Annotated in this window: 89 protein-coding genes (2 of these 89 cut by a window edge); 56 read left to right on the top strand and 33 right to left on the bottom strand. The window is 37.5% G+C overall.

What is annotated here, in order from left to right; all coding sequences use genetic code 11:
* A protein-coding gene (gene gyrA / locus C9914_RS05155) for a DNA gyrase subunit A (RefSeq protein ID WP_106763844.1) crosses the window boundary here: on the top strand, window positions 1–2,226 show its 3' portion. The gene continues 249 nt to the left of window position 1, outside the view; 2,226 of the gene's 2,475 nt are visible here — the last part of the coding sequence; its start codon lies off the left edge, out of view; the stop codon is at window positions 2,224–2,226.
* A 509-nt stretch (window positions 2,227–2,735) separates the two neighbouring features.
* Here the strand turns inward: gyrA and C9914_RS05150 are convergent.
* Together C9914_RS05150 and C9914_RS05145 are read right to left on the bottom strand one after the other, a co-directional pair.
* The gene (locus tag C9914_RS05150; RefSeq protein ID WP_106763842.1) at window positions 2,736–3,896 is read right to left on the bottom strand and encodes a hypothetical protein; all 1,161 of its coding nucleotides are present in this window, start codon (window positions 3,894–3,896) and stop codon (window positions 2,736–2,738) included.
* 393 nt (window positions 3,897–4,289) lie between these two features.
* A complete protein-coding gene (locus tag C9914_RS05145; RefSeq protein WP_022264467.1) occupies window positions 4,290–5,141 on the bottom strand; it encodes a DegV family protein in 852 nt (283 codons plus the stop codon).
* Window positions 5,142–6,037: 896 nt separating this feature from the next.
* Between C9914_RS05145 and aspS the strand changes: the two genes are divergently transcribed.
* Window positions 6,038–7,819 (top strand): aspartate--tRNA ligase, encoded by a 1,782-nt coding sequence (gene aspS / locus C9914_RS05140; RefSeq protein WP_106763840.1) that lies wholly within the window; start codon window positions 6,038–6,040, stop codon window positions 7,817–7,819.
* A gap of 209 nt (window positions 7,820–8,028) precedes the next feature.
* Window positions 8,029–9,795 carry a phosphoenolpyruvate carboxykinase (GTP) gene (locus tag C9914_RS05135; protein WP_106763839.1) on the top strand — a complete coding sequence of 589 codons (1,767 nt, stop codon included), beginning with the start codon at window positions 8,029–8,031 and terminating at the stop codon, window positions 9,793–9,795.
* Window positions 9,796–10,499: 704 nt separating this feature from the next.
* On the opposite strand, the gene C9914_RS05130 is transcribed toward C9914_RS05135, so the two are convergent.
* From C9914_RS05130 to C9914_RS05120, 3 genes are all read right to left on the bottom strand, one after another.
* Window positions 10,500–11,411 (bottom strand): diacylglycerol/lipid kinase family protein, encoded by a 912-nt coding sequence (locus C9914_RS05130; protein WP_106763837.1) that lies wholly within the window; start codon window positions 11,409–11,411, stop codon window positions 10,500–10,502.
* 25 nt (window positions 11,412–11,436) lie between these two features.
* Complete coding sequence (trpS, locus tag C9914_RS05125; RefSeq protein WP_106763836.1) at window positions 11,437–12,462, bottom strand: tryptophan--tRNA ligase; 1,026 nt, start codon at window positions 12,460–12,462, stop codon at window positions 11,437–11,439.
* A 325-nt stretch (window positions 12,463–12,787) separates the two neighbouring features.
* A complete protein-coding gene (locus C9914_RS05120) occupies window positions 12,788–13,984 on the bottom strand; it encodes an aminotransferase-like domain-containing protein (RefSeq protein ID WP_106763834.1) in 1,197 nt (398 codons plus the stop codon).
* A 290-nt stretch (window positions 13,985–14,274) separates the two neighbouring features.
* Here C9914_RS05120 and dusB point away from each other — a divergent pair, with 290 nt between their 5' ends.
* The 3 genes from dusB (at window position 14,275) to fabV (ending at window position 17,873) form a co-directional block, all read left to right on the top strand.
* On the top strand, window positions 14,275–15,249 hold the full coding sequence (gene dusB / locus C9914_RS05115; protein ID WP_106763832.1) for a tRNA dihydrouridine synthase DusB: 975 nt from the start codon (window positions 14,275–14,277) through the stop codon (window positions 15,247–15,249).
* A gap of 615 nt (window positions 15,250–15,864) precedes the next feature.
* Window positions 15,865–16,671 carry a Cof-type HAD-IIB family hydrolase gene (locus C9914_RS05110; protein WP_106763831.1) on the top strand — a complete coding sequence of 269 codons (807 nt, stop codon included), beginning with the start codon at window positions 15,865–15,867 and terminating at the stop codon, window positions 16,669–16,671.
* Window positions 16,672–16,694: 23 nt separating this feature from the next.
* Window positions 16,695–17,873, top strand: coding sequence for an enoyl-ACP reductase FabV (fabV, locus tag C9914_RS05105; protein WP_022264601.1), 1,179 nt, complete (start codon window positions 16,695–16,697; stop codon window positions 17,871–17,873).
* A gap of 156 nt (window positions 17,874–18,029) precedes the next feature.
* Here fabV and C9914_RS05100 read toward each other — a convergent pair whose 3' ends face one another.
* Together C9914_RS05100 and C9914_RS05095 are read right to left on the bottom strand one after the other, a co-directional pair.
* Window positions 18,030–19,124, bottom strand: a complete 1,095-nt coding sequence (locus C9914_RS05100) for a TraB/GumN family protein (protein WP_106763829.1) — start codon at window positions 19,122–19,124, stop codon at window positions 18,030–18,032.
* A 97-nt stretch (window positions 19,125–19,221) separates the two neighbouring features.
* Window positions 19,222–20,742: a L,D-transpeptidase family protein gene (locus tag C9914_RS05095; RefSeq protein WP_158707335.1), complete on the bottom strand. Its 1,521-nt coding sequence runs from the start codon at window positions 20,740–20,742 to the stop codon at window positions 19,222–19,224.
* Window positions 20,743–22,373: 1,631 nt separating this feature from the next.
* On the opposite strand from C9914_RS05095, the gene C9914_RS11740 reads away from it, so the two are divergent.
* The 5 genes from C9914_RS11740 (at window position 22,374) to C9914_RS05070 (ending at window position 30,874) form a co-directional block, all read left to right on the top strand.
* Window positions 22,374–22,892 (top strand): prepilin-type N-terminal cleavage/methylation domain-containing protein, encoded by a 519-nt coding sequence (locus C9914_RS11740; RefSeq protein ID WP_106763826.1) that lies wholly within the window; start codon window positions 22,374–22,376, stop codon window positions 22,890–22,892.
* A 218-nt stretch (window positions 22,893–23,110) separates the two neighbouring features.
* Window positions 23,111–23,617 (top strand): prepilin-type N-terminal cleavage/methylation domain-containing protein, encoded by a 507-nt coding sequence (locus C9914_RS11735; RefSeq protein ID WP_106763824.1) that lies wholly within the window; start codon window positions 23,111–23,113, stop codon window positions 23,615–23,617.
* Window positions 23,618–23,901: 284 nt separating this feature from the next.
* The gene (locus C9914_RS05080) at window positions 23,902–24,459 is read left to right on the top strand and encodes a type II secretion system protein (RefSeq protein WP_106763822.1); all 558 of its coding nucleotides are present in this window, start codon (window positions 23,902–23,904) and stop codon (window positions 24,457–24,459) included.
* 24 nt (window positions 24,460–24,483) lie between these two features.
* Complete coding sequence (locus C9914_RS05075) at window positions 24,484–25,095, top strand: type II secretion system protein (protein ID WP_106763821.1); 612 nt, start codon at window positions 24,484–24,486, stop codon at window positions 25,093–25,095.
* A 19-nt stretch (window positions 25,096–25,114) separates the two neighbouring features.
* Window positions 25,115–30,874 (top strand): pilus assembly PilX N-terminal domain-containing protein, encoded by a 5,760-nt coding sequence (locus C9914_RS05070; protein ID WP_106763819.1) that lies wholly within the window; start codon window positions 25,115–25,117, stop codon window positions 30,872–30,874.
* A gap of 414 nt (window positions 30,875–31,288) precedes the next feature.
* On the opposite strand, the gene C9914_RS05065 is transcribed toward C9914_RS05070, so the two are convergent.
* From C9914_RS05065 to C9914_RS05050, 4 genes are all read right to left on the bottom strand, one after another.
* On the bottom strand, window positions 31,289–32,062 hold the full coding sequence (locus C9914_RS05065) for a M23 family metallopeptidase (RefSeq protein ID WP_106763817.1): 774 nt from the start codon (window positions 32,060–32,062) through the stop codon (window positions 31,289–31,291).
* 405 nt (window positions 32,063–32,467) lie between these two features.
* Entirely contained in the window at window positions 32,468–33,772 is a 1,305-nt protein-coding gene (locus C9914_RS05060; RefSeq protein WP_106763816.1) for an MATE family efflux transporter, read from the bottom strand.
* A gap of 739 nt (window positions 33,773–34,511) precedes the next feature.
* Window positions 34,512–35,471 carry a calcium/sodium antiporter gene (locus tag C9914_RS05055; protein WP_242972059.1) on the bottom strand — a complete coding sequence of 320 codons (960 nt, stop codon included), beginning with the start codon at window positions 35,469–35,471 and terminating at the stop codon, window positions 34,512–34,514.
* A 288-nt stretch (window positions 35,472–35,759) separates the two neighbouring features.
* Window positions 35,760–36,425 carry a CpXC domain-containing protein gene (locus C9914_RS05050; RefSeq protein WP_106763814.1) on the bottom strand — a complete coding sequence of 222 codons (666 nt, stop codon included), beginning with the start codon at window positions 36,423–36,425 and terminating at the stop codon, window positions 35,760–35,762.
* Between the two features lie 228 nt (window positions 36,426–36,653).
* On the opposite strand from C9914_RS05050, the gene C9914_RS05045 reads away from it, so the two are divergent.
* The 9 genes from C9914_RS05045 to C9914_RS05005 all read left to right on the top strand — a co-directional run bounded on the left by C9914_RS05045 (window position 36,654) and on the right by C9914_RS05005 (window position 48,284).
* The gene (locus tag C9914_RS05045; protein ID WP_106763812.1) at window positions 36,654–37,169 is read left to right on the top strand and encodes a PI-PLC domain-containing protein; all 516 of its coding nucleotides are present in this window, start codon (window positions 36,654–36,656) and stop codon (window positions 37,167–37,169) included.
* A gap of 486 nt (window positions 37,170–37,655) precedes the next feature.
* Window positions 37,656–39,419 carry a type IV pilus biogenesis protein PilM gene (locus C9914_RS05040; RefSeq protein WP_106763811.1) on the top strand — a complete coding sequence of 588 codons (1,764 nt, stop codon included), beginning with the start codon at window positions 37,656–37,658 and terminating at the stop codon, window positions 39,417–39,419.
* Entirely contained in the window at window positions 39,419–40,216 is a 798-nt protein-coding gene (locus C9914_RS05035; RefSeq protein WP_106763808.1) for a hypothetical protein, read from the top strand. Before C9914_RS05040 ends, C9914_RS05035 begins: the two co-directional genes overlap by 1 nt.
* A 33-nt stretch (window positions 40,217–40,249) precedes the next feature.
* On the top strand, window positions 40,250–41,134 hold the full coding sequence (locus C9914_RS05030) for a prepilin peptidase (protein ID WP_106763806.1): 885 nt from the start codon (window positions 40,250–40,252) through the stop codon (window positions 41,132–41,134).
* A 36-nt stretch (window positions 41,135–41,170) separates the two neighbouring features.
* Window positions 41,171–42,874 carry a GspE/PulE family protein gene (locus C9914_RS05025; RefSeq protein WP_106763804.1) on the top strand — a complete coding sequence of 568 codons (1,704 nt, stop codon included), beginning with the start codon at window positions 41,171–41,173 and terminating at the stop codon, window positions 42,872–42,874.
* A gap of 69 nt (window positions 42,875–42,943) precedes the next feature.
* Entirely contained in the window at window positions 42,944–43,993 is a 1,050-nt protein-coding gene (locus C9914_RS05020; protein ID WP_022264618.1) for a type IV pilus twitching motility protein PilT, read from the top strand.
* 23 nt (window positions 43,994–44,016) lie between these two features.
* The gene (locus C9914_RS05015) at window positions 44,017–45,267 is read left to right on the top strand and encodes a type II secretion system F family protein (RefSeq protein ID WP_106763802.1); all 1,251 of its coding nucleotides are present in this window, start codon (window positions 44,017–44,019) and stop codon (window positions 45,265–45,267) included.
* A 155-nt stretch (window positions 45,268–45,422) separates the two neighbouring features.
* Window positions 45,423–46,895, top strand: coding sequence for a UDP-N-acetylmuramoyl-L-alanyl-D-glutamate--2,6-diaminopimelate ligase (locus tag C9914_RS05010; RefSeq protein ID WP_106763800.1), 1,473 nt, complete (start codon window positions 45,423–45,425; stop codon window positions 46,893–46,895).
* A 15-nt stretch (window positions 46,896–46,910) separates the two neighbouring features.
* Window positions 46,911–48,284, top strand: coding sequence for a UDP-N-acetylmuramoyl-tripeptide--D-alanyl-D-alanine ligase (locus C9914_RS05005; protein ID WP_106763798.1), 1,374 nt, complete (start codon window positions 46,911–46,913; stop codon window positions 48,282–48,284).
* 612 nt (window positions 48,285–48,896) lie between these two features.
* Here C9914_RS05005 and C9914_RS05000 read toward each other — a convergent pair.
* The 6 genes from C9914_RS05000 to C9914_RS04975 all read right to left on the bottom strand — a co-directional run bounded on the left by C9914_RS05000 (window position 48,897) and on the right by C9914_RS04975 (window position 56,209).
* Window positions 48,897–49,742, bottom strand: a complete 846-nt coding sequence (locus tag C9914_RS05000) for a DNA-3-methyladenine glycosylase family protein (protein ID WP_106763796.1) — start codon at window positions 49,740–49,742, stop codon at window positions 48,897–48,899.
* A gap of 227 nt (window positions 49,743–49,969) precedes the next feature.
* Window positions 49,970–50,722 (bottom strand): SDR family NAD(P)-dependent oxidoreductase, encoded by a 753-nt coding sequence (locus C9914_RS04995; RefSeq protein WP_022264623.1) that lies wholly within the window; start codon window positions 50,720–50,722, stop codon window positions 49,970–49,972.
* A gap of 100 nt (window positions 50,723–50,822) precedes the next feature.
* Window positions 50,823–51,590: a TatD family hydrolase gene (locus C9914_RS04990; RefSeq protein ID WP_106763795.1), complete on the bottom strand. Its 768-nt coding sequence runs from the start codon at window positions 51,588–51,590 to the stop codon at window positions 50,823–50,825.
* A 512-nt stretch (window positions 51,591–52,102) separates the two neighbouring features.
* Window positions 52,103–54,040 carry a methionine--tRNA ligase gene (metG, locus tag C9914_RS04985; RefSeq protein ID WP_106763793.1) on the bottom strand — a complete coding sequence of 646 codons (1,938 nt, stop codon included), beginning with the start codon at window positions 54,038–54,040 and terminating at the stop codon, window positions 52,103–52,105.
* Window positions 54,041–54,196: 156 nt separating this feature from the next.
* Complete coding sequence (locus tag C9914_RS04980) at window positions 54,197–54,886, bottom strand: bis(5'-nucleosyl)-tetraphosphatase (protein ID WP_106763791.1); 690 nt, start codon at window positions 54,884–54,886, stop codon at window positions 54,197–54,199.
* 33 nt (window positions 54,887–54,919) lie between these two features.
* Window positions 54,920–56,209 (bottom strand): DHHW family protein, encoded by a 1,290-nt coding sequence (locus tag C9914_RS04975; protein ID WP_158707334.1) that lies wholly within the window; start codon window positions 56,207–56,209, stop codon window positions 54,920–54,922.
* 250 nt (window positions 56,210–56,459) lie between these two features.
* On the opposite strand from C9914_RS04975, the gene C9914_RS04970 reads away from it, so the two are divergent.
* The 7 genes from C9914_RS04970 (at window position 56,460) to C9914_RS04940 (ending at window position 63,781) form a co-directional block, all read left to right on the top strand.
* A complete protein-coding gene (locus tag C9914_RS04970; protein ID WP_242972058.1) occupies window positions 56,460–57,575 on the top strand; it encodes an SLC13 family permease in 1,116 nt (371 codons plus the stop codon).
* Window positions 57,576–57,646: 71 nt separating this feature from the next.
* Window positions 57,647–58,633: a helix-turn-helix transcriptional regulator gene (locus tag C9914_RS04965; protein ID WP_106763787.1), complete on the top strand. Its 987-nt coding sequence runs from the start codon at window positions 57,647–57,649 to the stop codon at window positions 58,631–58,633.
* 122 nt (window positions 58,634–58,755) lie between these two features.
* Window positions 58,756–59,979 carry a sugar ABC transporter substrate-binding protein gene (locus tag C9914_RS04960; RefSeq protein ID WP_106763785.1) on the top strand — a complete coding sequence of 408 codons (1,224 nt, stop codon included), beginning with the start codon at window positions 58,756–58,758 and terminating at the stop codon, window positions 59,977–59,979.
* A gap of 459 nt (window positions 59,980–60,438) precedes the next feature.
* Entirely contained in the window at window positions 60,439–61,368 is a 930-nt protein-coding gene (prmA, locus tag C9914_RS04955) for a 50S ribosomal protein L11 methyltransferase (protein WP_106763783.1), read from the top strand.
* A 95-nt stretch (window positions 61,369–61,463) separates the two neighbouring features.
* Window positions 61,464–62,042: a hypothetical protein gene (locus tag C9914_RS04950; protein WP_118367200.1), complete on the top strand. Its 579-nt coding sequence runs from the start codon at window positions 61,464–61,466 to the stop codon at window positions 62,040–62,042.
* Window positions 62,043–62,067: 25 nt separating this feature from the next.
* Window positions 62,068–62,901: an Mrp/NBP35 family ATP-binding protein gene (locus C9914_RS04945; RefSeq protein WP_022264633.1), complete on the top strand. Its 834-nt coding sequence runs from the start codon at window positions 62,068–62,070 to the stop codon at window positions 62,899–62,901.
* Between the two features lie 223 nt (window positions 62,902–63,124).
* Window positions 63,125–63,781 carry a zinc-ribbon domain-containing protein gene (locus C9914_RS04940; protein ID WP_022264634.1) on the top strand — a complete coding sequence of 219 codons (657 nt, stop codon included), beginning with the start codon at window positions 63,125–63,127 and terminating at the stop codon, window positions 63,779–63,781.
* Between the two features lie 91 nt (window positions 63,782–63,872).
* Here C9914_RS04940 and C9914_RS04935 read toward each other — a convergent pair whose 3' ends face one another.
* The 4 genes from C9914_RS04935 to C9914_RS04920 all read right to left on the bottom strand — a co-directional run bounded on the left by C9914_RS04935 (window position 63,873) and on the right by C9914_RS04920 (window position 67,658).
* Entirely contained in the window at window positions 63,873–64,283 is a 411-nt protein-coding gene (locus C9914_RS04935; protein WP_106763779.1) for a hypothetical protein, read from the bottom strand.
* A complete protein-coding gene (locus C9914_RS04930) occupies window positions 64,280–65,350 on the bottom strand; it encodes an ATP-binding protein (RefSeq protein ID WP_106763777.1) in 1,071 nt (356 codons plus the stop codon). Before C9914_RS04930 ends, C9914_RS04935 begins: the two co-directional genes overlap by 4 nt.
* A 62-nt stretch (window positions 65,351–65,412) precedes the next feature.
* A complete protein-coding gene (locus C9914_RS04925; protein WP_106763775.1) occupies window positions 65,413–66,843 on the bottom strand; it encodes an SPFH domain-containing protein in 1,431 nt (476 codons plus the stop codon).
* Window positions 66,844–66,860: 17 nt separating this feature from the next.
* Entirely contained in the window at window positions 66,861–67,658 is a 798-nt protein-coding gene (locus C9914_RS04920) for a zinc ribbon domain-containing protein (protein WP_158707333.1), read from the bottom strand.
* A 384-nt stretch (window positions 67,659–68,042) separates the two neighbouring features.
* Here C9914_RS04920 and C9914_RS04915 point away from each other — a divergent pair, with 384 nt between their 5' ends.
* Together C9914_RS04915 and C9914_RS04905 are read left to right on the top strand one after the other, a co-directional pair.
* Window positions 68,043–68,375 (top strand): hypothetical protein, encoded by a 333-nt coding sequence (locus C9914_RS04915; protein ID WP_106763771.1) that lies wholly within the window; start codon window positions 68,043–68,045, stop codon window positions 68,373–68,375.
* A gap of 653 nt (window positions 68,376–69,028) precedes the next feature.
* The gene (locus tag C9914_RS04905) at window positions 69,029–71,371 is read left to right on the top strand and encodes a SpoIIE family protein phosphatase (RefSeq protein WP_158707332.1); all 2,343 of its coding nucleotides are present in this window, start codon (window positions 69,029–69,031) and stop codon (window positions 71,369–71,371) included.
* A gap of 997 nt (window positions 71,372–72,368) precedes the next feature.
* On the opposite strand, the gene C9914_RS04900 is transcribed toward C9914_RS04905, so the two are convergent.
* Window positions 72,369–72,653, bottom strand: a complete 285-nt coding sequence (locus C9914_RS04900) for a DUF2325 domain-containing protein (protein WP_022265493.1) — start codon at window positions 72,651–72,653, stop codon at window positions 72,369–72,371.
* A gap of 359 nt (window positions 72,654–73,012) precedes the next feature.
* On the opposite strand from C9914_RS04900, the gene C9914_RS04895 reads away from it, so the two are divergent.
* Complete coding sequence (locus C9914_RS04895; RefSeq protein ID WP_106763767.1) at window positions 73,013–73,921, top strand: ABC transporter ATP-binding protein; 909 nt, start codon at window positions 73,013–73,015, stop codon at window positions 73,919–73,921.
* Window positions 73,922–73,953: 32 nt separating this feature from the next.
* Window positions 73,954–74,799, top strand: coding sequence for an ABC transporter permease subunit (locus C9914_RS04890; RefSeq protein WP_106763766.1), 846 nt, complete (start codon window positions 73,954–73,956; stop codon window positions 74,797–74,799).
* Between the two features lie 260 nt (window positions 74,800–75,059).
* On the opposite strand, the gene aguA is transcribed toward C9914_RS04890, so the two are convergent.
* On the bottom strand, window positions 75,060–76,166 hold the full coding sequence (aguA, locus tag C9914_RS04885; protein ID WP_106763764.1) for an agmatine deiminase: 1,107 nt from the start codon (window positions 76,164–76,166) through the stop codon (window positions 75,060–75,062).
* Window positions 76,167–76,410: 244 nt separating this feature from the next.
* On the opposite strand from aguA, the gene C9914_RS04880 reads away from it, so the two are divergent.
* The 17 genes from C9914_RS04880 (at window position 76,411) to C9914_RS04800 (ending at window position 92,346) form a co-directional block, all read left to right on the top strand.
* Window positions 76,411–77,457 carry a M15 family metallopeptidase gene (locus C9914_RS04880; protein WP_106763763.1) on the top strand — a complete coding sequence of 349 codons (1,047 nt, stop codon included), beginning with the start codon at window positions 76,411–76,413 and terminating at the stop codon, window positions 77,455–77,457.
* A gap of 368 nt (window positions 77,458–77,825) precedes the next feature.
* Window positions 77,826–78,371, top strand: coding sequence for a 16S rRNA (guanine(966)-N(2))-methyltransferase RsmD (rsmD, locus tag C9914_RS04875; RefSeq protein WP_106763762.1), 546 nt, complete (start codon window positions 77,826–77,828; stop codon window positions 78,369–78,371).
* Window positions 78,372–78,397: 26 nt separating this feature from the next.
* Window positions 78,398–78,880: a pantetheine-phosphate adenylyltransferase gene (gene coaD, locus C9914_RS04870; protein WP_022265460.1), complete on the top strand. Its 483-nt coding sequence runs from the start codon at window positions 78,398–78,400 to the stop codon at window positions 78,878–78,880.
* Between the two features lie 5 nt (window positions 78,881–78,885).
* On the top strand, window positions 78,886–79,350 hold the full coding sequence (locus C9914_RS04865) for an ATPase (RefSeq protein WP_242972057.1): 465 nt from the start codon (window positions 78,886–78,888) through the stop codon (window positions 79,348–79,350).
* Window positions 79,351–79,429: 79 nt separating this feature from the next.
* On the top strand, window positions 79,430–80,797 hold the full coding sequence (locus C9914_RS04860) for a transglutaminase domain-containing protein (protein ID WP_106763760.1): 1,368 nt from the start codon (window positions 79,430–79,432) through the stop codon (window positions 80,795–80,797).
* A 15-nt stretch (window positions 80,798–80,812) separates the two neighbouring features.
* Entirely contained in the window at window positions 80,813–81,379 is a 567-nt protein-coding gene (folE, locus tag C9914_RS04855) for a GTP cyclohydrolase I FolE (RefSeq protein ID WP_106763758.1), read from the top strand.
* Window positions 81,380–81,654: 275 nt separating this feature from the next.
* Complete coding sequence (gene folP, locus C9914_RS04850; RefSeq protein ID WP_106763756.1) at window positions 81,655–82,470, top strand: dihydropteroate synthase; 816 nt, start codon at window positions 81,655–81,657, stop codon at window positions 82,468–82,470.
* Window positions 82,451–82,819 (top strand): dihydroneopterin aldolase, encoded by a 369-nt coding sequence (folB, locus tag C9914_RS04845; protein ID WP_106763755.1) that lies wholly within the window; start codon window positions 82,451–82,453, stop codon window positions 82,817–82,819. Before folP ends, folB begins: the two co-directional genes overlap by 20 nt.
* Window positions 82,820–83,299, top strand: coding sequence for a 2-amino-4-hydroxy-6-hydroxymethyldihydropteridine diphosphokinase (gene folK / locus C9914_RS04840; RefSeq protein ID WP_106763753.1), 480 nt, complete (start codon window positions 82,820–82,822; stop codon window positions 83,297–83,299).
* 2 nt (window positions 83,300–83,301) lie between these two features.
* On the top strand, window positions 83,302–83,925 hold the full coding sequence (locus C9914_RS04835; protein WP_106763751.1) for a ComF family protein: 624 nt from the start codon (window positions 83,302–83,304) through the stop codon (window positions 83,923–83,925).
* Window positions 83,926–84,148: 223 nt separating this feature from the next.
* A complete protein-coding gene (locus C9914_RS04830; protein ID WP_106763749.1) occupies window positions 84,149–84,367 on the top strand; it encodes a DUF6514 family protein in 219 nt (72 codons plus the stop codon).
* A 184-nt stretch (window positions 84,368–84,551) separates the two neighbouring features.
* On the top strand, window positions 84,552–84,998 hold the full coding sequence (locus C9914_RS04825) for a hypothetical protein (protein WP_106763747.1): 447 nt from the start codon (window positions 84,552–84,554) through the stop codon (window positions 84,996–84,998).
* Window positions 84,999–86,366: 1,368 nt separating this feature from the next.
* On the top strand, window positions 86,367–87,719 hold the full coding sequence (locus C9914_RS04820) for a 3D domain-containing protein (protein WP_106763746.1): 1,353 nt from the start codon (window positions 86,367–86,369) through the stop codon (window positions 87,717–87,719).
* 215 nt (window positions 87,720–87,934) lie between these two features.
* Window positions 87,935–89,179 (top strand): DUF3137 domain-containing protein, encoded by a 1,245-nt coding sequence (locus C9914_RS04815; protein WP_106763743.1) that lies wholly within the window; start codon window positions 87,935–87,937, stop codon window positions 89,177–89,179.
* 21 nt (window positions 89,180–89,200) lie between these two features.
* Window positions 89,201–90,373: a DUF3137 domain-containing protein gene (locus tag C9914_RS04810; protein ID WP_106763742.1), complete on the top strand. Its 1,173-nt coding sequence runs from the start codon at window positions 89,201–89,203 to the stop codon at window positions 90,371–90,373.
* Window positions 90,374–90,384: 11 nt separating this feature from the next.
* The gene (locus C9914_RS04805) at window positions 90,385–91,527 is read left to right on the top strand and encodes a DUF3137 domain-containing protein (protein ID WP_106763740.1); all 1,143 of its coding nucleotides are present in this window, start codon (window positions 90,385–90,387) and stop codon (window positions 91,525–91,527) included.
* 264 nt (window positions 91,528–91,791) lie between these two features.
* The gene (locus tag C9914_RS04800; protein WP_022264669.1) at window positions 91,792–92,346 is read left to right on the top strand and encodes a LemA family protein; all 555 of its coding nucleotides are present in this window, start codon (window positions 91,792–91,794) and stop codon (window positions 92,344–92,346) included.
* 223 nt (window positions 92,347–92,569) lie between these two features.
* Here C9914_RS04800 and dhaS read toward each other — a convergent pair whose 3' ends face one another.
* Window positions 92,570–93,127 carry a dihydroxyacetone kinase transcriptional activator DhaS gene (dhaS, locus tag C9914_RS04795; protein ID WP_022264668.1) on the bottom strand — a complete coding sequence of 186 codons (558 nt, stop codon included), beginning with the start codon at window positions 93,125–93,127 and terminating at the stop codon, window positions 92,570–92,572.
* A gap of 195 nt (window positions 93,128–93,322) precedes the next feature.
* Here dhaS and mnmA point away from each other — a divergent pair, with 195 nt between their 5' ends.
* Window positions 93,323–94,411, top strand: a complete 1,089-nt coding sequence (gene mnmA, locus C9914_RS04790) for a tRNA 2-thiouridine(34) synthase MnmA (protein WP_207654834.1) — start codon at window positions 93,323–93,325, stop codon at window positions 94,409–94,411.
* 364 nt (window positions 94,412–94,775) lie between these two features.
* Window positions 94,776–95,702 (top strand): quinolinate synthase NadA, encoded by a 927-nt coding sequence (nadA, locus tag C9914_RS04785; RefSeq protein ID WP_181013438.1) that lies wholly within the window; start codon window positions 94,776–94,778, stop codon window positions 95,700–95,702.
* 96 nt (window positions 95,703–95,798) lie between these two features.
* On the opposite strand, the gene C9914_RS04780 is transcribed toward nadA, so the two are convergent.
* The 3 genes from C9914_RS04780 to C9914_RS04770 form a co-directional block, all read right to left on the bottom strand.
* Entirely contained in the window at window positions 95,799–96,185 is a 387-nt protein-coding gene (locus C9914_RS04780; RefSeq protein WP_106763736.1) for a hypothetical protein, read from the bottom strand.
* A gap of 112 nt (window positions 96,186–96,297) precedes the next feature.
* Window positions 96,298–97,557, bottom strand: a complete 1,260-nt coding sequence (locus C9914_RS04775) for an ABC transporter permease (protein WP_106763734.1) — start codon at window positions 97,555–97,557, stop codon at window positions 96,298–96,300.
* Complete coding sequence (locus C9914_RS04770; RefSeq protein ID WP_106763733.1) at window positions 97,554–98,474, bottom strand: ABC transporter ATP-binding protein; 921 nt, start codon at window positions 98,472–98,474, stop codon at window positions 97,554–97,556. Before C9914_RS04770 ends, C9914_RS04775 begins: the two co-directional genes overlap by 4 nt.
* Before the next feature lie 205 nt (window positions 98,475–98,679).
* Here C9914_RS04770 and C9914_RS04765 point away from each other — a divergent pair, with 205 nt between their 5' ends.
* Complete coding sequence (locus C9914_RS04765) at window positions 98,680–99,588, top strand: hypothetical protein (protein ID WP_106763731.1); 909 nt, start codon at window positions 98,680–98,682, stop codon at window positions 99,586–99,588.
* A 72-nt stretch (window positions 99,589–99,660) separates the two neighbouring features.
* Here the strand turns inward: C9914_RS04765 and C9914_RS04760 are convergent, their stop codons facing one another.
* From C9914_RS04760 to C9914_RS04750, 3 genes are all read right to left on the bottom strand, one after another.
* Entirely contained in the window at window positions 99,661–101,082 is a 1,422-nt protein-coding gene (locus C9914_RS04760; RefSeq protein ID WP_106763729.1) for a hypothetical protein, read from the bottom strand.
* 178 nt (window positions 101,083–101,260) lie between these two features.
* The gene (glyA, locus tag C9914_RS04755; RefSeq protein ID WP_106763727.1) at window positions 101,261–102,514 is read right to left on the bottom strand and encodes a serine hydroxymethyltransferase; all 1,254 of its coding nucleotides are present in this window, start codon (window positions 102,512–102,514) and stop codon (window positions 101,261–101,263) included.
* A gap of 180 nt (window positions 102,515–102,694) precedes the next feature.
* Window positions 102,695–103,210 carry a M48 family metallopeptidase gene (locus C9914_RS04750; RefSeq protein WP_106763725.1) on the bottom strand — a complete coding sequence of 172 codons (516 nt, stop codon included), beginning with the start codon at window positions 103,208–103,210 and terminating at the stop codon, window positions 102,695–102,697.
* A gap of 169 nt (window positions 103,211–103,379) precedes the next feature.
* On the opposite strand from C9914_RS04750, the gene C9914_RS04745 reads away from it, so the two are divergent.
* From C9914_RS04745 to rpoD, 5 genes are all read left to right on the top strand, one after another.
* Window positions 103,380–103,814 carry a MarR family winged helix-turn-helix transcriptional regulator gene (locus C9914_RS04745; RefSeq protein WP_158707331.1) on the top strand — a complete coding sequence of 145 codons (435 nt, stop codon included), beginning with the start codon at window positions 103,380–103,382 and terminating at the stop codon, window positions 103,812–103,814.
* A 16-nt stretch (window positions 103,815–103,830) separates the two neighbouring features.
* Window positions 103,831–105,576, top strand: a complete 1,746-nt coding sequence (locus tag C9914_RS04740) for an ABC transporter ATP-binding protein (RefSeq protein ID WP_106763721.1) — start codon at window positions 103,831–103,833, stop codon at window positions 105,574–105,576.
* Window positions 105,577–105,603: 27 nt separating this feature from the next.
* Window positions 105,604–107,496, top strand: coding sequence for an ABC transporter ATP-binding protein (locus tag C9914_RS04735; RefSeq protein WP_106763719.1), 1,893 nt, complete (start codon window positions 105,604–105,606; stop codon window positions 107,494–107,496).
* A 982-nt stretch (window positions 107,497–108,478) separates the two neighbouring features.
* On the top strand, window positions 108,479–110,245 hold the full coding sequence (gene dnaG / locus C9914_RS04730) for a DNA primase (RefSeq protein WP_106763718.1): 1,767 nt from the start codon (window positions 108,479–108,481) through the stop codon (window positions 110,243–110,245).
* Window positions 110,246–110,257: 12 nt separating this feature from the next.
* Window positions 110,258–111,352 (top strand): RNA polymerase sigma factor RpoD, encoded by a 1,095-nt coding sequence (gene rpoD / locus C9914_RS04725; RefSeq protein ID WP_022264653.1) that lies wholly within the window; start codon window positions 110,258–110,260, stop codon window positions 111,350–111,352.
* Window positions 111,353–111,602: 250 nt separating this feature from the next.
* Here rpoD and C9914_RS04720 read toward each other — a convergent pair whose 3' ends face one another.
* The 3 genes from C9914_RS04720 to C9914_RS04710 all read right to left on the bottom strand — a co-directional run.
* A complete protein-coding gene (locus tag C9914_RS04720) occupies window positions 111,603–112,100 on the bottom strand; it encodes a GNAT family N-acetyltransferase (RefSeq protein WP_106763716.1) in 498 nt (165 codons plus the stop codon).
* 26 nt (window positions 112,101–112,126) lie between these two features.
* Complete coding sequence (recG, locus tag C9914_RS04715; RefSeq protein ID WP_106763714.1) at window positions 112,127–114,160, bottom strand: ATP-dependent DNA helicase RecG; 2,034 nt, start codon at window positions 114,158–114,160, stop codon at window positions 112,127–112,129.
* Window positions 114,161–115,066: 906 nt separating this feature from the next.
* Window positions 115,067–115,343, bottom strand: partial view of a DUF6320 domain-containing protein gene (locus C9914_RS04710; RefSeq protein ID WP_106763712.1) — the end only. 434 nt of this gene lie beyond the right edge of the window; 277 of the gene's 711 nt are visible here — the last part of the coding sequence; its start codon lies beyond the right edge, outside the window; it ends in the stop codon at window positions 115,067–115,069.

Raw genomic sequence — 115,343 nt, 5'->3', positions numbered from 1 at the left:
GGTGATGCTTCCGTTTATGACGCACTTGTTCGTCTTGCACAGGATTTCTCTATGAGATATATGCTCGTTGATGGTCACGGAAACTTCGGTTCTGTTGACGGTGACCCACCTGCTGCTTATCGTTATACAGAAGCAAGAATGAGCAAAATCAGCACAGAAATGCTGACCGATATAGAAAAAGACACCGTAAATTTTCTGCCGAACTATGACGATTCCAGAAAAGAACCAGAGGTTCTCCCCTCTCGTTTCCCAAATCTTCTTGTAAACGGTTCAACAGGTATCGCCGTTGGTATGGCAACAAATATCCCACCTCATAACCTTGGTGAAGTAATAGACGCTATGTGCTGTCTTATCGACAATCCAGATGCAAGTCTTGATGACCTTATGCAGTATATCAAAGGTCCTGACTTCCCTACTGCCGGTATTATTATGGGACAGAGCGGAATAAGAGCCGCTTATGCAACAGGTCGAGGAAGAATTACTGTCAGAGCAAGGGCAGAAATTGTCGAAGAAAAGAATCGTTTCAAGATTATAGTTACAGAGCTTCCATATCAGGTTAATAAAGCAAGACTTGTTGAAACCATCGCAAATATGGTTAAGGAAAAGCGTATAGAGGGCATTTCAAACATAGATGACCATTCCGACAGAAATGGTATGCACATTGTTATAGACATAAAGAGAGAGGCATCTCCTCAAATAGTCCTCAATCAGCTTTATTCCTACACACAAATGCAGATTACTTTCAGTGCGATTATGATTGCCATAGTAAATGGCGAGCCTAAAACTCTTTCACTAAAAGAAATACTTAGAAATTATGTAGATTTTCAGGTTGATGTTATCACAAGAAGAACCATATTCGACCTCAAAAAGGCCGAAGAAAGAGCCCATGTTCTTGAGGGCTTGAAGAAGGCTATCGACTTTATAGATGAAGTTATTTCGATTATCCGTTCATCTAAGGACCAGCCAACAGCTAAGCAAAGACTTGGTGAACGCTTTGAGCTTGATGAAATTCAGACACAAGCTATTGTTTCTATGCGTCTTGGACAGCTTTCAGGCTTAGAGCGTACCAAGATTGAGGACGAGCTTGGACAGCTTAATATCAAGATAGCCGATTTCAAAGACATTCTCCAAAATAGTGAAAGACTTCTTTCTATCATCAAAGAAGAGGCTCTTGCTATCAAGAAAAAATATAACGATGAACGCCGCACAGAGATTGTTGCTGTCAGCGGTGAAGTCGATATAGAAGACCTTATTCCAGAAGAAGATTGTGTCCTTACGCTTACAGAATTTGGTTATATCAAGCGTCAGAAGTCAGACACATATAAGCTTCAAAGGCGTGGTGGCAGAGGCGTTTCAGGTATGAGCCGCCGAGAAGAAGATGTTGCAAAGGAAATGTTTGTTGCAAATAGCCACGACCATGTTATGTTCTTTACAAATCTTGGCAGAGTTTATAAGCTTAAATGCTATGAAATTCCAGAGGGTTCAAGAACTTCAAAGGGTATGAATATAAACAATCTCCTACCTCTTTCCGCTGATGAAAGCGTAACCTCAATGATTAAAGTACCTGATATTGAGAGCGAGCAGTATCTCGTTATGGTTACCCGAAACGGCATAATTAAGCGTACAGAGTTAAGTGCATTTAGTCATGCAAGAAAGAACGGACTTATCGCAATAGACCTCAACGAAGGTGATGAGCTTGCATGGGTACGCCTTACAGACGGCAATAAAGAGCTTGTCGTTGCAACAAGAAACGGTATGGCTATACGCTTCCACGAAACAGATGTCAGAGTTATGGGCAGAGCCGCAAAGGGTGTTAAGGCAATAACTCTTAGAGGTGATGATAAGGTTATCGGAATGTCGATGCTTCGTGAGGGTGCATATATTCTCACAGTTTCAGAAACAGGCTATGGCAGACTTTCAAATGTCAGTGATTATCGTATTCAGTCAAGAGGCGGACATGGTGTAATAAATTATAATACAGATAAGTATGGTAAGGTTGCCGCAATTAAGTCCGTAGACCTTGATGATGATATTATATTAATCTCTAATGACGGTGTTATTATCAGAATTGAGGCAAATTCTATAAGAATTTGTTCAAGAACATCAAAGGGTGTCCGAGTAATGAAGGTATCTGATGAAAGTAAGGTTGTAACACTTTCCAGAGCCCCACACGAGGAAGAAACCGCAGATGAAACTACCCCAGAAGAAACTACCCCAGAAGAATAAATAATCTTCCCCCAGACACTTAAAGTTTAGGTCAAGCCTTTTTAAAGGCTTGCGGTTTCCAAAGGCAGAGCCTTTGGTGGGTTTTAAGGGCGAAGCCCTTAACATCTCTTGCCCCTAAGTGGCGAACGAAGTTCGCCACTATCTCTCTCCCATAACGAATAAAAACGCTCAGGTTTTAAAAGACCTGAGCGTTTTTCATATTCTATTTACTTTTAATGCCTGTTTATTTTTAAAATATCTGTTTTTATGATAATTTGCATTTACTATTTAAAAAATGTAGGGGCTAACTGTGTTCGCCCGTTCACCGTCATCTTTGTTTGCTCTTTATTAGTTTGTTGCTAACAAAAAATTAAGCGGTGGACATAGTCCACCGCTCGAGAAGAAAGAGATGTTAAGGGCGTTGCCCTTAAAACCCACCAAAGGCTCTGCCTTTGGAAACCGCAAGCCTTTAAAAAGGCTTGAGCGAAACTTTTAATTGTCTTGGAGAAGTTTGTTAGCTAAGTAATAATTTAATCTTCGCTTTCAACATTGTCGGCTATTACAGGTTGAGCCTCAGTTTTTGTATTCTCTGGTTGGATAGGTGGTTCAACAGCTGTTGTAGCGTCGTTCTGAATCTGTGCGTCAACATTTTGTGGCTGTTGAACCTGTGTATGCTGTGGTTGATATGACTGTGCATATTGAGTATTTTGTTGAGCAGCCTGTTGAGCCGCATAAAGTTGATTTCTTGTCTGAATATAAGGTGTTACCGGAGGAACAGGAGGACGATTAGCGTTTGTAGGATAAGCGTTTGTAGCATATCCAGCGTAATAAGAGCTAAGCTTAGCATTTGAAGGGTAAGCTTTGTTTATAGAACTGGTATAATTAGAAGAAAGAAAAGCGAGTCCATAGAATATTACGCTTGCAGCAGCAAAGATAAGAACATTGATAGTAGAGCTAAGAAGTGTTATAGGCTCTAAAGTTACCTCTGTGTTAGGAATAACAAGTGAGCTAAGTGCTGTGAAAAATGCAATATTTGTAAGCACAATAGCAGATATAGAACCAGAAAGGAATAATGCACCGCCACGATTTGAAGGAATTTCCATATCAGAAGAAGCCTTTTTCATAGCAAGAGAAATACGAACAGCACCGATTCCAAGAAGAATAGCAGTCGCACCAAACAAAATATAAATAAGAAAATCGTAGTTTGCCTGTGTTGAAGTATAAGTTTGAGGCACTTCAGAAAATTCTCTGCTGTCAAATAAATTGTTAAGCTTAGAGCTTTGGTATCTCTGAACAGAGATTGAAGCGAATGAAAGAGTTACTGTAATGCAAGTAACGATAATATATATTACAGAGCTTATAGTAAGCATAGAAAGACCTGATGTGATAGAATCACCAGCCTTTGCTTTCAGATATATTGAAAGGAAGGAAATGAAAAATAAAATAGATACCAAAGAGATTATAGAGCCAAAAACAGCATTTATAATTTCGATATGCTGATTATCAAAGAGATAATAGAGTGAAGAAATCATACTGATTTTATCTCCCGAAAATGTGTAGATAACGGTTTGAAAGATTATCAACGCAGAGAGCATCGCCGAGGCTATTGTAATAGTAAGCATAGAAGTTCTTGTAAAAAATTGCTTAATTAGTTCAGAACCAGGAATTTGATTGTTATAGTTCGGATTCATAAAAACAGCTCCTTTTAAATATAGATTTTCATAGGGTTAATGCGATGATAACCCTAACGATTTACACTATTCTACACTAAACAGATGTAAAAATCAATAACAAATTGAAAAAAATCAAATATTTTTCAAAATAAATATGAATTTAGTGCAAATTAAGAAAATACGGATAAGTTTTCAACTATTTAATAGAAAAATGTTGAAAATTTATCCGCTAAAAAATATCAGTAATATTTCTTTTCATATATCATAAATATAAGTAAAGAACCTAAAGAAATCGTAGATAAGGAAGGTAGAAGTATGAAAAATAGAATTATAATAAAGGCAATCGAAATAGCAGGTGTAATCTTAGCAAATTTTGCAATGATAGCTCTTGCACAGACCTTATAAAGAAAATCAGTCTTTTATAGCGTAGATTAGTCCAAGGGTGTTAGGTCCACAATGCACAGAAACAGAACAGCCTGTGTTACATTCATATATTTCATCAAAAGCTACAAGTTCAGCACAACGTTTTCTAACAGCTTTCAAAGTCTTTTTGTCAATGCCTGAATGTGTAAGTAACAAAATAGATTTGTCTATATTCTCACCAGAGGTAAGCATTTCCTCAGCATATTGCATAAAGACATTTTCAATCTTTCCTCTATATTTTTTCTTAACTACAAGAGCAGCATCTTTTGTTTCAAGACAAGGCTTAAGATTGAGCATATTAGCACCAAAAGCGGCAATACCACTGCATCTTCCGCCTTTTCTCATATATTTGAGAGTATCAAGAACGAAGCTTACACGAATATTATCAGCCTCATCACGGAGCTTTTCAGCGATTTGCCAACCCTCTAAGCCTTGGTCACGAAGCATAGCACCGTGAATAGCAAGAAGTCCCATTCCGCTTGAAATGCTGTGAGAATCAATCGGATAAACCCCAGGGAATTTCGCAGCAGCCTGTTGTGCGATATTATGAGTTACAGTAAATTTAAGGCTAATGCTGGTGTGAACTACGGTATATCCTTCATCAGTCCACTTTTTGTAGAAATCCTCGTAATATCCTACGGTAGGAGCTGATGTAGTAGCGAGTTCGCCTGTTGTATCAAAGTAATTGAAAACATCATCAACAGTAACATCAACGCCATCAAGGCAAGGTTTGTCACCGAGATTTACAGGGAGCGGAATAATCTCTATATTATATTTTTCGATAAGTTCAGGAGAAAGGTCACAAGTACTGTCTGCGGCGATAATGACCTTATTTTCCATAATAACCCCACCTTTTTTATAAATATTTTGTATATTATATCATATTATTTCAAAATTTACAATGCTTTATCTTAAAAACACTAACTGACAAACTTTCCCAAAGACAGATAAAAGTTTTGCTCAAGGCGGAGTGCCTCCGCCGTCAAGACGCGTAATCGCTCGACAAGTCTCGCTCGACATTGATAAACGAATATTATTAACGCAGTCGAAGAGATTAGCAATGAACTACCGATAAGATTAGCTAACAAGCTCATCTAAGACAGTTAAAAGTTTAGGTCAAGCCTTTTTAAAGGCTTGCGGTTTCCAAAGGCAGAGCCTTTGGTGGGTTTTAAGGGCGAAGCCCTTAACATCTCTTTCTCTCTAAAGGCGGACTTTGTCCGCCTTTTTATTAACTAATGTTGCTACCAAAAGATATTTAGGGGCGAACGAAGTTCGCCCCTAAGGGGGCAAGAAAAGTTAAGGGCGTTGCCCTTAAAACCCACGAGGGACTCCGTCCCTCGACCCTGCAAGCTTTTGAAAAAGCTTGAGCAAAACTTTTATTTGTCTTAGGAAAGTTTTATTAACTAATCGGTAGACCATTGCTAATTTCTTCGACCGCGTCAACTAACTCACCTTACTTACTACGAGCGAGACTTGTCGAGCGATTCCGCGTCTTGGCGGCGGCGGCTCGCCGCAAAAAGCTTGAGTAAAACTTCTGAGTGTCTAAGATAAGTCGGTTAGCTAAGCGGTAGTTTCTTCGACCGCGTCAACTAACTTACCTTACTTACTACGAGCGAAACTTGTCGAGCGATTCCGCGTCTTGGGGGCGGCGACTCGCCGCCCATACTTGATTTTATATTTTGGGAATGATATAATTAAGAACGAGTACACAATCTATTTGTAAAGGAAGATTTAAAATGGCAGAATTTATGACAGGACTGAAGCGTACAGACTATTGCGGAAAGCTTCGTGCTGATGATATTGGCAAAAATGTTACTGTCTTTGGCTGGGTTCAGAGACAGCGTGATAAAGGTCACCTCATATTCATAGACCTTCGTGATAGAACAGGTATCGTTCAAATCACTCTCGATGATGATACAGATAGAGAAATCTTTAAGAAAGCCGCTTCCGTTCGTTCAGAATATGTTCTCGCAGTTGTAGGAACTGTTCGTGAAAGAAGTGCTAAAAACGCAGAAATTCCAACAGGTGATATTGAAATTGAGGTTAAAGAGCTTCGTATTCTCTCCGAATCAGAAACACCTCCTTTTGAAATTACAGATAACTGTACAGCAGGCGAAACAACTCGCCTTAAATATCGTTATCTCGACCTCCGCCGTCCTACACTTCAAAATAATATCATTCTTCGTCATAAGATTGCCAAAGCTACTCGTGATTTCTTCGATAATGAGGGCTTTATTGAGATAGAAACTCCTATGCTTATAAAATCTACCCCAGAGGGTGCAAGAGATTTCCTTGTACCATCAAGAATCCATAAGGGCGAATTTTATGCACTTCCTCAGTCCCCACAAATCTATAAACAGCTTTGTATGGTTGCTGGCTTTGATAAGTATATGCAGATTGCAAGATGCTTCAGAGATGAGGACTTGAGAGCCGACAGACAGCCTGAATTTACTCAGATAGACCTTGAAATGTCTTTTGTAGATATGGAAGATGTTCTCAAGCTCGGCGAAAATTATATCAAGTATCTTTTCAAGACTGTTCTTGATATAGATATTCCTACCCCATTCCCAAGATATAAATATAACGAGGTTATGGCAAGATTCGGTTCAGATAAGCCAGATACTCGTTTTGGTATGGAGATTTTCGACCTTACAGAAACAGTTAAGGATAGCGAATTTGGCGTATTCAAGAATGCAATCGCAGGTGGCGGTTCTGTTCGTGGAATTACAGCGAAAAATGCCGTAAAAACATATAGCCGTAAGGAGATAGACAAGCTCACAGAGTATGTAAAGGGTATTGGTGCAAAGGGACTTGCGTGGATAAGAATGACTGATGACGGCATAGCATCAAGCTTTGCAAAGTTTATGACCGAGGCTGAAATGACGGCTATTCTCGAAAAGGCTGGTGCTGAAAAGGGCGATGTAGTTCTTATTGTTGGCGATACAGATGATAGCGTCGTACTCCCTACACTCGGAGCATTGAGAGTAGAAGTCGCAAAGCGTCTTGATATAATCAAAGACGGCTATAACTTCCTTTGGGTAGTAGAATTTCCATTCTTTGAGTTTGATAAAGATAACGGCGAATGGGTAGCAATGCACCACCCATTCACATCTCCAACAGATGAGTGCTTAGACAAGCTTGAGGGCGATAAGGGCAATGTCTACGCAAAGGCTTATGATATGGTTCTTAATGGTATAGAGCTTTCATCAGGTTCTATCCGTATAACAAATCCAGAGCTTCAAAAGAGAATGTTTGAGATGCTCGGACTTTCCGATGAAGAGGCACAAAAGAAGTTTGGCTTCTTGACAGGAGCTTTCAAGTATGGTGCTCCACCACATGGTGGTATGGGTATAGGACTTGATAGACTTGTTATGCAGATGATTAATGCACCTACACTTAGAGATGTAGTCGCATTCCCTAAGATTCAAAATGCAAGTGAGCTTATGAGTAATGCTCCAAGTCCGGTAGACGATTCACAGCTTGAGGAACTCGGCATAAGTGTATCAGACGCAGAATAAAAAATCATATTTACTCGCTTGTTACATATAAATATGAATTTTTAAACTTTTATTAGTTCATAGTTTATTAACAAATTCTTGAGATTCCTATACAAATATATAGCATTTGAAAAATACTTCAAAAATTTATGAATTATTTATTGATATTTCTTGCAAATTGCATTATAATAAATCTGTAAATGCCTTTAGGCAGAAAGGGGAATAATAAAATGACAACAAATAAGTCAGTATTGGCATGGATTGAAGAAATGAAAAATCTTCTCAATCCTGATAAGGTCGTTTGGATTGATGGTTCAGAGGAACAGCTCGAGGCTCTCCGCAAGGAAGCTTGTGAAACAGGCGAGATGATTAAGCTTAACGAGGAAAAGCTTCCAGGCTGTTATCTCCACAGAACAAGAGAAAACGATGTTGCTCGTGTTGAAGACCGTACATTTATTTGCTGCAGAGATGAAAAAGATGCAGGTCCTACAAATAACTGGAAAAACCCACAAGAAGCATATCAAATGCTCTTTGATATTGCTCGTGGTTCATATAAGGGTCGTACAATGTATGTTATCCCTTATTCAATGGGTCCTGTTGGCTCACCTCTCGCAAAGATTGGCTATGAGGTAACAGACTCTATCTATGTTGTTCTTAATATGAGTATTATGACTCGTGTGGGCACAGCAGTAGAAGAAGTTCTTGGCGATAGTGAAGACTGGATTAAGGGACTTCATGCAATGTGCGATGTTGACCCTGAGAAGAGATATATCTGCCACTTCCCAGAAGATAACTACATCATCTCCGTAAACTCTGCTTACGGCGGAAATGTTCTTCTTGGCAAGAAGTGCTTTGCTCTTAGAATTGCTTCCTACCTCGGTAAGTGCGAGGATTGGATGGCTGAGCATATGCTTATCCTCGGTATCGAGAATCCACAGGGCGAAATCAAGTATGTAACAGCTGCATTCCCATCAGCTTGCGGTAAGACAAACTTGGCTATGCTTATTCCTCCAGAGAGTTATAGAAATAAGGGCTACAAGGTATGGTGTGTAGGTGATGACATCGCTTGGATGCGTAAGGGTCCTGACGGCAGACTTTGGGCTATCAACCCAGAGAACGGCTTCTTCGGCGTTGCTCCTGGCACAAACGAGAAGTCTAACCCTAATGCTCTCGCTTCTACAAAGAAGGGTACAATCTTCACAAATGTTGCTCTCAACCTCGATGACAACACAGTTTGGTGGGAAGGTCTCGACAAAAATCCACCAGAGCACGCTATCGACTGGAAGGGCAATCCTTGGAATGGTAAGGAAAGCACAGAAAAGGGTGCTCATCCAAACAGCCGTTTCACAGCTCCTGCAAAGAACTGCCCATGCATCAGCTCAGAGTTTAACTCAACATCAGGTGTTCCTGTTTCTGCTATCATCTTCGGCGGCCGTCGTGCAACTACAACTCCACTTGTTTACCAGTCAAGAGATTGGAACAACGGTGTATTCGTAGGTTCTATTATGGCTTCTGAAACAACAGCAGCTGCAACAGGTGCTGTCGGTGTTCTCCGTCATGACCCAATGGCTATGAAGCCATTCTGCGGTTATCATATGGGTGACTACTTCGGCCACTGGATTGAAATGGGTAAGATTCTTGGCGACAAGGCTCCAAAGATATTCAATGTCAACTGGTTCAGATTAGATGAAGACGGCAAGTTTATGTGGCCTGGTTTCGGTGACAACTTCCGTGTTCTCGAGTGGATTATCAAGCGTTGCGAAGGCAAGGCTGACGCTGTTGAAACACCTATCGGTTATCTTCCAAGACCAGAAGACATCAACCTTGAGGGTCTTGATATGGATATGGAAACACTCAAGAAGATTCTTACAGTTGATAACGAGAAGTGGACAGCTGAAACAAAGGAAATCGAAGAGTACTACAAGATATTTGGCGATAAGCTTCCTGCTGAACTCAGAGCTGAGCTCGAGGGTCTTAAGGAAAGACTTGCTAAATAATAAAGCTTAATATATAAAGACACCACCGATTATGGATAACTCATAGTCGGTGGTGTTTTTTTTATTTAAGAAAATTAAAATTTTATTGGCTAATCGGTAGCTACTTCAACCGCGTCAACAAACTTACCTAATTCACCACGAGCGAGACTTGTCGAGCGATTCCGCGACTTGGGAGCGGCGGCTCGCCGCACGATTCCGCGACTTGGGGGCGGCGGCTCGCCGAAAAGTTTTGCTCAAGCTTTTTCAAAAGCTTGCGGTTTCCAAAGGCAGAGCCTTTGGTGGGTTTTAAGGGCAACGCCCTTAACATCTATTTCTCTGACTAAGGGGTGGACTTTGTCCACCCCTTTTTTCTTTTGTTAGCAATAAACTTCCGGATAGGAGAATAAAGTTCGCACATATTGACTAATTTTGCTTCCAAAAAATTTTAGAGGCGAACTTTGTTCGCCTCTAAATGGCAAGAAGAGTTAAGGGCTTCGCCCTTAAAACCCACGAGGGACTCCGTCCCTCGACCCTGCAAGCTTTTGAAAAAGCTTGAGCAAAACTTTTAAGTGTCTAAGAGAAGTTGGTTAGCTAAGCGGTAGTTTCTTCAACCGCGTCAACTAACTTACCTTACTTACCACGAGCGAGACTTGTCGAGCGATTCCGCGTCTTGGGGGTGGCGGCTCGCCGCACGATTCCGCGACTTGGGAGCGGCGGCTCGCCGCTTAATGCTTGCGAATAAGTGAAATAGCATTGTGATTGTTTGTTATCTCTATCGTGTTACTGCTTGAACGGTGTTCGCCGTCAATCGCCCAATCTATGTTTTTATCTGCGGTAAGCTTTAACTTTGAGGTCTGAAAAAGCGTTATGTGGTCGTGCTTATAGGTTGTATTAAACATAGATAAAAATATCGCAAAAACCGTTCTTAAACGCTTAGGCTGTTTTATCAGAAGTACCTCATATAGACCATCGTTAAAATCGACAAGATTTTTGTCAAATTTAAAGATTCCCGCAACGGAGGTTGAGTTCGTAACCGAACAGAAAATAACATCGTCCTCAAAGTTTTTTTCTTCGCTTTCGATTTTAATATGATAAGGCTTGATTTTGTTCATAGACTTAAAAGCCGAAAAAATATAAGCCATATGACCGAATATATTCTTTGCTTTTTGAGGAGTTTCGTAAGAAACCTCAGTAAATGCACCAAATGACGCAATATAAGCGAAGTGACATTCATTGCCAAAACTGCCTATATCAAGCGGAAGAGGCTCTTCATTAGCGATAGTATTAGCGGCTCTTTTCATATTCTTAGGCAAATCAAGACTTTTTGCAAGGTCATTTGTCGTTCCACAAGGAATGTATCCAAGCGGAGGACAATTCTCAAGCTTCATTATACCCTCAATAGCTTCACTGACAGTGCCGTCACCACCGCAACACGCTACAACATCAAAATCCTTTGCGTGTTTTTCTATAAGCTCCTCTGCCCCGCAGTCTGGAGAAGTGAAGTAAATAGCAGGCTCATAGTTATTCTTATAAAAAATTGACGCAAGGCTTGCAAGATTATATTTTGCACGAGATTTTCCTGCAATAGGGTTTACTATAAGCATAAGCTTTTTGGGATGGACCTTGTGTTTTTTCATAAGACTAACCTCCTAATTCCGAAAATCAGAATCTCGGCTTTTTGATAAAGCCAACTTTCTTCATTGCTTTGTCGAGTGTACGAGAAGACATTCTCAATGCAAATTCAGCACCCTTAGTATATTGTTCCTCAAGATATGCCTTGTCAGCTATGAATTTCTCATAGCGTTCACGAATAGGACGAAGTTCCTCGATAACAGCTTCAGCAACAGTAGCTTTGAAGTCACCGTAGCCCTTGCCCTCAAATTCCTTTTCTATTTCATCATTTGTTTTGCCTGTAACAGCACTATAAATGCCCATAAGGTTGTTCACACCAGCTTTATTTTCGCCATATTTTACAACAGCCTCGGAGTCAGTAACAGCACGCTTGAATTTTCTCATAATATCCTCAGGCTTATCAAGAACAGCAACCCAAGCATTTACATTTTCGTCAGACTTAGACATCTTCTTTGTTGGGTCTTGAAGTGACATAATTCTTGCACCGACAGGAGGAATATATCCGTCAGGAATCTTAAATGTATTGCCGTAGATACCGTTAAAGCGTTCTGCAACATTTCTTGCAAGCTCAAGGTGTTGCTTTTGGTCAGCACCAACAGGAACAAGGTCAGCCTGATAGAGAAGAATATCAGCAGCCATAAGGCTTGGATATGCGAAAAGACCAACATTAACATTATCAGCGTGTTTTTGAGATTTATCTTTAAATTGTGTCATACGAGAAAGCTCGCCGAACTGTGTATAGCAGTTAAGAACCCAAGCGAGTTCGGCGTGAGTATGAACATGACTCTGAATAAAGAATGGGCTTTTCTCAGTATCAATGCCGCAAGCAAGTAAGAGAGCGTAAGCCTCTAATATGTGTCTGCGGAATGTAGCAGGTTCTTGTCTGACAGTAATTGCGTGTAGGTCAGCAACTGCAAAAATACAATCGTAGTCATCTTGAAGAGTAACCCAGTTTTTCAATGCACCGATGTAGTTACCGAGTGTAATAGTACCGCTTGGCTGTATTGCACTGAATATTATAGGCTTTTTTTCTTGTTTTAAAACTTCTTCACTCATATTTATTTTCCTTTCGATTTTCAATTAGCTAACAGACTAAATGTAGGGGCGAACTGTGTTCGCCCGTTTTGGTAGCTTATTTGTAATTACTTAATTGGTATTGATATACTTTCCATAATACACTTCAAAGCTTTGCTTATCAAGCCTCATTTGATACTGACAAGGGAAATTGCTTGCTGTGGCTGATGAAACTACCGCTTATCTAATGGATTTCCCTATGACAAATCACACTTTAATAGACAAAAAATATATTTCGCAAGAACTTTGTATTATATCTATTTGTTAAACTTATTTTCAATTATGGATTAATATGGATTTTATAAAATTATTGCTTATTCAGCATTTCCTTTGCCAATTCGCCCAATATCTTAATTCCCTTTTCTAACTGTTCATTAGTTGGTGTCGAGAAATTGATTCTGAAACTATGGCACTGTTCATTCTCATCGGTTAAGAACGCATTTCCCGGAACAACGCATACCTTTCTGAGAACTGCCTCTTTACAGAATTTAGTCATATCAATCTCATCAGGAAGCTTACACCATATGAAAAGACCGCCATCAATCTTATTATATGTAATAATCGGTGCAAGATATTTATCAAGAAGTTCTTGAGTAAAATTGATTTTCTTTCTGTAAATTTCACGCAAACGCTCCAAATGAGCCTCAAAGTCGTATTTTGTCATAAATTCGCTTGCAACAATCTGTGACCAAGCAGTTGTATGAACATCAGAGCCTTGCTTGCAAACTATCATTTTTGCAGCAACTTCCTTTGGAGCGACAAACCAGCCTATTCTCATACCAGGAGAAAGCACCTTAGAGAATGAGCCAGCATAAATAACAATACCGTCCTCGTCAAAGGATTTTATCGCAGGAACATCTTCCCCACTTACTCTAAGCTCGCCATAAGGGTTATCCTCAAGAATAAGAACACCATATTTCTTAGTGAGTTCATATATTGCATGACGCTTTTCAAGGCTTGTAGTGACACCTGATGGGTTCTGAAAATTAGGAATAGTGTAGATAAAGCGTACATTCTTTTCAGTTTTAAGAGCCTTTTCGAGGGCTTCAAGGTTCATACCATCGCTTTCGAGAGGAATACCGCAAAGTCTTGCCTTATAAGCACGAAAAGAATTAAGAGAGCCTATAAAGCTTGGAGCTTCACAAATAACAGTATCTCCCTCATTTACAAGGGATTTTGTAGCGAGGTCCATAACCTGTTGAGCACCAGAAGTAACAATAAGCTCATCAAAATTTCTGCCGATATTGAATTTATTTTTCATATAGTCCTTGAGGGCATTGCGGAGAGGTACATATCCCTCTGTAATGCTATATTGAAGTGCATCAATAGGACGATTTGTAAGTACATCATTAGAAATTTCCGCAATTTCCTTAACAGGAAAAGCCTCAGGGTCAGGGTTGCCGGCAGAAAGAGATATAACCTCAGGGTCTGAGGCATACTTAAATATTTCTCTTATAGCAGACGGTTTAAGAGTCTGAACTCTATCAGAAAGAAAGTAGTCCATAATAATCCTCCATATTAAATTTTGAAACAATTATTTATATTATAAATTTAATTTTATCATATAATCACAAATTATTCAATATATAACTATGTTCACAGTTTGAGGCAGTTCATTAGCGATTACTTAATCTAAGTCAATAAATCTCTCTTGCAGATAAAGTGCAGCTGCGAAAAGTGTTCACCTGTTTGTTGCTTTAAGAGTTTATTAAGGTGCCACACAAAGAGTAAATGTTGTCATTGAGTGCAAAATATGATATAATATTAATAATTGGGCTTTTAGGAGGCTGATTAATGAAAATAGGAAATGTAGAAATAAAGGGAAGGACCGCTCTTGCACCTATGGCAGGAGTTACAGACCGAGCTTTCCGAGAGCTTTGTGTAGCTTTTGGTGCGTCATATGTTGTCGGAGAGATGGTAAGTGCAAAGGGAATTTCGTTCAATAGTGAACGCTCTAAGGAGCTTATGCTTCTTTCAGAAAATGAGCGACCTGCGGCTGTACAGCTTTTTGGCAGTGAACCACAGACAGTTGCCGCCGCAGCCGTAACTGCTATGGAGTATAAGCCAGATATTATAGATATAAATATGGGTTGTCCTGCTCCTAAGATAAGCGGAAATGGTGCAGGAAGTGCCTTGATGAAAAATCCCGATTTATGCGGAAAAATTGTAGAAGCGGTATGCAAAGCTGTTGATGTTCCTATAACTGTTAAAATTCGTAAAGGCTGGGACGATAAGTCCGTAAATGCTGTTGAGGTTGCAAAGATATGTGAACAAGCAGGTGCGTCCGCAATAACCGTTCATGGAAGAACTCGTGAGCAGTTTTATTCAGGAAAGGCTGACCTTGATATTATTTCAGAGGTAAAAAAAGCCGTAAATATTCCAGTAATAGGCAACGGAGATATTACCAATGCCAATGATGCCGCACAAATGCTCGAAAAAACAAACTGCGATATGGTTATGATAGGCAGAGGTGCATTAGGCAATCCGTGGATATTCAGAGAGATAAACGCTTGGCTCAATGATTTAAGACCGATGTTTCCACCATCACCAGCAGAAAAGGTTACAGTAATTTTAAGACACATTCAAGCAATGTGCGATTATAAGGGCGAAGAAATTGCTATGCGTGAAGCAAGAAAGCATGTTGGTTGGTATATGAAGGGCTTCAAAAATGCCGCCGAACTTCGCCGAGAGGCTGGTTATTTAAAGACTTATGAAGAGCTTATAGAGCTTACAAAAAAAGCCTATGAGTGTATGTCGCAAAGCGAATAAAACTTCCCATAAGAAACTTAAAAGTTTTGCTCAAGCTTTTTCAAAAGCTTGCAGGGTCGAGGGACGGAGTCCCTCGTGGGTTTTAAGGGCAAAGCCCTTAACATCTCTTGCCTTTAAAGGGCGGACAAAGTCCGCCCTTAGGGACTAATCTTGCATATAAAAGAAATTTATCGGCGGATAAAATCCGCCGATTAGAAAAAAGAAATGTTGGGCTTCGCCCAAAGGTATTTCGCTCTCTGCGGAGAGCGACAAGGGCGTTGCCCTTGACCTACAAGCTTTTGAAAAAGCTTGAGCAAAACTTTTGAGTGTCTTAGAGAAGTCTAATAGTAGGGGCGAGCTGTGTTCGCCCGTTCGGTAGTTTCCTTGACCGCGTCAATAAATATCTCTTGTCAATGTCGAGCGAGACTTGTCGAGCGATTCCGCGTCTTGGGAGCGGTGGCTCACCGCCTTGACCTAAACTGGTAGTGCATTAGCTAATCGTAGGGGCGAGCTGTGTTCGCCCGTTCGGTAGTTTCCTTGACCGCGTCAATAAACATCTCTTGTCAATGTCGAGCGATTCCGCGTCTTGGGAGCGGTGGCTCACCGCATAGTTCAATAGTGGAGGATATGAAAATTATGAAATATAAGATTATGGTTCTCGATATAGATGGAACATTAACAAATTCAGAAAAGAAAATCACACCCAAAACACACGATGCACTGATAGATTATCAGGAGCGTGGAGGAAAAATCGCAATAGCTTCAGGCAGACCGACAAAGGGAATCCTCCCCTACGCTGAAAAGCTTGACCTTAAAAAATATGGCGGTTTTATTATGGCCTTTAACGGTGGTAAGATTATCAACTGTCAGAGCGGAGAAACCGTATTTTCTGCAAATCTTCCACTTAAATTTCTTCCAGAAATCTGTGATGAGGTTTATAAAACGAATATAGGTATAAATACCTATGAGGGTGATTGCCTTATTGCAGGAAACGGCGTAAATGAATATACTATGGTAGAATCAAATATAATTGGTCTTAAAATTAAAGAAGTAGAGGATTTCGTCTCATATGTAAATTTTGATATCAATAAATGCTTGCTTTCAGGCAATCCAGCTGAGGTTGTAGAGCTTGAAAAGGTACTCAGTAAGCGAGTTGGCGATAAACTTGGCGTTTTCCGTTCAGAACCGTTTTTCCTTGAGGTCGTGCCAAAGGGTATTGATAAAGCCCGTTCAATTGACAATCTTATAAAAACACTCGGCATAAAGACAGAAGAATGTATTGCTTGCGGTGACGGATTTAACGATATTACAATGGTGGAATATGCCGGACTTGGTGTTGGTATGGCTAATGCAAACGATAAGCTCAAGGCTGTTGCAGATTTCATCACAAGTTCTAATGACGAAGACGGTATAGCTTATGTAGTTGATAAATTCACAAAGTAATTATTATAAAAGGAGTAGTCAAAATGATAGTAAAACCAAAGGTAAGAGGATTTATTTGCACAACATCTCACCCAACAGGCTGTAAGGAAAATGTCAGACAGCAAATCGAATATGTAAAATCACAGCCAAAGACAAACGGCCCTAAGAAAGTTCTTGTTATCGGTGCATCTATGGGTTATGGACTTGCTTCTCGTATTTCTGCGGCATATTCTTGCGGAGCATCTACAATCGGCATTATTTTTGATAAGCCTGGTTCAGGAAATAGAACAGGTTCTTCAGGCTGGTATAATACAGCCGCTTTTGAGGAGTTCGCACACGCTGACGGACTTTATGCAAAAACAATTAACGGCGATGCTTATTCTCAGGAAATCAAAGACGAAACAATCGCACTTATCAAAAAGGACTTAGGCAAGGTTGATATGGTTATATATAGTCTTGCTGCACCAAGACGCAAGGACAAAGACGGCACATTATATAGCTCTGTATTAAAGACGGTTGGCGAGCCATATACAAATAAAACCATTGACCTCCGCACAAATGAAGTTCATGATATTACAGTAGAGCCAGCAACTGATGAAGAAGTTTTCAATACAGTAAAGGTTATGGGTGGCGAAGACTGGAAAGATTGGATTACTGCATTAAAGAATGCTGATGCTATTGAGCCAGATGCTATAACAGTAGCATATTCCTACATTGGACCAGTTCTTACACACCCGATGTATCGTGATGGTTCTATTGGTAAGGCTAAGGACCACCTTTTCAAGACAGCAAAAGAGATTACAGAGGAATTTAATGGTATTCGTGCATATCTTTCTGTAAATAAGGCTCTTGTAACACAGTCAAGTGCGGCTATTCCGATAGTACCGCTTTATATTTCTATTCTTTATAAGGTAATGAAAGCAAAAGGCTGTCACGAAGGCTGTATTGAGCAGATGTATAGACTTTTTAATCAGAAGCTTTTCGGTGAAAAGCCAGTTCTTGATGCTGAGGGCAGAATCCGCCTTGACGATTTAGAGCTTCAAGACGATATTCAAGAGGAAGTCACAAAGCTTTGGAGTGATATTTCTACCGAGAAAATCGCCGAATGTGCAGATATTGACGGTTATTGGGAAGAATTTTATAAGCTGTTTGGCTTTAAGGTTACAGGTGTAGATTACGATGCCGAAACAGATGTAGAGGTAAAGATTGATAGCATAGACTAATATTAGCTAACCAACTTATCTTAGACACTCAGAAGTTTTGCTCAAGCTTTTTCAAAAGCTTGCAGGGTCGAGGGACTCCGTCCCTCGACCCTGCAAGCCTTTAAAAAGGCTTGACCTAAACTTTAAATGTCTTGGGGAAGTTGGTTAGCTAAGCGATTATGCGGCTTGACTTAGGTTCTCCGTCTTAGATACTCTTTCTACGGTGTATCCTCTGTCCTTCAAAAGCTGAACGATTCCGTTATCACCATACATATGAGCTGCGCCAACCATAAAGAATACTTTTTTACCGTCATTCATATATTCCTCGGCTTTGTCAGCCATACCCTTGTTTCTGTCTGTGAGCATAGCTTTGCTGTATTTTTCGTAATCTTCCTTACATTCATCAGGAATTTCATCTTCATCTGTATCTTCAATAGCTTCTCCGTGTTTCCATTGCTCATATAACTTATTATTTGCCTTTGCTTGTTCGCTTGGGTCTGCTTGTGTATAGCTTAAAATCATAACATCTGCAAGTTCATCTGAAATGTTATCAAATACACCAAGCTGAATATCAATATTCTCAACCTCTAAGATTTTCTTGTTAGCCTTTTTAGCTTTTGAGGTCATAATACTTTCCATAGATTTTGTAATATCAATGCCCGCGTCATTATACATTGCATTTTCGAGCAATGAAATCCACATCATGGGCTTAAAGTTATCATAATATGATATATATAAGCCCTTTTCAGTAAGATATTTTACAGCAGCGTTATAAGTTTCCTCAGAAATATGGTCTTTAATAGTTGTGCCATCAGTATACATAAGCTTTTGTGTAAGTTGTAAAGCTTGTCCTAAGTCATTCATCATACTGTCTGTGTCAAGCTCCATAGCGAGATAGTCACATTCATCAAAGGCTTTCTGTACATAGTCCGGCAGATTTTCTGCACCGTCCTGTGTAGCGTGGATTGAACCAAAGAGATACATTTCCTTGTCGCCTTTAGTAACCTTCCACATAGCTGGTGTATAATCTGCATCAGGCTCAGTATTTTTAGAAGATTCATTTTTAGAACTTTGAGATTCTGTTTTAGATACAGTGCTTGATTCCGCCTTAGAAGACTGGCTTGATTCTGTTTTTGATTCAGAAGAAGTTATAGAGCTTTCTGCCTTGCTCGAATTATCATTTACAGAGCCACCATTAGAACAGCCCGAAAATATAATAATCGTTCCCAAGATAGCGGATAAAACTGCCGATGCGAGTTTTTTAATTTTCATAGTTTAATACCTCCAATATTTAAAATGGTGATTGTACTATAAGTTTAGTACAATCACCATTAGTTGTCAAGTAAGAAAGAACACTATTTATAATGTGTTAATAAATTACAACAGGAGTATTTTCTTTGCAGTTATCATAGATTTTCTTAACTGCGTCATATGGAGTATTTATACAGCCGTGAGAGCCGTCATATGTATAGATATTTCCGCCGTAGCCACCAGTTCTCCATGTAGAATCGTGAATACCAACACCGTCATATGTTACGCCGAGCCAGAAGTTAACCCAAACGTCCCAGGTTTCTCCAACGAGTTCAGCAGGCGAAGCTTTGTTTATAACATAATAAAGACCAGTCGGTGTATCGTGAGCATTTTTATAGCCTGTTACAACATCAGTTGAAACAATAAGCTTACCGTCTTTATAATACCACATATGCTGTTTATCGAGGCTTATTTCAATATATGTATCGCCCACATCATATCCATGAACCTTAGGAACTTCGCCACATTCAAGAGGTTTCATCTCATAACTGCTGAATTTCTTTTCGCCATCAATAGTGCAGTAAGAATATACCTTGATATAGTACATCTTATTTTTCTTAACTTTAAGCTCGAATTCAAGCTTATCAGAAACATCATAGCTGTCATAATCTCCGTCCTCATCATCAGAGATTTGAACGCTATAACCCTCTGCCCCATTTATAGCTTTCCAGCTTACCTTAATTTTTTCTGTTTTTTCGTCATAAGATGCAGTGAAGGAAGGCTTTTCAGGTGGTGTATATGTGCTGATTTCAGACGGATTGCTATAATAGCTTTCACCGCCAAAGCTTACAAATGCGTCTACTTTATAATAATAAGTTTTTCCGACAGTGAGTCCTGTGTCTGTATAAGCTGAATTTTCCCAATCAGTAATAGTTGCAATAGAAGTATAATTATCGTCTGTGCTATCCTTGCGATAGATTGTATAAGCCGTAGCATTTTTAATTCTATCCCAAGAAATTGCTATACTGCTCGAGGTTCTTGCTGTAACGGTGATTTCCGAAACATCAGCGATTTGAGTAAAGGTATTTGTTGCCGAAAATTCTCCATAATAATATTTATCATTAGCATAGATATAAGGTCTTATCTGATAATAATAACGAGTTCCCGCAACAATCTGATTATCATTAAAGAAGGTAGTCGAAGAATTCTTAATGGTCATAATCTTATCGTAATCAGCACTCGTAGAATCACATTTGCGATAAATTTCATATCCGCTTATATCAGAAACTGATGACCAGTTTAGATTTATAGAATTAGTTCCAACAGCTTCTGCATTAAAATTTTCTACTATTTCAATATATCCAATACTTGTTTCTGTATTGGAAGACTCAGAAGATTCCTCAGCAGAAGATTCCTCAGCAGAAGATTCAGGTTTGCTTAAGGCTGGCTTAGAAGATTCTACTTTATCTACTTTAGAAGAAGCAGGTGGCTTGCTTGTTGCTGATGCAACAGCTTCTTTGGCAGAGGATTCGTCATTTGAAGGTCCACCAGAACAGCCATACATAGCGGAACATACAACAGTAGCTGAAAGTAATATTCCAAGAATTCTTTTAGTTATAGATTTATTAAAAAAGTTCATTTTCATTCCTCCTTTGCGAATGTAAGCATATTTTATATCGTAATATTTTTTAATGCAAGAGCTTTTTGTTAGATATTTGTAAAAGTTGTAGGATTTCAGCGATTTACTTTTGATTTTTAAATTATGTCAGATTGATTTGTTCAAGTTGTCGTTAACATTTTTTAATAGTTATTTCAAAAGAGAAGAATATTGTTATCAATGTAACTAACGCTTTACATATTATTATATATGAAATAAGGGCGGAGAAAATCATAATGAAATTCTCTGCCCTATAGTATTTTATTTTCATAAAAGGAAATAACCGCCCTGCTACCACATAGGGCGGTTATTTCTTAAAATCGCAATATCTTGGGAGCGACCGCTTATCGGTATGCTCTATACCTATATTATACAGTAGAAAACGGCTTGTGTCAAATGAAATAGCTACAAAATGGCAAAAATAATTTGACGAAAAAAGTCCGATTTGATATAATAAAAGCCATAGAGCATACCACAAACGGTAGGCGGTCAATCCTGCTCCCAGAAATGGGGTGCTACATATGGAGAATGTTGTTACATGGTCTGATTTATTTCAGCTTATTATAGCAATAGCAACAGTCGGAACACTGATAGTTTCGATAGTTGACTCCCATAATAAAAGGAAATAACCGCCCTGCTTGCCAATAGGACGGTTATTTAGTAAATAATTCGTATATTTGGGAGCGACCGCTTATCGGTATGCTCTATACCTATATTATACAGTAAAAAACGGCTTGTGTCAAATAAAATAGCTACAAAATGGCAAAAATAATTTGACGAAAAAAGTCCGATTTGATATAATAAAAGCCATAGAGCATACCACAAACGGTAGGCGGTCAATCCTGCTCCCAGAAATGGGGTGCTACATATGGAGAATGTTGTTACATGGTCTGATTTATTTCAGCTTATCATAGCAATAGCAACAGTCGGAACACTGATAGTTTCGATAGTTGACTCCCATAATAAAAGGAAATAACCGCCCTGCGACCAAATAGGACGGTTATTTCTTAACTTAATCAATATTTGGGAGCGACCGCTTATCGGTATGCTCTATACCTATATTATACAGTAGAAAACGGCTTGTGTCAAATGTTTTTGTGCGTATGCTCTTTTTAAACAAAAAGAAAAAGCCTTAAATTTTTAAAATTGATAAAAAACAATAAATTTCAGTTTTCAACAATACTTAGATTATATTTATATCACTAATAAAATTATAATGACTAATAATTGCACTATACACAACAAAATATTATGAATAAAATATGAACTTGTTTACAAATTCATAAATTTGTCTAAAAAGTTTCTATAAAAGAATAAATATAAGCAAATCAAGAGCAAATTTTGTAGGCTAAATTGCACAAGTAGATTTTAACATCTTGAAAGTTTGTTTGGTAAAAATCCCTATAAAAACTGGAAGAAACATATCTGTTGTTGAAATTGCACAAAAAAACACTAACTTGTTTTACAATTAAATCAAAAAAAACTTTAAAAAAAGTGTTGACATTCCGTTCATAATGAGTTAATATATAGACACAACAGAGATGAACGGTTCACCCCCTTCAAGAACCGCATTTCAAAAAAATTATTTTATTTTAAGAAAGAGGTAATGTAAAATGACACTCCAGCAAAAACTACTCGCAAAGAAGTCTAAGAAAGGCTTCACACTCGTTGAACTCGTTGTTGTTATTGCAATCCTTGCAATTCTCGCAGCAATCGCTATCCCAATGGTTGTTAACATCATCCAATCAGCTACTAACTCTTCAGGTGCTTCTAATGCATCAACACTTAGCCAACAGTGCAAGAATGTTTATGCAGGCGTAAAGTCAGGCACAATCAATAATGATGAGTCTACAAACTCTGATGGCACAGCTATCACATGGGCTGCTGCAAAGACATCTACAGCTACAGCTAAGCAGTCAGCTGCTAATGGTGTTACAGTTGCTCAGGTTATGACATACTCAGGCTTGAACTTCGATATCTCTGGTGATTACTACTACTGCACAACAGCTGCTACAGGCATTGCAGTTGGTGACATCGCATATTCTGATACAAGTGCTGCTCCTACAACTCCTGCAGGTGCTGCTTATGCTCAGCTTGCAACAACAACAACTCTTGGCACAATCTATCCATGATAATAATTTGAATCTGAAGATATAAAGATTTAATTCAAAAGCTCGACTTCGGTCGGGCTTTTGTTTCGCTTATACAAAAGCTACAAATTATAAATGACATTTTCGTGATATTATACATTGACAAAAGTATAGATTATAAATTATAATATTTATAAAATAAAAGAGTAGAAAATCTATACCATCTACCCCATTTTAATATTTTTAGGAGAGTTAAGGTTATGAAAGTTAAAGCTAATAAGCGTGGTTTTACACTTGTTGAGTTAGTAGTTGTCATAGCTATTCTTGCTATTATTGCGGCAATAGCAATTCCTTGTCTTATAAATATTTTAGATTCTACAACAGCTTCTTCTGGAGAGGCGCAAGCACAAACTCTAAACCAAGTGTGCCAAAATGCCTATAATGAAATAAAAGCTGGTACAATTAATAACACAATGTCGAAGAATGCTGACGGAACAGCAGTTTCTTTTGCCGCAATAAAAAATAGCGGAATTACCACAAGAAAAAATGCCGCACGAAATGCAAAAGTATCTGATATTGCAAAATATTCCGGACTCAATATAAATATTGGAGAATATTACTACTGCACCTCAGCAGCCATAGGAAGTGGGCTTACTATTGGAACTATTGTTTATTCCAGCACAGGCACAGCCCCCAATATTAATGGTTGTACTTTTACCCAGCTTGATAACACAATAACACTTGGAACTCTCTACAATAATATGTAAATTTCTATATATAATGTAAGCTTTTGCCCATAGTCTTGTCTATGGGCATTTTTGTTTGCCATATTCTTAAATATAATAATAGGTCGCCAAGCATAGATATTATACCAAAATATGTCATAACGCTCATTTTTCATAAATAATGTCAGTTAATTTTGTTGAAATTAATAGGATAATTTTTCTTGCCAAATCTATAATTTGATGTATAATATTAGTATGTATAGTTTTATGAATTAATATTATCGGTAATTATTCCCATAAAATAATTGAAAGGTGCGTAAATAAATATGAAAAGATGCAAACGGCGATATAATTCCAAGAAAGGTGTAACTCTTGTTGAGTTAGTAGTTGCTATTGCTATTGTTTCAATAGTTTTCGCCTCAACAATGACAGCCATTGTTCATGGATATATTTCTATTGTTGAGAATAAGAGCTTAGAAGATGCCTCGGCTCAGGCTCAGGGCGTCGCAGATACAGTTTCTACTGCCTTAGAGAAAGCTTTTTCATCAAATAATTATACTGGTGATCCAACCGACCAAACCGCTAAAAAAACCTTTTATAATAATTTAGTATTAGAAACTATAGATGGTGATGGCACATATGATGGTTTACGCACTAAGCTTAATAATGTAGAGTTTATAGACCAAATAAGTAACCCAAGTGTTGATTTCCCTGATTCATCATCTATAAGTGATATGCAATGCACCGTCCAATATCTTACCAATTCATTACCTACTTCAGCTTCTGATGGTTCTCATAAAGAATTTGCTGGGTATAAAGTAATGGTTAATGCAAAATCTTCTCAAGGCGATATAATTGCCAGCTCAATTGTAACGATTAAATAACTTAAAGAAAGGAAAGTATAAGAGATGCGTAAAAAAAATCGCAAGCTTTTAAATAGCAAGCATGGCTTTACCCTTGTTGAGGTTATAGTTGTTATAGCAATTCTTTCGATATGCTCGGGTATGCTTGTTGGTGCTATATCAGGAAGTATGGACAGATATTCTATAAGTACCGATATAGAAAATTCTAAACAAGAGGCAACCAGCTTCGAGAGAATGTATAAGAAATGTGTTGGCAGTGCATATTCTATCTCAGCAAGTAATTATAACGAAAGTGCATTTTCGCCACAAGATAAGCACTATTATTTAATTTTGAATCCAACTGATAATACAGCAAAATTTTTAATGGCTTATGAAGATGATAATACGGGAGCAATACAACTTACCAGTATGATTACTTGCAAAGGAATAAGTTCTTTCACCCAAAAGGCATATACAGTTGGCAAAGACAATAGCCAAAAATATGTTGATTATAAGCTTTGTATGATAAGCAACTATGAACCGAATGTTACATATGATTATTCAGGTACTCTTACAATGAATAATAATGGTGCAGGAAGTGATTTCGACCAAAGCTATACACTAAATAGTTCATCTATGCCAAATCCTATATGTATAGATTTTAGTATGACAAAATAAGAAAGGAGTTAGCTAATTTATGGTTAAACCAAAATCAAAACATATGAACAGTAAGCGTGGCTTTGCTCTTGCCACTGTTCTTGTTGTTTCTTGTGTAATTATTATCCTTGCAACAAGCTTGATAAGCGTAGCGATGTTCAGTACAAAATCAACTTCTGGAGATGTTAACGAAAGACAAGCTTATCTAAACGCAAAATCAGCCCTTAATTATGCTGCAACATATTATGAGAATGCAGACCTTCCTAAGATTATAGATCCAAAGACAACTGGTGAAGAATATATTCTCATGAAAGATACTGTTGGTGGTACAACAGAAGAAGGTGCAGAAGTAACAAGCGTCAGTGCAGATACCTCTGCCTATAAAACCTTCGTTCATGCAGTATATGACAAAGCTAAGTCTGAGATTACACTCAGAGCATATGCAAAATCTGAAGATATGCTCGGTGGTAATTCTAAGTCTACATCACTTAGTGTTACATATACTGTTGGTTCATCAGGAAATGTTCTTGGCAGACAGCTCTCAACAGCTCCTGAAAGAATAAATACAAGCGTCAGCAGTGATGACATCAATATTCATGTTAAGCAGGACCCAAGCAGAGTAGATACTGCAAGTGACTTCGTTCCTTGTATTTATACTTGGTCATATTATAAGAGAACAGACCAAGGCATTGATTGGAACAATGTGAAAAACTCTGAACAATTAACAGTTAATCAGGCTAATGCTGTTGAATCTGAGAATAATAAGTTCGAGCCAGCTGGTAAGTGGATTTCAGATGGTAAGGGTAAAAACGGTCCTACAACTGCTATGATTCCGGAGGGTAATGCGTGGTATTCACATACTTTCTCCCCGAGTAGAGTTTCAGATGATAAGGGCGGAATGGTTCCTTGGTTTAACCTTATCGTTTCTCGTCAGGGCGGTAATGTTGGTTCTAAAGCTGATGACACACAGAGCTTGGAATTTTTTAATATTTGGTACTTTGATGAATCCGATAGAAACATTTATGTAGAAATTCTTGAATCTCCTCTCAAGTATCGTAAAGAACATGATTGGAACGGTAAAGACTTGCTTGAGAATAGACTTATCGCTTATGCTAATTCTAAGCAGACAGTATATTATACAAAGCTTAAGGGCAAAAATGATGATTCTATGGCACCATCATTTACCATTACAAGCACAGGCACTAGTTCTTCTGGTGTATCCAATGGCTATGGCTGGTGGAGTACTAAAATAGAAGGCAATGGTTCTCAAGATGTGACTATTGACTTTAAGGGTTATGAGGGCAGTTCACATAGTGTTACAGTTCCTGCTGTTACTACTGGTACAATGGTAGGCTCTATAAAAGGTAACTCTGCTTATATAGTTATTGAGCAAGATACTGCCACTGGTGAATATAGTGCTCGTTCATTTATTTCTGAGAAGGCAGCCTCTGTTTATATGAATGATGAAGACTATGTCACTGTCTATGCAAAGCTCAAGGATAATACAAAGTCTGGTTCACCGTCTATAGACTATAAGGTAGAAAGCCGTAATAGCTCAGCAGCAAAAACAAATCTAAGAAGTGCTATTGTTAAGGCAGACTCTTTATATCAAGGAGATTATGAACCCTCAAGCTGGTATGATTTTATAACAGTTGTTAATGCTGCTAAGGAAGTATATAATAAGCCAACACTTCAATCAAATTCAGATTATAATGCACAGAGAGATAATATAAATAACGCTATTGATAAGCTTACAACAAAAGATACTGACCCTTCAAAGCTACAAGCTAAGTATGATAAAGCAAGTAGCTATAAAGAAGAGGATTATACAGAAGAAAGCTATACAACATTAAAATTTGTTATGAATCAGGCTAAGGAGTTGCTTGATAAATTAGCGGTAGACAAAAAATCAGTAAGTCAAGAAACTGCTGATAATAAAGCTATCGACTTACAAAATAAAATGTCCACTCTTGAGAAAGTTGCTTCATATAGAGATAATCTTAAAAAAGCTATTGATAATGGAAAAACAGTAAGAGATAATAATCCGAATTCTAAGCTTATAAATGAACTCGAAACAGCATTAGCTAATGCTGAGAATCTTTATAATAATGGTTCAAGAAATAAAGCAGCTCTTCAAGATGCTACAAAGAAACTTATTAGCGTATGCTCAAGAATACAAAATACAGGCAAAATAGATGAGCTTGTAGATGCAGTTAATGCTGCTCAGGCTATCATTGATAAGGATAGAAATATTCTTGTTACAGGAACAGTAACTAACCTTGAAAAGGTTATTGCTGTTATCAATAATGCTATTGATTCAACCTTGTTGACACAGGCAGAGATTGATAGCTATAAGGAAAAGCTTGAAAGTGCAGTAAACGAGCTTGCTTATATTCCACAAGATGATATTACACCTGCTGTTGCAGATGGTAAAAAGAGAGTTTGGTTCGATATAGACCCAAATGGTTTTGGCACTAATGGTACAAATTACTATATCTATGCTTGGTATGGTTCAGGTGGTGCTGGTAAGCAAAACGCAGCCTTTGATACACTCAAAAGTACTGATGAAAGTATAAAGGCAGAGTTTAAGCTTAAAAAGGATACCATATCCAAGTATTATTACTATGACCTTGATAATAAATATACAAATGTTATTATTATTAGTGGTATAGGCAATGGCTCTGACCAAACAGCTGATATGAAGCTTGGTGATAATCTAAGCAATAATCTCTTCATGATTAAATCAAACAATAATGTAGATTCTGCAAAGCTTACTACCATATACTCTTCTACTAATGTACCATCAGGTTGGGGTACAAATCAATATGTCTATGTTAAGGAATCGAAAAACACAAGCCTTAATACAGCATCTGCAACATCAGACCCAATGACAACTCTTGATAAGACAGAAAACTACTATATTAAGAGAGTTGCTTTTGACGCCAAGTCAAGCTTCCATCTTTGCAATGGAAAGAATATAACAGAAAAATTAACAATTAGCACAGAGCCTGTTGTTATAAGATTTATAGATAAGAACGACCCATTTAAGGTTGATGCAAGGTCTCTTACATCATTCAAAAAGCTTGCTCCAAAAACAAATATTACTACTATGAGCAAGAATAAATCCGCTAATATTGTGAATATGGATACAAGCAATACAACTACACAAACTGCTTCATATTCAGACGATAATGTTTCAGCAGATAAGCCTATTATCACAGTTTATTTCAAGAAGCCTTCAGGCTGGAGCAATGAGCTTTATGCAAAGCTTTATCAGGTTGATGATAGTGGCAGCGTCGTATTAGAGCAGTTATCCGAAAAGCTTCTCATAACAGATGATGGAAACAATTTCTATATTGCTGTTGATACAAGAAGAGTAAATAGCATAATTATTTCTGATAAAAATAGTTCATCAAGAAAAACCTCAAGAATTAAGTTCGCTGTTGATAATTCAGCAAGTCCAAAAGCATACTTTAATTCACAGCAAATTACTAGAAGTGGTTCAAGCTGGAATATTTCATCATATACCGCATCACCAGTAGTAATTGATACAACCCCAATAACAAGCTTTGATGTTGATGGTGCAAATATGGCATTTATTGGTGGTAAAAAGAGAATTTTCTATAATAAAGCTGATACAAGAGCCGGCAGAAAGGATATGCTTGGTCATGCACTTGAGTCGGGAAAGTTCAACTGTGCAGGTGAAGGAAACACTGGTTACGCTCGTGTAGGTTTATCTGAAACACAAGTATATTATGACTGGTATGAGTATAAAATTCCTGCTGGTGATTCAGACCTTTATAGCTTCCAGATTAAGGGACTTGATAATACTAATGCCTCATTTACTACTGAACAGGTTCATCAGGTATGGGGCGATGTATGGGTAACACTTGATAAATCCAACAAGCTTTCTATTTCCACAGTTAACCCAGAAGATACTGTTAGCAAAAATACTACAAGAGTTTATATCACAAAAATCTCAGATTGGGAAGCTAATTATGAAGGTATGAAAGTAACTATGTGGGGTACTGGAAAAAACACAGTTAAGCTCACAGATACATATGATGGCAGATATTATGTAGATATTCCAAATAATATGCCATTCATTCAGCTTACATCAGGAGAAAGTACACCAACACAAATCCTTCCTATGACAAAGCTTCAGGGTGGCGATGTAGTTCTCTATGACTATAATGCAGGCCCAGGAGGAACACCAGCTTGGCTTACATATGTTCCTGGTAACCTCGCCCTTTCAAGAGCAAAGACCAATGCAAGCAGTATCGCAGAGGGTTGGTATATTTATGACTACGATTATAATACACACGCAGCAAAGCTTGCCAGCCCTTATGTTCCTAATGCGTTGAAGAATATAGCTGAAAGCATAACCTCTACAGATGACCCAACTAAGGACCAAGAGCTTGCCGACCTCCTGAAAGAGTGGACAGAAGCATATCAGAATCTCTATTATGCTATATCAAGCGCAAGAGCATATGTAACTATTGATTCTAACGGCAATCCGGTTTGGTATCCTGAGCAGGCAAGCATTTCTTCTGGCGTAACCTTTGACCCAGATGAAATAAAAGTTATTGCAGGCACTATGAAAGATGCTCTTGCAGCATACAATAGTGATGCTTCTACTTTAGACGATATAAATTCATACACAAGAGAGCTTAATAAGCTCATAAAAGAAATAAGCCCAGATGTTTCAGGTAAGGTAGTTGCAATTCTTGATAATCAGAATAACTGGACTGGAAGCATATTCCTTAGATATACAATTAAAGATAATATCACTGGTTCAAGTATAGTAAGAGAAAACATACCTGTTACTTCAAGAAATTCAGATGGATATTATATGTATTATATCAATGCTGCAGAATCCCAAGATAATACAGTTTATGATGTACAGTTCTATACATCTAAGTATGTCGGCAGCTATAAAGACAATATGCAGGCTGGTCAAGAATGGGTTTATGGTAATAGCGGAGATGGCTGGGTAAGCAACTCACCAGATAACTACTTCACCTATTCAAGCAAAAAATATAAGCAGACCAGTGCTGGCGAACAGAAAATAGTCGGTTATAAGTCTACAGATGTCAATAGAAAGGACGCTTTCATACTATACTTCACATATGATACAAGTGTAACATATAGTAATGGTAGCTATACTATTCTTTCTGGTGCATACATAATCAGCAATGCTAATTATTCTGGAGAGGTTAATTTGTATTCAGATAAAGCTAAGACTTTCTTTACAGATACAGAAAATCAAGGCTATATCAAGGGTGCGAAATACTCTGATGAAATTGGTTGGACAGATTCAAACTTCAAGATTAAAAGCAATAATACATCAAGCACATGTGCAGATAGTGTCAACTTTAGGGCTAAAGATGGTAAGCTTAACGGTAAATATACATCTGATGGAACGCTCGCATTCCGTTGGGAAAGCCAGAACTATCTCTATATAAACAACAATACAACATTCATAGCAGATAATTTTGTATTTGCATCTTCTGGAAAGGTTTCTGGTGGAAGCAAAATTAATCCTAAGTTTATCCTTAGAAGTAAAGATTCTAAAAAGCCTGTACAGATAACCTTCCTCACAAACACAACTATAAGCTATAAAAATGCTTCTGGTGAAACTGAGTCATTTAAGATTTATGCAGGTACATATGAAGCAAGAAAAACTGGCGATATCAATATCTTTGATAAAACATGGAACACAAAGTTTAGGATTGTAGAAACTCGTGTAGGAAATGGAACAAACACATATCTTTCAAATCCTCGCTATTCCTCTGACTAAGCTTATATAAAGCAAAATCCCTGAACTTATAAGGTTCAGGGATTTTTTTGTCCTTATCTATATCTAAAATATGCAATAACAAAGAGCATAACAAATGCGGTAAGTTAAGCCGAATTTGTTATGCTCTTTGCTTCAAACGAGGTATGCTAAAATGTTCTAAACTACTCTAATGTGAGTTGGTTCTGAGTAACCAACTCTCCCCTTCATCAATATAATATCACACAATTTCAAAGAAAGTATAAATAAATTATCGACTAATTATGAACAAATTAATAACATTTTCGGTGGCTTACAAATAATACCAGAAATATTATGAAAAATTTATGCAAGATATTATAGTAGTAATTATTATATAAATTTCATAATAATCTGATTAAACTGTGCATTTTAGTCTTAATATACGCTATGCTTCAGTTAAGCATTTTTTTCCAAGACTGCCTGTGCGTCTATAAGCTTTCCGTCCTTTTTAGCAGTAAGATGAAGATGAACTTCGTCCATAATTTCACTCGGAATAGTAAATACAGCCCCTATATAATCGCCACAAGAAACACTTTCTCCCTCTTTGACAAGTATAGTTGGGCTAAGACCACTATATATCATAGTTATACCATTATTATGCTCAATTTCTATGCTATATCCCAAAAGTTCATCGTTATAAACCTTTTTAACAATTCCGTCAGAATATGCACGAACCTTTTCGCCATCATCAGCAGTTATATCTATTCCCTCGTGAACACGCCAATCCCCCATTGTTTTTGAATAGACAGGATTTTCAGGGCTATATCCTTTAATAATCTTTCCGTCTATTGGCTTTATAAATTTATTTTCGTTTTCCTGACTTATTTCAGAAGATTCACTTGAACTTTCCTCAATAGATAATTCAGAGCTTTCTTCAGAGCTTTCACTGTTGCTTTCAAGAATGGTATTAGCTGTTTTTTCAGAGCTTTCAGTTTTAGATTCAGGTTTTGAATATTCCAAGCCACTTACAGTTTTGTCAGTAGGCTTGTCCTTAGGCTTTGAGCCTTCGGACTGAGCAGAGCTTTCTTCTTTGGGGGTCTGATAGTCTAAAACACTGCTATATGTTGTCCAAGCCGCACCTCCGATTGCAGTTATGCAAAGAGCGAGAGCGATATAAAAGCCAGCATTTTTCTTTGGATTGTTGTTTTTTTCTTTAGTATTAGATTTCATCTTAATTGCACCTCCGATTTTATTTTTGGCATAAAATCGGAGAATATACAAATTTCCATTAAGATACTCAAAAGTTTCGGTGCGTGACCGCACAGGACAAGACGCGTAATCGCTCGGCAAGCCTTACTCGACATTTTAGATCGACTTGTGTTGCTGTGGAGAAAGAAACTACCGCTTAGCTAACAAATTTCCCCAAGACAATTAAAAGTTTCGCTCGAGCCTTTTCAAAGGCTCGCAGGGTCGAGGGACGGAGTCCCTCGTGGGTTTTAAGGGCGAAGCCCTTAACATTCTTTGCCCCTAAAGCGGCGGATTTTATCCGCCGCTTATAACTAATGTCATAGATACCCAAATTTTAGCTAATAAATTTAATACTCTAAAGTATAGTTTACTTTAGAAATAAAAACATTATCTCTTTCGCTGTATAGAAAGAATGATAAATGATATTATACTAACTATAAATTCAGCAAGAGGAAACGAAATCCAAAGTCCATTTATTCCAAAAAGATTTGCCAAAAGAATAGCAAGTGGCAGTATAACAATAAATCCACGCAAAATAGAAATAGTTCCTGCTGGTTTAGCCTTGTCTGTTGCGGCGAAATATGTTGCAAGAATTATGTTAAGTCCTGCGAAAAATATACCTGTAAAATAAATTTTCAAGCCATTTATCGCAGCCACCTGCAAAGAGGAATTATTTTCGCTGTTGAAAGCTGATACAATCGGGTTTGAGAATAGAAGCAGACAGCCATAAACCACAATAGCAATAATTATAGAAGTAATAAGAGCATATTTCAAAGTAATTTTTATAGTTTTCTTGTCATTAAGACCGTAATATCTGCTTATAAGTGGCTGAATACCCTGAGATACGCCCGTAAAAATTGAAATTACAACAATCGAAATGTTAGCAATAATTCCGTATGCGGCCACGCCGATATTGCCAAGTAGCTGAAGCATAATGATGTTAAATACAAAAATAACTATTCCCGATGAAATCTCTGTTACAAGCGAAGGTATGCCAACAGACATTATCTTCAAACTAAATTTAAGCGAAAATTTGCATTTGATAGGTTTAAAGTTGTTATGTTTTTTAATAAAAAATATAGAGAGTATGAGTAGGCTTACCGCTGGCGAAAAGCCTGTCGCAAGAGCCGCACCGAAGATACCCATTCTCATAGGATAAATGAATATATAATCGAATACAATGTTAAAGATACTTCCCGAAATCATAGCCGCCATAGAAAGCTGAGGAGCACCATCATTTCTCACAAAGGCTAAGATAATATTATTAGCGATAAATGCAGGTGCAAATGTCATAAGGATTTGTAAGTAGTTTTTGCACATTTCAAAGGTATCATTATTTGCCCCTAAAAGAGTAGAAATGGGTGAGGAAAGAAAAATACCCATAAGCATATAAGCAGCCGCAAATATTGCCCCAAGGTATAAGGAATGAGTAAAAGCCTTGTTGCTTTCCTCTTTTAAGCCCTGATTTTTAGCTATTGAATATTTCGTAGCACCGCCTATTCCAAGCATAAGACCAGTGCCTTGAATAAGACTAAAAGCAGGAATTGCGATATTCAGAGCTGCAAGTCCGTTGCTTCCCGTACCATTTGCTACGAAAAAGGTATCCGCAAGAATATAGCAAGAAAGTCCTATCATACCCAAAACATTTAGCGAAGTATACTTACAAAATTCTCCTAAGTGTTTTCTAACCATAATCAAACCCCTTGTTTCCCTAAAAAATAAATTAAATGTATTAACTAACAAACTTCCCCAAGACAACTAAAAGTTTCGGTGCGTGACCGCACAGGACAAGACGCGTAATCGCTCGGCAAGCCTCGCTCGTAATGAGAATAAGAAGTTTGCCCACGCGGAGGACTAAACTACCGCTTAACTAATAAACTTCCCCAAGACAGTCAAAAGTTTCGCTCGAGCCTTTTCAAAGGCTCGTAGGTCAAGGGCAACGCCCTTGTCGCTCTCCGCAGAGAGCGAAACACTTTATGCTCCACAAAGCGCAGGAGGGTAGAAAAACATTCCAGTGGAATGTTTTTCGTAGGGAACCCTCGCAGGGGGTTCCCTGTTTAACTACTGTTACTAACCAAAGAAATCAATGTGGCGGACGAAGTCCGCCCTTAGAGGGCAAGAGATGTTAAGGGCTTTGCCCTTAAAACCCACCAAAGGCTCTGCCTTTGGAATCCGCAAGCCTTTGAAAAGGCTTGATCTAAACTTTTAATTGTCTTAGGAAAGTATGTTAGCTAATCGGCGGTTTATTCAACTTCGGCAAAGCCGAGCGATTACGCGTCTTGGTTACGCACACAAAATAAAACGCTGATACCGTATATCTTCATAGGCCTAACGATATACGGCACAGCGTTATTTCAGCTTACCCGGCGGCAAGCAATTATTTAATTTTGTTTTCTTAGATTATATCAAATTTAAAATATAAGGTCAATACTTATCTTATAAGGTATACAAAGTATCCAGCATAGCAGATTAGCATAAGTATTCCGCCCCAACGCTTTAGCTTTTTATCCTTATTCAGAACTAAGAGCAAGAGAAGCATAGCAGTTGCAACGCAGAATATGCTGTCTATGAGGAACTGATTTTGATAAGCAACAGGTGTAATCATAGCAGAAGTACCTATAACAAAGAGAATGTTAAAAATATTACTTCCTACGATGTTTCCGATAGCAATATCAGCATTTTTCTTGAGAGCGGCTGTAATGCTTGTAACAAGCTCGGGCAAGGAAGTGCCAAGAGCAACAATAGTAAGACCAATGAATCTCTCACTCATACCAAACATAGTTGCAATTTCAGTTGCAGCATTAACAGTAATGTTACTTCCAAAAACAACCAAAGCAATACCTATTATTCCAAAGAGAATAAGCTGCCAGACCTTTTTAGGCTTTTTGCCATTATCCTCATCATCTGATTCATCGGCTTGAATTTTTCCCTTTTTGGTCATAATAAATAGATAAGCAATATAAGCGATAAAGAGTACCCAAAGTAAGATGCCATCAATAAATCCGATAGAATTATCAAAAAGACCAATCAAACCGAATATAACGCTTATGATAATAACAAATGGAATTTCATATTTCACAGTGGATTTTTGCACAGCAAGTGGAGTGATAACAGAAGTTATGCCAAGAATAATAAGTATATTGAGTATATTACTTCCGAGAATATTTCCGACAGCAATATCCGCACTGCCTTGCACAGATGCCGAAATACTTATAGCCGCTTCAGGAGCACTCGTACCCATAGCAACGATAGTAAGTCCGATAATAAGTTGTGGAATATGTAGCTTGTCTGCAATTCCTGCCGCACCATCAACAAACCAGTCAGCACCCTTAATCAGCATCACAAAGCCGATTATCAGCAGAGCAATCTGCCAAACCATGTTCCAATCCATTTTTCCCAAATCCCTTCTGATTACATTTAAAGGGAGCTTAAATGGCTGCAAAATTAAAAGACTCAGGGGTCGGCAAGAAAACCGTCCCTGAGTCTCATCATTTAAAGTATTACCGGGCAACGCTATGTGCCGTATTGACGATAAATACTATACTTAGCAGTATTGATTACTCCCTCTTGACCATTTAATTATATCACATTTTTCGACTATATTCAACTTTTTTTGAAATATCTTTTGTATAGTCTATATAATTTGTAGTATTGCTAAATATATTAACCAAGCTTATAATTATTTCTTAAGCTTACGATATTGTCCGAGAGCCTCTTTTGCCCATCTTCTGTCAATAGTCAAGAAACCTTGTCTGTTATCCTCATCTTTAAAATATGTTTCAACGATTTCGAGAGAACGCTTATAAACTTCTAATCTTGTACTTTGTAAAAATGGCTTGCCTGCCTCCCCTACGAAGAACTCAAAGCCAATAGAGTTTGCCTCCTCATCATAAGAAGAAAGGTAGCCCTCAGATACGTTAAGCTTTTGACTTTTTGTTACAAGCTCTGCAACGGCAAGCTTAGTAAGTTCAACTGCCATATCATTAAGCCCGAGGTCAAAGATATAGAGCTTTTCTTTTAAAGCGTTAATAGTTGGCACAACACGCTTTTTAACATCAGCAAGCTCAGGAAATTCCGCTTCAAGTCTGTCATCAACAAGCTGACGGCGGTCAACATTTGGAATGTAATAAACCATTGTGCGGTTTTTAATATCGTTATAGAGTAAAGGGTGAAGAAGCTGACGGGTTTCGCCACACTTTTCGCAAGTCCATTCAAAAAATGTATCGTCAAAAATTTGCTTGTGAGCCTCATTAAAAGATGATGCGTTCACACTGCAAAGAAGAGTAGTTTCTTTAACATTACCGCATTTAGGGCAAGTTATGTTGCGTTTAACCTTCTCTGACATCAAAAGTCACTCCCAAATTAAAATTATTCTTTTCACAGTATAACATATAAAAAGCTGATTTGCACTTATTTTTCAAAATTTTTGATATTTATAAATGCTTAAATTCTGAAAAATCACATAAAATTATAAATTTTTTTTAAAATATGCAAATAATACTGTTCATTTTGGAAAATTTATAGTATAATTATTTTAATTAAATCCATATAAATTAAAATTGGAGGTATAGCTATGAATATTTTAAATACTATTGGTTCAGGAATTACCCAAGCAATAGATACTGTTGTAGAGAAAAACAGATATATTGCCTATACAAATCGTTTAAAGTTTGTCATCAAGAGCGAAACAGAAACTCTCAATCGTGCTTATAGTGCATTAGGCAAGCATTTCTATAAAGACCTCAAGGGTGACACCGAGAGTGCCGAGGTTCAAAGACTTTGCAGAGTTATTGATGTAGCTCAGGAAAGACTTAAAAAGGCTCAGGATAGACTTGAATATGTAATTATGTATGGTATTCCTGAAACAAATAAAGCTGAGGAGCTTGCTGCTAAGGAAGAACCAGTTATCGTTGATTCCGCTGAGGAGGACGAGGGCGATATTACTATTTGCTGTGCAGATAACGCAGAGGCTATAAGCGACACTCTCGAAATCAAAGAAACAGCAGATGATATAAAAGCAGAAATAGATGAAGATGATAAAACCAATGTTGGAGAGCCTGAGGCTGATTCAGACAGCATTGATGAATAATTATCATTAAAGTTATAATTTTGGGGACGCATAAAAGCGTTCCCTTTTTTGTTGAATTATCTAACTCCTCGAAAATATTTAAAAGCTTTTTATTTAAGCTTCTTTGCTTCTAATCGGCAGATTATATCCACTATTCGATTACTGATAGGCTATCAGAATTATAAACGAATTAATATTTTCCCAATATACTGAAAATTTATACACAATTTAGTTTGATAAAATAACTTATATATAATGCGAAATTTTGTGTAATTTGCTAAGCGTTCGTGCTTGACATTTTTCAGCGAAAAATATATACTGTTTATATAAACTATTTTTTAGATAGAGAATAATTTTGTGCTCTTTTATAAATTATTCAAAACGAAACAAAAACACCACTCTAATTGGTATATACCATTAGAACATTTGGCGTTTTTGTATTATTATGCCCTAACGGGAAAAACCCATTAAATCTATAAACCAAATAACGAAAAGCGTGGTGTATTTATGAAAACAACTGCAACAGTCATGCAGGTATCAAGAAGCCTTCTTATTCTTACTCCTGCAGAATATGACAAGCCTGAAGCTACAATTCAGATTTCGGCTAAAAAGAATAGTGTACCAATTCCTACAATTTTTGGTGCTCCGCAAATCTTTGAGCTTAAGGATTCATTAAAGGATCATCCGATGCAAAAGGCGGACGAGCTTGCACAATTCGTAAAGAGGTGTGCAGAGAGTATAGGTCTTAATCTTGGCGATGTTTTCGTTTGTATAGAGGACGAGGATAATGTTGTCAGCACAGAATATACTCACCCGGCTGCTAAGGATAAGATGCTTCCGGCTTATGCTCGTGTAGAAGCCGAAAAAATTCTTCATGGTGATATAGCTCAATATACTATTATCCATTCAGAATATGGCTATCAGTTCGGCAAGGCAAAAAAGAATGAAGACCTTCAGGCTGCTCTCTTTGCAATGAGTTCAAAGACCATTGCAGATATTAGAATGGAATTTGAAAAGGAAGGAATCCATGTAGTTAAGATTATTCCTCCTATCACAGCTCTTATTCATGCAGGTAAACAGCAGATGAACTCTGCAACTAAGACTGTTGCTCTTATCAGCATTGATTTTGTTGCAACCCGTCTTGTAATTTTACATAACGGCGCTCCTATCTTCCAGCAATCCTTCTCGAGTGTGCTTGAGGATATTGCAGAAATGATTTCACTTGAGTTCGGTATAAGCCCACTCGGAGCTATCGACCTCATTCGTGAAAATGGTCTTGGTGTTTGTGACCGTTGCAACGACCCTAATACAAGAAAACAAACTATGGGTATGCTCGATAATGCTGCCGGAGAAGTTCTCAGAACTCTTAGAATGGTTATCTCTACTCAGAAGGTTGATATTGACCAGATAGTTATTTGTGATAGTCTTTCAAAGCTCTCAAATCTTTCTAATTACTGTCGTTCTATCGGTCTTACTGCTCCTATCGAGAATGTTGCAAATATCTATACACAAGGTGTTGTGCCTCCTCAGGTTACAGAGGTTGCTAAGGATAAGGACTATAACTCAGGCTGCTATGTAACTCTCAATGCTATTCTTAACATGAGTGTAGCTGAAGGCAACTTCCTTGGTGGCGAATCTGGTCTTGCAGTACTCAAAAAGACTTCCACTGTTGGTGGCAAGGTTACAGCAGGTCTTGCTTGCTTAGTTGGCGTATGGATGCTTGCTGTTGGCGGCTGGTGGATATTCCTTAATGTTCGTCACGATAATGACCAAAAGGCATTGAATGACCCTATCCTTACAGAAACAAAACAGCTCTTGAAGGATGAAGAAACTTATACACAAAAGCTTGCAAACCTCGATACTGATAAGCAGATGCTTCCAAAGACAGTTGTTCATGTTGGCGATATGATGAAGCATATATTCGAGCTTTCAACAGAAAAGCTTGGTGCTATACAGAATGTAAATGTACAAAACTCAAGCAATACTATCAATGCCAACATTCTTACAACAGATTATGAGCAGTATGTTACACTTAGAAAGTATATCCAAGAGCAGAAGTACTTCGACCTCAGTGCTAATATGACATCTACAAAAGATGAACATACAAATGCTATTACAAACACACTTGTTGTATCTATTTCAGCAGATACTATCAAGAAGGCACAAGAGGAGAAAGAGAAAGAAGAAGCAAGCAAATCCTCAGCTGCTGAAGATACAAAGGATACTACAACTAAAGAAACAAGTACTACTACCGAGGAGGCAAGTAAATAATGGGCTCTACGAATTCAGTTCCAAAGTATATCTTTGGTATAATAGCAATAGTCCTATTGGCTATAATATTTATATTTACAGTTCAGGTTCCTTTTTCAAAGGCACAGCCTGAGCTCGAGAAACAGCATCAGTCAGATGCTTCTCAGCTAAAGATTTATCAAGATGCTTATGCTGACAGAGTAAATCTTGCTTCAAGAGTAAGTAGTATGAAGGCTCAATATGAAAAAGATAGTAAGGAATTATTTGTTAATGCAACAAAATCTCCTGAAGATATTATGAAAATGCTCAATTCATCTAAGGTTTTGCCTACTACATATAGCGTTTCTGAGCAGGTGCTTGATGATAAGGGCAGAAGTTCCTCAAGTGGTGAGCCTTTATATTCAACAAATATATCAATTTCATTTGATTCACTCGATGAAACACAGTTGCTCACAGTTCTCGATTATTTCGAAACACAGTCTGAGGGTGCTTATTATATAGACAGACTGACAGTCGAAGCTATTGAAAAAAGAACAAATAGTGCTATAACTGATGGCACTGATGAAAGTTCTAAGGCAGAAAGCAGTGAAAATACAGATAATAAAGTATCTAACGGAGATTTAAATACATTATACTTCACAGGTAAATATGATATTACTATAGATCTTATGCTTTATTACTTCTTGCCAACAGAACAAACACCTGATGCTATCAAGAAGGCTGTTCAAGATGCTTCTAATGCAGCAGAAGGAAGTGTAGCAGCACCTGCTACATCAGATGCTTCAGGAAGTGCATCAGCAGGCTCATCTGCTGCATAAATTAAATTCAAAGGGCAAAGGGACTAAAAATTTATGGAGGCTTTAGCTTATCTCGGCACAACAAACGGTATCATATGGATAATAGCTTGTTTGCCAATAGGTTTTTTACTGATTTTTATATCATATCTTCTTTTTAACAAATTTCCTGCAAAATGGTATTGTGATTATGACGAAGAACCATCTGCTGAATTGCTTGGAAAGCGAGTATCATTTAAGGGTTCAGGAATTATACTTTCAATAATTACTGCAATTTGTTTAATGTTGTGCAGGCTGCAATTCAATAAGGGCTATGATATTCTTTTCACAGCTCTCGGAATTTCGATAATCATATTACTTATGATTACGGTTTCGGATTTTAAGTATACTATAATTCCAGACCAATTTACTGTCGCTTTAGCAGTTGTATTTCTTGCAGTTGTAATTTATGACAGATTGAGAGGATACAATATTTTCAGCTCAGAGTGGTGGCAGCCAATAGCGGGTGCAGCTATCGGAGGCGGAGCAATGCTTCTGATAAATGCCATTGGTGTAATAATCTATAAAAAGGAAGGTATGGGCTTCGGTGATGTAAAGCTCTTTGCCGCAATAGGAATCCTTACAGGTTTTCCAGGAACAATATACACAATATTTATCTCTATAATAATTGCAAGCTTAGGTTTTATAGTTACTATTATAGTTCAGAAAATAACTTCTAATAAAAATAGTGACGAGACTACGCTTGAAGAAGAAATTGATGAAGATAACGATATAGATGATGCAGATAAAGAAAATATCGAATCTGATGTTACAGAAGTGGAAGAAAGCAAAGGCTTCTATCTTGCGTTTGGACCATATATTGCAATCGGAACTATTATCTATATTTGTTTCTTTAATTTGATAAACAATGCTGTTAGTATGTACTTAGCTTTGTTTAAATAGAAAGTGCTTTTCCCGACTATTTAAGGAGTGTAATTGATGAAGGCAAGCAATCTAAAAATAGGTCAAATCCTTATAAATTCAGGTGCAATAACTGAGGAACAGCTCGAAGAGGTACTTAAAAAGCAGAAAACCTCAAAAAAGCGTATCGCAGATATTCTCGTAGAAGATGGTATTGTTACAGAGCAGCAAGTTTGTAAGGCTCTTGAAAAGCAGTTGCTTATTCCTTATCTTGACCTTGATACTGTTCAGATTGACCCTGAACAAATGGCAAATCTTATTCCAGAGAATCTTGCTCAGCAGTATATGGTTTTACCTATAGCACTTGAGGGACGCTTTCTCACAATAGCAGTTGCCGACCCGCTTAATTATAAGGCATTCAATGATATTGCAATATATACAAAGCTAAAGATTAAACCGGTTATTGCAGAACCAACTAAGATTAATAATAAGTTCCGTGATCTTTATGCTTCACAAAAGGCATATGATGATGCTAAGGAGTTTGTTGCATCTCAGCAGATGAGTGATAAAACGAAAGAAGAAGCAGAAGAAGCCGCAAAAGCAGAGGCTTCAGGAAATGACCAGCCGATTATTCGTTTTGTTAATAATATGATGGAAGAAGCCGTTTATCAAAAGGCTAGTGATATTCATATCGAGCCTATGGAAAAGTGTATGAGAATACGCTTCCGTATAGATGGTAATTGCCAGATTTATATGGAAACAGCTCCTGAGCTTATTCCTTCTGTTACGAGCCGTATAAAATTTATCGGTAATATGAATATCGCAGAAAAGCGTATTCCTCAGGACGGTCGTATTAACTATAAGGTCGGCGGTATGGAAATTGACCTTCGTATATCTGTTCTTCCTTCTATGTTCGGCGAAAAGATAGTTATGCGTATTACAACCTCTCTTGGTATGGAGCTTAAAAAAGAAAATATCGGCTTCTTGCCAGAGAATCTTAAAAAGTTTGAACATCTTGTTGCGAGCCACAGAGGAATTATCCTTGTTACTGGTGCGACTGGTTCTGGTAAGTCAACCACGCTCTATACCGGACTTCGCTCCATTATGAGAGATGAAATTAATATTATCACTGTTGAAAACCCTGTTGAAATGATTGTTCCAGGTATCACACAGGTTAATATTAACGAAAAAGCAGGTCTTACCTTTGCGGCGGCTCTTAGGTCTATTCTTCGTCAGGACCCTGATGTTATCATGATTGGTGAGATTCGTGATGGTGAAACTGCCAATATTGCGGTTTCTGCGGCTATTACGGGTCACTTGGTTCTCTCAACACTTCATACATACGATGCACCGAGCTCGGTTGCCCGTCTGGTCGATATGGGAATAGAACCATATATGGTTTCATCAGCTTTGCTCGGAATCATAGCACAGAAACTTGTTCTAAGACTCTGCAAAGAATGCAAACAGCCTTATTCACCAAGTCAGGAGGAGCGTATGTCGCTCAATCTTCCACTTGATGATGAAAATATTACACTTTATAAGCCGTGTGGCTGTGAAAAATGTAATAAAAAAGGCTATAAAGGAAGAATTGCGGTTCACGAGATTATGCTCTTTACTCATGTTATCAAGCGTGCAGTTACTAAGAATATAAGCTCAGATGAACTCAGAGATGTAGCAATAGAAGATGGTATGATTCCTATGACAGAGAATGTACGCCGACTCGTACTTCAAGGTATAACCTCATATGAAGTATTCATAGATGTTACAATCTCTAATGATTAATTTAAAATTTTTGCATTTAAAAATGCTTAAAGCGCAAATAAACAATAATGATAGGGGCGATATTTAAAAATGGATTTTTATAATCTTGTTAAAATGGCCGTTGACAAAGGTGCTTCAGATATTCACCTTGCCTCCGGTAACCACCCGGCATACAGACTTCATGGTAATGTAATTTTTACAGATGACCCAGCTCTTACTGAGGGCGAGGTTACAGCAGTTATTAAGGCATTGCTTATGGCAGATAAGTTTAATACCTTTATGACGGTTGGTGAGGCTGATGCTGCTGTTGAAATCGGCGATTGTGGTCGTTTCAGAGCGAACGCTTTCCATCAAAGATGCGGAACATCTATCGTTCTTCGTGTTATCAACAGCGTTGTTCCTGAGCTTAGCACATTTAATATGCCAAAGGCAATCAGAAAAACTCTCGAGCTTAATGCAGGCTTGGTTCTTCTCTGTGGCCCTACTGGTTCAGGTAAATCTACTACACTTGCGGCTTTGCTCAACGAAATAAATAAAAATAAGAGCCGTCATATTATAACAATCGAAGACCCGGTTGAATTTATACATACTCCTAAGCATTGTATCATCAACCAGAGAGAAATCGGTCTTGACTGTCAATCATACGCAAATGCTCTTAGAGCTGCGATGCGTGAAGACCCTGATATTATCCTCCTCGGAGAGCTTCGTGATAGAGAAACAATGTCAACCGCTATGACAGCCGTTGAAACAGGTCACTTGGTTTTCTCAACAGTTCATACAGAGGGTGCTGCTAAGACAATAGATAGACTTATAGACATCTTCCCTGCTGACCAACAACAGCAGATTAGAGTTCAGCTTTCTACATCTCTTAAAGCCGTTATTTCTCAGCGACTTCTTCCTCGTGCAACAGGCGGTCGTGTTGCAGCCTTCGAGATGATGTTTGTTACAAAGGCTATCAGTAACCTTATTCGTGAAAATAAAACAGCTAATATCGACCAGTCTATTCAGCTCGGTTCTCAGACAGGTATGATTACTATGAAGAAGAGTATCGAAGGACTTCTTAAACAGGGTATTATCACTGCTCAGACAGCTAAGGCTTGGAGCTTCGACATCGGCGAAACTGACCAACTTATAACCTGATTCTCTAAGGGCGGTGAATTAAATTGAAATATAAATATACGGCGATAAACCAAAAAAATCAAAAGAAAACAGGCTTTGTAGAAGCTGCAACAGAAAATGAGGCTCTTAATTCCCTGAGAAATAAAGGACTTGTTGTTCAGGAACTGTCAGAAGCCTCTAATTCAGATGCCCCTACAAGCATTCTGCAGATGGAAATCGGTGGCGACTATCATAAGCAAAAGATTAAGCCAAAGAAGCTACTGATGTTCCTTAACCAGATGGCTCTTATGATGAAGGCTGGTATCAACCTTTCTCTTGCTATGGAGATTATGATTACCACCGAAAAAGATAAGACCATGAAAAAGATTATGACAGAGATGAACCAAGACCTCTATAATGGTATTACTCTATCACAGTCTATGAGAAAGTTTAAGTCTTTCCCATCAATCATAGTCAGTATCGTAGAAGCTGGTGAAGCAAACGGTCGTCTTGATACAGCATTTGAACAGTGTGCACTTATTACAAAGAAGGATATGGCTCTTTCTGGTAAGCTGAGAAGTGCTTTGATGTATCCTCTCTTCCTCATAGTTCTTGTTCTTGCGGTTATTATCGTTCTTTGCTGCTTTGTTTTGCCGACATTTGCAGGCGTTTACAGCAGCTTTGGTGCAGAACTTCCGGCACTCACAGCAGGTGTTATGGCTTTCTCAGATTTCTTGATTGGATATTGGTATATTCTTATATTGGTTACATTAGCTATCATAGTTGGATTTATTTTCTTAAAGAAAAACAGTGCAGAATTTGCTATGAAGTTCGCACAGTTCCAACTTAAAATTCCACTTGTCGGTCCTATCATAAGACAATCCTCTCTTGCTCGCTTCTGTCGCTTGATGTCAACTCTTACAGATGCAGGTATTCCTATTCACAGAGCTATGGCACTTTCAAGAGATACAGTTGCTAACCTTTTTGTTAAGGCAAGAATAACAGATGTTATTAACGATGTTCAGATTGGTATTCCAATCAATGAAGCAATGAAGAAACACCCTGTATTCGATGCAATTCTTGTTTCTATGATTCGAGTTGGTGAAGAATCTGGTATGCTTGGTGATTCACTCTTTAAAATGGCAGAACTTTTTGAATCACAGACAGATGAATCTACACAAAGACTTACAGATATGATGACACCTATTATGACAGTTGTTATCGGTGGCGTAGTTGGTTTCCTTGTTGTATCTATCATTCTTCCAATGTTTGGTATGTACGATGTTATCGGTTCATCAACAAACGCAACAGCCTAAATCTAAAAATTCCAATTATAAAGACGGCTACCATTTTGGTGGCCGTCTTTTTGCGTGAATTTATTCAAAATAGTAGAACTTGCTTTAAGGTTGTGGTAAAATGAGAAAGGAATATTCTACTATTCTTTTAATAAGAATTATAAGGGGTTGATTTTATGAAATTAAAAGAGCTTATAAAGGATTTAAGCTATACTCTTTCCGAAAACACAGATATAGACAACGAAAAAATTCTTGATACCGATATTTCAGATGTAATATATGATTCTCGTAAGGTGCAGAAGGATAGCCTTTTTGTTTGCCTTAGTGGCTCATCTTTTGATGGACATAAATTCGCACAATCTGCTGTTGATGGTGGTGCTGCTGCAGTGCTTGTCTGCGAAGATGTAGAGGTTAAAAATGCACTTGTAATCAAAGTTGAAGATACAAGAAAGGCTCTTGCTTTGGTTTCGGCGGAATATTTTGGTAATCCAGCCAATGAACTTACTACAATTGGCATTACTGGCACTAAGGGCAAGACCACTACTGCATCTATGGTTGCAAATATCCTTACAGCAGGTGGCTTGAAAACTGGCATTATAGGTACTCTCGGAATTGTTATTGACGGAAAAGTTGAAGAAACTGCCAACACAACGCCTGAATCCTATGAAATTCAGCGAGCAATGCGTAAGATGATTAATGAGGGCTGTAAGTGTGTTGTTATGGAGGCAAGCTCACTTGGCTTAAAATGGCATAGAACAGACGGTTTTATCTTTGATTATGCAATCTTCACTAATTTTTCACACGACCATATCGGCGGTGCTGAACATAAGGATATGCAGGAATATCTCGATTGCAAGGCACTTCTATTCAAGCAGTGCAAGGCTGGTATGATAAATATAGATGATGCAAAGGCTCAATACATAATAGAACATTCCTCTTGCAAGATTGAAACCTTTGGCTTCTCGAAGAATGCAGAGCTTATCGGCTCTGATGACAGCCTTATTTCAAAGGCTGGCTATCTTGGAGTGCATTTCACCATTAGTGGTGTTATGAATACTGAGCTTGATGTTGATATTCCAGGCAAATTTATGGCTTATAATGCTCTTGCGGCAATATCTGTCTGCCGTCACCTTGTTTCTCTTGATGCTATCAAAGAGGGCTTGAACACTGTTAAGGTTAAAGGCAGAGTTGAGCCTGTTCCCGTTCCGGGACACTATACCTTGCTTATAGACTATGCTCATAATGCTCTCAGTATGGAAAGCCTATTAACTATCTTGCGTGAATATCACCCGAACCGTTTAATTACACTTTTTGGTGCGGGAGGAAACAGACCTCGTGACCGCCGTTACGAAATGGGTGAAATTTCTGGTAGACTTTCGGATTTATCTGTCATAACCGAGGATAACTCCCGCTTTGAAAATGTTATGGATATTATTGAGGATATAAAGGTTGGTATCAATAAGACCGATGGCAAGTATGTTGTTATTCCTGACAGAACAGACGCTATCCGTTATTGTATCAAAAATGCTCAGGACGGAGATATTATAGTTCTTGCAGGCAAGGGACACGAAAATTATCAGGATAAAAACGGCAAGAAAACACACTATGATGAGCGTGAAGTTATCGCTTCTATATTAGCTGAGAAATAATTGGAGGATAAATTTATGATACCATTAAAAGTTTCAGAAATCGCAAAGGCAGTTGGTGGTACTCTGCTTTGCGGAAATCCCGATATAGAAATTACAAGTGTTGCTTGTGATAGCAGAGAAGTTAAAGACGGAACTCTTTTTGTGCCGATTCGTGGCGAGAAGGTCGATGCACATAAGTTTATAGAAGATTGTTTAAAAAACTGTTCAGCTACTTTTACAGAATATGATGCTCCAGAAAATGCTAAAAAGCCATATATTAAGGTTGAAAATACTCTTACAGCACTTCAGGCTCTTGGTGCATATTATCGCTCAAGGTTCGATATAAAAATTATCGGCGTTACAGGCAGTGTCGGCAAGACAAGTACAAAGGAAATGATTGCCGCCGCACTTTCTCAAGGCTCAAATGTCTTTAAGACTAAGGGCAACAGAAATAGCCAGATAGGTCTTCCGCTTACTATGCTCGATATTATGCCTGAAAATGAAACTGCTGTTATTGAGATGGGTATGAGTGAATTTGGTGAGATGGAAAGACTTTGTGCAATCGCTAAGCCTTCTATGGCGGTTATGACCAATATAGGAACTGCTCATATCGAAAATCTTGGTTCAAGAGAAAATATTATGTCCGAGAAATTTAAGATAACAGGTAATTTCACTAAGGATAGCACACTTTTCTTGAATGGTGATGATGAGCTTCTTGTTACTCTCTATGGTAAACAGGATTTTAAGACGGTTACATTTGGTTTTGGCGAGAATTGCGACTATCGTGCCGAGAATATTTGTGTTAATGGTATGAATACTATATTTACTCTCATAAGTAAGAATGAAACCGAAGAAATAGAAATTCCTACCCTTGGTGAACATAATGTTAAAAATGCTCTTGCCGCTTTTGCAGTAGCTAAGGCTTGCGGACTTTCGACTGATGTTATTAAGGCTGGACTTCTTACTTATAAAAATGCCCCTATGCGCCAGCAGATTCATAAGCTTGAAGGCTGTACATTGATTGATGATAGCTATAATGCAAGCCCTGACGCTATGAAAGTATCTCTTGATGTTTTGAAATCTATTGACGCAACTAAGAGAATTGCTGTTCTTGCAAATATGCTTGAACTCGGTGATTATGCTGAAAGTGAGCATTTTTCTGTTGGCGAACATCTTGGTGAAATTGGCATTGATTGCGTAATCTGTATAGGAAGCCTTGCAGAAAACATAGCTAAAGGTGCTTTGAGCAAGAATAAGAATGTTACTGCAAAGTGTTTTGCGGATAACGCCTCTGCCCTATCTTACTTGAAAACACAAATTGTTGATGGTTGTGCTATTCTTGTTAAGGGTTCTCGTTCTATGCACACAGAAGAAATTTCTAAGGCGGTTATTGCTGATAAGTCAAAATAAGATATATTAAATTTTGTCATAGCGGAAATGTAAATTATCACCTCAAAACCTTGTTTGTGATAAAATCTTAACTGGCAACGCTAACTTATACCTTTCACACTTTTAGGAACTTAATCACTGCAAATGTAGTTAAGAATTAAAGCACGAATAATCACGAACTGTGTACTTATAGTTTAATTATAGCAAGATTATTTAATTAAGTCAAGTCTATATACACTTATTGTGTGTATAGGCTTGGCTTTTTTGGTGAGAGAAGATTTTTAATGCTGTCGAGGAAATTAGCGATTAGTTAATAAATTTCCCCAAGATACTCAAAGTTTAGGTCAAGCTTTTTCAAAAGCTTGCAGGGTTGAGGGACGGAGTCCCCCATGGGTTTTAAGGGCAACGCCCTTAACCTGTCTTGCTCCCTTAGGTGCGAACTTCGTTCGCCCCCCCCTAAAATTTCTTTTGTCAGCAACATTAGTCAATAAGGGCGGACTTTGTCCGCCCTTAGGGGGCAAAGAATGTTAAGGGCTTCGCCCTTAAAACCCACCAAAGGCTCCGCCTTTGGAAACCGCAAGCCTTTAAAAAGGCTTGACCTAAACTTTGAGTGTCTTGGGGAAGTGCTTTAGCTTAGCGGTGGCTTGCCATACGCATTTGAACAAAGATATATTGCTGTGCTATGCCCGCATATTCGCCGAAATCTTCTGGCTTTAAGCCTTCATAAAGTGTGGACATAGCTTTTTTAATCCAAGTATCTATCGGAAATGCCTCTAATCGGTGTAGTCCATATAAAAGCGTACACTCGGCAACCTTTGGACCTACTCCACGAATGGTCATCAATTTCTCTCGTGCTGTTTCTATCGGCATATTTCTAAGTGCTTCAAGGTCAATCTCTCCGCTTGCAACCTTCCTTGCCCCATCAATTATATACCCTGCACGAAAACCTGCTCGGAGGTTTTGAAGGTCATCAGGTTCAAGAACGGCGAGAGTTTCGGCTGATGGAAAGGTATAGCTTTCACCACATTTTTTGCCGAAAGTTTCGCAAAGCCTTGAGATAATGCCTTTTATTCTCGGAATATTGTTATTTTGAGAAATTATAAATGAGCAAAGAGCCTCCCATGGTTCTTGTGCAAGAATACGAATACCTGGAGCATTTTTAGCGGCATCTTTTAAGATAGGAAGTTTTTGCACAAGGCTGTTTCTGACAGCATCATAATCGAGATTAAGGTCGAAATAGTCGATAAAAATGTTTTTAAGTTCTTCTTCGGTACAATTTTCGATAATAAATATGTTGTTGTGTTTATATACGGTCGTATACCTGCCACGAACAACAGCAGAAAATTTCTGAATATTATCAGTTTCATCGCAAGGCAAGGCTTCCCAACGAAAACATTGTCCGCAATCAAAGGTTTCTGCGAGGTCGAAAGACGATAGATTGTATATTTCTGCACCACGATTGGTGATTTTATATTCCATAGATATTCTCCTTATTGTTTTGTTTTCTTATTAATTATATAATATTTTTTCAATTTTGAGTAGTTTTATTTCGGAAAGTTTTCAACTATTTAAGCACAAAGGGTTGAAAATTTCGGAGGTTATTTTATTGCTGATACATCAATAGTTAAAGTTTTGTACTTAATAATAAAAACTGCACCAAATCAATGTAAAATATGATTTGGTGCAGTTTATTTTTTATAGGTGATTTAGTTTATTTTCTTTTGCTGAATATTACTGCATATTTTTAGAAGCAGACAATCCGGAACAAGTCTTGCTCCGAAACGAACTAATTTCATCTTAAATGTAGGGATAGAAACACGCTTTCCGTTAAGTGCGTCTGTAATAGCCATTCTTGCGGCAGTTTTGCTTTCGATTGAGGCTGTTGCAAAGCTTACTCCTGCAACTTGATTAAATTCAGTATTTACAGGTCCGGGGCAGAATGCTGTAACTGTAACTGCACTTCCCATTTCTTTGAGTTCATATGAAACGGCTCTCGAAAGGCTTGTAACATAATTTTTGGTTGCATAATATGTTGCCATCATAGGGCCAGGCATAAAACCGGCAATAGATGCAACATTTAGTATTCTTCCGCTGTTTTTTGAAACAAAATCCTTTAAAAATAGCTTTGTAAGTATATGAACTGCCCTTACATTTGTATCTATCATTTCGAGGTCATTTTCGAGGGTTGAAGAAACAAATTCTCCGCAGTAGCCAAAGCCTGCGTTATTGATAACCATATCTATTTCTTTATCCTTGAGAACCTCATAAAGCTTTCTACATTCTTCTTCTTTGGAAATATCACAACGAATACAAACTGTTTTGTCGCCAAGCTCTTGCTTGATTTCAAGAAGTTTATCGGCTCTTCTTGCAACAAGAAAAAGCTCCCAGCCCATACATGACAAAACTCTTGCCATATCTCGGCCCATTCCTGAGCTTGCTCCAGTTATCAATGCTCTCATAATTTGTGTCCTCCTCGTTTTTAAAGATGTTTGCTAAAATTTAGCAATTTGTTGCTGAATTTATTTTTAACAGCAAAAATTACCGCAAAAATTCTTGCTGTTAATTAGAGTTTATTTCATACATTTTCCTTGCGTTTTCGCAAGTGATTTTTAAGATTTCTTCTGTTGAAAGTTTTTTGATTTCTGCGACTTTTTGAGCTATATAAATTATCATTGAAGAATCGTTTCGCTTTCCTCTGAATGGTACAGGTGCAAGATAAGGTGCATCTGTTTCAAGGACTATTCTTTCAAGTGGGGTTTCCTCGATTACTTCTATTGCCTTTCGTGCATTTTTGAAGGTAGCTACTCCGCCAACTCCGATATACATTCCAAGCTTAAGGACATCACGAGCCATTTCTCGGCTTCCTGAAAAGCAGTGTACAACACCCTTTGGTTTATATTTTTTCAACAAGGAAAGTATATCCCCGTGAGCCTCTCTATCGTGAACACATACAGGCATAGAAAGCTCATTTGCAAGGGTGAGCTGTTCCTCGAAAACTCTAAGCTGAAAATCTTTTGGAATATCATAGTAGTAATCAAGCCCTATTTCGCCTATTGCGACAACTTTTTTACGCTTTGCAAGCTCACGCAATACGGAAATATAATTATCTGGCAAGCCATCGAGATTTTCTGGGTGAACTCCGACAGCAGCATATATATAATCATATTTTTCCGCAAATTCAATAGAAATTTGAGCCGTTTTGAGGTCAGTTGCTTGGTTTACAACATTGCACACTCCCTTTTGGGGAAGTGTTTCGAGCAATTCTGTACGGTCATCATCAAATTTGCTATCGTCATAATGTGCATGAGTATCAAAAATATTTTGCATATAATTCTCCGTTAGAAATTTATAATAGGCTGACAAACTTCCCATAAGACACTCAAAGTTTAGGTCAAGCCTTTTTAAAGGCTTGTAGGTCAAGGGCAACGCCCTTGTCGCCGTCCGCAGACGGCGAAACACCTTTGGGCGAAGCCCAACATTCTTTACTTCTAAAGCGGTGGACTTTGTCCACCGCTTAATTTTCTTTTGTTGGCAACATCAGTCATAAAGGGCGGACTTTGTCCGCCCTTAGAGAGCAAAGAATGTTAAGGGCTTTGCCCTTAAAACCCACCAAAGGCTCCGCCTTTGGAAACTGCGAGCAGCTTTCACCAGCAAAGCTGGTGTAGAAAAGGCTCGAGCGAAACTTTTAATTGTCTAAGAGAAGTTGATTAATTGGTAGTTTCTTCGACCGCGGAAACAAGCTTATCTTGCATATGTCGAGGTTTTGCTTGCAAAACCGATTCCGCGTCTTGACAGCGGCGGCACGCCGCCGAAACTTTTGGGTGTCTAAGAGAAGTTGGTTAGCGGATTCGGCTGCCTGCTGGGATTGAATCGTCAAGGAACAATACCTTTACATCATCTTCTCCACAATCAGCGGCAAGAATCATACCGTTACTTTCAACACCGCAAAGTTTTGCAGGCTTGAGGTTTGCAACAAGAACGATTGTCTTTCCGACTAATTCATCAGGCTTATAATATTGTGAAATTCCGCTTGCAACAGTTCTTTCTCCTTCGCCGTCATCAAGTGTAAGTTTCAAAAGCTTTTTGGACTTCTTGACAGGCTCACAAGCAAGAATCTTTGCGGCTCTGAGTTCTACCTTTGCGAAATCATCTATGCCAATCTGAGCAAGACCTTCAATCTTAGGTTTTGCTGTTTCTTTAGGCTGATTTTTAGCGATAAGTGCGTTAAGCTCCTCAATTTCCTTATCAACATCAATTCTTGGGAAAAGAACCTCACCCTTCTTAACTGTAACATCTAAAGGAAGCACGCCGAATTTAGCGGCATTTTCGTAGCTTACATCTTCTTTAGAAGCACCAATCTGTTCCCAGATGCTTGGCATAGTTGTAGGCATAAATGCAGAAAGAAGTGTTGAGATAATACGAATTGTATCAAGAAGATTATATAGTACAGTAGCAAGACGAATTTTGTTGTTTTCGTCCTTTGCAAGAACCCAAGGTGTGGTTTCATCAATGTACTTATTTGCACGAGAAACAACCTTGAAAATTTCTGCAAGAGCATTATTAAGCTGTGTTTTTTCTATATAATCATCAACAGCAGGACGGAGAGCCTTTGCAGTTTCGATAAGGCTTTCGTCAAATTCACCGCTTTCACGCTCTGTTGGGAGAGTACCGCCGAAATATTTCTCTACCATTGCAACAGTTCTTGAAACAAGGTTGCCAAGACCGTTTGCGAGGTCGGAGTTAATGCGTTTAATCATAATTTCGTTAGAGAATGAGCTGTCTGAACCGAGAGCCATTTCTCTGAGGATATGATAACGGATAGCGTCCGCACCGTATCTTTCGCCGAGAACGAGAGGGTCAACAACATTTCCAAGAGATTTACTCATCTTTTCACCGTTGAAAGTAATCCAACCGTGAACAGCAAGGTGCTTAGGAAGTGGTTCTTCAAGAGCCATAAGCATTGCAGGCCAGATTATAGCGTGAAAACGCATAATATCCTTAGCAACCATATGAACATCAGCAGGCCAATACTTTTTGTAATCGTCATATTGGTCATTCTCATAGCCGAGGGCAGTTATATAGTTTGAAAGTGCGTCAATCCAAACATAGACAACATGGTTTGTATCGAAGGTTACAGGGATACCCCATTTAAAGCTTGTTCTTGATACGCACAAATCCTCAAGACCTGGCTTGATAAAGTTATTGACAAGCTCTACTGCACGAGTTTTTGGACGGAGATAGTCTGTTTCTGTGAGGAGCTTTTCAATTCGGTCAGCGAAAGGAGCCATCTTAAAGAAATATGCCTCCTCCTTAGCTTCTACAACATCACGACCACAATCAGGGCATTTGCCGTCTTTGAGCTGAGATTCAGTCCAGAAGCTTTCGCAAGGAGTACAGTATTTGCCCTTATATTCGCCCTTATAGATATAGCCTTTATCATAAAGCTTTTTGAAAATTGTCTGAACGCTTTTTATATGATAATCGTCAGTTGTACGGATATATCTATCGTAGCTTATGTTCATATACTTCCAAAGATTTTTGAAAACAGCAACGATTTCATCAACATATTCCTTTGGAGATACGCCCTTTTCAGCGGCTTTTTGTTCGATTTTAAGACCATGTTCATCTGTGCCTGTCAAGAACATTACATCGTAGCCCTGCATACGCTTATATCTTGCGATAGAATCGCAGGCAACCGTAGTATAGCAATGTCCGATATGCGGATTGCCTGACGGATAATAAATTGGTGTTGTTATATAGAATGTTTTCTTATCCATAATATCCTCCTACTTCCTACATTAAGTTATATACATACATATATTATACCATTTTTCCGTATATTTCAAGCATTATAAAAGGGAACGAAAAAAATCGTTCCCGATAAATAAAGCTTGTTAAGTGAATAAGCTTTAGTTTTAAAAAAAGAGATTTGTTTAATTTGCTGTTTCAAGAAGATTGCTTACTTTTTCTAAAACTCTAATATCATTTTCGTGCTTGCAAAGCTTTTGTGCTTGGTCCATAGTTGCCCAGCGATAATAATCAATCTCTCGGCGTTGAATACTTACTTTGTCACTATTTGTTTCGGCGAGAAAGAAAACAACCTTTTTGCTTGTCCTGCCAAAGGGATGATATATTCCAGTTTCTCTGAAATCTGCTTTGAAATGCACATCGAGTCCAGTTTCTTCTTTAATTTCTCGTGCGGCGGTCTGTTTTTCGCTTTCGCCATTTTCTATGTGTCCTTTTGGAAAGCTCCAGCAACGGCCGTTGCGATTTTTTACTAAAAGATATTTTATGGAATCATTCGAGCGGTAAAAAACTACTGCGCCGCAGGATTTTTCATACAAGCAAATCATATGTGAAATTTCGGTGTGAGCCATAGCAACACGCTTACGGATTTCGGGTTCGTAAAATATTTCACCGAGTGGTGAGGCAACAAGCTTTTTGGTAGAAGAATTTTCATTAAATTCCTCAGCAATAACAATGCACTGCTCACTTGTTTTTAGCTTGTGGTTTGTCAGTATGTAAACTTTATAATTCATACCTCTTTCACGATAATAACCGAAATAAATCGAGCCTTCGGATATTGTGCCGAATATTTCAATATCAAGTTTTCTGCCTAACATATGCACATCTCCTTTCGGCTTTGAATTCGGCTTTTATGCCATAGCGGAAAGGGCTTTGATTTGCTCTTTCTCGTTAGCTGTGTTTATACCATTTATGAAAAGGACATCAGTTATACTGTGATTATAGCAATAGCCTGTTAAAGAACCTTCAAATAGTTTTGCGTCAATTATATGAACTTCATCATAGTTTTCCATAAAATATGGAGCAAGCTCAGAGCCATAGCTATCCTTTACAATGCAAAGGCGTTTGCCAGTGCTTTTACCCGTATTAGCTTTAAAAAGTGAAACATCTCCATAGCAGAATATATCTCGTGCATTTTCTGCTGAAACAGCATTATTTATGAAAGAAACGGTTTCTTCTCCGCTGTTTTCAGTTCTCCAGATACCGCATTGATAGTCATTGCCAAAGTTATAATATGTGATGGTGTCGGGATTTTTCAAAAGGTCAGTGTTGCCTTTTTTATTTTTATCAGTTTTTGTGGAAGAAATAAGTCCACCCAAAAAGCCCTCTATTTGTTTTTTTTCTACCGATGAGAAATCAGTGGCAGTAAGTCCTACATTTTTGCAAAACTCTTTATAGGCATAATATGCACCGAGAGAAGTCCAGTTTTCATCGGTATTATAGTAGATATATTTGCTTTTTTTATCTTTGAGAGCGTTTTCTACATCTATAAAGCTGATTTTTTCAGAAAGATTATCATTGATGACCTGAAGATTAGCTTTTTCATTAGCGTTGTTTTCTTTCTGAAGCTTATCAAGAGAGATTGAGCTGTGTGTAGGAACTACAATTGAATAAATATTTATGCTTGAATCGAGTGTTGAAGCGATAGAATTTAGGCTATTTGCGTATTTTAAGGCGTTTTCATCAGTACCTATAAAGCTTTCGTATCCTACATTTTTGTATATAAATACATTTCCGTCAAGATAGCCCTTGTCTTCTTGCTTGCTTGTTTCTGATTTCGAGCTTTCAGCTTTAGAGGCATCTTGCTTGGAAGCCTCTTGTTTTGAGGGTTCAGACTTTGAACTCTCCGCTTTGCTTTCTGGTTTAGAACTCTCAGTCTTACTTAGAGTAGAAGATTCCGCAGAAGATTCTGCACTAATAAAATTTTTCTTTGAAATATCTACTAATTTCGGAATATATACTGAACAGCAAAATACCACAAATGAAGTTGCAGCTACAACGGCAAAGGATAAAGCAACAGCCTTGCCTAAGCCTGTGCCCTGAGAGCCTGTTGAAGCAGAATATCTTCGATAATGGTTATATCCACGATAGGAGGAGGTTCTTTTTATTTTATTGCGTCTGTTAATGCGATTTTTGCTCATTTTTTCTCCCTTCATACCTATCTTGATATAAGCAAAGTATCTTTTCAAAAAATACTGTCGATTTTTGATAATTCCCTACCATATATTATATAATGAATAGTAATGGAAAACAAGTAATTTTGAATATAAAGTCCGTAGAAATTTACGCAAAAATCTGCACAATATTTCGACAGATTTTTAAAATGCGCTAATAGACATTTATTTCTATATATGATATATTTGTTTTGGCATAAATATAGAGGGGAATTTAATGATGATATTTACGAAAATGGTGGGTTTTGCTAAGAAAAATGTTGTCCTTATGGTGGCAGTTCTTGCGGCGGTGATTACCTCTTTTATTATACCTCCTGATGAACAATATATTTCGTATTTTGATTTTAAGACCTTGAGCTGTTTGTTTTGTGTTCTTGCTGTTGTATGTGCTTTGAAAAATATAAATTTCTTTTATATACTCGCACAAAAAATAGTCAAATCTTGTAGGAATATTCGTGCGTCAATACTTACGCTTGTTTATATAACCTTTATAGGCTCTATGCTTATTGCGAATGATATGGCATTGCTTACATTTTTACCTCTTGGATATTTCGTGCTTGAAAGCACAGGCAAACAAAGATATATGGCATTTACATTTATTATGCAGAATATTGCCGCAAATCTCGGAGGAATGCTTACTCCCTTTGGCAATCCACAAAACCTATATCTATATACAAAGTATAATATAAATGATTATGAGTTTGTAGGGATAATGTTTGTGCCGTTTGCGGTTTCGGTAATTCTTATAACTATTTGTTGCTTATTTGTAAAAAAAGAACCGCTTGAGATTTCCGAAAAAATCGAAAGCCTTAACAAAAAACGCACTATCCTATATGCTATTCTCTTTGTGCTGGCAATAGCAATAGTGTTCAGAGGAATACCCTATTATGTAGGTTTGATAATAATACCTATTGTTTTACTTTTTGCCGACCGAAAAGCACTTAAAATGGTTGATTACCCACTATTGCTGACCTTTGTTGCATTTTTTATCTTTGCGGGAAATATGGCAAGAATAGACGCCGTGAGAAATCTTTTTTCTTGGTTGCTCGAACAGAATACCTTGCTTTTTAGTGCAATTTCTTGTCAGGTTATAAGCAATGTTCCGTCTGCAATATTGCTTTCGCAGTTTACAGACAATTATAGGGAATTGCTTGTTGGTGTAAATATTGGTGGAACAGGAACTTTGATAGCTTCACTTGCAAGTCTGATTACATTCAGAGAATATACAAGGCATAATCCGACTAAGGTTAAGTCCTATATAGGAATGTTTTCGGCATTTAACTTTGGCTTTTTGATAATTTTGCTTATTGTTTCATCATTGCTATTTCATTGAGTGGTAAGAAAATTAAAGGCTTTGCTTAGCCTTTTAAGGGCAAAACACTTAGCATTTTTGGAGTTGATAGAATGGCTTCTGAACAGAAGAAAAGGTTGCTTTATCTTAGAGAATATCTGCTTAAATATACAGATGAAGAACACGCTCTTTCACGAATAGAGATAGAGCAGGTTCTGGCAGAAAAGGGCTTTGAATTTGGCAGAAAAACTTTCTATGATGATATTAATGCTCTTAAAGAGAGCGGAATGGATATTTTGAGTACAAAATCTGATACAGTTAAATATTATGTCGGAAATAGAGAGTTTCAGCTTTCTGAGCTTAAACTATTGATAGACGCTGTTGGCTGTTCGAGATTTTTTACATTAAAAAAAACAGAGGAGCTTATATCTAAGCTTGAATGCCTGACAAGCGTTTATCAGGCGGAATTGCTTAAAAGACAGGTTTTTGTTAAAAACCGAGTTAAAAGTATGAATGAAACTATCTACTATGCGATAGATACAATTCATAATGCAATAAATCTTGATAAGGCAGTGTGCTTTAAATATTTTAAATGGATAATTGATGAAAATAATAAGCCAGCTATGGCCTTTAAGCATCAAGGAAGTCTTTATGAAGTTTCGCCTTGGGGAGTAAGCTGGAGTGATGGCAACTATTATCTTATAGGCTTCGACCATAAGGACAAGATTATTAAGCATTTCAGAGTTGACAGAATGAGAAATACTGCGGTTTCGGATAATTCTCGGATTAAGAACGAGAATTTCAGGGAATTTGATATAGAAAGCTATTCCTCAAAAATCTTTGGAATGTTTGGTGGCGAGGAATGTTATGTTAAGATGAAAATTCCAAGCAGATTAGTTGATGTTTTTGTTGACCAATTTGGAAGTAGTCTTGATATATGTGGAAATTATGACGATAGCTATGTTGTCGGGGCAAATGTCGCTGTTAGCAGGCAGTTCTTTGCGTGGCTTTTGGGACTTTCAGAGCCTGTGGCGATAGTTTATCCGCCAGAGGTGAATGAAGAAATGAAAAGCTTTGTTGAGAGTATTAAGTGTCAATAAATTGTAATGTTACAATTATGTTTATTGACATAAAAGAGATGTGGAAGTATAATAAATTTGCGTAAGAATGTGCTGTTTTACTGACAGATTTTGATAGTTGGGAAAATGGGAGGAAATTATAAATGAAACGAATTTTAGCAGTATTGCTTTCAGCTATGGTTTTGTCATCTATTGCAATGCTTTCTGGTTGTAAGGATAATGGAAACGGTTCTGCGGTGGAGTCTGTAACAGAATCAAGGTCTACAAATAATGCAGTGGTAAGCAAGGAAAAGCTTGCAGCACTTTCCACCGAGCTTGAAACATATAAATCACAACCGAATTTTAATGCTACAAAATCAATAGATGCAAAGAAAATTTCTAAAAATAAGAAAATAGCCATTATTTCAGATTCAAGCAGTAATACTTATTCATCTTATATTTCACAGGAATTAAAGTCTGTTGCAGAAAAGGTTGGGTTTAAGGAAATTCTCGCTTATGATACCGATGGCACAGCAAATTCCCATACTTCAGCACTTGAAAATGCGGTTTCTGACCAGTGTGCAGCCGTAGTTCTTATAGGAAATATAAATAAAGATAAAATTTCTCTTGCTATTGAAAATGCTCAGGCACACGGTATAAAGGTTATAAGCATTGATAATACACAGGTTGGTACAAATGACCATTTTGTGGATTCAAGTGTTAAAACTAATTATGTCGCTGAGGCCAAGGCTTTGGCAGATTATGCTATTGTTGAAAAAGAAGGCAGGGTTAATGCACTTCTTGTAACCCCATCAGATGTAAGCTATGCTGATGAGATGAAAAAGGCTGTTACAGACGAATTGACAAAGTATTCAGACGGTTATTGCACTGAACTTGCTATGGAGATTTCAAACACAGCAGTAAATATTTCCGATGCTGTAAAAAAAGCCTTAGAGAGAGATACAAATATCAACTGCGTTATAGTTCTTCATGACAATATGCTCAAAGATAGTGTTGATGCTCTTGAAATGACGCAGGCAATGTCAAGGGTAACATTTCTTGCAAGGGGTGGAGGCACAGAGCTTTTCACGCAGGTTCAGAATGGTAATATTGCAACAGCAGTAAGTGAAAGCTACGAATGGACAGCTTATACAGCGGTTGATTATATTCTTAGAGTTCTTAATGGCGAAGATAACCCAGAGATTTCTGATATTCCATTTATGATGATTTCATATGATAATGTTAAGAAGATTGAGGAGAGCGAAGGCACTGAAGAGTCTTCAAGTGATGAAGAAAAAACAGATGATACACCGCTTATAGAAAAGATATTTACAAAAACATTTAAAAATCAGTATCTTAATCTTTGGGGCTTAGGCGAAAATTCTTAGGATTCACAGACCGAGTAAAATTAAATGACTTGAGTTTGATAATGACTTAAAAACCTTGTTAAGCAAATTCATATCTTATACAGCGCAGGTGTTCTGTCAGGGAACCCCCTGCGAGGGTTCCCTACGAAAAACATTCCATTTGGAATGTTTTTCTACCCTCCTGCGCTTTGAGAAGTATAAAGAGTTTCGCCGTCTGCGGACGGTGACAAGGGCGTTGCCCTTGACCTACGAGCCTTTAAAAAGGCTCGAGAGAAACTTTTAACTTTAAAAATTTAGATGCGAATGATAAACAATAATTTAACAAAGAAGTAGAACGCATCTTGGGAGTGGCGGCTCGCCGCCTCGAGTGAAACTTTTAACTTTTAAGATTTATTGAACTCACATTAAATAATGATATTTAAGGTGAAAAACTCTTTTGCGGGTTTTCCTTTTATTTTAAGATTAGAAAGGAAGTAGATTATGGATTGGACGGAGATTATAGCCGAGGTTGACGCTAAAGATACTGAGCGTGCAGAAAATATTGCAGTTATGACTGTACCCTATGGAATATATATTGAGGATTATAGCTCACTTGAGGAGGAAGTTCTTGAAATAGCCAAGATAGACCTTATTGATGAGGAGCTTCTTGCAAAAAATCGTGAAACTGCAAGAATACACATATATATAAGCCCTGAAGATAACCCTGCTGAGGCAACGGCTTTTCTTGAGGAGCGTTTTCGTGCGGAGAATATAAATTTTAAGATTCTTACTGATAAGTGTGATGTTGAGGCTTGTCTTGATAATTGGAAGAAGTATTTCTATCCGATAGAAATTGGCGAAAAGTTGCTTGTCCGCCCTGTATGGCGTGAGGACTATGACCCTAAGGGCAGAACTGTCCTCCATCTCGAACCAGGTATTGCTTTTGGAACAGGTACTCACGAAACAACCCGCCTTTGCCTTGAGGCTCTCGAAAAATATGTTAGTGATGGAGCAGCTGTGCTTGATGTTGGTTGTGGTAGCGGAATTTTGGCGGTTGCATCACTTTTGCTTGGCGCTAAGAGTGCAATCGGAATAGATATTGATGAGCTTGCTGTTAAATCCTCAATAGAAAATGCAGAAAGAAATGGTGTTTCTGATAGATATACAGCTATTCACGGCAATTTGGCTGATGAAGTAACTGGAACATACGATATAATTACAGCGAATATAGTAGCTGATGCGATTATTATGCTTTCGGGTGACATAGAAAAGCATATGCACAAGGATACAGTTTATATTATGAGCGGAATAATAGATTCTCGCCTTGAAGATGTTCTTTCTGCTTTGCCAAAGACACTTAAAATAATTGAAACCCGTACAGATAAGGGTTGGTATTGCTTGGCTGCTAAGTTAATTAGTGACACTGAATAATTATTTTTAGCTTTGCTTTTAATTCTATTTTGACATTATATTATGATTAACTGTGATAGAATGTATATTATACTGATTTTGGAGGAATGATTGCTTTGAAAAATAAAAAAAATAAATCTACTCGCAAGAAAAATACAGGAGGATTAGTTTTCTCCGCTATACTCATAACTGCCTTTGTAGTTTGTTCATATTTCTTTATGAGTATGATTGATAAGGTAGGTCAGGCTTGGCTTCGTGCTTTGCTCTGTATAGTTGTTTTCGTTTTGTTTGGACTTTTTCTTTTCTATGCAACTCGTGTTGGTGATGGCAAACAGGTTATAAGATTTTCTCCTGCAACTCTCATAATTATGGATTTGCCTGCACTCTATATCATTCTTGCAGCTATGATAAGTCAGCTTCCTTTCTCAGCAGAAATCGTTTCTTGCTCACCTATTATCTATCTTGCGTCTATCGTTCTTGGATATGGTATACCGTATACTTTTATTAGCGGGTATGAAATAGATAATTCTGATTCTGTTCAGCAAGATACAAATGTAACAGATGATGAAATTAATGATGATGATTTTACTGTTGAATCTGAAGGCAGTGGCGAAGTTGTTATTAATGATGATGACGATGAGGACGCTATACACGCTGAGGCTGAGAATGATAATAGTAGTGAAGATAAAGAATAATATTTACCTTAGGGAGTAAAAGAAAATGTCTGAAGAATGTACACACGATTGTAGCTCGTGTTCTGCCAACTGTGAAGCTCGTGATAAAAAAAGCTTTCTCGAAAAGCTAAATGAGCATAGCAGTGTTAAGCACATTATAGGAATAGTAAGTGGAAAGGGCGGAGTTGGAAAGTCGCTTGTAACCTCATCTCTTGCGGTTATGTTCAATAGAAAAGGTTATAAAACGGCTATCCTCGATGCCGATATTACAGGTCCGTCTATTCCAAAGGCTTTTGGCATTAAGGGAAAGCTTATTGGTAGCGATAAAGGACTTGAACCAGCAACAAGTGAAACAGGAATAGAAATTATTTCTGCAAATCTTATACTTGATAACGAGAGCGACCCTATTGTCTGGCGTGGACCTATGATAGCAGGTGCAGTTAAGCAATTTTGGGGCGAAACACATTGGGATAATATCGACTATATGTTTGTCGATATGCCACCGGGAACTGGTGATGTTCCGCTGACAGTTTTTCAGTCAATTCCTCTTGATGGAATTGTTATAGTTACTTCTCCACAAGAGCTTGTTTCTATGATTGTAGAAAAAGCTGTTAAAATGGCTAAGATGATGAAGGTTCCTATTTTTGGCGTTATTGAGAATATGAGTTATCTTGAATGTCCTGATTGTGGCAAGCGACTCTATCCTTTCGGTGAAAGTAAGCTTGATGAGGTTGCAAAGGCTTATGGTGTTGATATTCTTGCAAGATTCCCGATAGATTCGGAATTTGCAAAGATTTCTGATAGTGGCAGAATAGAGTCCATTATAAATGAGCCAGCTGATGAAGCAGCAGATATTATAGAAAAGAAAATTTCTATTTAGCAAATTATAAAATCTCTGATGTTTTAATGTTAAGCATCAGAGATTTTTTTGTTGATTTTGAAATCAAGTTAATTATAAGCAAGGCTTTTAAGTGTCTTAAATTAGTTCTAAGATAGAAAAAAGTTCTGCTGATTAATGTGGATTCTTTTATATATAGTTTTAAGTTGACAACTTCTGAATAATAAACTACAATAATAGCATAATCTTACTTAGGGTGATTGAAATGGTCTGCACAAAATGCGGGAAATCCATAGAAAAAGGTCGTAAATACTGTGGCTTCTGTGGTGCAGAGGTCAGTGAAAATGAGTCGACATCGAGCAAAAGGCATACGATACTTCTTGCTGTAATAAGTGTAATTGCCGTATTATTTATAACATTAGTGGTAATTATTATGTGTGTAGACCTATTCTCAAATCATAATAGCTATACAACAGTTATAGAAAAAGAGCTTGATGCTATTCAGGAAATAGATGCCAACGAATATATGGAAATCTTGCCAAAGGAATATATAAATTATACTTTAGAAACCAACAAGAATTATAATAAGTATGATGATATGGTTCTTGATTGCGAGGATAAGCTGTGGCAAGAAAATCGTAGCAATAAAAAAAAGTATGGAACAGATTTTAAGATTGTTTATGAAGTACAGAGCGAGGTGCTTTATAAAGACGACAAAGACCTCTCTGAGCTGACAGAGAAATATAATAACAAATATGATTCAACAGCAAAAATAGAGGGAGCTGCCAAGGCGACTGTTATAACAGAGGTTAAAGCAGCTGATGCGGTAGGAAATTCAACCATTTCTGAAATGTGTTTCATAAAAATAGATGGTACTTGGTATCTGGATATAGATAATATAACAAATTTATTAGCAGAATAATATAAGCAGCTGCCCTATTTATTATAAAAATGGGGCAGTTATTTTTATGAAAAAGGCTTGAAATCTAATTAAGATTTCAAGCCTTTTGGTATTAATCATTATCTTTTTCTATTTTGCGTTTTTCAATGTGTGTATCGACAAGCACATCAGATGAATCTATAAGTGTGAGTTTTGCGTTTTCATCATACTTATATGGCTCTGTTGCACCGTGCTTTTTGTATGAGGAATAAATGCAGATACATACAATCAGGGTAATTACAAAGCCCGAGCCGAGCCCTATTGCAAGACTCTTTCCAAGAGATTTATCTTCTGATGTTTGAGCTTCGTAAAGCTGAATCTCTTGGGCTTCTACGGCCTCGTTATCTGCAATTTCGCTGACAGAGGTTTCTGGCTCAGTTGAAATATTATCTTGCTCATATGCAAAACAGCTTATTCCTGCAAAAAGCATTGTAGCCATAAGCACCGCTATAAGTGCGGAGGATTTTCTTACTATATTTTTCATAGACAATACCCCAATCCGAAAATTATCGCACTAAGCACTACGAATAATCCTGCCCCGAAAAGTGCAAGCTTTCCGAGTGAGCATGGCAATTCACCATATGTCTTACCTGTCTGACCATTGATAGCAAAAATCTTTTGCTTATCCTTATATTTATAGGTCATAAGCCAGACTGGGAAAAGTGCGTATTTCCAATCTTCCTGAACTGTATTCATTTGAATATTGTCGAGGGTTACGCTGTCATATTGTGACATTGTATCCTTGAATATTTTCTTTGAGTATTCGAGAAGCTCCTTATCGACCTGCTCCTGAACATCTGCCCTCTCTGTATCACGCTTTTCAGCCTGAAAACCAGAAAGATATGACATAGAGAAATCGGTTAAAGCCTCATTATCATAAGGATTAACGAATTTCATCATCTGGTGGTCTTCTTTACTTAGAGCTGATTGTGGGAACTTTTGAAAAGCAATATTACCCATTCTTGAGATAGAATAAGTCTTTGTTTCTTTATACTCATAATCGCCTGAACGCCATGTTCTATATTTCTTACCAGTAGCGTTACAAGAGCCTGCCTTATCTGAATCTACAAGCCAATATGGATAGTAGACGCCTTTCATCTTGTCTATGTGTGCGTCCGAAACAAAATCCCTTGGCAAGAACCACTTTTTCTTGCACATAGCATAGAATTTTTCTTTTGCGTCTTTTTCTGTAAAACCAAACGGAATAACAAGATTTGGCTTCATATCGCCTGCAAGTCTGCCCGAAAGAACGACTGGACTATGGCAATATACGCACTCAGTAGCTGCTGTGGTTTCGTCTGTGACAATCTCTGCACCGCAGTTTGGGCAAGAGAAAAGCACACCGCCAAAGCCAAATTCATCATCTTCAGTCTGAGTTTCGTCAACCTTGTTATTTTCATCGTTAAGCTTTTCATCAAGCTCGCCGAAATGGTCTTTAAGTTCTTTTTCTGTAAAATCACTTCTACAGTATTCGCAAGAGAACATCTGCTTTGCAGGATTAAATTCAAGTGGACCGCCACAGTTTATACACTTATATGCAACTGTACTCATAAGCTTTATGCCCCACCGATTAAGACGGAGCTACCTACCTTCCATTAAATTTTAGCAAAGCATTAAATCATATCGCCTTCATTGATTGGGTCACCACAGTTAGGGCAGAACTTTGGAATAGGACCGCTCATATCAGGCTCATATCCACACTTGTCACATTTAATCTTCTTTGGCTTTTCTGGTTTTTTTGTTCCGCAGTTAGCACAGAATTTGCCACTATTTTGATTTCCGCATTCAGGACAAGTCCATGGACCATTATCAGCAGGAGCTGGCTTTGGTGAGCCACATTCTGCACAGAACTTACCTATGTTTCCTGTCTTACCACAAGAACAAGTCCAACCATCTGCTACTGGTGCAGGAGCTGGTGCTGGAGCAGGCTCGGACTGAGGCTGTTGAGGCTGTGCCTGTTGCTGTTGTTGCTGATAAGCGGCCTGCTGCTGAGCTTGTTGTTGTGCCTGCTGTTGCATCTGCATTTGCTGCATATTGTTGTTAGAAGCAGCACCCATAAAGTTACCGCCGGTATTCATACCAATGCCCATACCCATAAAGCCAGCCATAGAGCCATTTGCGTTGCTGCCAGCTGCCTCAAGGCCTCTTGCAACAGAACCCTGTACATAGCCTTCTCTGATAGTTGCGTCCTTAAGCATAGCACCCTTGTTGCGCTCTGTAAGGATTTTCTTTGTTTCGTCGTCGTAGGAAACTGTAACGCCTACATCGCCGATAACGATACCACGGTCTCTTCTCCAGGATTCATAGAGAAGGTCAGAAATTGTACTCTTGAGGAGGTCTCTGTTAGCTCTTGTGCTTATCTGAGAAATTCTTACATTATTAGCAGAAATTTCTGTAAGAGCCTGCTGAAGAGCATCGAGGAACTCCATAATGTAGTTTTCGTTGATAAGGTCGCCAATATCGACAGCCTCGTTATTTGTGACAGCAGATGTTGGAATAACCTTCTTATAGAATTCGAGTGGGTTTTCTGTAAGTGCGATTGAGAATTTACCAAAAGCACGAACGTTCAAATCCATATCATAAACACCATCATAATAGTTGATAGGTGTCTTTGTGCCGAAGTTGATACCAGCCATTTCGGCGGTATTTATGTAGAATACCTTCTGAACGCCAGGAGTTGTGCCGCCAAACTTGATACGGTTAAAGGTTTCTTTAACGCTTGCACCAAACTGACCATTAAAGAGTGATGGCAAGGAGGAATTATCAACCTTGAAGTAACCAGGTTCAGCTGTGTAGTCAACGATAGCACCGCCGTCTACGAGAATCATCATCTGATGTTCGTAAACATGAATGATAGAACCGTTGGAAACTGTATTTGAAGTGCCCTTTGTATTGCTGTTACGCTTATCATTTCTGCCTTGTGGAACTGATACACCAGGTGCAAAAACAGTTCTCATGTCCATTTCTGATGGCTCGATAACCTCCAACCATGAATCAGCAAGACCGCCGCCGATTGAGTCAATAGCTGCTCTGATAATACCCATAATAAAACATCTCCCATTTAATAATATTTTTTAGTTTGCGTGTTTAATTCTTTTATATCGTTGAAGCTCCAGCTTCTGATATTTATTTCTTTAACGCCAGAACCGCAGTATTCGCAGAATTTTGTTCCGAGTTTTTTAATCGGAGCACCACAGTTCGGGCAAGAAAGACTGATTGAAGAGTAGAAACCTGCCTGCTGCATCTTATCAGGGTCTTGAATATAGATAAGCTCCTGAGAATAAACTGTCTGCCTTTTCAGAGATTTATCTCCGCCTACAACTTTATCGTTTTCATCTGTAATGAAATCATAAAGTCCGACAGCAGATTCAAGAGTGATTACGCAATAGCCTTTTTTGGTTTCATAGTTGGATAATTCGGTTTTGTGGATAGTGACCTCGTCAAAGTGTTGAGTTCTGTTCATAGATGCGAGGTCTGAAATTATTCCCTGAACCTTATCTTTAATGCTATCTGTTGCAGAAACAGCCTCAAGCTCTCTAAGATTTTTAGCCTCTATCGAATTGAAATATGCACGAAGCATATTTTCGGCCTTTTGGCGAAATTGTGCATAATCAAATTCTGGAAAATCTCGGCTTATTGCTGGCAAAAGTGCATTTGTCATAGCGTGAAGTGACCGAGGAGTTTCTGCAAGACTTTCTTTTGTTTGCTTATATCCTTCAAGCAAGCTATCTGTTCCAAAAGCTTGTCGGGAAAAATCTCTTATTTTTCTCTTTACTTTATATGTAATAACTATTCCAATTATCAATAAGGCACATACTACGCCAAGAAATATCCATGCTCCAGTATTGATATATACCACCCTCATAACTTCATTATAGCGGTCTATTATACTTATTTTTGAAAAATCAGCTTAGTAAATAGTCAGCCACAACACTTTGCTAATATATTATACCGTAAAATTTGTATAATTTCAACTGTTTAATAAAAATATAATAATTTTTACAAATAATGAAAGGAATAAAATGTAGGATTATGATATATATGAAATAAATTTAACGATGGCTCGAGCTTTTTTGATATAAGTTTTATATTATTTGCCATTTTGTTATTTTTATGTAAGAGGTTGAAAATATTTTTTTAGTGATTTTCATATGCTGATGTAGTTATTTATTTTTCCATAACTCTTTTATATAGCTTATTTTTATGGTAGAATTATTTTTAAATGATTTATGAGGTGAGGACTTTGAAAAGGCTTTCGACTTTTATTGCGTTAATTCTTTTTGCTACGGCTGTTGTAGTGCCGAGCCTTAAAGTGCTTGCACTATATGATTATAAAATAGAAAATACTGCTGAGCTTTCTATACCAGATAATATAGGTATAGAAATTCCAAAAACAAATGAAGGTGTCCCTATAATTGGTATAATAATGTGGGCTTTGGTGGCTGTTGTGGCTATGGCGGCTTTGATTGTGATTTTTGCGAATATAAGTGGGGCGAATTCGATAGATAAATCGGTACGCCGAGAACGCTATAAGAAAAAGTCTATGAAAAAAAGCAAGTATTCTAAATATAAATAATGAAGATTTGTATCTACGCTTAGCTGACGCATTTCTCCAAGACACTTAAAAGTTTAGGCGGCGAGCCGCCGCTCCCAAGACGCGGAATCGCTCGACAAGCCTCGCTCGACACTTGCAAGAGAAGTTTGTTGACGCGGTTGGAGAAGCTACCGCTTAGCTAACAAACTATCCTAAGACACTTAAAGTTTAGGTCAAGCCTTTTTAAAGGCTTGCAGAGTCGAGGGACGGAGTCCCTCGTGGGTTTTAAGGGCGAAGCCCTTAACATCTCTTGCCCCCAAAGGGCGGACAAAGTCCGCCCTTATTGACTAATGTTGCTAATGAAAGAAAATGAATCGGTGGACAAAGTCCACCGATTTAGGAGCAAAGAATGTTGGGCTTCGCCCAAAGGTGTTTCGCTCTCTGCGGAGAGCGACAAGGGCGTTGCCCTTGACCTACGAGCAGCTTTCACCAGCAAAGCTGGTGTAGAAAAGGCTCGAGCGAAACTTTTAAGTGTCTAAGAAAAGTCTATCAGCTAAGTGATAGCTTCTTCGACCGTGTCAACAAACTTTTATTTTAATGATTTTGGGAAATTACCAATTTTTGACAATTATTTTATTTCCCGTGCGTTACAATATCAATCATAAAGACTGTTTAAATTGAAAAGGATTGATATTGTGAGAGAATTAGTAATGAGAATAAGAGGTGGCTGTGGACAAGCTTTCGGGAATATTGCTTCTCGTGGAGCATTTGTCCAGATAGTTTATTTTATTTCAGGATTTATAGCTTCTCGTGCTGCTGTTTTTGGCTCATATGCTCCATTTGGTATATCTATTATGGCGGCAGCACCATTCAAGAATATGCTTGCAAGCGTTTTGGGGGCAGCTATTGGCTATTGTACTATAAGCGGTACAGGAAATACTATTCGTTATGTTACAGCTATGATTGCCCTTGCAGCGATAAGATGGACCTTGAATGACATAGCAAGAATCCGAAAAAGCAAGTTGTTTGCACCGATAATAACATTTATGGCACTAATTGCAACAGGCTTGGCTATGATGAGTGTAAGCGGATTTTCGGGTAGAAGTATGGTACTTTATATGATAGAGGCGGTGCTTGGTTCATCAGGGGCGTATTTCCTTTCGAGGACTATAACAATATCCTATGGCACAAAAAGTCTTGGAATGTTATCTATACCAGAAATTTCTTGCCTTGTACTTTCACTTTGCATAATGATACTGTCATTTTCGAGCATAACAATAGGTTCACTTTCTATTGGAAGAATTTTATCAGTAGTTGCGATACTTTTCTGTGCGAGATATGGCAGTATTTCGGGAGGTGCTATCGCAGGAATTTCTGCAGGAATAGTAATGAGCCTTTCAAGCTCAGAGATGAGCTTTCTTGCGGGTTCGTATGCTTTCGGAGGACTTATGGCAGGTATGTTCTCAACAGCAGGCAGACTGGCTTCAGCCATAGCGTTTATACTATGCAATGGTATAATTTCTATGCAGACAGGAGATTTAACACTTGTAATACTCGGACTTTATGAAGTATTGGCGGCGAGCTTGATATTTATAATCTTGCCAAAGGATACGGGAAGATTTCTCGGTGCGATATTTATGGAGAAGGATAGCGATACACGCTGTGAGGGCTTGCGAAGGTCCGTTATTATGCGTTTAGATTTTGCATCTAAAGCACTTTCTGATGTTTCGAGTGATGTTGAAGATGTTGCACAAAAGCTTGCAGAGGTAGTTTCGCCAGATATGAGCGGAGTTTATAAGAAAGCTGTTTCTGAAACTTGTAGACGCTGTGGACTTAAAACCTATTGCTGGGAGAGGGAACACGGCGCAACGATTGCGAGCTTTGATTGTCTTGATGAGGTTTTACGCAAGAATGGCGAAGTAACAGAGGACGATTTTCGACAGGATTTCCGTAAACGCTGTTGCAAGATACACGAAATGGCTAATGCTGTCAATCGCAATTACGATAATTATATCACCTATGAGGCAGCTCAACGCAGAGTTGATGAGGTTCGTGCAGTTGTTGCAGGACAGTTTTGCGGTTTAGGCGAAATTCTCGGAGAAATGGCTGAGGAATACGAAAGCTACGAAAAATTTGATACAGACGCCGCACACAGAATAAGTGTTATGATGAAAGATGAGGGTTATGTTCCTATGGATATAAGCTGTCGCATAGACAGGCTTGGCAGAATGAGCGTTGAGATTGAAACCGCCGATACGGAAAGAAGTGTGCTGAAAAGGTCTGTGCTGACAAGAGAGGTTTCTAAGCTTTGCGGAAGAAGATTTGAAAATCCGGCGGTTACTATGGTTAATGGCAGATGTAGGATAGTTTTCAGCGAAAGACCTGTATATGATGTTGATATTGCAACGGCTCAGCATATTTGCGGAAACGGCAGACTTTGTGGCGACCATTTCAAGTATTTTTGCGACGGTATGGGCAGAATGGTAGCTGTAATAAGTGATGGTATGGGAACAGGCGGCAGAGCGGCTGTTGATGGAAGTATGGCATCAAGCATCATTGCAAAGTTAATTAAAGCGGGTTTAGGCTTTGATTGTGCTTTAAAGGTTGTAAATTCTGCATTGATGGTTAAATCGGGTGATGAATCACTTGCTACACTTGATGTGCTTTCCTTTGATATGTTTACAGGTGGGATTGAGCTTATGAAAGCTGGAGCGCCTATGACCTTTATTAGAAAGGGCGGAAAGGTTTTCTCGATAGAATCGCCCTCCTTGCCTGTCGGAATTTTGCCGAATGTTGAATTTTCTTATAGTACAGAGGCGTTGTTGCCTGGGGATATAGTAGTTATGCTTTCTGATGGTGCAGTTGCTACGGGAGAAGATTGGATAGCGAATATTATTCGTAATTGGAATAAAAGTTCGCAAGAATTGGCAAACTTGATTACAGATGAGGCAACGGCAAGAAGAAGTGATGGGCATGATGATGATATAACGGTCTTGACGATGATAGTGCAGTCTGCGAATGGCGATGAAGATGAATAAGTGGTGCGTGACCGCACAGGACAAGACGCGGAATCGCTCGACAAGTTTCGCTCGACACTTATAAGAGAAGTTTGTTGACGCGGTCGAAGAAACTACCGCGTAGCTAATAAACTACCCTTAGACACTCAAAAGTTTTGCTCAAGCTTTTTCAAAAGCTTGCGGATTCCAAAGGTAGTCACCTACGGCAGAGCCTTTAAAAAGGCTCGAGCGAAATTTTTAAGTGCCTAAGAGAAGTGCGTTAGCTATACGGTAGTTTCTTCGACCGCGTCAACAAACTTCTCTTATAAGTGTCGAGCGAGACTTGTCGAGCGATTCCGCGTCTTGGGAGCGGCGGCTCGCCGCCTGATGTTGCTAATGAGAGAAAATGAATCGGCGGATAAAATCCGCCGATTTTAGGAAAAAATAAATGTTGGGCAAAGCCCAAAGGTGTTTCGCTCTCTGCGGAGAGCGACCAAAGGCTCTGCCTTTGGAAACTGCAAGCCTTTGAAAAGGCTTGATCTAAACTTTAATTGTCTAAGGGAAATCTATCAGCTAAGCGGTAGTTTCTTCAACCGCGTCAACAAACTTTTCTTGCAAATGTCGAGCGAGACTTGTCGAGCGATTCCGCGTCTTGGGAGCGGCGGCTCGCCGCCTAATGTTGCTAAAACGAGAGAAAATGAATCGGCGGATAAAATCCGCCGATTTTAGGAAAAAATAAATGTTGGGCAAAGCCCAAAGGTGTTTCGCTCTCTGCGGAGAGCGACCAAAGGCTCTGCCTTTGGAAACTGCAAGCCTTTGAAAAGGCTTGATCTAAACTTTAATTGTCTAAGGGAAATCTATCAGCTAAGCGGTAGTTTCTTCAACCGCGTCAACAAACTTTTCTTGCAAATGTCGAGCGAGACTTGTCGAGCGATTCCGCGTCTTGGGAGCGGCGGCTCGCCGCCTTGAGCGAAACTTTTAATTTTTGTTCAACTTACGAAAAAGGCTGAGAACTAATGAAAGTTCCCAGCCTTTTGTTTTAAGCACCGATCTGTTCAGAGAGGATTTTGTTGAGAGCGGTAGCACTGCTTGAATGACAGCGATAAACAGGTATGTTACTGCGTTTTGCCTCGCCTAAGGCACTGATTACCATTTTGTGAGAAACTGTATTTGTGAAAAGGATAAGTAGGTCAGGATTGCCCATTTTCTTATCTAAAGCACCTCGCTCCTTAACGAATATTTTCGCTTTGCAACCGTAATTCTTGCATATATCTTCATACTGGCAAACCATTCTTTCGTTTCCGCCAACGATAACAATACTCATTTTGCATCACCTTTCTTTAAATAAATCGAGTGTATGTGTGGTTATAAAAAATATATAAAGCTTCATTTTGTTAGTTTAAACTAACTACTTATCAATTAAATAGGCACTTCTAAAAATCATAAAGAAGCTCCTTGAACAATAAAATATTGAGTTAGTTTTAACTAATTAACCATATGATACCATTACTTTCTTAATATGTCAAGCGTTATGTTAAAATATTCTTAGGTAGTGATTTTATAATAATTATTTGCAAAGTCAAATATCTAAGCAAAATATCATAAAATTTTCTTGACAATAATTGATAGAACAGCTATACTTGTATTATATTAATAATACAGAATGATTTCGAGGAGGAAAATATGGAATACGCATTAAGAACTTTTGAACTCACAAAAAAATATGGCGAAAAATTAGCAGTAAATAATGTTAATATGAATATCCCAAAAGGTGAGGTTTATGGCTTTGTTGGAAAGAATGGTGCAGGCAAGACAACTCTTATCCGCCTTGTGCTTGGTCTTGCAAACCCAACATCTGGAAATTTTGAGTTTTTCGGTGGAATGAATAACTATAAGGCTCGTGCAAGAATAGGCAATCTTATTGAAAGCCCAGCAATATATCCTAATATGACAGGTCAGCAGAACCTCACCATATTCTGCAAAATGCTTGGTGTAAATGAGGAGAAAATTCCTGAGCTTCTTAATCTTGTTGGACTTAATGATGTTGGCAAGAAGAAAGCAAAGGATTATTCTCTTGGTATGAAGCAAAGACTTGGCATAGCAATCGCTCTCTTAGGTGACCCGGAATTTCTCATACTTGATGAGCCTATCAACGGTCTTGACCCATCAGGAATTATCGAGGTGCGTGACCTCATCATCAAGCTTAATAAGGAGTTTGGAAAAACGGTTTTGATTTCAAGCCATATTTTAGGAGAGCTTAGTAAGCTTTCTACTTGCTATGGCATTATCAGCAACGGTATGCTTGTAGAGGAGCTTACCCACGAGGAGCTTATAAGCAGATGTACAGCAACTACTGTTATCAAAACAAATAATCCTGAAAAGGCAAAGCAGATTATCTCAAATCTTCTTGCAGATAAATATGGAACAGTTCCAACACTTTCTATCAATAATAATGGTGCAGTTGTTATTGGTTCGGCTATTGAAGATACAGGCTCAGTTACAAAGGCTTTGTTTATGAATGATGTAGTTGTAGAATCGTTGACAACAGCTGGCAGTGACCTCGAAAATTACTTCGTTGAAAGAATGGGTTAATTGTTTTTTATAAAGAAAGGTGGTACAAAATAATGCAAAATCTATTAAAATCAGATTTTTATAAGCTTTTTAAGATGAAAAGCTTTTATGTATGTGCAATAATTGCTACAGCAATGGCGGCAATCTCAATGTTTCTTGATTCACAATTAAATAATATGATGCAATCAATGTCAGACACTGTGGGCGATATGATGACATCGCAGATGGTAACTCTAAAAAATATCTTGCCAACTATAATTTCTCCAACGGGTGATTGGTTTATACTTGTAATAATCGGCGTCTGCCTTTTTATCACAATAGAGTATAATGCAGGAACTCTTAAAAATATTGCCGCAAGAGGTTTCAAGAGAGAATACATATTCTTATCAAAGCTTATTGTTTGTGTAGTAGAGGCTTTTATAATTACACTTTGCTTTGCAGTAAGCTGTGTAATTTTCGGATTTGCTTTTCTTGGAGTTCCAACAGGCGGTTTTGGAGATGGATACTTCACAGAGCTTTTTACCATATATGGAGTGGATATTCTCATACTTATAGGCTATGTATCACTTATAGCTATGGTAGCCTACCTTATTCGTACGAATGGTGGTACTATTGCAATAACACTTTGTGCACATTATCTTGTCCCAGTAATTATTACTATGTTTAATGTAGTAACTATTATGAACGATACTTCTGATTCGGATTTAGAAAAGATGATGTCTTATACCAGTAATCAATACGGACAGGCTGCTTATTACTGGATAGGAACATTAGGCGGAGCAGTTTCCGAAAGCTATCATAACGGAACGATATATATTCCGATATTAGTAGCACTTGCATATATAGTTGTAAGTGGTGCAATAGGTATGTTAGTATTTAAAAAGAGAGATATTAAGTAATATCAGAGAGATATAAAGAATCCCGCAACTTATATTGGTTGCGGGATTTTTTGTTGCTAAAGAAAGAATTAAGCGGTGGACATAGTCCACCGCTTAGAGAGCAAAGAATGTTAAGGGCGTTGCCCTTAAAACCCACGAGGGACTCCGTCCCTCGACCCTGCGAGCCTTTGAAAAGGCTCGAGCGAAACTTTTAAGTGTCTTGGGGAAAATTTGTTAGCTAAATGGTAGTTTATTGGGGAAGTTTTTGAACTAATCGGTTATTACTTTATGAAGGGGATACCAAGAGGGATTTGCTGTGTCAGACAGTGAAAATTGCCGCCGCCAATAAGAATATCCCTTGCATAAACACCAATAACTTCTCTTGTTGGAAATAGTGACGCAAGAATATTTCGTGCGATTTCGTCATTCTTATCATTAAAGAATGGCATAACGATTGCACCATTTGAAATGTAAAAATTTACATAAGATGCGGCAAGTCGCTCGTTTGCTGTTCTTGTCGGTAAGCCGTCCATAGTGTCAAGACCTTCACATTCGTGTTCGGTGATGAGTACGGGCTTAGGCAAGGGCAATTTATGGACAGTAATTTTCCTGCCGTCTGCGGTTGTGGAATTTTCGAGAGCTTTAAGACAAGCTGAAGAAAGCTTATATTGTGGGTCGTTTTCATCATCAGTCCACGCAAGAACAACATCTGTTTCGGAGGTAAAAGCACAGATATTATCAATGTGTCCGTTGGTTTCATCATTATATATTCCATATGGTAGCCAAATGATTTTTTCTGCACCGAGGGTATCTTTGAGCTTTTGTTCGATTTCAGCTTTTGTCATATGGGAGTTTCTGCCCTCACTCAAAAGACATTCTTCGGTTGTAAGTATAGTACCAGCACCGTTTGAATGAATAGAGCCACCCTCAAGGATAAAATCTCTCTCATCGTATACATCAACATCGTAGAGATCGCAAAGCTTTCTTGCAAGCTGGCGGTCACGCTCCCAAGGAAAATAAAGTCCGTCAACAAGACCTCCCCAAGCATTGAAATTCCAGTCTATTCCACGGATTGTTTTGCCGTTAGTTACGAAAGTAGGAGCAGTATCTCTTGCCCACGAATCATCTGTTGAAAGCTCAACAACACGAATGTTTTCCGCAAGCACAGCACGAGCATTGTTATATTGAGCCTCAGAAGCAAGAACTGTTAATTTTTCTGATTTCGCTATAATTTCAGCAGCTTTTATGAAAGCCTTTCTTGCCTCATATCCGCCATATTGCCACGAATCACCACGCTCAGGCCAAATCATTATACAGCCATAGTGTGGGGAAAATTCAGCGGGCATATAGAAGCCATCATTTTTCGGAATCGATTTTATTATTTTCATAGCAATCTCCCTAAGAAAATCTTATTATATACTTTATTATATCAAATTCAAGTATTACAATCAAGCTTGCTTAAGGTATGCTACTCGACAAAAATTAATGATTATGTTATACTGTGTGTAATTAAATCGAATCCGACAATTTTAATATTATTTTTGTTGTTTATTCATTTGAGTAAAATATGCTTAAAAAATTCGGCTATAATATTTCTAAGACATAAAATAAATTTGGAAAAGAGATGCTATCTTGGAAAAGAAATTTTTTGATAAAGAGAGTAAAGAGCAGTTTAAAGTAATGCTTTTCTTACTTATAATAATTTGTATATTATTTACGCTTTGTTATCTGCTTAGCTCAAAATCTGATAATAAAGTGGCTAATTCCTCTGCGAATACCTCATCGGAAACTGTTTCTGCTGTTTCTGATAGTAACAGCAAGGTTGAAAGCAAAAACACAAGTAAAGCTGAAGCTTCTAAGCCTAAGGTTCAGCCAGCACCAAAACTTGATGGCACACAGCAGGCTATAAAGCTTGATAATAATGATGTTCATAAGGGAAGTCTTATACTTGTCAATAAGGATTATCCATCTTATGTTGATGGTGAAGATGCGGTTTCACTCTATGACTATAAAACGAACACATATACTGTTGCGGATACTAATGTTATGATAAATAAATCTATTGTTGATACAACAAATAAGATGTTCGATGATTTTTATAGTATTTATGGCGAAAGCGACCTTTATATTGCTTGTGCATATAGAAGCTATGCTACACAAGAAGGGCTTTATCAAGACGAACTCAATAGTGACCCAGAGGCAGGCGTAAACCTTGTTGCACCTCCAGGATATAGTGACCACCAGACTGGCTATGTTTTTGATGTTGACCACTATAATGCTACGGAGAAGAATGGTATAGCTTTTGACGGAACTGGCAATGATGAATGGTTCTTAAATAATTGTGCGAATTATGGCTTTATAGTTCGTTATCCTGAGGATAAGGTAGATATAACAGGATATTACTATGAACCTTGGCATTATCGTTATGTTGGCATACCTCATGCAATATATATGAAACAGAATAATCTTTGCCTTGAGGAATATCTTGATAAGATTAAGAATAATACAAAGGATAATCCTTTAACAGTAAGTGCAGAAGACGGCACAACATGGAGTATGTGGTATGAGAAAGCATATAAAGATGGCGATGTAACTCAGATAGCTATTCCAAAGGATTGTGATTATGAGATTTCAGGAAATAATGTAGATGGCTTTATTATAACCGTTAAGTCTAAGTGATAAATTTTACTTGATACTCGCAAGGGAAGTTCACCCCTACGATTAAATTTCTTTAAGATACTCAAAAGTTTCGCTCGAGGCGGCGAGCCGCCGCCCCCAAGACGCGGAATCGGTTTTGCAAGCAAAACCTCGACATTCTAAATCAACTTATGTTGACGCGGTCGGTAAAACTACCGAACGGGCGAACACAGTTCGCCCCTACGATTAAATTTCTTTAAGATACTCAAAAGTTTCGTCATTAAGGAACGAAAAAAATTCGATTGAATTGGTAAAGCGTACTAAATAATTAGTGCATAATTTGTCAGTATGTGCTATAATGTTTTTATTATATGATTTATAAAATGATTTTCTGAAGGAAGTGAAATTGGATGAGAGTTATTACAGGTAAGGCGGGCGGAAGAAAGCTTGAAACACTTAGCGGCAACGATGTCAGACCTACTACCGATATGGTTAAGGAGGCTGTTTTCTCAATAATTCAGTTTGAGCTTGAGGGCAGAGTATTTCTTGATTTGTTCGCAGGCTCTGGACAGATGGGTATAGAGGCACTCAGCAGAGGAGCAAAAAAAGCTATATTAGTTGATTCCTCAAAGAGTTCGCTTGCTGTTATAAACCGTAACCTTGAAACAACAGGGATTTCTGAGAATGCCGAGGTTAAGTCTTCTGATTCGATTTCATATTTAAAGGGTTGTGACGAGAAATTCGATATTGCTTTTCTCGACCCGCCTTATAGAAAGGGTTTGCTTGAGAAAGCCCTTGATATTTTGCCTATATTTATGAACAGAACAGGAAAAATAATCTGTGAACACCCAAGAGATGAGGAGCTTCCGAATCAGATTGGGGAGTTTGTTATCAAAAAGCAATATCGCTATGGCAAAATTATGCTGACAGCATATATTCACGAAAGTATGCTATAATAAACATTCAGAGGGTGGTCGGATAGATGAAAACAGTTATTTGTTCAGGTAGCTTTGACCCTGTTACCGTAGGACACATTGATATTATTACAAGAGCCTCAAAGATGTTCGATAAAATTATCGTAGCAGTTTTACATAATATGAATAAACAGGCTTGCTTTACAGCAGAAGAAAGAGTAAGGCTTTTAGAAAAGGCAACCTCAGACTTGCCTAATGTTGAAGTTACAAGCTTTGATGGTTTGCTTGCGGATTTTGCGGCACAGAAAAATGCTACTGCAATAGTCAGAGGACTTCGTGCTTTATCTGATTTTGAATATGAATTTCAGATGGCACTTACTAATAAAAAGCTTAATCCTGAGCTTGAAACAATCTTCCTTACAACAAGGTCAGAGAATATGTTCCTAAGCTCAAGTATCGTCAAGCAGGTGGCACAGCTTGGCGGAGATATATCATCATTTGTCCCCGAATGTGTTCATGATGAAATTATAGAAAGATTGAGAAAGGAATAGTTGTTATGAATAATATTAGTGTAGAAACAATGATAAATGACCTTTATGAGATGATAGACGCTTCTGCAAAATTGCCTCTCAGCAAGGACAAAGCAATAGTAAGTGTGACAGGCTTTAAGGATATTCTTGATGAGATTAGGGCTAATCTTCCTCAGGAAATCCGTCAGGCAAGGGGAATTGTTGCTGATAGAAACAGAATTATAAGTCAGGCTAATCAAGAGGCAGAGGCTATAATTCATTCTGCTGAGGATAGGGCAAGAAAGATGGTAGCCAAGAGCGAAATAGTCCGACAGGCACAGCATCGTTCAAGCGAGATGATAAGCGATGCAAAGATGAAATCTGGCGAGATGAGAAAAGCTGCGGCGGAATACATAGATGACATTATGAAGCAAGCTGATGATGATATGAGCAAGACGCTTGCAGAGCTTAAAAAAGCAAGACAGAGTATAAAGGCATCACAGAGAAAGTAAAGATTTTTAAGAACTGAGCGGCGTTTTCATCAGTGAAATTCGCCGCTTATTTAATCAAATTATTTATGGAGGATAGCAGATGAAAAAAACTACTTCAGGAATTGTATATGTTTTGTTTTTTATTATTCTTACAGCAGTTTTCACCTGCTGTACAATCTATTTCATAAATCTTGGCAGAACTACTATTATAGATAATAAATCTACCAGCCCTGATACGATAAATGCCGTAAACATAGATGGCGATGATACCGGGCTTTCTTATCGTACTGTTATGCTAAAAGATTTTTCGGAATCTCCTTATTATAAGCCTATAAAAACAACAAAGGGCAGAGAATCACTTAGTTCAGAATCTGAGAAAAAGCTTTATGACCTCATCACTAAAAGTGTTACTATCATAAGCGAAACTAAGGACGAGAACGACCATTATCGCACCGAGAGGGCTAATATTGAGGGCATTCATATGTCGGAAAGCGAAATTCGCCGTTCAATAAATGCTTTTGTTTTTGATAATCCGCATATATTCTGGCTCGATAATCTTTTTGGCTATGCTTATGTTGGCGAGGATACTATGGTGGAATTTTATTCCGTAATATCCGCAGACGAATGTGAAAAAAAATATTTAGTTCTTAATAGTGCTGTAAATAGAATTATGGCATCTCTTGAGGACGGAATGAGCGAATTTGAAAGAGAAAAGTTTATGCACGATTTCGTCATAAATAACTGCATATATAAAGGTACAGTTGCAAGCCTTAGTGATGGTTGGGAATATTTTTCTGCTTATGGTTCTATTGTTAAAGGTGAGGCTGTATGTGAGGGATATGCGAAATCTATGCAGCTTTTGTTAAATCTAAGCGGTATAGAATGTATGACCATTCGTGGTGATAGTGAGGGCGTAGGCCATATGTGGAATGTTGTTAAAATAGATGATGAATGGTATCATCTTGATTCTACATGGGACGATACAACCAATGGTGCGATTTATGATTTCTTTAATATTGATGACGAAATGATAAAAACAAGCCATACTATAAGCCCGATTGTTGATGAAGTGAGCCTTGACCAAAGCAAAGAGAATGATTTAAGATACAATTTCTTTATTCCGCAATGTACCTCTACACAGGCTGGATATTACTCCAAAAATGCGGCGGTAATTACAACATTTGATGAGGAAACCAATAATAAGGTTATCTCGGCTTTGATAAATGCTGCGAACAGTAAGGAAAAGTATCTTCCGATAATGTTTGGCAAGGAAATGCAATATGAGGAGTATATAAATACTCTGTTCTTTAATCAGCCATATAAGTTTTATTCCTATGTTAATTCGGCAAACGAACAGCTTGACGATGAGCATAAAATCGACAGAGATGGACTTTCCATTGTGAAAAATGAAAACGCATCACTTGTAAGAGTTGTTTTGGCTTATACCAGCGATAGCGAAGAATCTTAGAGAGAGGGATTAGCAATGATAGATAAGCAAAGAGTAGAGGCTGCTGTAAAGGAACTTTTAGCAGCAATCGGAGAAGATGTCGATAGAGAGGGCTTGCTCGAAACACCAAAGAGAGTAGCTAATATGTATGAGGAAATTTTTGCAGGCTTAGATGATGACCCTAAAAAATACCTCAAGATATTCAATGTTCCGGAACAGGAGCAAGAGCTTGTAATAGTTCGTGATATACCGATGTATTCAGTTTGTGAGCATCATCTTTTGCCATTTGTAGGTGTAGCACATATTGCATACATACCTAAGAATGGAAAGATAATCGGTTTATCAAAATTTGCGAGAATAGTAAGCTGTTTTGCAAAAAAGCCGCAGGTTCAGGAGAGATTGACAACAGAAATTGCTGATTTCTTATATGATAATTTAGAGCCTTTGGGTGTGGCAGTTGTTATAGAGGCAGAACATTTGTGTATGACAATGCGAGGAGCAAGAGCTGCCGGTGCTAAAACGATGACTTCAGCGTTAAGGGGAGCAATCAGGACTGATGCAAAGACAAGAGCCGAAGTAATGTCGCTTTTGACAAATAAATAAGAATGAGAAGAAATTTTTCGCAGTAGTTAGCTTAAATTGTGAATATCGAGCGAGGTAAATCCGAGCAATTTCACATCTTGGGGGCGGTGGCTCATCACTTGGTAGTTCATTGGGAATTTCCCCGACCGCGTCAATTACCTTCCCTCACTTACTACGAGCGAGGCAAAGCCAAGCGATTCCGCGTCTTGACTGCGGCGGCACGCCGCTTTAAAAAGGCTTGTGCGAAACTTTTATCTGTATTCTTTTTTCTTTAGCTTATATATTGGAGGATAACTATGCAAAAGGTATTTAAAGCAAGAAACTATACTCTCCCACTTGGTGAAAAAACTTATGTTATGGGCATACTCAATGTCACCCCAGATTCATTCTCCGATGGCGGAAAATGGTTTAACATAGATTCCGCAGTAGAACACGCTCTACAAATGCAGAATGACGGTGCGGATATTATTGATATAGGAGCTCAATCCACCCGCCCAGGATATACAAAAATTTCTGCTGAGGAGGAAGAAAACCGTCTGATTCCTTTCTTAAAGGCTGTCAGAAAGGCTGTAAGCGTGCCGATTTCTATTGATACATTCTATCCGTCTGTTGCCGAAAAATCCCTTGAATACGGTGCAGATATAATTAACGATGTTACAGGCTATGTAGATGAGGAAATGTATAAAATCTCTGCAAAATCTGATTGTGGCTGTATTATTATGCACGATAAAGCAGACGGCATTAAAGAATTTTTTGAATCCGTTATAGAAAAGTGCGATAAATATGGTATAGCAAGGGAAAGAGTTTGTCTTGACCCAGGAATAGGCTTTAACAAAACGCATAGTATGAATCTTGAAATCCTCAGAGAATGTGGAAAATATCGTGTAGATGAATGTGCAATTCTCATAGGTGCATCAAGAAAGAGAGTTATAGGTGCGGCTTGTGGAAATCCACCATTTGACCAAAGACTTGCAGGAACTATTGCGGCACATACACTTTCTATTGCGTCAGGGGCAGATATTATAAGAGTACACGATGTTGCAGAGTCGGTTCAGGCGACAAAGGTAGCGGATTCTATTGTGAGGGGATATAATGGACAGGATTGCTATTAAGGATTTGAGGATATATGCCTATCATGGTGTGCGAGATTTCGAGAAAGAGCGTGGACAGCTATTTATATTAGATGTTGATATTTTCGCTGATTTAAGCGAGGCTTGTCGAACAGACAAGCTCGAGGCAACAATAAACTATTCACAGGCAACGCAGAGCATAAAGCGTGTTATGACCGAAAATCGCTATGATTTAATTGAAGCGGCGGCACAGGCTGTTGCAGATTGTATTCTTGCGGAATTTAGCCTTGCTAAGAGTGTAAGAGTTTGCTTGAAAAAGCCTAATGCACCGATAGCGGCAGATTTTGGGTATGTTGCAGTTGATATTACAAGAAGTAGGGAGTCTGAATAAATGAGAAAGGCTATACTTTGTTTAGGCACGAATATAGGCAATCGTCTGGAAAATCTCAAGGGAGCGATTGAGGCTTTGTCACTTTTGATTGATACAGAGCTTGTTAAAGCTTCAGCAATCTATGAAACAGAGCCATTTGAAACACCCGACGAACAGCAGAATTTCTATAATTGCTGTGTTATGATAGAAACCGAGCTTTCATCAGAAATGCTTATGGGAGCTTGTTTAGGCATTGAGGCTAAAATGGGCAGACTCCGCCCTTATAAAAATTCTCCAAGAATTATAGATATTGATATAATTCTTATCGAGAATGAAACTCGAAATGATGAAGCACTTACACTTCCGCACCCGAGATTTCTTGAAAGGGCATTTGTAATGGTTCCACTTCTTGATATTTTCCCGAATGGAAATGCTTTCGGGATTGATTTCAAGAAAAGTCTTTCAAGCCTTGATACTTCGGGTATAAATAAGGTGGGGTAGCTGTGAGCTTATTAGATTTATTTTTTCCGAGAAAATGTCCGTATTGCTTAAAGCTTATTGAAAGAGGAAGGCTTGAATGTGCTGAATGCCGTTCGGAATTTCCAAAAGAGCCTTATATAAGAACTATACCAAGCGGAAACGAATGTGTTTCCGCTTTTATGTATGACAGCAAGATTCGTGACGCTTTAGCGAGATATAAATTTCGTGGGAAACGAGAGTTTTATAAAAGCTTTGGTGCGGTGCTTGCAAATGCAGTTGCAGAAAGTGAGATTATAGCAGATATGGTAACGAGTGTACCGCTTTCAAAAAAGCGATTGTATATGCGAGGCTATAATCAATCCGAGCTTATAGCAAGAGAGCTTGCAAAAATTCTTGAATTAGATTACGCAGAAACTCTCATAAAATGTCGTGATAATCTCGAACAGCATACTTTAAATCACGAAATTCGAGCAGAGAATATTATTGGAGTTTATAAGCCGATAGATAAAATAAATTTGCAGGGCAAGAGGGTTTTGCTTATAGATGATATTGTCACAACGGGTTATACACTTTCTGAATGTTGTAGAATACTCTCAGAAAACAATGATGTTGATATTACTTGTGCCACAGTAGCAACAGCTTTTTAATAATTTCCAAATCGAGGTAAAATTATTTAAAGGAAATAAACAATTAGATTTATATAAGTTCACCAAAATAAGCTATTATTATACAGTTATTCCGTTAAAAAGTCAATATAATGTTAAACAAACGAAACCATAGTAACAAAATTGTTAATGGAAATTATAGGAAAATATGGTATAATAGTATTTGGGTTGAGGGGATGGAAATAAAAACGAAAGCTGTGATAATTTGAAACATTATTCGATAACAGTTACAGAACTATATGACGATGAACTAAAACAATTAACTATCTACGGAATCGAATACAGCAACGGTGAAAGAAAACTTGTGATTACAGATATAACCGAAGATTACAAACGCTTAAAACGGCTTGTAGACCTTTGTAATGAGCTTGAGCTTGAGGTGTCACAGCTTAATGATGTAGTGGAAGATTTTCTCTCTGAATAATTTAATAAGATAGTTTTAAAACGGTAAGGCTTAGCGTTTATTAAGCTTACCGTTTTTTCTTTGTCTATAAAAATTGTAGGCAATATCTTTATAGTTTGGCTTTATTTTATTGTCGAATTATGGTATAATAAAGAATTATAAGAGATTTGCTAAATGTTTCAGTAACAGAGGGGAGCGGTTTTTGATGGGTTTATTCAGAAAAAAGCAAAAAGATAATCCAACAGCATTAGAGATGAAAAGCCTTGCAGAGAAAGCCGTTGAGCATGGCAAAAGATTTAATTATGATTTCGATTATAAAAGGGAAAGCATAGAGGAGCTTGAGGAGGTTCTTGATAAATATGAACCTGCTACAAAAAAAATTTGTGCAACAGATGAAGAAATATGGGAGCTTTCCCTTATATTTGGAGCATATCTTGGAGAAGTGCTTTTGCGGACAGGCTTAAAACACGCTGGCTTTGTGTGGGTAGATGAAAATGGAATGCCAATACTTAAAAAGAACGAGCAGACAAAGGTTTCTCCGATTTCTAAGGTTTTTAAGCGTCTTAAAAATGGCAAGGAGGATAATATCAAGCCATTCTTTGATATAGGTATCTGTATTGCTCAACAGGAATCTAAGTTTAAAATAAAATAATGTATATTGCAAACCTGAGAGGCTCGAAAGTGCCTCTCTTTTTAATTTCTAATGAATTAGCGAACTTCTCCAAGAAGCTTAAAGTTTAGGTCAAGCCTTTTTAAAGGCTTGCGGTTTCCAAAGGTAGTCACCTACGGCAGAGCCTTTGGTGGGTTTTAAGGGCGAAGCCCTTAACATCTCTTGCCTTTAAAGGGCGGGCTTTGTCTGCCCTTAGAGACTAATGTTGCTAACGAAAGAAAATTAAGCGGTGGGCGAAGCCCACCGCTTTAGGAGCAAAGAATGTTGGGCTTCGCCCAAAGGTGTTTCGCTCTCTGCGGAGAGCGACAAGGGCGTTGCCCTTGACCTACAAGCTTTTGAAAAAGCTTGAGCAAAACTTTTAATTGTCTTGGGTAAGTATGTAAGCTAAGCGGTAGTTCATTGGAAATTACTTCGACCGTGTCAATAAGGTTTCATTTACTCGCACCGAGCGAGACTTGTCGAGCGATTCCGCGTCTTGACTGTGGAGGCACTCCGCCTCGAGCGAAACTTTTGAGTGTCTTGGGTAAGTATGTAAGCTAAGCGGTAGTTCATTGGAAATTACTTCGACCGTGTCAATAAGGTTTCATTTACTCGCACCGAGCGAGACTTGTCGAGCGATTCCGCGTCTTGACTGCGGAGGCACTCCGCCTCGAGCGAAACTTTTGAGTGTCTTGGGTAAGTATGTAAGCTAAGCGGTAGCAATCTGCTTAAACCTGTTACAAAATTGTTACACTAAAACGCGGATTTCGACAGAAAATGTAATTTCGCAAAAATGGTAGCTTAGCCACGAAATATATCATATTTGAGTTGAAAATGGCTTTGATTGTGAGAGAAAAGGCTATTTTGTATTATAAAAATTAAGTGATTTTATAGGATTAACATTTGGAAAAATATTGTAAAATGATTAAAAAATCTTAACAAAGCTTTTAAAATGAAATTTAAAACGATTGCACAAAAATAACAATGGAAACTTGTGGTAATTACATCAAAAAGCCGATAAAATAGCGAAAAAATACTTGATTATTTAGGAGCTAATCTACTCAATATGTATAAAAGTGACCTTTTAGGGAGCTTTTTAAGCTTGTTACTTATTTGTAACATTTGATTTTCTGCAATTTGCACAGACTTTAAATGAAATTAATTCTTAAAAAGAAGTATAACCCAATAATTATAGTTTATTCGACCGAATGTTCGTTCGAATTGTCGGCAAAATGCACAATTGTTAACCTTAAAACCTGTTTGACATAATGCAAATTCAAGACTATAATAGCCACATCAACTAAAAGTTGTCCAATCGTTAGTGTTATTATCAAAGTAACGATTTAAGGACAGTCGTAAGGAGATTACATAATGAAGTTACCTAAGAAGAATTATGTGGCAAAAAGAGAAAAGAAAACCACTAGTAAAGCGACTGGTAAAATCGTTAAGATTGCTGTCTTTTCTGTAATGGGTGCGGTATGTCTTTCGGCGGCACTTTCAGTCACAGCTCTTACTAAGACTGTTAAAATTACAGATGGTGAAAATACAACAGTTATAAATACAATGAACCTCGACCAGAACGCAATCCTTGAGCAGGCAGGCGTTGAGCTTGGCGATAATGACAAGGTTGTTCTTACAGAAACAAGTGGCAACGGCGTAGAGGTTTCTATAATGAGAGCCTTTAATGTAAACCTTGAGGCTGATGGCGATGTTAAGAGCGTTGTCTTTAGCGAAGGAACAGTTGCAGATGCACTCAAGGCTGCAAATATTAAGGTTAATGCTTCTGATTCAGTTACACCTTCCGCAGGAACAACACTTGAGCCTGATATGAAGATTCAGATTAAGCGTTGGTACACAATCTCAATTAATGACGCAGGCAAAACAGTTTCTAAGGATGTTCCAGAAGGAACAGTTGCAGAGGCACTTGAGTTCCTCGGCATTAAGCTTTCGCCAACAGATAAGCTCAATGTGAAATCTGATAGTAAGGTTGAGGACAATCTCAAGCTTAAGATTAACAGAATTACTTATAAAACAGTTCAGTCAAAGAAGGCTATTGCCTTTAAGGAAGTTGAAAAGAAAACTGATAAGCTTTATACAGGTGAAACAGAGGTGCAGACTGATGGCTGTAATGGTACAAAGCTTATAACTTCACAAGAAACATATGTAAATGGCAAGCTTACATCTACAAAGAAGATTTCTGAAAAGACAACAAAGAAAGCTGTAAATAAAGTTACTCTCGTAGGCACAGCAAAAAGACCTGAGCCAGCTCAGGAAGAAATAGCTTCAGAAAGTTCTTCAACAAGCGGTGAGAATTACTTCAATAAGAATGCTGCTGATTCAGCATCATTCAGTTCAAATGCTGCTGAGCAGACCTTCACAGATATGAACGGCAACACAATTAAGTATCTCCGTTCATACACAGGCTCTGGCACAGCATATTATGCACCAGCAGGCTCTTCAACTGCGTCAGGCAGACCAGCACAGCCTGGTAATGTAGCGGTTAACCCAAATCTCATTCCATACGGTTCTAAGCTTTATATCGTATCTAATGACGGTCAGGTTTGCTATGGATATGCAACAGCCGCAGATACAGGCGGAGCACTTTTCGATGGTTCTGCAATCGTAGACCTTTATTACAACACACTTGGTGAATGCACACAGTTTGGCAGAAGAGATGTTACAATTTATGTCATCGAAGAGGGCGACAATGCCTATGTTGGCTGATAGATAATAAAATATTCAAACGCTTCGTTTTAATACGGAGCGTTTTTTGTTTTATAAAATAGAATTATTTAAATTTCTCTAAAGCAATTATTACTTCAAATAGCTAATATATAATTAAAAAGAAAAATATTTTATTTAAAAATAAGTATTTTCGACATTTTTACATTTATGATGGATATGTGTCTATAATAATTAAATTATAAGGAGAAGATATTATGGGTAATAATTCAATTAATGACGCATTTAAAGAGTTGGAATCTATGTCTAATCAAATAAAAAATAAAAAACAAGCTCAAAGCCAGAATGCTAACTATGACCAATATAATGAATTGGATTCTTTTAGCAGAGAACGAAATGAACGAGCTGCCGACCCGAGGGTATTTTTTAATAATACAGGCAATCCATTCTTAGGTATTATGCACTTTTTGCAAAGAAAGCCTGTTCCGCCAAAACCGATTGATGAGCAAAGACTTTTAGAATCATTTTCAAAGTGTGCAAAAAAGCAAAGAAATTTTAAAAAAATGCTTAGGCTGATAGTTGTTATAATACCGGTTTCAGTAATTTTGAGTATGCTTATTGGTGGAGTAACAGGAGTGATATTAAATTTTCTACCATTTATTATAGTTCCAGTATTAATTATTTATTTAATTATGAATTCCGTAAAAGGTTATAAAAATTCAGATTATACGATAAATGATTATAAGGCATATGTTATTAAAAAAGCTATTGAAGGTCAAGTAGAGGGTCTTGTTTATGAACCAAGATTTGGTTTACCAGAAAGCGTTTATAGTGATTTAAATGTTATGAGGCACGGAAATCGTTATCATAAGGAGGACCTCATAACTGGAAAATATAAAAATGTATATTTTGTGCAATCAGATCTTAAAGTACAATATGAAAGTAATGGCGAACATGACACAACAACTACATACTTCAGAGGCAGATGGATAGCTATTGATTATCCTAAGAAATTTAATGGAACAGTTGTAATTATAGATAATAGCTTTGCTTATGGTGTAAAAAGAAAAGAGCTTGAAAAGATACAGCTTGAAAACCCTTATTTTAATGATATGTTTACAGTAAGAGCAAGTGATATACAGTTAGGCTATTATCTCTTGACACCACAGCTTGTTGAAAAAATTATGGAGCTAAAGCAAAGTACCAACGGAAATATAATTGCTTGTTTCAAGAATGGTTATCTACATATATTTATTAATGACAAAAAGGATTCGTTTGAGCCAAATATAAATAATGTTAATCTTATGGGTGATATACAGAAATTTATGCAAGATTTTACCCTTGTTAGTGGCACAATAGATGTTCTTGATATTAATAATAGTGTTTATGCTCAAGGCAATGCATGGCCACCTGTGCAAGCTCCATATCAAAATTATTCTAATTCTACACTGCCAAATAACAATAGTAGTTCAGGAATAGGCATACAGGGTGGAAGATTCTAAATTATTTAGGAGTAATTAAAAATGGAAGAAAATGATGTTTATAATGAATTTGATATAAATGAAAGAAATGCCAATGAATATGAGGCCGACCCAAGCGTATTTTTTAATAAAACTGGCAATCCTTTTGTGGGTTTTATGCGTTTTCTGAAAAGAAAACCTGTTCCACCAAAAGAGATTGATGAGCAAGAAATGCTTCAAGCTCTTTCTGAGCATTTTAGCAATAGAGCAGAATATGGCAGTAAAGCTGGGATTCAGGCAGGCGGAGTAGTTGTTTCTGCCTTACTCTTGATTGTCTTTTTATTTATGTTTAAGGCTATGAATGTATGGTTTTGCTTAACCTTAGTTTTATTGTCTGCAATATCACTTGCTATATTTATTGTGTGGAACATAAAATCCTCCTCCGCTTTAAATAAAAAAGATAATAAAAGTTATACAATAGAGGAATATAAAGCACATATTATTAAAAAAGCTATTGGTGATAAGGTTTCAGAAATAATTTATGAGCCTTATTGCGGTTTGCCTCAGAGTGTATATTGCGATGTTAATATTGCCAGCAGAGGAAATACATATCATAGAGAGGACCTTATAACTGGTAAATATAATAATGTTTATTTTGTGCAATCAGACCTTAATGTATCTTCTAAAAATACTGGTTCAGAACAAAGACGCACATTTACACACTTTAGTGGTAGATGGATAGTTATTGATTATCCGAAAAAATTCAGTGGAACAGTTATAGTTAAAGATAAAGATTTTGTTGGAATAAGCAGAAATGACCTTGAAGTAATAACGCTCGAAAATCCGACATTTAATGAAATGTTTACGGTAAGCACAAATGATGTGCAGTTGGGCTATTATATCTTAACACCACAGCTTGTTGAAAGATTTATGGAATTAAAGCAGAGTTCTAAAGGAGCAATAATAGCTTGCTTTAAGGACGGTATGCTTCATATAGGCATACATAACAGAGAAAACGCATTTGAGCTTGATGTTAATAACTTAGATATTGCCAAGGATACAGAAAGCTTTGCTAAAGATTTTTCTCTTGTCAGCAAAACAATAGATATTTTAGAGGTCAATAACGGCTTTTATGCTCAAAGCAAAACACAGCCATCGCAGTATCAGAACTATTCTAATTCTACACCTCCGAAAAGTAATGGCTCAGGAATAGGCATACAGGGTGGAAGATTCTAAGGAGAGTTTATATGGCGAAAAACTATCAAACAAACGATGTGTATAATGAGATTAATGTAAACGAAAGATATAAGGCAGAGAGAAAAGCTGACCCAAAAATATTTTTTTATAAGGAAGGCAACCCATTTTTAGGCTTTATGCACTTTTTGAGGAGAAATCCTGTTCCGCCTAAGCAGATAGATGAGCAAAAGTTAATGATAGATTTGACAGATTATGCAAGAAAGGATAAGCGTAGTAAAATAATTTCTGGTATAGTGTTTTTTGTTTGTACTATAATAATGATTATACTCAAAGGCTATTATGAAATAAACATACTAATATTTTTGGAGATAGTAGGAGCTATAATTTTAATATCGACTATCATAGCAATTATAATGTTTATTATAAAAAGCTTAGTGAATAAAGAAGACCCGAACAAATATACATTGGCAGATTATAAAAATTATGTTATCGGAAAAGCTATTGAAGGAGAGGTTCAGGAGCTTGTATATGAACCGCATTTTGGCATACCACAAAGTGTTTATAAGGATTTAAATGCTATTATTAACGGAAACATGTATCATACAGAGGACCTCATAACAGGAAAATATCACGATGTATATTTTGCTCAATCGGACCTTGTTGTAGAATATAAGGACGATGATAGTTCTATGACATATTTCAAGGGAAGATGGATAGGGTTTAATTATCCAAAGCAATTTCAGGGGACAGTTATAATAAAAGATAAAAAGTTTTTTTATGGAGCAAAGAGAAAGAAACTTAGTGACATACAGCTTGAAAATCCGCTTTTTAACGAAATGTTTACTGTAAAATCAAGTGATATGCACTTGGCCTACTATTTGCTTACACCACAGATTATAGAAAGACTTATGTATTTAAAGCAGAATGCAAAGGGTACAATTGTTGCTTGTTTTAAAGATGGAATTTTACATATATTTATAAATAATGGTCAAGATTCGTTTGAACCAAATTTACGCAAAATTAATCTTATGTCAGATATACAGAAATTCAAATATGATTTTAGCCTTGTTAGTGGTATAGTGGCAATTCTTAATATTAATGATAATATTTATGTTCAGCACAATGAAGAACCATCATATCAACAACCATATCAAAATAACCCAATGCCACCAATAAATAATAATGGCTTCTAAAATTAAGAGTAGCAATATAAATAAATTCAGATTTAATTGAGCTTATGAAAATAGATGATAATGTTTATGCAAATAATTTATATTTAATTTTTTAATTATTTAAAAATAATTTTCTTATAATTCTTTTAGACAATTATTGCTTATAGTCCGTAATATATAATTATCTCAATCAATTATTAAGGGGAATATTCCGATGTGAAGCTAACGCTTTAAGTATTTAAATAAAAATTTACAGACAGCTTTAACTGTCAGAAGGAGTTTATTATGGATATTGGAATTTATATTATTATAGGTATTGTAGCTTTAGTTCTTATCATTATTATAGGTTGGTGGATTTCTACATCAAATAACTTCCGCAGAACAGAAGTTAAAATCAATGAGGCGGAATCTGGAATAGATGTAGCCCTCACAAAGAGATATGATACACTTACAAAGATGCTCGATATTACTCGTGCATATGCAAAGCACGAAACAGATGTAATTCAAGGCACAATCGAAAAACGCCAGATGAATTCTATGCAGGACCGCTCACAGTTCAATAATTCAATTAATGAGGCTATGGGCAGAATCAATGCTGTTGCTGAACAGTATCCTGTACTTCTTTCATCTCAGGTATATAAACAGCTTCAAATGGCTGCTTATGATGTTGAAGAACATCTTCAGGCTGCAAGGCGAGCATATAACGCAAATGTTTCTCAGTATAACCAGATGATAGTAACATTCCCTAAGAGCATTGTTGCAGGTGCAATGAGTCTTCAGAAAAAGGAATTCTTTGAGGCTGAATCAGCTAAGAGAAATGATGTAAAAATGAGTTTTTAAGTTGTAATAAATTTATGTAGGATAATTAAAAGTTTCGCTCGAGCCTTTTCTACACCAGCTTTGCTGGTGAAAGCTGCTCGTAGGGCAAGGGTAATACCATTGTTACTCTCCGCAGAGAGCGAAATACTTTATGTTCCTCTAAGTGTATGAGAGTTCCCTGAAAACTACTGCATAATTTAATATTGAGAACGGCTACCGCAAGAAAATTGCGATAGCCGTTTTTTTATTTCAGATATTTTGCAACGATTAAAATTTTGCAATCATCAATAATGTCTTTAAGATGGTTGGTGATAAATTCGGGGCTGTCCTTCATTCCGGTAGTTATCCAGTCGATAATAGTGCCAGTTATTCCGTAAGCAAAGAATTTAGCTACATAAACTCTGTCTAAGTCATCTACTGAATTTTCACCAGTTAATGTGCCAATAAGATTATAAAGTAGTTTTTGTGTAAGATTAAGTAGATAGGCTCTGAATTCTCCGCCATAAGATGTATGCAGGGCGTTTTTATAGAATTTAGAATTTTTTTTCAAGGTGTTGAGCATGGTTAAAAACTTTTCTGCCCAGTTATCAATTGAAAATCCATCAATAAGTTCAACTATTACATCATTATAAAATATAGTATTTAAAAGCTCGTACTTATCGTGAAAGTGGTAGTAGAATGTTTGACGGTTTATTTTAGCCTCATCTGATATATCAGAAATCGTAATTTTATCAAAAGATTTTTTCTCCATAAGGTTTTTAAAACTCTGGCTTATAACATCTTTAGTATCAATATATGGCATTACTGAACCTCCTTGAATTATTTACATTATAAATTTAATTATATCTTTTATTGGAAAATTTATCAATCCCATTTTCAAAAAACTATTATAGATTAAATGCCTATTAGATTACTGGGTAATTATAAGTTGATTTTATCTATGGCTTGTAGTATAATAAACCTATCCTAAATCGTAAATTTATGAGAGGTGAAGCCTATGCCAAAGGGCAAGGTTCTTGTTGCTATGAGTGGTGGTGTAGATAGTTCGGTTGCCGCTGTTCTTTTAAAGCGAGATTACGAGGCTGTCGGAGTAACGCTCAAGCTTTTTACAAACGAAGATATTGCACTCGACCGAACAAAGACCTGCTGCTCACTCGATGATGTTCAGGACGCAAGGAATGCCGCATTTAAGCTTAGTATGGAGCATTATGTGTTCAATTTTGGTGACCGTTTTCGTGAATGTGTTATAAACCGCTTTAATAATGCGTATATTCACGGCGATACACCAAATCCTTGTATCGACTGTAACAGATTTATCAAGTTTGACGCACTTTTAAAGCGTGCCGAAATAATGGAATGTGATTATATCGCAACGGGACACTATGTTCGCAGAGCATATGATGAAAAAACAGGCCGTTATCTTCTCAAAAAGGGCAAAGACCATAAGAAAGACCAAAGCTATGTGCTTTATGCCTTGACACAGGAACAGCTTTCAAAAACTCTCTTTCCTATAGGTGAATATACCAAAGAGGAAACCAGAGAGATAGCAAGAGAATTTGGCTTAATCAATGCAAATAAGCCTGATAGTCAGGATATTTGTTTTGTGCCTGATGGTGATTATGCTTCTTTTATAGAAAGAGATACGGGCAAACATTTTCCAGCAGGAAATTTTGTTGATGCTGAGGGAAATATTCTTGGCAAGCATAATGGCATAATTCGCTATACAATAGGTCAGCGAAAGGGTTTGAATATTTCGCTTGGTGCTCCAGCTTATGTTGTTTCTAAGGATATGGAACATAATACCGTTACACTCGGCAAGAATGAGGATTTATTCACAACAGGACTTATTGCAAATGACATAAACCTTATTTCAATAGAAAAATTAGCAGAGCCTATGAAGGTGACTGCAAAGACAAGATATAGTCAGGTTGAAAAGCCAGCAACAATATATCCGCTCGAAAATGGAGATATAAAGGTTATCTTTGACGAGCCACAAAGGGCTGTTACAACAGGACAAGCAGTAGTATTCTATTCAGGCGATATTGTTGTAGGTGGCGGAACTATTTCTAAAACAAATGTAGAATAAAATTCATTTTTGTTTAATCTTATATTAATTATGGGAAAATTAAAAGTTTTGCGCAAGCTTTTTCAAAAGCTTGCAGTTTCCAAAGGTAGTCACCTACAGCAGAGCCTTTGTTCGCTCTCCGCAGAGAGCGAAATACTTTATCCTTCTAAAAGCATAGGAGGGCAGAAAAACATTCCAGTGGAATGTTTTTCATAGGGAAGCCTCGCAGGGGGTTCCCTGAAAGATAAATGTTAGTTAAGCCTTGAAATTGATAGTTTTTCAAAGTTAATTATAAATTAATATTTATCATTGAGCTTATATTATATTTAAGGGCAAACTTAGTTCGCTTGTTCAACAGCATTAATATTATGAGAGGAAGTTAATTATGATTAGAGATGTACAGGATAAGATTTTAAAGCTTAAAAAGGAAAAAGATGTATTTATTCTTGCTCATAGCTATGTTGCAAGAGAGATTACAGAAGTTGCTGATTTTGTTGGTGATTCATTCACGCTTAGTCTTGAGGCACAGAAAACAAACGCAAAGAATATTCTCCTTTGTGGTGTTCACTTTATGGCTGAAACAGCAAAAATGCTTTCTCCCGATAAGCGTGTATTCCTTGCAAATCCGCTTGCAACCTGCCCTATGGCAGAGCAGATGGAGCCTGATATGATTTCACAGCTCAAAAAAATGGAGCCAGATAGAACAGTTGTAGCATATATCAACACAACAGCCGCACTCAAGGCAGTATGTGATGTATGCGTAACCTCATCAACAGCCGTAAAAATCGTCAAGAATATGGAGAGTGATAAAATCTTATTTATCCCTGATTGCAACCTTGGAGATTTTGTAAAGAAAAGTGTTCCTGAAAAGGATATTAAGCTTTTGCAAGGTGGCTGCCCTGTTCACGCGTCTGTTACTCTCAAGGATTTAGAGGAGGCTAAGAAGCTTCACCCAGCAGCACTTGTGCTTGTCCACCCTGAATGTATTCCAGCAGTAGTAGAGCGTGCTGATTATGTAGGTTCTACATCAGGCATCGCAAATTATGCCAAGAAATCCGACCACAAAGAATTTATTATCGGTACAGAAATGAGTATTGCAGAGGACCTTCAGTATGAATGTCCTGATAAGGATTTCTACATTCTTTCAAAGAAAATTCTTTGCCCTAATATGAAGCTTACTACCCTTAATGATGTTCTTCGTTCAATCGAAAATATTGATAATGGTAAGGCCTTTGAGATTAAGATGACCGATGAAGAAATTGCACAATCAAGAAAGTGCATAGATGAAATGATTCGTCTTGGCAACGCATAATTTTAATTCATATATTTAAAATTAATTCTGTTAAGCAGATAAATAAAACGGGCTATCAAATCTGATAGCTCGTTTATGTTTTATATAAGCTTTTAATTATACTCGCTTATATATATTGATTAGTCCATTGATTTCACTTTCCATAACAGTGCCGTTTTCTTTTAGCTTATATTTAACTGAAACTGGTTTATTATTGCTATTTTGAGGTTTACTGGTTATTGTAACAGATTCATCATCATATATGTATGAAAAATCTACATCTAACTTAGTATCTCCAAGTGTCATATAGGCTGTACCATCATGGCGGAAAATAAGATAAAAGCTTCTGTCATATGGGTCTTCTACATCTAAGCCGTCTACTGTTTTTGTTTCGATATTTTCCCATTTGCCAATAGGATTAAAAGTAAAATCACTACAGCCAGACATAAAGACTGAGCCGCAAAGCACAAGTATTGAGATAATAACAGCATATAATTTTTTCATATAATCAGCCTTTCATACAGAATAAACTCTCAATATATTGTACAAAACTTTTTTATAAATTGCAAGTCTTTTGTAGCGGTGGCTCGCTGCCTTGAGCAAAACTTTTAATTTATTAGCTGCGGGCTTTTTTGCTGAATACCATTTTTAATGCTTGACCAAGCTTTGGTGGCTTGCCATAGAGAAGAACACCTACTCGATAAATAGCAGCAGCAAGCTTTCCGAGTATGAATACAGATGCAACCTGAATTGCTACCGAAATAATAATTTCCCAAGCGGCTACATCGCTCATTGCTATTCTTGCAAACATAGCGATTGGTGCTGTGAAAGGTATGTAGGATATTGTTATCATAAGAGGGCTATTAAGCTCACCACTGTTCATACCGAAAACAACAGCCATAAAGACAAATATAATTATAAACATAACCGGTGACATAATACTGCTTAAATCTTCTATTCTTGAAACAAGAGATGCTATTGCAGCAAAAACAAAGGCATATATAAAGAAAGCAAGAACAAAGAATAGTATAGCAAAAAGTGCCGATTCGATAGGGAAAGAAATTATAGATTTAAGGTCAGCAGGCATAGAGTTTAACATAACAGGAAGTGATATTGCTCCTACTCCGAAAATTACTGCTATTTGAGTAAAGCCTGCAAGCCCAGCACCGATAACCTTTCCAAACATAAGGTCTGATGGTGAGGCACAGGTTATAAGCATTTCCATAGCACGACTGCTTTTCTCTGTGACAACGCTGTTAGCAACAAGCTGTCCATATGCAAGAATAGCCATATATAGTGCCATAACAAGAATATATGTAGAAATATATGCAGTTGTTTGGTCTGTTCCAAGTGTAACAATATTTCGCTTGGCCGAGGCTGAAAGGATTTTTTCAGATTCCTGAGCAGAAATGCCCTTTTTCTCAAGCTCTGTTGTGCGGTATGCTGATGTAATAGCAGTATCCACCATATCGGTGGTTGTATCATAAATGGATTGTGTGAGCGTGATATAGTTATATTCAAGCGGTTTATTAAGGATTATAGAGAAGCTGTATAGTCCATCTTTAACGCCTGTTTGAGCATCACTTTCACTTTTTATGATTTCTACATCATAGTCGTTAAAGTTATCTGTAATAGCTTTTACGATTACATCGTCTTTTTCGTAAGCCTTGTTTACAACTGCGATTTTTGGTTTTTCTGTTTCTTCGTCACTACTATCAGAGGAAGTAAGTCCAATAATAAGTGCAGGCAAAAATGATGTAAGAATCAAAGTAGCAACTACAAGTATTGTACTGATTATAAATGCCTTATTTTTAATTACAGAAATATATTCAAAGCCAAGAATGGTTTTAAAGGCACTCTTTCTTTTGGTTTTCATATTTTGTCCTCCGTATATTCAACAAAAATATCATTTAAGGTCGGCTGTATAATGCCCATTCCATCAATATCTATTCCGCTTGAGGAAATAAGATTATATAGTGACTGTTTTGAGGACGGTTCCTTTAATTTGACCTTAACTCTGTTATCAATTTCATTATCGGCTTCGGCTGAGATTATCTCATTAGAGAATTTCTCAAAGATAAGCTTGAGAATATTTTTATAATCAAGTGAATCAATAGCTATCATATCTCTACGATAACTGCGTTTTATGTCATTGATAGCACCATTAAGAACGATTGTGCCACCATTAAGAATTGCAATATCTTCACAAAATTCTTCGATATAGTTCATTTGATGGCTTGAGAAAAATACTATGGTGTCTTCATTGATAAGCTCTTTGATAATATCCTTTAAAAGCATAGCGTTGACAGGGTCAAGGCCAGAGAAAGGCTCATCGAGAATTACGACTGGAGGCTTGCACATAACTGCCGTTGCAAGCTGAATTTTTTGTTGATTACCTTTAGAAAGGGTTTCGAGCTTGTTATTGGCATATTCTGTCATATAAAGGCGTTCAAGCCATTGCTTTGAAGATGAGATAGCATCATTCTTACTTAAACCATGAAGCCTGCCAAAATAAACAAGCTGGTCGATAATTTTTTTCTTTGGATACATTCCTCTTTCTTCTGGCAAGTATCCGATAGTCAGTTCATTTCTGTTGATTGGCTTATCATCGACAAGAATTTCTCCACTATCTGCAGGGAAAACCCCCATAATAATTCTGATAGTGGTAGTTTTGCCAGCACCATTTCTACCAAGCAGACCTAAAGCTTTGCCACTATGGGCATTAAGGCTTATTCCACGAAGAACTTCTTTTTCGCCGAATGACTTAGTAATATTATTTACTATAAGCTGCAAAATTTTTCCTTCTTTCTTCCTATTGTCTTAGATACATAATACAATATACGGCACTTATTGTCAACATTATATACATATTTTTTATATTTAATTTTAAAAAGTTGATATTTTATACTGCTTGTGATATATTTATTTTATTATAAAAATTAATAGCTTTTAAGAATAGAGGTGATTTATAATAAAAAACACTCAAGATGATATATTTTTGGAAACCGAAAAAAGTGACCCTGACTTAAAGAAATCTATGAATCAATTTCGTAGAACTATATTTATACTTATTGCCATAGTTGTTTTTTCGGCTATTATAGCAACTGCGATATTATTCTTTAAAATCAATTCTTTACATTCAGAGCCATTTTTTAAGATGATTTCTGCCTCAAAAAATACGTTTACTGCTTATAGTGCAAGGGTTGACGCTACTTTAGAAAACCCATTTAAAGATAGATTTAGTACACTTACGGGCAGATATGAAATCAATCTAGACGGCAAAAAGCTTACTGCGGAATTTGATATTATTTCCAAGCCAATTACAAGCGCTTCTAAAAAGGAAGATAAGATAAATATAAAAATAAATTGCGTAGGTAATGGTGGGAAAATTCTTTATAATCAAAATGACAAGACAGAAATTATAGATATAACTGAGAAAAATGCTGAAAATTTCTTTGCTTTATTTTCTGAAACTAAAGATTTTAGCATAACAAATTTCAATAATGATTGGCAAGGCCTTATAGATAAAATAGGTTGGCAGGATTATGTTAATGCTGATGAAATCGAAAATTCGCTGGCTAATATTTATAATATTCTAAGTAGTGATGAGGGCAAAACTGAAATTCTTGGTTTAACCACAGAAAGCACTGAAAATGGCGATATTATGACTTTTGCTATGAAACCATACTCAATAGCTGATTGTATACTTACAAATAGTCAAGCTGTTTTTAAGAGAAACAAAGATTACAGCTATTATAGAAAGCTAATTGATGATAATAAATCAACATTAGATAGCCTTGTAATAAATTTTGATGTGACAATTTCTAAGGAAGGCTTTTTAAAAGAGATTTCCGCAGATAATCTTGGCATTAAATTCAATTTGAAAATAAGCGATATTAAATCATAATTGTTTGATTTTTTACAAACAAAAATGGCGTTCAGACTTATTCAATCTGAACGCCATTGCTATATTTAATGATTAACCTTGTGCAGAACTTTCTGATTTACTTGCTTCGCTTGCAGTCTTAGATTCTGTTGAAGATTCTGTGCTTGCTTCGCTTGCAGTCTTAGATTCTGTTGAAGTTTCCTTGCTTGCTTTGCTTGAAGTCTTAGATTCTGTTGAAGATTCTGTGCTTGATTCACTTGAAGCCTTTGAAGATTCGTCCTTTGAATTATCGGAATCAGGAATAACTCTTGATGGTGTATATTTATTATATGCGGCATCATTGAATTCGTAATCAATTTTCTTTCCTTGCTCTTCGATATACTTATCGAATTCATCGTCTTTTATAGAGTGAAGAATTGTAGAACGATAGTTGCTTGTGTTATTCTTATCAAGTGCGGAACTTACTTCGTCGGCAATAGGTGTCTTATAAAGGAAGTAGTATGCAGAAGAAGTTGCAACATAAGCAGCCTCATTATCTTTCATTTCCTTGAGCTTTTTCTTGACTTCATCACCAAATACGAAGTTTTCATTGCTCAAATCTTCTATTGATGATTGTACCGAGCTGCTTTTTGTTGTAGAAGAATTAGAGCTTTCGGTTGAGCTTTCAGTAGAAGCTTCAGATGAAGTTGTTTCAGGCTGACTTGATTTTTCTGAAGAGGCTGATGAGGTTGTTTCTTGGCTTGATTCGCTTGAGCTTTCAGTAGATGATTCGGAAGGATAATCTTTATCATATTGTGCAGCAACATCATCTATTGTTTTGCCTTGCTCATTTATGATTTTTACATATCTTTCATATTGAGCTTTGACAACCTCCTTTTCTTCGTCAGTCATAGTTGTAGATTTTCCGTCGCTATCTTTTTTGTTTAAAGAGGTTGTAAGATATTTATAGCTTACATAGTTTTCTTTGAAATATTTTTCAAGCTCGCTATCCTTAACTTCCTTACTGCCTCCCTCGCCATAAAGCTTATTGAAAAGCTTGTCTTTTTCGAGAGCAGTCTTGATTATTGCGTTCTTATATGAATTTTCGGAAATACCCATAGCCTCATAGCTTTGCTTAGACATAACCCACATATCAGAATATGAGTAATATCCATAGAAAGCACTCTTATCAGTATAAGTAGCGTTTATTTCGTCATCTGTTATATTAATCTTATTATCCTTGCAAAGCTTATCGAGAGTCATTTGCTCTACGCAAAGCTCCTTTGCTCTGTCACGAATCCATTGGTCGCCTGTTTTCTTATCAATAGTTTCGCTGAGAACAACATCGCCAGATTTGCCAGTTTTTTCTTTGGCTTCGCTATATGCTTGAGTCATATAATAGATATATGTGCCAACAGAAAGAGTTTCATCATCATTTTTCTTAACGCTCCATGAAGTATCTGCACAGCCAGCCATACTCAAAAGCAAAGCACCACAGATTGTAGAAGCCGCAATTTTTTTTATAGCATTTTTCATTATAAACTTTCCATCCTTTCGGAATATTATACAAATATAATTTATTATACCTCAAAATTATTCAAATGTCTACTTTAAAATGTCTACTTTTTGCAAACTTATTTTATAAGCATATGCAAAAAGGCATAGCTCATAATTAAGCTATGCCTTTAGCAGTCAGATATACTGCTGTTTTAAATTATTCATAAAGTGGAAATTTAGCGCAGATTTCGTTTGCACCTGCACGAATATCATCTGCGTTGCCCTCAAAATCATTTACGCAAAGTGAAATGAAGTCAGCAATCTTGTCCATTTCCTCAACGCCAAGACCTCTTGTAGTAACCGCAGGAGTACCAATTCTGATACCGCTTGTTACGAATGGACTGCGTGGCTCGTTTGGAACAGTATTTTTATTAACAGTTATATAAACCTCGTCGAGTCTATGCTCAAGTTCCTTGCCAGTGATTTCTCTATCACGAAGGTCAAGGAGCATAACATGGTTGTCTGTACCGCCAGAAACAAGGTTAAGACCTCTTGAAACAAGACCATTAGCAAGAGCCTTAGCGTTCTTAACGATATTTTCGCCATATGTCTTGAATTCAGGCTTGAGAGCCTCACCAAAGCAAACAGCCTTAGCGGCTATTGTGTGCATGAGTGGACCTCCTTGAGTACCAGGGAAGATAGCCTTGTTAATCTGCTTTGAGTATTCCTCATTGCAAAGAATAAGACCGCCTCTTGGACCTCTAAGGGTTTTATGAGTAGTAGTTGTTGTGAAGTGTGCATATGGAACTGGGCTTGGGTGAACGCCTGCTGCAACAAGACCGGCAATATGAGCCATATCTACCATAAGATATGCACCGACCTCGTCGGCAATCTCTCTGAAACGCTTGAAGTCGATAATTCTTGGATAAGCACTTGCACCGCAGACAATCATCTTTGGCTTAACTTCCTTAGCAATTTCAAGAACCTTGTCATAGTTGATTCTGTGTGTTTCAGGGTCAACGCCATAAGGGACGAAGTTGAAGTATTTACCAGAAATATTTACTGGTGAACCGTGAGTAAGATGTCCGCCCTCGCTTAGTGACATACCCATAACAGTATCACCTGGCTCAAGCATTGCAAAATAAACTGCTGTATTAGCCTGAGCACCTGAATGTGGCTGAACATTAGCATATTCTGAACCGAAAAGCTTGCAAGCTCTGTCGATAGCGATTTGCTCTACAACATCAACGCATTGGCAGCCACCGTAATATCTCTTTCCAGGATAGCCCTCAGCATATTTGTTTGTAAGAACTGAACCCATAGCCGCCATAACAGCAGGAGAAACGATATTCTCAGAAGCGATAAGCTCAAGGTTTCTGCGTTGTCTTTTAAGTTCATCGTTCATTGCAGCAGCGACATCTGGGTCGTATTGAGCGACAAGACCGATTGAATCGCACAAATCTTTGTACATTTTAATAACCCCCATTTTTTATTTTTTCTACATTATACCCTATTATAGTTAAATAATCAAGCATAGACAATTTTTCGCAACAAAATCAATTTTAATATATTGTAAAAAATATCTATATAATATTCCTTTTTGTATTTAATTTCAAATTTATACTAATAGTAATAATTTTGTGGTGAATATTTATTTTAGCAGTTTTTCACGCTCTTTATAATCGGGCAGATATTTTTCTATTAAGGCATAAAAAGCTTTGCTGTGATTTTTATATTTGATGTGTGCAAGTTCGTGAACAACAACATAATCAATGGCTTCATCAGGATAACGCATTAGCAAATAAGAGAAGCAAATACTATCCTTACCGCTGCAACTTCCAAAACGAGTTTTTGCAGCGGTAATTTTTAATGCTGTTGGATATAAGTTCATAAGCTTAGAATAGTATGCAACTTTATCAGGCAGAATTTTCTTAGCTTTTTCTATTAAAGATTTAGCCTCATTTTCAGAAATTTGACTTGGATATTTTTCAGTTCTTGTTTTCATCTTTTCAAGATTTTTAGTTATCCAGTCATTTTTTGATGTAACAAAACGGTCTATTTCTGATTTAGGAAAGCCATATGGTGAGCGGACTATTATATCTAAATTCTTAGAAATCTCAAGAGAAATAGATTTACGCTTAGAGCGTATCAATTTGTATTCATACATTGAAATCTTCCTTTCGTTATTAAATAATAACATAATTTTCAGAAAAACACATCACAAGATTTATATAAGGCAAGGTTGACAATCAAAAAATATATGAGTATAATGTTAGCTATAGAACGGTTAGTTACGAAACAATTCGTAAACTAACAATTTTAAGGAGATGATTCTTTTGGCATATAAGCATACAATCGGATTTGAGCTTAGAGCTGTAAATAATATGTTGCATAGACAGATTATTGCTTCTGAAAACATAAAGCGTGTTGATGAGCTGACAGGTGCTACAGGCTGGCTTATAGGCTATCTTGTACATAATCGTGATAGGGATATTTTTCAGAAGGATATAGAAAAAGAATTTTCTATCCGCCGTTCGACAGCCTCAAAGGCTTTATCTATTATGGAAGAAAAGGGACTTATCAAGCGTGAATCCGTACCATATGATGCAAGACTTAAAAAGCTGGTTTTAACTGATAGGGCGATTGAGCTTAATAAAATTATCGAAATTGATATTGTAGAAATCGACAAAAAAATGACAGCAGGTCTTAGCGATGAAGAAATCAGTGCATTTATTGCAACAATTCAAAAAATCAAAAAAAATTTAGAGTAGAGCAGGAGGTAAAAATATGGTTAGAAAGCTCTTAAGAAGTGTAAGAGAGTATAAAAAGCACTCTATACTTGCACCTGTCTTTGTTATTTTTGAGGTTATAATGGAGGTTGTAATACCACTTCTTATGGCGAATCTGATAGATTTCGGTATAGATGATGGCAACCTTGAATATATCGTAAAAATGGGCGTTGTGCTTGTAGTATTTGCGCTTATATCCTTGATTTTTGGCATACTTTCGGGACGAAGTGCAGCTATAGCATCAGCTGGTTTTGCGAAAAATCTTCGTAAGGATATGTATTACAAGGTTCAAAATTTCTCTTTTTCAAATATAGATAAATTTTCTACCGCAAGTATCGTAACAAGACTTACAACAGATGTAACTAATGTTCAGAATGCTTATATGATGATTATAAGAGTTGCGGTTCGTGCTCCGATAATGCTCATATGTGCATTGGTTCTTGCTTTTAATGTAAACTCATCTATGGCACTTATATTCCTATATATTGTGCCTATTCTTGCAGTAGGCTTGTTCTTTATAATGTCTAAGGCACACCCGATATTTGAGCGTGTTTTTAAAACTTATGATAAGTTGAATAATGTTGTGCAAGAAAATCTTTATGGAATAAGAGTTGTAAAGTCTTTTGTAAGAGAAGACCACGAGAATGAGAAATTCGGCAAAATCTCGAAATCCATTTTTAAGGATTTTAGTAAGGCAGAAAGACTTCTTGCTTGGAATATGCCACTTATGCAGTTCTGTGTTTATACTTGTATGCTTTTGATTTCATGGTTCGGAGCAAGACTTATAGTTCTCTCTGGCAATGACCCGGCTGTTGGTATGACAACAGGTCAGCTTATGAGTCTTATAACCTACGCGATGCAGATTCTTATGAGCCTTATGATGCTTTCAATGATTTTTGTTATGATTATCATTTCTCGTGCATCTATGGAGAGAATAGCAGAAATTCTTGATGAAGAAAGCGACATCACAAATGGCGAAAATCCAGTAAAGGAAGTCAAGGACGGCTCTATTATTTTTGATAATGTCAGCTTTGCATATAAGAAAGATGCTGACGAAATGTGCTTGAGTGATATTTCGGTTTCGATTAAATCTGGCGAAACGGTCGGTATAATCGGTGGAACGGGTTCAGGTAAGACAAGCCTTGTAAATCTTATCCCAAGACTTTATGATGTTACAAAGGGTAAGCTTACAGTCGGCGGATTTGATGTCAAGGATTACGATATAGAGGCTTTGCGTGATTCTGTTGCGGTTGTTTTGCAGAAGAATGTTCTTTTCTCAGGAACGATTAAAGAAAATCTCCGCTGGGGTAATGAAAATGCAACAGATGAAGAAATTGTCAATGTATGTAAGCTTGCACAGGCAGATAGCTTTGTTTCTACATTTCCAAAGGGCTATGATACATATATCGAGCAAGGCGGTACAAATGTTTCAGGCGGTCAGAAGCAAAGACTTTGCATAGCAAGAGCCTTGCTTAAAAAGCCGAAGATTCTTATTCTCGACGATTCTACGAGTGCAGTTGATACCAAGACAGATGCGCTTATCAGAAAAGCTTTTGCTGAAGAAATTCCTGACACAACAAAGATTATCATAGCACAAAGAATTTCCTCAATCGAAAATGCTGATAAGATAATCGTTATGGACGATGGCGGGATAAATGCTGTCGGTACACATGAAGAGCTTCTCAAGACAAATGAAATTTATCGTGAGGTTTATACTTCACAGACAAAAAGCTCACAGCAGTAAAATTCATACAGAAAGGAATGAGATTTAATGAGTAATCAAAAACAAACAAAAAAACCTGTAAGAAGTAAAAATACAGGTAAAACCGCAAAAAGACTTCTTTCGTATGTGTTTAAATATAAAGGCAGATTGGTTGTAGTTCTTATATCAATCCTTGCAAGTGCATTAACAGGTGTTGCGTCCTCGCTTTTCTTGCAAACACTTATAGATGATTATATAGAGCCTCTTTTGATTGAGGCTGTCCCGAATTTTGCAGGACTTTTCAAAGCAATAATCTTTATGGCTGGAATATATATTATAGGCATTGTGGCTACGCTTTTATATAACCGACTTATGGTTACAGTTGCACAGGGTGTTCTTAAAGATATTCGTGATGAAATGTTTGAGCATATGCAGACCTTGCCTATAAAATATTTCGATACACATTCACACGGCGATATTATGAGCCGTTATACAAATGATACCGATACGCTCAGACAGATGATTTCTCAGAGCCTGCCACAGATGTTCTCATCGCTTATTACAATAGTTTCGGTATTCTTTGCAATGCTTGCAACAAATATATGGCTTACACTCCTTGTAGTAGTTTTCGTATCATTTATGCTTTTTGTTACAGGTAAAATTGCTGGCAAAAGTGCAAAATACTTCGTCAAGCAACAGCAGTCAATAGGTGATATCAATGGATATATAGAGGAAATGATTAACGGTCAGAAGGTTGTTAAGGTTTTCTGTCACGAAGAAAAGGCAAAAGAGGGCTTTGATGAGAAAAACGAAGAACTTTGCAAAAATTCCGCAGCCGCAAATATGTTTGCGAATGTTCTTATGCCGGTTATGAATAATCTCGGTAATGTTCAGTACATTCTTATTGCGATAATCGGCGGTGTTTTCGCTGTTAATGGAATTGGTGGAATTACGCTTGGTGCTATTGCATCATTCTTACAGCTTTCTAAGTCATTCACACAGCCTATGGGACAGATTTCCCAACAGCTCAATGCAGTTATTATGGCTCTTGCAGGTGCAGAGAGAATTTTCGAGCTTATGGACGAAGAATCAGAGGTTGATGATGGTTATGTAACTCTTGTCAATGTAAAGTATGGCAAAAATGATGAACTCGTTGAAGTTGAGGAGCGTACAGGAATATGGGCTTGGAAACACCCACATTCAGATGGAACAGTATCCTATACAAAACTTGAGGGCAAAGTAGAGCTTCACGATGTAGATTTTGGCTATGTTGAAGACAAGATAGTTTTGCACGACATAACACTTTATGCCGAACCTGGGCAAAAGGTTGCCTTTGTTGGTGCAACTGGTGCAGGCAAAACAACTATAACAAACCTTATCAATAGATTTTATGATATTGCAGACGGTAAGGTTCGCTATGATGGCATTAACATAAACAAAATCAAGAAAAGCGACCTCCGCCGTTCTATTGGTATAGTTTTGCAAGATGTTAATTTGTTTACAGGAACAGTTATGGATAACATCCGCTACGGTAATCTTAATGCAAGCGATGAGGAATGTATAGCTGCCGCAAAGCTTGCTAATGCGGACGGTTTTATCAGACATTTGCCAGATGGCTACAATACAGTTATTTCAGGTAGTGGTTCAGACCTTTCACAAGGACAGCGACAGCTTTTATCTATTGCGAGAGCGGCAGTTGCAGACCCGCCTGTTATGATTCTTGATGAGGCTACAAGTTCGATTGATACAAGAACAGAAGAAATCGTACAGCGAGGAATGGACGGGCTTATGTATGGCAGAACAGTATTTGTCATAGCACATAGGCTTTCAACTGTAAGAAATTCAGATGTAATAATGGTTCTTGAATTAGGAAGAATTATTGAGCGAGGAAGCCACGAGGATTTGATAAAACAGCACGGACAGTATTATAGATTGTATACAGGTGCGTTTGAACTGGAATAAGATTTAAAAACTTTCCTAAGACAATTAAAAGCGGCGAGCCGCCGCTCCCAAGACGCGGAATCGCTCGACAAGTCTCGCTCGTAGTTGATTAGGGAAGATGGTTGACGCGGTCGAAGAAATTAGCAATGAGCTACCGATTGGTTAATAAATTTCTCTAAGATAATTAAAAGTTTCGGTCGAGGCGGCGAGCCGCCGCTCCCAAGACACGGAATCGCTCGACAAGTCTCGCTCGTAGTTGATTAGGGAAGATGGTTGACGCGGTCGAAGAAATTAGCAATGAACTACCGATTGGTTAATAAATTTCTCTAAGACAATTAAAAGTTTCGGTCGAGCCTTTTCAAAGGCTCGCGGATTCCAAAGGCAGAGCCTTTGGTGGGTTTTAAGGGCGAAGCCCTTAACATCTCTTACTCCCTAAAGGGGCGGACAATGTCCGCCCCTTTTTGACTAATGTTGTCAACAAAAGAGATTAAGCGGTGGACAAAGTCCACCGCTTAGAGAGCAAAGAATGTTAAGGGCGTTGCCCTTAAAACCCATGAGGGACTCCGTCCCTCAACCCTGCAAGCTTTTGAAAAAGCTTGAGCAAAACTTTTAAGTTTCTTGGGGAAATGCATTAGCTAATCGGTGTTAATAGTTCATAAATTGTTAACCGTAACTTTAAGTAAATTTAAGGTATTAAGAGTAATATTTATATCAGCAAGAGGAAAACAACTTGCTAAGATTTTTTCTTTCCTTTCTAATTTTTTTGTTTTAATAACAAACCTTTTTTCAAACCTCGTTTTTAAAGAAACCTGCGGACAGCACACCGCAGGTTTTTTGCTTTGTTGAAAACTTTCTGTTTTTAAATTTTATTAAGTTTTTTCAAAAAGCTTGTAGGGATTTTGAAATTTATTGCGTATTATATTATACAAGGGTATGTTCTTGGATTTTTATAGTAAAGAATGTAACAAAAAGGATAGATATTTAAAATAAGGGGGTGATTATTATGCCGTTACCTGATGAATTTTTACAGGAACTAAAATTAAGAACAGATATTGCAGATGTTATATCATCATATGTAAATTTGAAAAGAGTAGGTCGAAATCTCGTCGGACTTTGCCCTTTCCATAGCGAAAAAACGCCTTCATTCAGCGTTTCACCTGAAAACGGCTTTTTTCATTGCTTTGGCTGTGGCGTAGGCGGAGATGTGATAACTTTTATTAAGCGTATAGAAAACCTTGATTATATTGACGCAGTAAAGCTTCTTGCCTCTCGTGCAGGGCTTGAAATACCGACAGATACACAATCTAAAGGTTTGAGTGAGCTTAGAAAACGCATTTTCGAGGCAAATCGTGAGGCGGCAAGATTTTTTCATAAGGCTTTGTATTCGCAAGACGGTGTACACGCACTTTCATATTTGCGTGGCAGAGCTTTATCCGAGGCAACAATAAAGCATTTTGGCTTAGGATATTCGCCACCGTCACGCTTTGCACTTGTCAATTATCTTAGAGCAAAGGGCTTTAAGGATTCTGAGCTTGTCAGTGCAAACTTAGCTTTTACAACAAGAAGCGGTCATACAATGGATAGATTTTTTGACAGAGTTATGTTTCCGATAATTGATGTAAGAGGAAATGTAATCGCATTCGGCGGAAGAATAATGTCTGATGAAAAGCCTAAGTATCTTAATACATCAGATACGCCTGTGTTTAAGAAAAGCTCAAATCTTTTTGCACTTAACTTTGCAAAAAATGTCGGAGAAAATATGCTTATTCTGTGCGAGGGTTATATGGATGTTATCGCACTTCATCAAGCAGGCTTTCAGAATGCCATTGCTACGCTCGGAACATCTCTTACAACCGAACAGGCAATGATTATAAAACGCTATTGCGATACGGTTGCAATATGCTATGATGCCGATGAGGCGGGTCAAAAGGCAACTTCTCGTGCAATCGGGATACTTCGTCCGACGGGTATCGACATAAGAATAATTACCGTTCCAAGTGGAAAAGACCCTGATGAATTTATCCGCTCATATGGCGAACAAGGACCAGTAAGATTCAGAAAGCTTCTTGAATCAAGCGGAAACGATGTTCGCTATCAGATACAGAAGGTCCGCAAGAAATATGATACGCAAATCCCCGAACAGAGAATAAGCTTTCTTAATGAATGTGCCAGACTTCTTGCTGAACTTAACAGCGATATTGATGCAGATGTTTATGCAGGAGAGCTTGCCGAGGAGCTTTCTGTTTCTAAATCATCTATTAAGAATGAAATTGAAAAATATAGAAAGCGTTCCTTCAGAAAAGAAAGTAAAGAGCGAATAAGAAACATACAGCTTAAAACCTCTGCCGCTAATGACAGGATAAACCCCGAAAAGCATAGAAATCTTCGTGCTGCAAATGCAGAGGAGGCAATAATTGCTATACTTATAAATAACCCAGACCTTGCGGATACTATAATGTCAAGGATTTCTGCGGACTCGTTCGTCACTTCATTTAATAAGCGAGTTTTCAGCGTTTTGCTTGAGAGGGTTAAGGAAATGCGTTCAGTTTCGCCTATGGATATATCGGAGGCTTTCACCGCTGATGAGATGAGTAGCATTACTTCGATTTTATCATCTCGTCCACGAGAAAATAATCCGAAACGGGCGATTCAAGAATATATTGATATTCTGCTTGAAGAGAAAGAGAAAATTTCTCCAGAGAAAGCAGCATCAGCCAGTGATGAAGAAATGTTGGAATATTTCAAAAAATTGAGGGAAAGAAAAAAGTAGGAGGACAAAAATATGAGTACATTACAGCAACAGGATAAGAAGCCGGCAAATCCACTTAAAACGCTTCTTGACTTAGGAAAGTCAAAGGGTCAGCTTTCAAGTAAGGAGATACTTGATGTTCTTGGTGATGAATTAGACCCAGAGCAGATAGAAAAAATCTATGACGCACTTGAATCTAATGGAATTGAGATTATAGAGGATACAGAGGATTTATCTCTTGATGATTTAAACATAAACGAAAATAGCGATGATGATTCCGAACCAGCACCAGATGGTGTTTCTATTGATGACCCAGTTAAGATTTATCTTAAAGAAATCGGACGAGTTCCGTTGCTCTCGCCAGATGAGGAGGTTGACCTTGCGATAAGAATTTCACAGGGCGATGTGGCCGCAAAGAAACGCCTTTCAGAAGCTAACCTCAGGCTTGTTGTAAGTATAGCAAAGCGTTATCTTGGCAGAGGTATGCAGTTCCTCGACCTTATACAAGAGGGCAACCTCGGACTTATCAAGGCTGTTGAGAAGTTCGACCATACAAAGGGCTTTAAGTTTTCAACCTATGCAACATGGTGGATTCGTCAGGCAATAACAAGGGCTATTGCAGACCAGGCAAGAACAATCCGTATACCTGTTCATATGGTTGAAACTATTAATAAGGTTAAGAAGGTTTCAAGCCAGCTTTTGCACCAAAATGGACACGAGCCATCAGCAGATGATATTGCAGCAGAGCTTGATATGCCGGTTGATAAGGTAAGAGAGATTATGCGGGTAGCACAAGAGCCAGTATCTCTCGAAACACCTATTGGTGAGGAGGAGGACAGCCACCTTGGAGATTTCATACCTGATGATGATGCACCAGCACCACAGGACGCAGCGTCACATACATTATTGAAAGAGCAGCTATCTGATGTTCTTTCGACCTTGACTTCAAGAGAAGAAAAGGTTTTGCGTTTGCGTTTTGGACTTGAGGACGGCCGTTCAAGAACACTTGAAGAGGTTGGCAGGGAGTTTAATGTTACTCGTGAGCGTATCAGACAGATAGAGGCTAAGGCATTGAGAAAGCTTCGTCACCCAAGTAGAAGTAAGAAATTAAAGGATTTTCTTGATTAAATTTTCTAAAAATGTCGCTTAGCTAATACACTTATTTTAGACACTTAAAATTTAGGTCAAGGCGGAGTGCCTCCGCCGTCAAGACGCGGAATCGCTCGACATTGATAAACGAATATTATTGACGCAGTCGAAGAGATTAGCAATGAACTACCGATTGGCTAACAAGCTCATCTAATACATTTAAAAGTTTAGGTCAGGCCTTTAAAAAGGCTTGGCCTAAACTTTTGAGTATCTTAGGGAAGTGCATTAACTAAATTCTCTCTGATAATATCAATTCATAATTATCTATATCTTGAAACTTTCCTTTCTTATAGCCGACCTCGTGTATCGTTCCGCAAAAATTAAAGCCAAACTTCTTATGAAGCTTTTTACTTGCCTCATTTCCGCTGGTTATGACAGAAACTATCATATGTATAGTATCGTCATTTTTTGCAATTTCAATAATATTTTTCATAAGCTCCGTTGCAACTCCACGATTTCTATATTCGTGACCAACATATACCGACAATTCAACCGTTGAGCTATAAGCCTCTTTTTCACGATATTCTGATAAAGAGGCATAACCCATAACTTCATCATCTTCAGCTACAATTATAGGGTGATTGTTGCTATGCTTATTAAACCACACCGTCCATTCCTCAAGAACTTTTGGCTTTATATCTAAAGTCGCAACTCCATTTACAACCTCATAGTTATATATTTCAAGCATTTTTTCAACATCGTTTATATCAGCTTTTCTGATTTTCATATTATCACCTTTATAAAAAATAAATCTTAATTCAGCGTACCGCCAACGCTTGAAAACAATCTCTTAACCTCAAAAGCAAGTGGTTTATGCTGTTTTTCGGAAAGCGTCGGGTCATCTGCAATAATCATTTCGGCGGCCTCTTTTGCATCATTTATAGAAACCATACTCGAAAGCCCTGCTATCTTCAAATCGGGCAATCCATGCTGTCTTGAACCAAAGAAATCACCTGGCCCACGCATACGCAAATCCTCGTCCGCAAGCTTAAAACCATCATTCGTCTTACACATAATCTTCAAGCGTTCAAGAGTTCCTTCGTTCTGTGCATCAGAAACAAGTATGCAGTGGCTTTTCACCGTTCCACGACCAACTCTGCCTCTAAGCTGATGTAACTGTGAAAGTCCGAATCTTTCCGCATTTTCAATCATCATAATAACAGCATTAGGCACATCAACGCCGACCTCGATTACGGTTGTTGATACAAGAACATCAATATTTCCATTCTTAAACTCCGTCATAATCTCGTCTTTTTTAGAGGTTTTCATTTTACCATGCAAAACAGCAATTCTGCAAGAGCCTAAAGCAGTGTCTTTCAGTCTTTCAGCATATTCCTCAACGCTTGCCATATTGGTATCATTTTCCTCAACAAGCGGACAAACAATATAGCATTGATTGCCATTATTGATATGCTTTTTCATAAAGTTCAATGCACGAGGTCTTATTGTTGAATCTATTAAATATGTAGAAATTTTCTGTCTGCCGGGCGGAAGCTCATCAAGAATGGATAAATCCAAATCGCCGAAAATCATAAGTGCAAGTGTTCTCGGAATAGGCGTTGCCGACATAACAAGCAAATGCGGACTTTCGCCCTTTTCAAGAAGTTCGGCTCTTTGCGCAACACCAAAACGGTGCTGTTCGTCTGTTATAATAAGTCCAAGCCGATTAAATTCCACTCCCTTTGAAAATAAAGCGTGAGTTCCGACGGCTATATCAACTTCACCACTTTTCAACGCTGAATACACAGCTCTTTTTTTAGCTGCTGTGAGCGAGCCTGTAAGTAGTGCTATATTTATTCCGCTATTTTCAAAAAGCTGACAAAGAGAATTATAGTGCTGTGTTGCAAGAAGCTCTGTCGGAGCCATAAAAGCACATTGCAGTCCGTTCTTTACCGCTGTATAGCAACAAGCAGCACCGACAGCCGTTTTTCCTGAGCCAACATCTCCCTGAACCAATCTGGTCATAGGCTTGTCAGTTTTCATATCTAATATACATTCCGAAATCGCTCTTTTTTGTGCTGATGTCGGCGAAAAACTCAATAGCTTATAAAAATCCTCCGTAAAATCCTGAGTAATTTTATGAGGGGTTTCTTTTTTTACGGAATTTTTTCTAAAAATCATTCCAAGCTGAAGCACAAGAAGTTCCTCAAAGGTAAGTCGCTTTTTAGCGGTTTCGAGAGCTTTTATATCCGCTGGAAAGTGTATATTTCTTATTGCAAAATCAAGTGAGCAAAGCCCAAATTCCTCTCTTATATTTTCTGGAATAGGGTCGTTTGTTTTTTCGGGCAAACACTTTAAGGCCTCACGCATAGCAACTTCTATTTTGCGTGAAGTCAGCGTACCAGTTTGTTTATATATAGGGTGAATTATCGCATCACTTTCTGTCGATAAAACAACAGGTGATGCCATCTCAAAATTATTTATATTTTTCTTAAATACGCCATAAAACAGGAATTCTCCGCCATACTTTAATTTATCATACATATACTGTTGATTAAAAAAAGTAATTGTCATCTGACTTTCGTCATCGCTGACAGTAATCTTATAGATAATCATACCTCCACGAACTCTTACAGGCGGATTGTTTCCTACAATATGAGCCTTTATGCAGACTGTTTCGCCAGATTGAGCCTCAGAAATAGAAACGGGATTACTCAAATCCTCATATGTTCTCGGATACATTCTGATAAGCTCGCCGACAGAATGAACACCAAGCCTTTCATAGAGTGTGGCTGTTTTAGGCCCAATTTTTGGCAACTCTGTAATTTTCATACTAAAAAGTGACATATTTCCTACCCCATTTCCACATAAGACTCTAATGAAATAATCACCAATGAACTCCCAATTAGCTAATGCACATATCTTAGACACTAAAAAGTTTCGCTCGAGACGGCGTGCCGCCGCTGTCAAGACGCGGAATCGCTCGACAAGTCTCGCTCGTAGTTGATTAGGGAAATCTGTTACCGCGGATAACGAAATTACCAATGAACTACCGATTAGTTAGCAAATTTTCCCAAGACAATTAAAAGTTTCGCTCGAGCCTTTTCAAAGGCTCGCAGGGTTGAGGGACGGAGTCCCTCATGGGTTTTAAGGGCAAAGCCCTTAACATTCTTTGCTCCTAAAGCGGTGGACTTCGTCCACCGCTTAATTTTCTATCGTTATCAACATTAGTAATTAAAGTGCGAACAAAGTTCGCACTTAGAAAGAAATACAGGTTAAGGGTTTCGCCCTTAAAACCCACCAAAGGCTCTGCCGTAGGTGACTACCTTTGGAAACCGCAAGCAGTTTTCACCAGCAAAGCTGGTGTAGAAAAGGCTTGACCTAAACTTTAAGTGTCTAAGGATAGTTTGTTAGCTAAGTGGTAGTTTATCCAACCGCGTCAACAAACTTACCTTGCGAGTGTCGAGCGAGGCTCGCCGAGCGATTCCGCGTCTTGAGAGCGAAGGCACTCCGCCTAAATTTTAAGTATCTTAGGGTAACTTACTACTATCTTATAATTTAGTTATATCACATTTTATATAGTCAGTGCAACCAAAAAACAAAAAAGCCTGTGGTTTTAACCATAGGCTTTTTGAAGGGGTGTATTTTGCAGCAATAGTGCCGAAGTAATCTAAATTAACAACAAAATCTTTGTTGTTCCTCTTAATGTCTAAGATTATATTATCCCAACCTTAATTTTAACTTAAATTTCCATTAAATATGCATCTTTTTTCTGATTATAGCTTTCAACTTAGCCAGTCTTGAAACTACCAATAACAATATTGTTATTGCCGTACAAGCAATTATAGCTGGCAAAGACCAATAAGCTGTAATCCCCTTGCCTAAGAATAGATTTGTAAAAATATCAACCGCCACAGTAAATAACCCAAGCATAAAGATTGATAAAGCAATTATAGTTATAGGTCTTGGACGAAAAATCTTGCACAATATCAATATAATCATAAGCATAATCATCAGTAAACACACTATT

It is taken from the genome of Pseudoruminococcus massiliensis, from assembly GCF_900291955.1.
Taxonomy (GTDB): Bacteria; Bacillota; Clostridia; order Oscillospirales; family Acutalibacteraceae; genus Pseudoruminococcus; species Pseudoruminococcus massiliensis.
Note: the sequence above shows the minus strand (reverse complement) of the source record. Positions and strands in the feature narration are given on the sequence as shown.

Excerpts from the sequence above, each read along its gene's own strand:
- C9914_RS05150 (WP_106763842.1), bottom strand. The coding sequence starts at position 3,896 with ATGAATCCGAACTATAACAATCAAATTCCTGGTTCTGAACTAATTAAG.
- C9914_RS04890 (WP_106763766.1), top strand. The coding sequence starts at position 73,954 with ATGCAAAATCTATTAAAATCAGATTTTTATAAGCTTTTTAAGATGAAA.
- C9914_RS04940 (WP_022264634.1), top strand. The coding sequence starts at position 63,125 with ATGGTCTGCACAAAATGCGGGAAATCCATAGAAAAAGGTCGTAAATAC.
- C9914_RS11735 (WP_106763824.1), top strand. The coding sequence starts at position 23,111 with ATGAAAGTTAAAGCTAATAAGCGTGGTTTTACACTTGTTGAGTTAGTA.
- C9914_RS05075 (WP_106763821.1), top strand. The coding sequence starts at position 24,484 with ATGCGTAAAAAAAATCGCAAGCTTTTAAATAGCAAGCATGGCTTTACC.
- C9914_RS04895 (WP_106763767.1), top strand. The coding sequence starts at position 73,013 with ATGGAATACGCATTAAGAACTTTTGAACTCACAAAAAAATATGGCGAA.
- rsmD (WP_106763762.1), top strand. The coding sequence starts at position 77,826 with ATGAGAGTTATTACAGGTAAGGCGGGCGGAAGAAAGCTTGAAACACTT.
- C9914_RS05145 (WP_022264467.1), bottom strand. The coding sequence starts at position 5,141 with ATGGAAAATAAGGTCATTATCGCCGCAGACAGTACTTGTGACCTTTCT.
- fabV (WP_022264601.1), top strand. The coding sequence starts at position 16,695 with ATGATAGTAAAACCAAAGGTAAGAGGATTTATTTGCACAACATCTCAC.
- C9914_RS04750 (WP_106763725.1), bottom strand. The coding sequence starts at position 103,210 with ATGTATGAATACAAATTGATACGCTCTAAGCGTAAATCTATTTCTCTT.
- C9914_RS04825 (WP_106763747.1), top strand. The coding sequence starts at position 84,552 with ATGGGTTTATTCAGAAAAAAGCAAAAAGATAATCCAACAGCATTAGAG.
- dhaS (WP_022264668.1), bottom strand. The coding sequence starts at position 93,127 with ATGCCATATATTGATACTAAAGATGTTATAAGCCAGAGTTTTAAAAAC.
- C9914_RS05060 (WP_106763816.1), bottom strand. The coding sequence starts at position 33,772 with ATGGTTAGAAAACACTTAGGAGAATTTTGTAAGTATACTTCGCTAAAT.
- coaD (WP_022265460.1), top strand. The coding sequence starts at position 78,398 with ATGAAAACAGTTATTTGTTCAGGTAGCTTTGACCCTGTTACCGTAGGA.
- folB (WP_106763755.1), top strand. The coding sequence starts at position 82,451 with ATGGACAGGATTGCTATTAAGGATTTGAGGATATATGCCTATCATGGT.
- C9914_RS05005 (WP_106763798.1), top strand. The coding sequence starts at position 46,911 with ATGATACCATTAAAAGTTTCAGAAATCGCAAAGGCAGTTGGTGGTACT.
- nadA (WP_181013438.1), top strand. The coding sequence starts at position 94,776 with ATGATTAGAGATGTACAGGATAAGATTTTAAAGCTTAAAAAGGAAAAA.
- C9914_RS04965 (WP_106763787.1), top strand. The coding sequence starts at position 57,647 with ATGGCTTCTGAACAGAAGAAAAGGTTGCTTTATCTTAGAGAATATCTG.
- C9914_RS04775 (WP_106763734.1), bottom strand. The coding sequence starts at position 97,557 with ATGAAAACCAAAAGAAAGAGTGCCTTTAAAACCATTCTTGGCTTTGAA.
- folK (WP_106763753.1), top strand. The coding sequence starts at position 82,820 with ATGAGAAAGGCTATACTTTGTTTAGGCACGAATATAGGCAATCGTCTG.
- C9914_RS05040 (WP_106763811.1), top strand. The coding sequence starts at position 37,656 with ATGAAAACAACTGCAACAGTCATGCAGGTATCAAGAAGCCTTCTTATT.
- C9914_RS11740 (WP_106763826.1), top strand. The coding sequence starts at position 22,374 with ATGACACTCCAGCAAAAACTACTCGCAAAGAAGTCTAAGAAAGGCTTC.
- C9914_RS04995 (WP_022264623.1), bottom strand. The coding sequence starts at position 50,722 with ATGAGAGCATTGATAACTGGAGCAAGCTCAGGAATGGGCCGAGATATG.
- C9914_RS04810 (WP_106763742.1), top strand. The coding sequence starts at position 89,201 with ATGGAAGAAAATGATGTTTATAATGAATTTGATATAAATGAAAGAAAT.
- C9914_RS04970 (WP_242972058.1), top strand. The coding sequence starts at position 56,460 with ATGATGATATTTACGAAAATGGTGGGTTTTGCTAAGAAAAATGTTGTC.
- C9914_RS05130 (WP_106763837.1), bottom strand. The coding sequence starts at position 11,411 with ATGAAAAAACACAAGGTCCATCCCAAAAAGCTTATGCTTATAGTAAAC.
- glyA (WP_106763727.1), bottom strand. The coding sequence starts at position 102,514 with ATGTACAAAGATTTGTGCGATTCAATCGGTCTTGTCGCTCAATACGAC.
- C9914_RS05135 (WP_106763839.1), top strand. The coding sequence starts at position 8,029 with ATGACAACAAATAAGTCAGTATTGGCATGGATTGAAGAAATGAAAAAT.
- C9914_RS04925 (WP_106763775.1), bottom strand. The coding sequence starts at position 66,843 with ATGGGTATTATCAGAGCAGCTATTGACTCAATCGGCGGCGGTCTTGCT.
- C9914_RS04780 (WP_106763736.1), bottom strand. The coding sequence starts at position 96,185 with ATGAAAAAATTATATGCTGTTATTATCTCAATACTTGTGCTTTGCGGC.
- C9914_RS05120 (WP_106763834.1), bottom strand. The coding sequence starts at position 13,984 with ATGGACTACTTTCTTTCTGATAGAGTTCAGACTCTTAAACCGTCTGCT.
- dusB (WP_106763832.1), top strand. The coding sequence starts at position 14,275 with ATGAAAATAGGAAATGTAGAAATAAAGGGAAGGACCGCTCTTGCACCT.
- C9914_RS05110 (WP_106763831.1), top strand. The coding sequence starts at position 15,865 with ATGAAATATAAGATTATGGTTCTCGATATAGATGGAACATTAACAAAT.
- C9914_RS05070 (WP_106763819.1), top strand. The coding sequence starts at position 25,115 with ATGGTTAAACCAAAATCAAAACATATGAACAGTAAGCGTGGCTTTGCT.
- C9914_RS04860 (WP_106763760.1), top strand. The coding sequence starts at position 79,430 with ATGAAAAAAACTACTTCAGGAATTGTATATGTTTTGTTTTTTATTATT.
- trpS (WP_106763836.1), bottom strand. The coding sequence starts at position 12,462 with ATGAGTGAAGAAGTTTTAAAACAAGAAAAAAAGCCTATAATATTCAGT.
- C9914_RS04740 (WP_106763721.1), top strand. The coding sequence starts at position 103,831 with ATGGTTAGAAAGCTCTTAAGAAGTGTAAGAGAGTATAAAAAGCACTCT.
- C9914_RS04865 (WP_242972057.1), top strand. The coding sequence starts at position 78,886 with ATGAATAATATTAGTGTAGAAACAATGATAAATGACCTTTATGAGATG.
- C9914_RS05030 (WP_106763806.1), top strand. The coding sequence starts at position 40,250 with ATGGAGGCTTTAGCTTATCTCGGCACAACAAACGGTATCATATGGATA.
- C9914_RS04805 (WP_106763740.1), top strand. The coding sequence starts at position 90,385 with ATGGCGAAAAACTATCAAACAAACGATGTGTATAATGAGATTAATGTA.
- mnmA (WP_207654834.1), top strand. The coding sequence starts at position 93,323 with ATGCCAAAGGGCAAGGTTCTTGTTGCTATGAGTGGTGGTGTAGATAGT.
- C9914_RS05020 (WP_022264618.1), top strand. The coding sequence starts at position 42,944 with ATGGATTTTTATAATCTTGTTAAAATGGCCGTTGACAAAGGTGCTTCA.
- C9914_RS05080 (WP_106763822.1), top strand. The coding sequence starts at position 23,902 with ATGAAAAGATGCAAACGGCGATATAATTCCAAGAAAGGTGTAACTCTT.
- C9914_RS04960 (WP_106763785.1), top strand. The coding sequence starts at position 58,756 with ATGAAACGAATTTTAGCAGTATTGCTTTCAGCTATGGTTTTGTCATCT.
- C9914_RS05045 (WP_106763812.1), top strand. The coding sequence starts at position 36,654 with ATGAATATTTTAAATACTATTGGTTCAGGAATTACCCAAGCAATAGAT.
- C9914_RS05065 (WP_106763817.1), bottom strand. The coding sequence starts at position 32,062 with ATGAAATCTAATACTAAAGAAAAAAACAACAATCCAAAGAAAAATGCT.
- C9914_RS04820 (WP_106763746.1), top strand. The coding sequence starts at position 86,367 with ATGAAGTTACCTAAGAAGAATTATGTGGCAAAAAGAGAAAAGAAAACC.
- C9914_RS04945 (WP_022264633.1), top strand. The coding sequence starts at position 62,068 with ATGTCTGAAGAATGTACACACGATTGTAGCTCGTGTTCTGCCAACTGT.
- C9914_RS04720 (WP_106763716.1), bottom strand. The coding sequence starts at position 112,100 with ATGAAAATCAGAAAAGCTGATATAAACGATGTTGAAAAAATGCTTGAA.
- C9914_RS05010 (WP_106763800.1), top strand. The coding sequence starts at position 45,423 with ATGAAATTAAAAGAGCTTATAAAGGATTTAAGCTATACTCTTTCCGAA.
- C9914_RS04980 (WP_106763791.1), bottom strand. The coding sequence starts at position 54,886 with ATGTTAGGCAGAAAACTTGATATTGAAATATTCGGCACAATATCCGAA.
- metG (WP_106763793.1), bottom strand. The coding sequence starts at position 54,040 with ATGGATAAGAAAACATTCTATATAACAACACCAATTTATTATCCGTCA.
- C9914_RS05035 (WP_106763808.1), top strand. The coding sequence starts at position 39,419 with ATGGGCTCTACGAATTCAGTTCCAAAGTATATCTTTGGTATAATAGCA.
- C9914_RS05055 (WP_242972059.1), bottom strand. The coding sequence starts at position 35,471 with ATGGATTGGAACATGGTTTGGCAGATTGCTCTGCTGATAATCGGCTTT.
- C9914_RS04760 (WP_106763729.1), bottom strand. The coding sequence starts at position 101,082 with ATGAAAAATGCTATAAAAAAAATTGCGGCTTCTACAATCTGTGGTGCT.
- C9914_RS04800 (WP_022264669.1), top strand. The coding sequence starts at position 91,792 with ATGGATATTGGAATTTATATTATTATAGGTATTGTAGCTTTAGTTCTT.
- C9914_RS04990 (WP_106763795.1), bottom strand. The coding sequence starts at position 51,590 with ATGCAAAATATTTTTGATACTCATGCACATTATGACGATAGCAAATTT.
- C9914_RS05025 (WP_106763804.1), top strand. The coding sequence starts at position 41,171 with ATGAAGGCAAGCAATCTAAAAATAGGTCAAATCCTTATAAATTCAGGT.
- C9914_RS04975 (WP_158707334.1), bottom strand. The coding sequence starts at position 56,209 with ATGAGCAAAAATCGCATTAACAGACGCAATAAAATAAAAAGAACCTCC.
- rpoD (WP_022264653.1), top strand. The coding sequence starts at position 110,258 with ATGAGTACATTACAGCAACAGGATAAGAAGCCGGCAAATCCACTTAAA.
- folE (WP_106763758.1), top strand. The coding sequence starts at position 80,813 with ATGATAGATAAGCAAAGAGTAGAGGCTGCTGTAAAGGAACTTTTAGCA.
- C9914_RS04735 (WP_106763719.1), top strand. The coding sequence starts at position 105,604 with ATGAGTAATCAAAAACAAACAAAAAAACCTGTAAGAAGTAAAAATACA.
- aspS (WP_106763840.1), top strand. The coding sequence starts at position 6,038 with ATGGCAGAATTTATGACAGGACTGAAGCGTACAGACTATTGCGGAAAG.
- C9914_RS04930 (WP_106763777.1), bottom strand. The coding sequence starts at position 65,350 with ATGAGTACAGTTGCATATAAGTGTATAAACTGTGGCGGTCCACTTGAA.
- aguA (WP_106763764.1), bottom strand. The coding sequence starts at position 76,166 with ATGAAAATAATAAAATCGATTCCGAAAAATGATGGCTTCTATATGCCC.
- folP (WP_106763756.1), top strand. The coding sequence starts at position 81,655 with ATGCAAAAGGTATTTAAAGCAAGAAACTATACTCTCCCACTTGGTGAA.
- prmA (WP_106763783.1), top strand. The coding sequence starts at position 60,439 with ATGGATTGGACGGAGATTATAGCCGAGGTTGACGCTAAAGATACTGAG.
- dnaG (WP_106763718.1), top strand. The coding sequence starts at position 108,479 with ATGCCGTTACCTGATGAATTTTTACAGGAACTAAAATTAAGAACAGAT.
- C9914_RS05095 (WP_158707335.1), bottom strand. The coding sequence starts at position 20,742 with ATGAACTTTTTTAATAAATCTATAACTAAAAGAATTCTTGGAATATTA.
- C9914_RS05100 (WP_106763829.1), bottom strand. The coding sequence starts at position 19,124 with ATGAAAATTAAAAAACTCGCATCGGCAGTTTTATCCGCTATCTTGGGA.
- recG (WP_106763714.1), bottom strand. The coding sequence starts at position 114,160 with ATGTCACTTTTTAGTATGAAAATTACAGAGTTGCCAAAAATTGGGCCT.
- C9914_RS04815 (WP_106763743.1), top strand. The coding sequence starts at position 87,935 with ATGGGTAATAATTCAATTAATGACGCATTTAAAGAGTTGGAATCTATG.
- C9914_RS04900 (WP_022265493.1), bottom strand. The coding sequence starts at position 72,653 with ATGAGTATTGTTATCGTTGGCGGAAACGAAAGAATGGTTTGCCAGTAT.
- C9914_RS04935 (WP_106763779.1), bottom strand. The coding sequence starts at position 64,283 with ATGAAAAATATAGTAAGAAAATCCTCCGCACTTATAGCGGTGCTTATG.
- C9914_RS05050 (WP_106763814.1), bottom strand. The coding sequence starts at position 36,425 with ATGTCAGAGAAGGTTAAACGCAACATAACTTGCCCTAAATGCGGTAAT.
- C9914_RS05000 (WP_106763796.1), bottom strand. The coding sequence starts at position 49,742 with ATGGAATATAAAATCACCAATCGTGGTGCAGAAATATACAATCTATCG.